The organism is Phenylobacterium sp., assembly GCF_030693405.1.
Classification (GTDB): Bacteria; Pseudomonadota; Alphaproteobacteria; order Caulobacterales; family Caulobacteraceae; genus Phenylobacterium.
Genome location: NZ_JAUYAW010000010.1, coordinates 110,131 through 219,284, shown reverse-complemented (window position 1 = coordinate 219,284; position 109,154 = coordinate 110,131). Strand labels below are relative to the sequence as shown.

Sequence of the window (109,154 nt, the reverse complement as noted above, 5' to 3'; positions counted from 1 at the left end):
CCACGTGCTCGACATCGAGCCGACCATCGCCGCCTATCTCGACAGCCTGCCGCTGGTGAGCCACGGCCAGCCCTTCAAGAACTACCGGTTCGCGGACTCAAAGCTCGAGCCCTGGGTGCAGGTGGCGGACGCCGTGGCCGGCCTGTTGGGCAAGGTCTTCACCTTCCTGAACGACGCCAGCGACGACGAACTTGAGGAAGCGATCGCGGCCTTGAGCCACCGTCAGCGGGACGCGCTGGAGCGCCTCTCCAACCTGCTGAACCGATCTGTCGAGACCTGCGCCGGTTTCGCTCACCACATCGTCGCCCTCGACGCCCAGCATCGGCGACAGCGGCTGCTGGGATACTGACGACCGCCGCCACCAGGGGCGAGCGCCGAGGCGCTCGCCCGCGCCGCTCACGCCTCTCACGCCGCTCAGCTGGGGTTTGCCGCTGATGCAGGTAGTCGGCCGGTCGCGGGACGTGGCCGGCCGCGGTGAAGACGAACCGTCGATCCCCCTTCAGGCACGGGTCCGCTCGAAGGATCCTTCAAAAAATCATCTAAGCGCAACGGCGGCTTGTTAGCGTCGGTGACGTAGGTCTTCGACCACAGGATAGACGTCTCGTAGACCGAGCTGCACACCCGCTCGCCGTCCTGTTCGAACCAGTGCGTCGCGTCGGGAAGCAGCGCCTTCGGCACGGGGTAGGGGGCGAACGGATTGTGGAACACCTCCATTTCGGCCGACCAGGGTTCATAACCCTGCGGCCAGAGCCGGCGATATTCGGAGCTCGCCACGTCGAGGCAGAAGGGGACGCCTTCCAGAGCCCCCGTATCGTGGTCGAAGAAGCGGCCGACACGCGTGTACCGCAGGCCCTTTGACGGCGCCCCGGCTGAGACCATCACCCGGTTCAGTTTCGAGATCGCGCAGGCGTTGGAGAAGATGACCGCCGAAAGTTCGGCGTGATCGGAGTTGGCGAACAGCCCGGCCGGAAACGCCGACGGCCCGTGCAGATGGCTCGCCGCATAGGACCGGGCGACCTTCCCGCCCGCCTCGTCCACCACCTCGGCGCCCTCGCCGTAGAGGTAGCCGATCAGCCCTTCGCGGCTCCACAGCATCGACCCGGGCGCGTGGAAGTCGGCGACCGCGAGCATGAAGGGCTTGCCCTTCACATGGGCCATCTCGTGGTAGTTCCGCTGCAATTTGCTGCCGATGGTCTTGGCGAACCGCAGGGCGGCCGGCCCGAAGAACAGGGCGTCCCGTTCCTGCGGCGGCGCGGTCCTCGGCGCGTTGACGTGGTTGTAGGGCGTCGACGGGTTGGCGGTGACGGCCTCGACCCAGGCCTCGCCGCCCAGGCGGTTCTTGATATGAAAATCCGGCGACTCCACCGGCTGGGTGACGTGCAGTCCCTGCTCGCGAAACGCCGCCAGGAGCTGCGCTTCCCACAGGCGCGTGTGGAAATTGCCAGTCTGGCAGTCCCCGGCCCAGTTCTTGTCCGGATTGGGCAGGGCCAGATAGAGCTGGTTCAGCACCCAAGCCGCATGGTGGTGCGACGGCTGACGCAGCACGTTGAACACGTCGCTCGCCGTTCGACTGCCCAGATCATGGAGCGCGGGCCGCGGCGCCGTGTTCGGCGGCAGGGGTTCCGGCTGGTCTCCGATACGCAGCACCGTCTCGAGACGGGCCTTCGCAGCGTCGAGCGAGGCGAAACCCACCTCTTCAGCGACGGTCCTCCAGACGCTGTCCACGCGCCGGCGCATGGCCAGGATGCCAAGCGAGCCATCCTCGGCGTGCTGGGTGACGACGCCACACGTCTTACCTTCGGCGTCGCCCCAGGCCCCGATCGGCGGCCGGTCGCCGAACCCGTGCCCCCGCGGCAGCGCCAGGGCGAAGATGTCGAACAAGGCCTGCGGGATCAGCTGCATGCCCCTATGTATGAAGCTTGTCGGTGAACGGGAGGGCGGGATGGATTTCGAAGTGGCCCTCAAAGCCCCGTTCCGTTGGCCCAAGGCCGGCGACAAACTCTTCCGGGTCTCGCCCGCCTGGGACGGCAACGCCGTCCTGGCCGACCATCCCCACAGCCGGATGGTACTGATGATGAGCGGCTACAAGCGCGGGGCCGACCTGATGGTTGAGCAGGCGACGGACTACCGCCCCGACCGAGATACCTTGGTGTTCCCGATCATCTTTAACTACCGGCAGTTCCTGGAGCTCTCGCTAAAGTATCTGGTGTCGACCTATGGCCGCACCGTCGATGTCGATCCGATCTGGAATTCCCACGACCTAACGAAGCTTTGGGCTCGGTTCGAGGAGGTGTTGGCCGGCTACGGTTCGGATGACGCCGACGGCGCGACGGCCGCCGTCGCCCAGATCGTCGCCGAGTTCGCTACCGTCGATCCCGGCTCCTTCTCCCACCGCTATCCGGTCGACACCAAAGGGCGGCCGATGGAGCTCACCCACGAATATCTGGACCTCGCCACCCTCGCCGACGTCATGAACGCGGTCGACGGGTTCTTCAGCGGCTGCGACGGCTACCTAGACGCCCTGCAAAGCGCGGGTCCCTGAAAGCGGTCACCCGTAGCCAAGCTTTGCTGGATCGCGTCTAGATTGCGGTCATGGCGAGGAATCCCAACAACCGGCTCGAGCGATCGGAGGTCGCGATCATCAAGGCGATGATGGCCGTGACACCCAGGAAGACCGACCAAGACATTCTGGCCTATTTCACGAGGCCGACCCGGTCGATCAATCATGGCCGGATCAAAGACATCCGCGACGGCAAAACGCACACAGGCGTGCCGGCGGCGACCGACGAAGAGTTGGCAGCGTTTCTTGAGGCTTGGCCCAACGTCGACGGCAGCGGGCTCCATTTGATCGGAGACGAGCTGTTGATCAAGGCGCGCGAAGCCATGCTTCACGCCGTGCAGGGCTTCAATAATCCGCGCGCGTTCTTCAAGTCCGAGGTGTTTATCGTCACCGCGATGATCGCCTGGACCTATCTGCTGCACGCGCATTTCAGGCGCCAGGGGGTGGACTATCGTCACAGGGACCGGCGGACCGGAGACGTGCTCAAGACCCGCCACGGCGCGGACAAGCACTGGGAGCTGGAGCACTGCTTGGGCGATGCGGCTTGTCCGTTGGACGACGCCACCAAGGCCAACCTGAAGTTCCTGATCGAGATTCGGCACGAGATCGAGCATCAGATGACCCGCCGTATAGATGACGTCATCAGCGCCAAACTTCAGGCGTGCTGCCTGAACTTCAACGCGGCGCTGAAGGCTATGTTCGGTGCGGAATACGGGCTCGACCGGGAGCTGGGCGTGGCGCTGCAATTCTCCGGCGTCGCCAAGGCGCAGCGCGATCTGCTCCTGAAGGACACGGACCTGCCCGCCCATCTGGTGGCCGCACACCTGGCCTATGAGGAGGCGTTGGCGGATGAGGTCATCAAGGACCCGAAGTACGCCTATCGCGTCGCCTATGTGGAGCGGTCGGTGAACTCAAAGGGCAAGGCTGACCTGGTGGTGGAGTTCATCCGGCCAGAGTCCGCTGAAGGCCAGGAGATCGCGAGCGTCCTTTTGAAGGAATCCGAGCGCAAGAAGTACAAGCCCAAGGACATCGTCGAGCTGATGCAGCGCGAGGGGCACCGCAACTTCAAGCTCTATGATCACCAACTACTCTGGCAGGCGGCGGACGCCAAGAATCCGGCGCACAAGTTCGGGGTTGAACTGCGGCCGGGCGACTGGTGGTGGTACGACAAATGGCTGGACCACGTTCGCGCGCGGCTTGCGCCGCAATGAGGACGGATGCGCCGCGGGCACTCAGTCTTCCGCGTCGTCCTCACCTTCCTTTGGCACGGAGGCGGCGCCCCCTGTGGCCTCGTAACGGCGTGCGGCCAGCCACTGGAGCCGTTTAGCCTGAGTCAGCAGCACCCGGCGCAATCCGCCCTTCACCTGCCGCTCCGAAATGACTTGAGCAAGCCGGGATATAATCAGGGCGCGGCGGGCAATCCGAAAGTCGGGATGCGCGCGCAGTTCGAAGACGCGATCCGAAACCACCCGCCCGCGGAACGGCTGTGGCGGCTCAACCTCGAGCGCGCCGGGCGGCGGGTCCTTCTCATTGAGAATGGCGCTGAAGCGAGACTCAGCGACCGCCTTGGCGGTGATGACGCGCTCCAGGGCGTCCAAGTGCCGTTTCGCTGCGGCGACCGCCGGCTTGTCCTTCGGATCGATTCCTTCGAACTGACAGAGGGGCCACACCTCGATCTCGAACACCTCGAAGGGGTCGAGCACGGACATCGCCACGGCGTCGGTTCGTTGATTCGTCAGATGACGCTGGACGCGCGTGCGCAGGCTCTCTTTCGTCTGGCCGACGTAGATCGGCTCGCCGTCGTAGTCGAAGAAGGCGTAAACGCCCCACTTGTAGTTCCCGACCATTGGCGCGGCCCCCGTGGGGTCGTGTGCATACGGGGCGTTTAGGAAACTCGTCAGGTTGCGGCGGAGGTCATCCGTTTCAAAAGGTGGCCGGCGGACGAAGTCGGCGTTATCGCCGAAAAGGGAGGGCGGGCTCTTAGACACGGCGGATCGGCGTCATGTCTGAAGCGCTGACCACCTGGCCGCCACGGCGAATGGTGGTTCGCCGGTGAAGCTCTTCGCCGGCCGCAGCGATCTCGAAGTCCACATAGTTCACCTCCTCCGGCCAACCGGCGAAGCCGGCATGAAGCGCGGCGAGAAATTCGACGGCCTCAAGTGGCTGAGCTCTGGCGAGCGGCTGCGCGGCGTAGGGAATGCTCGACGGGAACACGTACACGCAGGGCGGCGGAGTCTTGAATGGGCCAACGGGCGTGGTGCGCTCGCTGAGGTCGGTGTGGAGTCGTTCGAGCTTGGGGCAAGGCCGGCCAATTGTGCCGCAGACCATGTCCCAGACGATCAAACCGTCGACCCTTTGGTGCTTCAGGATCATCTCCGCTGAGAGCCGGGTGTGGATGCCGGACCAAGCGTTGTGGCGAGGATCGGCCCCCGGGCTCAGACAAAGGCTCCAGATCACGAATTCATCGGCATCGGTGGGTCGCTCGAAGATGTTGGTGTTGTTGCCGTCCAGGCAGCCCTTCAGGACGATGACCGCTAGGCGCCCGCTGTTCAGGCGAACCTGGAAGTCGTGGCGCGCGCCACCCTTTGATGGGTCCCAGCCGGCGATGAGCCGGCCATCTTCCAAGAAATTCAGGATGTGACGCGTGAACTCCCGCTTAGCGCGGGTCGTGCCGACATATTCTCCGCGAAGCTTTTCGACGGCTCCCCGAAGGACTCCTGAGTTGTAGAAGTCCTTCTCTTCGAGCCCGTGCTCACCCAACAGGTGGGCCTCGGTCCTGAGGGTCTCGGCAAAGCTCTCGATAATCGCCCGCAGGCGATCATCGCGAGCGCAGGGAATAACGGTCACGCCACATCGCGCAGCGGCGCGGCCTGGTTGATGATCGTCTCGAAAATATGCTTCGCGAGGTGCCGCACGACCGGCACGGCGACGCCGTCGCCGGTCAGGTGATAGGCTTCGTTGTAATTCCGCGGGAGCTTGTAACCGTCGTCCAGCCCCATCAACCGCGCCGTTTCACGCGCTGAGATGAGGCGTGAGCGCACCAACTCACCATCGATGACGACGATGACTTGCCGGCTGGATCCGCCAGCCGGAGTCCGGAGACACCCTGAAACGTCATCGAACCGCACTTCTGCGCGCTGCACCTTTGCGCCGTTGTGGTTGACCCGCGTGCGCTTGTAGACGCCGCCGACCATCCGGCGGCCGGCCTTCTTCGCGGCTTCGACTTTCTCGGCGTTCACGGTCGACATCATGGCGAGCAATTGCTTGGTTTCGGCTTCGGTGTGCCATTCCACGCTGTCGGGATGTTCCTCTATGATATCAGCGAAGGCCTTGGCCCGTCGTTTCGGCTTGGGCAAGTTCCACCAAAGGAACTTCCGCCTCAGCGCCTCGGGCAACTGTTCGACAGCCCGCTGCAGGCTGCGTGTGTGGAAAGGCGCTACGGGGCCGCTCGCCAACAGGTTCGGATCGATCGCGATGTCGTCGCGAACGCCAATGACGAACAGGCGGGGCCTAGATTGCGGCACGAAAAGGTCAGCGTTGATCACCAAGGCGCCGGCCCTGTAACCCGCCTTTTCGTAGGTCTGGCAGATCGCTTCGAAGTCCTTGCCTCCATGCGACGTTAGCGTACCGCAGACATTCTCCAGCGCGATGATCGTCGGCGCACGACCGTCCTCAATCAGGGCCGTCATCACGTCCCAGAAGGGATAAAAGGTGCCAGAACGCTCGCCCTTAAGGCCAGCGCCGCCGCCGGCGAGCGAGAGATCCTGGCAAGGAAATGACGCCCAAACCAAGTCAGGGACACCAGGCAAGTCCTCCAAGGTGACCTGGCGAACATCGCCCACCTTCAGTTCACCCTTGCCGTAGTTTTCGCGGTAGGTGCCGCCCTTCTTGTGATCGAAGTCGTTGGCAAAACGGCAGGTCCACCCACGCCCTAACCCGCGGCGGGCCATTCCGCCGCCCGCGAAGAACTCGTAGAAGTCAGCCATGGTGACGCCGTGCCTCGGTTGGGGCGGTCAATTCCGCGGCTTCGCGTTCAAGTTTTTCTTGGATTGCTTCGGTTATCCAAGTGTTACGCGAGATATTGCCGGGGCGCTCGGCGCGGCGTGCATCGATCGCGTCGAACGTCTCTCCGGGCAGCCGCAAATTGATGCGGTCCAGGCTTCGCACGGTACTGGTTTTCGAATCATCCAACATGGCGCCATGGTGGCGCCACACCGGCGCCGCGTCGACTGCTGTTTCTATTTTGTTCCCAATGAGCCTCGCGGGTCAAGACGAGGCCGGAGACGGTCCAATGGCCCCGCAGCGCAGCTATCCCGTGGAGATCGTAAGGCAGCTCGATGCTGCCCGCCTCGCATCGTATGACCCGGAAGAAGCCGATCGCGGTGAAGAAGATGGCTTCTACGGCAATCAGCATTTCAGGGATTTGCGCGGTGTGGCTTGGGATCAGGTGGCAGAAGCGTTGATCCGCGAGGCGGCCCTCTTCCAACGCTTCTCAGACGCTGACGACGTGGACGACGAAGCCGAACTCTATGAGGAAGAGCGCGGCGAGGCGTTTCTGCCGGAAGATGATCTCTGGGGTCTCGACATTGGGGTGATCGCGGCGACGCTCGCGCTGTCTGCTATGGGCTGCACCACCGTCAGCAGTTGCAACGCAGGAGGCTTTGGGGGGCAGCACGTTGCCGCATTTCCCTACATCGCGTTCTTCCTGCCGAACGGTCGCGTCGGGGAGGTGCTGACGTTCGCCGAACGTGCAGGCGTAGGCGTAGATGCCGTGGATGGCGGGATTGCGCGCCTATTCGCCGATAACGACTTCGGGCTGCACGCCTTCGCGAAAGCCGCGCTCGATCATTATGGTTTCGGCGTGTCACCTGGCCCATAGCGAGATGCTGGCCGCGAAATCGATCGCTGACGAATTGGAGTCACTTGGCCGGGCGGAACTCGACGACCTGACCAATTTCCTGGCTGGCCAATCAGACTGGATGTGCGGCGGCCTGCTGATCGAGGCCTGCCGCGCCATGGACCATGTCCAGGTGATGCAGGGCTTCGGCCGACCGGCGGGCGAATATCTCCCGGCACCCGACTTCGATCTCCTGACGCGCGGGTGGAATGTGCTGTTGGGGCTGCTCTTGCCGCGCGTAGGCAAATTCACCGGCATCCCGATCGCCGAGAGCACAGAAGAATCGCGCCATTTCGTCTTGAGTTTGATGCACGCGGCCGGGCGCTACGTGATGCTGACGGATGCGGCCGAACGCATGCGCAATGGCATGGTGGAGGGCACAGCGACCGCGGAGGGATTTGAACTCGCAATCAGCGAACCGACCTTGGTCGACTTTTTCCACGACCAGGTGGACCGCGCCCGTCTGGTTGAACTCCAGTCCAAGTTTAGGGCTGAGGAAACGTCGCCCGACGGGCCGGCCGGCAGCGCGTTGCGAGCCGAGATGGCCGAACAGGTGTTTCCCTGGGAACTGCCTTGCGGTGTGATGATCGGCTACACATCGACCCGCAATATTGACGCGGCATTCCTCAATTTCATCGCCGACTCGGTCCTCGACTGGCGCGGTGATGCAGGCATCCACCCCGACGCCAAATTGGAAGGCTGCACCGGCGCAGACCTGGTCACCACGGCCCACATGCTGCTCGGACGCTACTTGCAGCACGTCATCTATGTCGAGGAAGCACGGAAGCGCTTTCCCGACGTCAACCACGCCATGAGCCTGACCATCTGGAAAACGAGATCCGAACTCATCGCGGAACTTGTCGCCATTGGCACACCCCGCAAGCTGGCGGCGGCGGTAATCGAGATCGTGACGGTGAAGTCGGGCGACGCAGCCTTCTTTCTCAAGGAGCACACGCCGAGCTTTCCGATGCTGATCGAGATCGCTGATGGCTATCTACTGATGCCTATCAGCGCAATCTTCCGAAATCCCTTCAAACACATCCGCATGCTGCGCGAAGCGGCGTCGCAGGCGATGCTAAATTCCGTCCGGGTCCATCATGAACGGTGGATGGCCGACGACCTCTGCTCGCTGTTCCAGGGCAACCGCTACCAACGTATGCCAGGCCAAACCAAGCTACGGACTAAAGGGCGGGTTATCACTGACATCGATGCTGCGCTCTTCGACTATGTGACCGGCGAACTCGTCCTCTTTCAATTGAAATGGCAGGATTTCGCCTCCAGCAACCTCCGCACGCAGAGGAGCAAGGCCAAGAATTTCGTTGAGAGCGTCGAGAACTGGGGACGCCAGGTTACCAGCTGGTTGGAAGAGCATGGCGTCCCGGAGCTGTGCCGTGCGCTGAAAGTTAAGCTGCCCGCGGGGGAGCTGCCCAGAACCGTACGGCTCTGGGGCGTCGGGCGGTCAAACGCCCGTTTTCGCAGCCTAGGCTATGAAGGTGGGCCTAGCGTCCTTGTGCTGACCTGGCCCCAACTCATTCGTCTCCGTTACGAGATTGGCCCGGGCGCTGACGTGTTCACCCAGATCGCCGAGCGGGTCCTCTTGGAAACCAGTCAGCCGATTGCTCGCTCGCCGATCCCGTATGTCATGACCTCGCGAGGCTCGCAGATCGTTTTCAAAGACATCTGGAGCAGCCTCGACGAACGATAGCGTAAGCGATGATCCGCCGGGCGAAGTGGACGTCACTAAGTTCCTCCGAGTCAAAGCCTCCGGTTGCGGCGAGCGCCTGAGCGCTCGCCGCGCACGCTCAGGCCGCGATCGTCACGGTCTGCCGCCGATGCAGGAAGTCCGCCGCGCGCTGTGCGTGCGCGGCGGCCGTGAAGATGAACCGGCGGTCGTCCTTCAGCACCTTCAGCCAGCTGTCGATGTAGCTGGCATGATCCGGCCGGGGCTCCAGTTCCAGTCCCAGGTCGGCGCAAAGGAAGGCCGCGCCCAGTTCGGCGACCAGCTCTTCGCGAGCGTAGCCGTCGTCACCCCAGCGCTTGCGGCCGAAGTCACGGTCGAGCCGGGTGGGATGCCGGGTCCAATGGGTGCATTCGTGGGCGAGGGTCGCGTAGTAGGCCTCCGGGTCCTCGAAGCATTCGAAGGGCGGCATCTGCACGTGGTCGGGTCGCAGGGCGTAGTAGGCCTGGTTGCCGCCGTGGCGGATGTCGGCGCCGGTCGCCGCAAAGAAGGCGTCGGCATGCTCGATGCGTTGGGCCGCGTCGAGCTGGGGCTCCGCCACGGCGTGGAACTGCGCGGGCAGGCCCTCGACCTGGTCGACGTTGAAGACGGTGTAGGCCTTCAGGAACGGGATCTGGCGCTCGACGTCCTCGCCGTCGTCGCCCGCTTCGGTGCGGGTGATCCGGTTGGCGTAGACCACGGTCGAGCCGTGCTCACCCTTGCGGACATGCCCGCCGAGCGCCAGCGCCTGGCGGAAGGTGATCCAGATGGGCGCCGTGAAGCCGCGGGCGACAGATTCTGCCCAGAGCAGGATGACGTTGATGCCGCTGTAGGGCTCGCCGGTGGAGCGCAGCGGCCGGCTGATCTTCCCGGCGAGGTGCTCGGCGGACCAGGGCTTGGTCCAGGGGCGCACGCCGTTTTCGAGGTCGGCGACGATGGCGTTGGTGACCCGGCTGTAGATGTCCGGGCGCGAGGTCTCGGATGCGCGCGTCATGGCGGCCTCCCGTGATGTGAGTTTTTGGGGAGCGGCGCCCCGCCGGCTGCGGCGGGGCGCTCCGCGGGAGGTCAGTCGGCCTGGCGGCTGCGCGACCAGATCAGGCTGTAGCCCTCGTCGGCGTCGACCAGGCTGGCGTAGATCGGAGCGTGGAAGCTCGGGTCGTCTAGCTTGACCGAGAGATAGGCCCGGTCCTCCTTGGAGGTCTTCATCCAGGCGGCGCCGAACTCGGTCTGGCCGGAGAAGATGCGGAAGTCGGGGGCCTGGTCGTTGGTCTTCTCGAACTTGCGGAAGGTGGCCTTCTTGACGTCGAGGGTCAGGGTCTTGATCGAGCCGTTGTAGTTGCCGGCGTCGTCCTTGGTGAAGGTGCCGATGGTCGCCATGGTGAAGTCTCCTGGTGTCTCGGACCGCGCCCATCGCGGCCTCGATGGCGATTTCCAGGACGAGGGGCGCTGAGCGCCGCAGCCGCAGGCCCGCAGCGCAGCGGAGGACGCCGGCGACGACTTGTTTGTCGCGCGAGGAATGGCGCCGCAGGCGCCAGGGGAAAGAAGTCGGGAGCCGGCGTTGCGGCGATCAGCGGGGCCGGTACGGCCTGAACCCCTCGGCCCTATCAGGCCAGAGAGGCGGCATGGGTCGGTGCGAAACAGGCGGCTTTGAACCTGACGACCGGGACCATTCTCCACGCGACGGATCACAGCACGCAGCAGAAGGGCCGCCCGCCCGCTCGGCGAACGGCCCCAGGTCAGAAGAAAAGAGGCCGCGAACTGCGGCCCCGCCGCTAGGCGGCTTGTTCGGTCAGCACCGGCGCCTCGGCATGGACCTCAAGCTCCACGGGGATCGGCGCGCGAAGCAGGCTGGGCAGCCACCCTTTCCCCACCAGCAAGGCCTCGGCCTCTGACGCCATATCGGGCTTCTTCAAGCCGCTAATCCGCTCGGCCGCCTCGTCCGACACCGCCTCCCGCACCGCCTCGGTGATCCTCGCCTTGGTGACCCGCCCCAAGTAGCTCGTCACGGTTGGCGTCCAGTAGCCGGTCATGTCGAGACCCACCGCCTCGGCCAGGCGGTCGGCATGCGCCCACGCTGCAGGTTTGCGGTCGAACGGCGTGCGCACCGCATTGACCGTCAGGCTGGCGCAGTGCGCCAAAAGGTCCAGCAGGTCCGTGGCCGCGAGCCCCTGCACGAAAGCCCAGAGGTCCGCCGCCGACTTGGGCAGGCGCACCGCCCAGCGTTCATGACGTTCTGCGATGCTGCGCCCGGCGCGGGTGTCGTCGATGCCCGGCGCGTGCCCGTCGAGGTAGGCGGTGACACCCTTGATCTCCAGGCAGGAGGCGCGGTCGTAGGGCGGGTAGAAGGCGAACAGCGCCAGGCTGTGAACCACCGCCGACAGGGCGACCGTCGGGCTGGCCCCTAGGGCATCGCGCAGCGCCAAGGTGCGCTGCGCGGTGAGGTCCAACACCAGCCGCTCCGACCAAGGGGCGCCCGCGTCCTCGTCGGCCTCGTCCGTAGCGTCCTCCTCGGTCGGCGCGCCGTGCGTGACCGAGCCGCCAGCGTCTTCGCTCTCGGGGTCCGGCTCGGGCGTCGGGACGTCTTCGGGCCGAATTAGGCCGCGCTCGATGCGGGCCACGCCATCCTGGCCGAGGATCACGAACACCCCGCCGCGCGCGATCTCCTCGGGGTCGAACGCGGTCCCATCGCCGAAGGCCTCCAGAGCCGCGTCGATCTCGGCAAAGCGCGCCGCGATCTCGGGCGGAAGCTCCTCGACTGCATCCCACTGGCTCACCAGGGCGTCGTATTCCTCGGAAAGCGCCGCCATGCTGGCCGCCTCGTCCTCGGGGCGTTCGACCGGGTGCGGATAGACCCGCCCAAGCCCTAGCGCGCGGGGGTAGTCGATGTGGGCCTCGGCCCACTTCCACGATTCCCTCTGCCGCACGTCCTCAGCAATCCCGGCCAGCTTCTCCGCGACCAGCCGGTCCAGCAGGGCCGGGTCCTCGAACCAGCCGCCGCCGTCCTCGGTGAAGAGGTCGCGCAGGATGGTCCCGCCCGCCTCGCCATAGGCCTCGGCGCCGACGAAGATCGCCCGCCGGTCGGTGGCCGATACCTTGGCCTCGGTCATGGCGCGGCGGATCAGATAGGGCGGACGGTGCGAGCCCAATTGCTCCAAAGCCTGCGCCTGCCGCGCATGATCCTCGCTAACCGCGAAGGCCATCATCTGGTCCAGGTTCAACTCGCCCGCCCGGTAGAGCGCCATCAGGCCGGGGTTGACCGCGCCCAGCCGAAGCCGCTGACGCACCACCTGGGCCGACACCCCGAACCGGGCGCCGATCTCCTCCGCCGACAGGCCGCGCTCGTCACTGAGCCGCCGGAACGCCTCGAACTGGTCCGCCGGGTGCATGCCCGCGCGGGTGACGTTCTCGTCCAGGCTGATCTCGTGCGGATCGTTGCTGAGGTCCACCACGCAGCGCACGGGCTCGGTCTTCTTGATCCGCTTGCGCTGGGCCAAGAGGCGCAAGGCTAAGCGGCGCCCCTCGCCGATGGTGACCAGATAGGCGCCGGTGGGGGCGCCGTCCGCATCCGTCTCAGGCTCGACCACAGGCGCCTGGAGGACGCCCTTCGCCGCGATGCTGGCGGCGAGCGCCTCGATATCCGCTTCCGCGTGTGGGGTCCGCCGCGCGTTGCGCGGCGACTTCTTCAGCTTGTTGAGCGGCACGTCGATGATGTCGCCGTCCTGATGGATGACTTCGATCTGCTGGGTCATGGTCCTGCTCCTTTGGGGCATGGCTGGCAGGCGCAAGGCGCGCCTGCAGCCTTGCCCGTCGGCGAGACCGGGGGTGCAAGCGGCGGGGCGGCTTCGCGGGGAACCGGCTGCAGGGCTGCACGTCCTGCGAACTGGCCGGTCCTGCCCAGCCCGAAGCTGGGCGGAAGCCGATCCGAAGCGCGCCGGGGGCGGAGCCCCAAGCCACGGCCGCGGGCCAGCGCGGCGTAAAGAGAAGATCCCATGGGTCGGGGTAGCGCTCCGCTCGGCCGCCGGCAGAGTGAGGTCGCTGTACCAACCACTCGCTGGAGCCCGCCTGATGCACGAACACCAATCGCAAGACCAAACCGTCATTCGCACTGATCTGGGCGCGATCTTCGTCTCGCTGGAACTCAGCCGTTCAACCTGGCTGATCACCTCTCTGTCGCCGGGCGCCGGCGAAAGGCTGTCCAAGCACTCGGTCTCGGCGGGCGATGTAGGCGGCTTGCTGGCGCGGCTCGCTCAGCTTCAGCAGAAGGCGACCGCTCGTCTGGACAGAACCTTCCCGGTCATCGCGATCCAGGAGGCTGGCCTGGACGGGTTCTGGATCCATCGGGTCCTGGGGAGCGAAGGCATTGAGAGCCATGTGGTCGACGCGGCGTCGATCCTTGTGTCGCGCCGCCGGCGCCAGGCGAAGACAGATCGGATCGATGGGGAGACGCTGGTGCGGACGCTCTTGGCCTACAAACGTGGTGAGCCTCGGGTGTGCTCGATGGTCAGGCCGCCGTCGCCGGAAGAGGAAGATCGGCGACGCCTCTGCCGCGAGCGGAAGACGCTGCTTGCCGAGCGCATCAAGCACACCAACCGGATTAAAGGATTACTCTGCGCCCAGGGCGTCTTCGACTATGACCCGCTCCTGCGCACCCGGCGCGCCCGGCTGGATGATCTACGGACCGGAGACGGACGGGCCTTGCCGGCCCAGTTGAAGGCCCAGATCAGCCGAGAACTGGACCGCATCGAGTTACTGATGAACCAGCTCAAGATCGTCGAGGCGGAGCGGGACGCCCTGCTTGAGCCCGCGAGCGAAGCAGCGCCGTCGCCCGCGCGGATGCTGGCGCAACTGAAGGGCATCGGTTCTCAAGTCGCCACCGTGCTGTGGTCGGAAGCGCTCTACCGTCACTTCGACAATCGACGACAGGTGGCGGCCTACGCCGGCTTAGCGCCGACACCCTGGAAAAGCGGATCAATCGATCATGAGCAGGGCGTCTCAAAAGCCGGCAATCCGCGCCTGAGGACGACGATGATCCAGGTGGCTTGGCTGTGGACACGTCACCAGCCTGACTCGGCGCTAAGCCAATGGTTCTTCGAACGGGTGCAGCGCAACGGTGGCCGGATGCGAAAGGGGACGATCGTCGCCTTGGCGCGAAAGCTTGTGGTGGCGTTCTGGAAGTATGTGACCAGCGGTGTCGTCATCGAGGGCGCTGTTATGCAAACCGCGTGACAGCTCTCTATCCTATCCCCAGGGCCTGATCAGTCCTGACGGATCCAGGCGGGCGGACCGATTGCAGCCATGGCCCAAACCAGCCGCAGATGAAGACTGGTCCCGCCCACCTGAGCCCACGTCCATCGAATGCGGGAAGTTGGTTCGGCCGCCGCAACGCGGCCACCGGATGTGAGGTTGATCTGGCCTTGATGGCCAAGTCGGATGAGCGGGCTCAGATCTTGGATTCCACACGGGACGCGGTTGGCCCGCTGGCGCAGTTTGCGACAGGAACGCGACGGGATATCGACCCTCGTCGGAGGCCACGGGCCCGCCGCTCGACGGCCCGCGGGACGCCTCGTCACGCAGCTTCCGTCACCGCACCGTATACGTCTGGCGGTTGTCGAAGACCTCCAGCCCAGCGGGCCGCGGTAGCGACTCGTCGCCCGCGATGTGACGCAGGAGGTACCGAACCGCCTCGATCATGTGCTCGGGGTGGTAAGGCTTTGCGAGCGACCCGATGGCCACCGCCTTCGCTGCGCGCGCCTTCTCTTCCTGGCCGCTGATGAACAGCACCGGAATGCCCATGAGTTTGAGCTCGCGAGCCAGACCGATCCCGTCATCACGGCCATGCAGTTCAATGTTCACCAGTGCGAGGGCAGGCTTGCACGCCAGCGCCGCGGCCTTCGCCTGCTCGACTCGATCTGTCAGTTCAAGGACATGAAACCCCGCATCCCTGAGTTCATCCATGAGGTTCATGGCCGGCAGAATGTCGTCCTCGACGATCAGCAGCGTCGGACTGGTCGGCGACGTCGTTGCAGTGTTCATCCTAGCTTTCATTGACTTTGGCCACGGGCGCGGCCCCGTCGTCTTCGCGGCCGTCTTCGTCAGCGACCAGCACGATCTGGGTGTGTGCTATCGCCACGTGGGTTCCAGGGTTTCCGGGCGTGGTCTCGACCACCGCGCGCAATTGCTGAGCCAGCGCGCCGACGATGCTTGTCCCCAATCCTGTGCGAATCAGCGAGGGAGCGGTCGGCATCCCGACGCCGTCGTCCATCACCGTCAGCGTCCAGTTCGGTCCTCGGAACCCGCAATCGACCCGGATCTCGCCTGCGCGCCCCTCGGGAAAGGCGTGCTTGAGGGCGTTTATGACCAGTTCGGTGACGATGAGGCCCAGGCTCACGGAAACCCGCGCATCGACCACGCCGCTGTCTCCGGTGACGAAGAGGCGGATCTGATCACGGTCGCTGATCATCGAGGCGCCGATGCTCTCACACAGCTCCTCGAAATAGGCGCGCAGTTCCACCCCCTTCTCGCCGGTTAGGCTGAGCAGGCGTTCCAGGGCCGCGACCGACATCACCCGGTTGTGGGCGTCGCGCAGGTGGGCGCGCGTCTCCTCCGATGTCGTCTTCCGGGCGTTCTGCAGAAGGACGCTGGCGATGATCTGCAGGCTGTTGGCGACGCGGTGGCGAACCTCCTGAAGGAGGACCAGGTTCTGGCGGAGGGCATCGTCGCGAACCTTTTCGTCGGCGCGGGCGTCCGTGACGTCGGACGCCGCCACCAGCAGCCGGTCATTCCCGAGATCCAGATAGACGAGGCGCTGGGCGTGGATGACGACGCAGCGGGTTTCCCGCTGCGGACGCCGCAGCTCCATCTCATAGGCCTCGATTTCGGCGACGCCCGACGCCGTAGCCTTGAGCAGGGTGTGCAGGGTGGGCACGTCCCACTCGCCATCGCCGAGGCTGGTCATTGGCCGTCCGAGGGCGGTCGGGCCGTCGACCCCATAGGTGTCGGCGAACGATCGGCTCATGGCGACGATGTTGAGACCGCCGTCCAGCAGCAGGAGCGGACCGGGCGACGACGCGACGACCGCCAAGGTCAGGCTCAGAGCCGAATCTTCGGATGTAGTGGGTGGCGGGGCAGTCAAGCTGACCCCCTTTCTATGACCTGGAGGCTCCCGACGCGAAAGCCATCTCCAGTAAACTTGGGCTTATTCGGCCTGTCAGCGGCCCGCTATATTAGGCCTAACAAGCCATCGATCAAAGGACCGTTCCGGAGAATATCAGATTTATTATTCCGACGCTTAGCACGAAACTTCGACTTCTGCTCGGAGTTTAGGCCGAGAGGTTGCAACCACATGAAAAAAGTCTTGCTCGTCGAAGACGAAGTGCTCATCGCGGCGGGCGTGGAAGAGGCGCTTCGCGACAATGGGATCAGCGTCTGCGCGGCGCATTCGAGCGGCGAGGCGCTCTGTCGCCTCGAGGCCGAGCCGCGCACATTCTCTGTTCTGGTGACCGATATAAACCTGGGGTCGGGAGCCAGCGGTTTCGATGTGGCGGCCACCGCCCGCATCCTTAATCCGGGAATCCAGGTCGTCTATATGACCGGGAGATGCGAGAACATCGAGGCAGCGGGGATGCAAGCCCTGACCTTCCTAAAGCCCTTCGACGCAGAAGACCTCGCTGATCAAGTCCGACAGATGTTGGTCGGCTAAAGGCCCTCTCGGTCCGGATGAACCGTCTAACGTCGGCGCCGCGACGCCGAGAGGCGACGGCTTGACACCAAAATCCCCATGTGAGGCTGCAAGGAGCCTGCGCGTCGAAGACGCTGCACGGCGGGACGCGCCGTCGAGCGGCCGGCGGCGCCAGAAGGCGCCCGCCAGGGGCGGACCCGCAGGAGCCGCGGGACGCGGCGGGACCGAGCACGCCCGCTGGCCGCTCTCCGAATCCAGGGCGTTGCGGGGTATCCCCGCTCGAAGGGGTCGGACGAGACGCCGACGGCTCGGCCGCAGGGGAAGGCTTTCCCCTTCGTGGAGCTACGTCTCGAGCCTTAGGCGAACACCGGGGCCGCCCTGATGGAGTTCATTCGGCCCCAGGAAGATCACCCCCGCGTCTTGGAGGGCCCGCTGCACCGCATCCACGTTGGTAGCCGCGCTACGCCCAGGACCCTGCTGCCCCTCCATGCGCACAATGGTTGGCAGGGACAGCCCGGAGGCCTGCGCCAATGTCGGCTGGCTCCAGCCCAGCAGCGCCCGGGCTGCGCGGATTTGGGCCGCAGTCAGCATCCGATGATAATTTTCTTATCGTGCATGTTCATTATGTATTGACGCCAACCCGACGGGCGATGATCATAAACTGATCATAGGTGATGATTGAGTTTACGTCATGCACTCACGTCGACAGACGGAGAGCGAGCACGCGCGTCTGCCCGCGCTCTCCCGGCGGGCTGTCCTTGCAGGCACGTCAGCGGCCGTTCTGCCCGCGCCGATGCCGGCAGCCTCGCTGGCGGCCGCCGCAGCGATCAGCGACGGCGCGAAGCCATACCGGCGCTGGCTGGCCATCAATGCAAAAATCGAACGGCTGCAGACGCGCTGGGCGAAACTGGAGACCTGGCTTGTGCGGGAGCATTCCTGGTTTCAGCTCACGCCCGCCGAGCAGCAGGCTCTGCCCTGGGCCAATGAGTTGCGCGACATCGACGGCTGCCTTGATCTGCTGTTCGAGCAGCGCGAAGCGATCTTGGAGACCTTGCCGACCCATGGATCGACCACGCTGGAGGGGGTCGCGGCCAAGCTCGAGGTCATCGAACGGCTCGTCGAACGCGACGACCACCCCGAGGCCCACGCGATGATCGCCGGGGCGCGACAGGACTTGGATGCATGGCTGCGCAGGCCTCGGCAGCCCACAGGTTAGCCCCATGAAAGCCGGCTTGGAGGAAGCGCTCGCCTACCTGCTGGACCTGCGGCTGCGATGCCGGGGGAACCCGGACGGCACGGCAATCGTCGACCGTTGCCTTGCGCTGCTGGCGCAAGCGGAAACGGCAGACGCCGCCGAGTTGCAACAGCTGGAGGCGGAGATCGAAGCCCTTCGCGTCGAACTCGCCGACAGGTTTGGACCACCGCCGGGATTTGCCCGCCACTGATCGCATGCCTATCCGGCCGGCGTTGCCCCGCGATCCAGCGGCGTGAGCGGGATCAAGTCTCTCTGCTCGCTAGTGCTTCGGCTGTGGCAGGAGCATCGCCGCGACGGTCTCCGACCACAGCGTCAGGATCTCGGCCTGTTCCGCATCGGTCTCACCGACGGTGTCGGCGAACACTTTCAATAGGCGTGCAAACTCATCGGTCGTGGTGACGCCCGAGGCCTGAAGGACGCTGGCGACCAGGGCCACCATCTTGCCGTGCGCGCAGACGAGGTCCCGATCCATGGGCCTATCCCCGCAAAGGGTCAGTCGCGCGGGCGGCGTCCGCTGCGCAGGGGTTGCGGCTTGGCCGCCTCAGGGTCCGGCTCGGCGAGAAGGGCTGCGACCGGCACGCCGAGCGCCTCGGCCAGGCGGTCGAGCAGATCGACGGAGGTGTTGCCCTGTTCCCGTTCAAGCTCGCTCACCCAGGCTCGGTCGACTCCAGCGTCGGCCGCCAGCCGCTCCTGCGAAAGCGACTTAGCGGTGCGTAACGCCCGTAGATTCCAAGCCAGAAGCGCCCGTCCCTTCATGGAAGAACGGGGACACTTCTGTCGTCAATGAAACCACGGTCTGTAGACTACATAATAGGAACGGCCGCTCGCCCTCAACCCTACTCTGGCGGCGGGCGCCGAGGCTTGTCGTTTGCTAACGGCTGCGTTGCCGCTCTCGGGATTGCACGGAGTCCTGCTGGACGTGGGAGCGGGGGACTTCGACCGGCTGCAACCGCGCGCCCTTCTCCAACCACGACGCCAGCCGCTCGCGGGCGGCCGACAGAATCCGGTCTTGCGCCGGCCGGTCGCCGACCCGCGCACGCACCACGGCCTCAACGATCCGCATATTGGCACGGCCCGCCGTCCCGCCATCGCGAGGTTCGCGGTCCCCCCGCTCAGGCTGCGCTTCATTGGTGCGGGCGACCTTGCGCGCCAACGCCGCCTGCCGGCGTTCAAGCTCCTGCCGGTCCCTTTCCGTCGATTGATACCCGCGCACCTCCAGACCAAGAGCGCTGGCCGTGAGCCAGGCCTCGCGCTGGAAGTCCTTGTCGCCGTGGACTACGACGACGGTCCAGCCGCGGTGCTGCGCCACCGCGGCCATGTCGCGGATGGCGTTGGGGTCGGACCTCGGGGTCACCAGCCGAGCTCCGAGGTCGCGGAATGCCGCCGTCTGAATGCGCGCGTCGGCATAGAAGCCAAGCCCCGGGCCGCCGCGCTCGTCCGTGAAGTAGCGTCTGCGCAGGAGGTCCGGGACGTCGCCCTTGCTCATCGAGCGCCCGCGGCCTTCGCTGTCGATCTGATTGCGATCCATCTTATCGGGCATGATCGGCCTCCTGTCGTGTCGCGGACGCGTCGATGAAGCGCTCCATCCAACCTTCGACCTCGGCATCGGTCGCGCCTTCGGGCGGCAAGGGCTCGAAGCCCGCCGCCTCCAGCGCGGGGATCACCAAGTCCAGGCTGAGATCGTCGTGACGCGGCGCACGGCTGGGCATCGACATGGTGGAGGCAGACAGCGCCGTCCCGATCCCAGGGCGGGCGGCCACGGTCGGGGGCGCCACGACCCGCTGGTTGAACACTTTCTCGCGCCAGTATTGGATCTTGCGGCCGCGCACCGGCGGCATGCCGGCGCGCAACAGGATGAGCTGGCTTGGGTCCATCTGCATCAGTTCCTGCGGCATCATCAGCGCGCGGCGTTGATCCGATTCCGTGGTGCTGCGGCGACCGCCCGACAGCAGCGTCGGCCGGCTGTGGGACCGGCTCGAATAGGTCCAGAAGCCCAGCCGTTCGGAGAGATCCTGGGCGACCTTCAGTTCCTTGGGCGCAAAGGCGATCTCAAGACCGCAGTTGGCCATGATCTCCTCCGCGAGGTCAGGACCGTATTCCGCCCGCAGCTGCGCGGGGCTTTGCAGGACTGGCAGCAGGCGCAGGCCATAGCCGGCGACGTAGGAGAAGCCCTGGGCGATGACGGCCGCGTGCCCGAGACGCGCGAATTCATCCATCACCATGAGGACCTGGACCTTGTGCAGGTCGGCGCTCGGGCGCTCTCGAGTGTTCAGGTCCACCAGCTGCTGCAGCAGCAAATTGTAGAGCGGCGCCACCCGCGCCAGGTTGTCGGGCGAGACGCCGAGATACAGCGACATCCGGCGCTCCCGAAGGTCACGCAGATCGAAGTCGCTGGCGTCGGTCGCTGCGCAGACCCGCGGGTTCAGCCACAGGTTCATCCGCGCCGTGATGGTCTGCTTGATCGAGGCGAAGGTATTTTCCGAGGCCGAACAGAAATCCGAGAGGGCGCTGACGCAGCCGTGGGAGAGCGCCTTGCCAGCCGATGCGCGGGCTTCGACCTGCGCCAGCAGCCGGTTGCGCGGATCGCCCTGCGTCAGCTCCCGATAGATGGCGCCCAGGCTGAACGGCAGCTCCGGCGTCTCGGCGACATAGGCGCCAACGCCGATCAGCCCCGTGCGCGCCGCCTCGGCCCAGAAGGGATCGCCGTGCTGCGGCGGCGGAAACAGCATAACCGCCAGCTTCTGCAACTCGTCGAGCACCGCGATGGAGTCGGTGCGGTCGATATGGCCAAGCGGATTGAACCGCGCGGTACGGCCCTCGGGGTCCAGCGGATCGAACAGCACCACGTCCTGGCCATGCGTGGCACGGAAGCCGGCGCTCGCCTCCCAGTTCTCGCGCTTGACGTCGAGCACCACGACGGAGTCCGGCCAGGTCAACAGGTTCGGAATGACCACGCCAACGCCCTTGCCGCTGCGGGTGGGCGCATGGAGCATGACGTGCTCGGAGCCGCCAAAGACCAGCAGCCGACCACCTTTTCGGCCCAGCACGATGCCTTGGCGCGACCGCAAGCCGGCGGCGACAAGCTCAGCCTCGCTCGCCCAGCGGGCGGCGCCATGCAGCGGCGGCCGAAGATTGCGGATGATCCCCATGCCAATGACGCCCGCGGCGCCGAACACCGACAGCAGGCCGACGCCGAGCCACTTGCGGACCTGCGGATCGTCGCGGAAGTACCAAAACCAGGCGGGGACTTGCGCCGGATCGATATCGGGCGACAGCCGCCCCAGCCCCGCCAGGGCGATCACGGCGGCGAGTCCGCCGAGAAGGCCGACGCCGGCCGCCGTCAGCGTGGCGACATAGGCAGCCTTAAGCGGCCAGGGCGCGCTTGCGAAGCGGGTCATACCAGACCTCCGTCATGCGGAAGCGGCCGTCGACGCGGCGCAACTGCACCACCACGTCGACCAGCATGTGAAGTAGCGAGCGGATGTCGTCGCGGGCGAGATCCCGGCCGCCTTCGGACTCTTTCACCAACAGGGTGAGTTGCTCGAAGGCCAGGGTGGCGCTGTCAGCGTGGATGGTGGTGATCGAGCCGGGATGACCGGTGTTGACGTTGCGCAGATAGAAGAAGGCCGTCCCGTCTCGGAGCTCCTGCAACAGGATGCGATCCGGCCGCATGCGCAGGGCGCTTTCGAGGAGCTGCTTGGCCCCAACCTTCGCCAGGCCCTGGCCATCCTTGGCGTAGAGCAGGTGGACGGCGTTGCGGTGGGGAACGGTGAGTTCGCGGGCGTCCTCGATGGTCAGCAGGCGTTCCCCATCAGGGATGAGCTTCACGAGCCCCTTGGCGAAGGTGGTCTTGCCCGACCCCGTGGCGCCGGAGATCAGCACGTTGCGCCGGCTCTGGACGGCGAGCCGGAAGAAGGCCGGCCAGTCCCGGGCGTCCCGCAAGGCCAGGAGCCGCGTCTCCTCGCCCGAGAGGTCGTTGGTCGCCAGGGCCACGTCGTCGAACAGGCCGGCCCGCTCGAAGGCGTCGAGATCGAAGGTCGCTTCTGACGGCTTGCGCAGGGTGAGCGACAGTCGCTCGGCGGCCGGCGGAATGACGATCTGGCAGCGCTCGCCGCCCGGCAGCACGGTCGAACAGATCGGCGTTTCCGGCGTCACATCCTGGGCGGTGAACGCGGCGGCCGCCTTGGCCAGCGTCGAAAGCCACGACTCGCTGAGGTCCGGCGCCGCACGCCATTCCCAGCCGCCCGCATGCTCGATGCCGAGCTCTCCCGGGCGATTGACGACGACCTCGGTGACGCCTGCGGGCTCGAGGCAGGCCTGGAGCGGCTTCAGATAGTGCTGCAGGACGGCGGCGTCGTGAGCCATGACTCACCGGCTCTTCAGGCCATAGACCCCGGAGAAATCGAAATCCTGGGCGACGAAGATGGAGACCTCGGCGCCCTGCGCCTTGCGCAAGCTGGGCGGGATATTGATCGAGTTCTGCACCGCGATGCCGGCCGCGTCCGACGGCAGGCGGGTGATGTTGGAGCCGTTGTTCTTGCCCGCCACGGCATAGGCGGCGTCATCGACGATGCTCAGGAGCAGCGCGCCGCCGAAGCGGTCCCAGAAGTGGGTGTCGATCTCGCCGTCAAAGCCTGCGCGCCCGACCGGATCGGCGGCCGGCGATCCCAAGGCGATGGCGACGCCGGCCGGCGTCACCGCCCGGGTCCACAGCACGAACAGCCGCCGCTGGCCTTGGCGTAGGCTGGAGCGGTACTCGCCCAGCACCTTCGTGCCCTTCTCCATCAGAACGACCGCGCCGTTGTCCGACAGCACGTCCCGGGGGATCAAGCAGCTGACATAGCCTGGGGTGGTGGTGTCCATCGCGGTCTGCAGGAGGCACGGGATGTTGGCGCCGGCGACGATCAGGAAGTTACGGTCCGGCAGCCGCGCGGCGCGCGACTGGCCGATGGACGAGCCTCGCCGAAGCTGGTCGAGCTCGGTCGCTTCGCGCGCCGGTCCGTCCTGCGCCGCCAGCACGGCGGGCATCACAGGCGCGGCGCCGCCGTTGCCGCCCCGCGAATAGGCGATGATCGGTGCGCCGCGGATCGCGCTGACCTCGGCCTGGCGGCGGCTCGCGGCGTCGGCGGCGGAAGCCGCGCCGCCCGCCGTGGTCTGGAGGGCCGGAACCGGGCCGCCAGCCTCGGTTGGACCGAGGTTGGGCGCGTTTGGGCCCGGCGCGGCCAAGGTCGGCGACGGCGATCTCATGGCCGGCTCGAACGGTACGACCTGCCGCGCCGGCTCGTCGCGCCGGGGTTCGGCCTTGGGCTTGTCGTGGCCCCAGGTGGCGGCGACGAAGACGCCGCAACCGGCGACCAATGCGGCGACGACGACGCCCTTGCCGGCCAAGCCGGAACCGAGCCGCCCGGCAATCGGCGAGATCGATCGTTCGAACGCGGGCGCCGTCCGGCCCTCTGCCGACGGGGCTACGGTCTCATACGGCGCGGCGGCGTCGGTCATGGCTTGGCCGCTCCCTTGTCGGTGCGCTGGACGTCGGGCGCGGCGGTGCCGGTCGCCGGATTGACGCCATAGGGCTCGAAGGCCTGGTTGTAGATGCAGAGCACATCGCGTCCGCGCCGCAGGCGCAGCTGCTGGACGACCGCGTGGACGACGACGAATTCGCCGCGCACGTCGAAGGGGATCAGGCTCTCCGTGCCGCTCGATTCCACCTGGTAGACGGCGGGCACTTGCTGATTGCCGGGAAATCGCATGACGGTGAAGCGGCCGTTGTCGGAGACCTCCGATGGCTGCAGAGCCGTCGCGCCCTGGACGGCGTAGTTCAAATTCCGGCGGCCCTCTACGACGGCGCGGTCGAGCTTCAGCTCGAGGATGCGCCGCTCCAGCGCCGCGGCCTGGGCGGTGAGCGCCGACGTCGCCGCCGCCTTCTCGTCCTGCGGATAGCGGAAGCGCAGGCCGAAGACCGTATCGCGGGTGTTCCGCGCCGAGGAACCGGATCGCGTCGACAACTCGAAAGTATAGTTGCGGGTCTCGCCGCCGCGGCTGGTCGTGACGATCAGGTTGGTCGGCGGCCGCGCCGCCTTCGGCTTGACGAAGAGGATGTTCCTTTCGGCCGCCACGTCCCAGCCGGTGGCATCGCCGACGGCCACGTGAAGAATGGTCTCGTCCGGCCCCAAGAGGATCTGGGTCGCGGTCCGGAAGACGCCGGTGATCCTCACCACCGCCCAGGGATCGTAGTCGATGACCTTGATGCGCGGGTCGGACGGTCCCGACCTGGGGGTGTCCAAGGTTAAGGCAGGCGAAGCACTGGCCATCGCCGCCGCGATGACGAGGGCGCCAAGGGTTCTCATCGCACCACCTCCGGGTCGGCCCGGTAGCTGGTCACCTGGAAGCCGAGGGGATTGCGGAGGCGGTCGGCCTCGCCCATCGGGGCGCGGGTGTAGCTGTAGGCGACCGTCGCGATCCAATCGCTCTCAGTGATCTGCTGCCTCTGGCGGACGGTCCGATGGAAACGGACGTTGGCGACGCCATCGGCGACAAAGCTCACGGCGCGGATGTCGATCTGGGCTTCGGCGGCCGGTCCGAACACCACCTGCGGGCTCTGCGGATTGGCGGGGCGGAAGGCGTCGGCCCAACGCTGCTGCTCGGCCGGCGTCGACATGATCGAGACCTGGCGGAAGTTGGCTTCGGCGGCCGGGGCTAGCCAGCCTTCCCGGGCCCGCACGTACTGGGCCAGGAAGTGCTTGGTGACCGCCTCGTCATAGGTGAGCGGCTTTTCCGACTTCAGGGCCGTCATGACGTCGACCGCGCCGGTGCTGCGGTCCACACGAACCACGAAAGGTTCGACGCTCTTCAGCGGAGCCAGGGCGGCCACCGCGCCGACGGCGACGGTCGCCACTATGGATGCGAAGGCCGCCACGCCCCAGGCGAGACGGCGCGAGCGTTCGGCGTTGCGGATCTGATCCGCATTCCAGCTCTTCGCCTCGGCGAAATACTCCTTGAGATCGGCCTGGGCGTTCATGCGCAGCTCCCGAATGAGCTGTTGGGAGCGGCCGACGAGAGCTTCCTGGGTTTGGCTTCACGGCCGGCAGCTGGAGGGGATGGCGCTTGGCCAGTTGGGGTCGGCGCGAGAACTGACCCGTAAGAATTGGCGGGACGCAGATGCTTGCCGTCACAGGCCGCGAGCTTGCCACCGCCCGTCGTCGCGCATCCGGCCAGGGCCAACATCGGCAGAAGGGTAAGAACACGCATGCGCATCATGCTCGACCTCCAGCGGGGCGGATAGAGCCGCCGCCTCGGGGGGCGCTGCGGCTGGCCTCTTGCGGACCCTGTGGTGCGCCGGGCCGGGGCACACCGCTCAGCGAGGCGGCGTTGGCGAAGTCGGCGAGGCCCGCGCTGGCTCCGCCCGCGATCCCGGCGGCGATGGCCGGGGTCTGCAGGAAGAAGATCGACCCGAGCAGGCACAGGGCGACGAACAGCAGCCCGCCCGCCATGGGATCGGAGCCGTCGATGCTGCCCCACTGCTGGGCGACCAGCGACAGGATCAGCTGAAAGACGGTGATGATGAGGGCGAACAGGACCAGGTAGTTCACCGCCTGGCTGAGCCAGCCGAAGAAGAAGCGCCGGGTCGCATCGAAGAGGGCGCAGGCGATGAAGATCGGCCCCAGCGCAATCAGGAAGGCCAGCGCCACCTTGGCGATCAGCACCACACCGAAGCCAATGGCGGCAGCCAGGGCGCCGACGATGTAGACGACCGCGCCGAGGATCCAGGGACCGAAATCAACTGGACTAGCCTCTTTGGTGATCTTCTCGGCCAGATAAGCGGCGCGGTTGAAGAAGTTGTCGAAGGCGGACCCCACATCGGGGACGCCTGATCCGCTGATCGCCTGGGTCAGGGTATCCGGCAGGACATGGAATATGGGCTGAGTGACGTAGGTCGAGTAGGCGACCGTCGTGGCCAGCATGTAGATAAAGGCCAGCTTGATGCTGCGCACGACGAAATCCATGAACGGCTCCTGGATGGCGCCGCGCAGGATCGCGAACCCATAGAGCAGGACGTAGAGCACCAGAGCGGCGCGGAGCGGGCCGGAGACCTCGGCCATTACCGAGCTGGCGCGCTCGTTCAGGAAGACGTCGAGCTTGCTGGCGACGAATCCATAGGCCGGCTGAAAGATATGCAGGGTCTCGGCCACGGCGGATCAGAAGCCTTTGCGGTAGGCGTCCATGCGGGCATCACGCTTGGCGGAGGCGACGGCCGCCTGCGCGTTTCCGCACTCTTCGCCTCGGTGAGCACCGGTCTTGCAATCGCTGACCACCTTCGCAGCCTCATCTTGGTGAGCCTCGAAATAGCTGGAGCTCCGCGGTTGCGGTGAGCAGGCCGCTAGGCCCGCGAGTGTTAGGCTGAGAACCAGACGACGCATCATTGGAATCCCTGCTTGTAGGCCGCCATGCGCGCCTCACGCGCCGCCAACATCCGTTCGCGCTCGCGCTGGGCCTGCAGCCGATCCTCGGCCGCCTGAGCCATGGCGATACCTTGCAGCCGCATCTGGTCGTTGGCGATCATCGCCTGTTCGGTGGTGGCGCGGGCTTGCAGGTCCATGACGGCCCGGGCGTTTGGCGCAGTGTCGATTGCGGCTTGGAGGTCCTTCAGACCCTCAAGGCGCTGAGCGCCGGCATCGGAGACGCTCTGGCCTAAGGCCAGGTCGCGGGCGGCGCGCTGCCCGGCCGCCTCGAGATCCGCGCCAAGCGGATCGTCGGCCTGGGCCGTGTAGAGCCGGTTGGCGGACCGGATGGCGTCTGCCTTGGCGCCGATCGCGCCAAGCGCCGTGAAGTCGCCCTTTGCCGCTGCTGTGAAGGCTGACGTGTCAGGCAAGAAGGACCGCAGCGACGGAACGCCTAGGGCGCTGGCGATCTTGCTGACCCCAGAGGCGTCGTTGAGGCTGGAGAAGAGCTGCTGGCCCTGGGTGACCTGGGCCTTGAGCTCGTTCAACTGGTTCACGGCGGTGGTCGCCTGCTGGATCAGCTTGGCGTAGCTGGCCGCGTCGTAGACCGCCAGTTGGGCGTGGGCGGCCGATCCGCCGAGCGTGACGGCGCCTATAAGCGCGATGGTGATCAACGGCCGCTTCATGGGATCATCCTCCGTTCGCGGTGGAAGGGCTCGAGCCAGTTGTTCGGATCGTCGCCGACGCGGGCCCGGATGCGGTCGAGGAGATCGACCGTCTCAGTCCGGCCAGAGAGAACGGCAAGTTGGTCGTCGAGGCCGTCGAGACGCAGCTCCGCGACGACGGAGTTGAGGCCTTGCTTGATCAGGAACTGGCGGCTCTCCGGCGCCAGTTCCTCGCGCACCAGGGCGAACTCGCGCCGGGTGAGGCCGAAGCCGTCGACATAGTCGCGCTCGGCCGCGTGGGCGTTGGGCAGGAAGATCTTGGTCGCACACTGCTCAAGGATGGTGTGGGCTATGGGCGAGCGCAGAACGTCGGCAGGAGACTGGGTGCCGAACACCATGAAGGCGTTCTGCTTGCGGTAGGTCTTCAGGCCGTCTTGAGCCAGGCCTCGGAAGGCTTCATCGCCCAAGGCCTTCCAGAACTCGTCGATGTCGATGACCAGCCGGCGCCCGTCCACGAGGGCGGCGAGCCGATGGAAGAGGTACATCATCATCGGCGTGCGGACCTCGGCGTTGTCCAGCACATGGGTCATGTCGAAACCCAGGAACCGCGCGTCTAGGCCGAGGGCGTCCTCTTCGTTGTCGAGCACCCAGCCGAGCGCTCCACCACGACACCACTTCTCGAGACGCGCCCCGACGCCGCCGGCGTCGCGCTGTCCCAGCAGCGCTCTTAACGCGGAGAGCGACCGCTGGGCGGGCGGGAGCGGGCCAAGCGCCACGATGGCCTCGTCGATGGCATGCTCTTCCTGAACCGAGAGCGGGCGTTCGCCTGCACCGACCAGCTGGCGGATCAGCAGGCCGAGGAAGGCTGCGGCGCCCGGCGTGAAGTCGAGGGCCTTGAGCGGCGCGAAACCGGTCGGCTCACCGTTGCGCAGAGTGAGGTAAGTCCCTCCGCAGGCGCGCACGAAGATCTCCGCGCCCCGGTCCTTGTCGATGAAGACTTCCTGGGCGCCGAACTTCTCCAGCGCAGCCAGCATGAAGTTCTGGACGACGGTCTTGCCCGACCCTGAGGGGCCGCAGATGAAGGTGTGCCCAAGATCGCCGACATGGAAGTTGAAGTGGAAGGGCGAGCCAGCGGAGGTGCGCAGGAGCGCAACTGCTGGGCCCCAATGGTTGCCCTCAGCCCGGCCGGCCGGGTGCGTGTGGAAGGGCGCCAACGCCGCGAAGTTGCGTGAGGTGATCGCCGCAGGCCGGACGCGCCGTCCGAAATTGCCGGGGAACTGCGCCCAGAACGCGGCCTCGAGCGCCAAGTCCTCGCGGGCCGTGACGAGGCCAGAGTCCGCGAGCAGGGCGCGAGCGCCGGAGAGGTTGTCGGCGAGTTGACGGGGATCGTCGCCATACACCAGAACCGACGCCTGGTGGTCGCCCATGGCGAAGCGGTTGGACATCAGGTCGTCGAGCGCGTCGCCCAGCCCCGTGATCTGGGAGGCCGCTCGGTCTCGCGCTGAGAGCATCTGGTTTTGCTTGCGCTCCATCACCGCGCGGGCGGCCGTCTTGGACAGGAAGCTGAAGGACTGGCTGGCCACAAAGGCGAAGCGGGCCGACAGCAGGCCGTTCCAAAGTCCGGGGCGGGTGACCGCCGGATATTCTTTAACCCCGAAGATGCCCGCGAACCTGGCGTCTGCGGCGTCCCGTATCTCCAGGGCCTCGCGGCCGAAGATCACCCTGGCCGAATAGATCGCCGAACCCAGGTGCCCGCGGATCAGCGGCACGCGCTCGCGCCGTCCGGTCAGGACGAGCCGCAGCACTTCGAGGGGCTCGGAGAACCAGCCGCCGTCGCGCTCGTAGAGCCCAAGCGTGCGCACGCCATAGCGGCTGAGGTATTGCGCCAAGTCGCGGCCCGCGTCCTGCAGCCGCTTGACCGCCTCCTCCTCATCACCTTCTGACCTGCGGCGCCTATTGATCCAGGCGCCAGCGCGCTCGGCCGCATCGCGACCGGGGTGGAGGACAAGGGTCACGTAGAGCTCGTTGACGAACATCTGGGTCGCGCCGAGCCGAGCCTGGTACTGGGCGTCAAGCTCAACGGCGAAACCCGAGCGGAAGCTGCCCTCGGGATACCCCTCGTGGCGGCGGCGAACCAGGTGGTACCAGACCGCGAGATGGTCATTGGCCAGGTTGCGCCAGGCGCTGTTGAGCTTGGCATGCCAATCGTTGAGATCGCGGACGTCGGCTGTTTCGAAGCTGGCGCCGTCCAGCTGGAACGTCATCATCAAGGCCTGGGTGTCCAGGCCGATGATCTCGCCCGTCACATGGCGGGCGTAGGGGAGCGCGCCGCGCGGATCGAGTTCCCGCGCGAGGGTCGACTGCCCGGCCCTCGGCTGGAGGAGCAGGCTAGCCACGGATCACCTCCGCGGCGACGTAGCGGCGCTTAAGCGGGAGCGGCGTTGAGGAGCTGCCGCCCCAGGTCGCCCCGTTGCGAGCGCGGCCCTTGGTGTCCACGAACATCCATAGGACCCGGAAGGCGTTGTGGTCGTGCTTGCAAATGGCTCGGAAGACGACATGCACCGCCGGCGCGATCAGCAGGTAGGCTGGTGAGTGCGCGGCGAGGAAGACCGTCGCCGTCACCATCAGGTTGAGGCCCATAGCCTCCATCGGCACGCCGGCGACCATGGCTGGACGCGTGCAGGCGAGGAACAGGGTGTCCTCGGTCAGGCGTTCCTCGGCATCAGCGGACATCGGATCATGCCCCGCCGCTGCCGCCGGTGATCAGGTCGACGATCGCCGCTGCGCTGAAGATGACGATGATGCCGACCACCACCGTGCCGGCGCGTCGCATGTCCAGGTGTCCGAACATCCACGCGATCCCGGTGATGATGATGGCGATCACCGCCAGGCCTCGGATCACGTTGCTGTTGAGCAGATCGATGATGTTCTGGATGAAGGTGCCGATGTTGCCGCCGACGTCAGCCGACTGGGCGAAGGCCGGGCTGGCGCTGGCCAGGGCGACGACGCCCACCAAGGCCAAGCGACCAATGAGAAGCTTCTTGCCGCGCACGCTCACTGGAAACCTCCGGACGTTGTGGTGGAGACGGTGGTGACGAAGCTGCTGGGGCCACGACGGACCTCGCCGAACACATCCCAACTCGCGGAGATTTCCGGCGGCGGTGCTGGCACGGGTCCCGAAGGGATGGCGACGGCTGTCCCACCGATGGCCGGTACAATCCGTTCGGCCGCGCTGGACACCTTGGCCACGTAGCCGTTGGTAAAGCCGCGAGCAGGGTGCCCGGTGTTGTAGTAGGAGAGCGCCCTCTTCAGAGCCGCCTGCTCGCCTACGCGCGCGGCATCGCTGCGGCCGTAACCGTCCTGAAGAATTCGGGCGGCGGCTCTCAGGTTCGTGCACGGCTCAAAGACTTCGGCCAGGGTTAGGCCGAGCCAGGACAGGTTCTTGCTGTTGATCTGCGCCAGACCGAGGTCGATGCTCCGGCCAGCTTTGATGAGTGCCGCCGCCTTAGCCACCGCGTCATCGACCGAGGTGGGCTCGACCGCGATGCGCGGCGCGCCATTGACGCCGATGGCTAAAGGCTCGAACCGGCTTTCCACCTGAACCACCGAAAGCAGCGTCTCCGGCGCAACGGACGGCGCGCACTGGGCGGCGAGAGCAAGCGCGGCGGCGAGCGTGATGGCCATGGGGGAGCACCTAGGGGTGGCTTCAACAGTGAGACCTCTCTGGGCCTCGACTCGATGTTCACCGGACGGGGTCCTAATCGCGAGGCGCAAGCCTACCCACTCGGAGGGGGTAGGCTTACGGTGCGCTTGCGGCGATCAGGCCCAGTTCGCGGGCGCGAACGACGGCTTGGATGCGGGTCTTCACGCCGAGATGGCCGCAGACCTTGATGATGTGCTTCTCGACAGTTCGCCCCGACAGGCCAAGAATGCTGCCGATATCGGTGGCGCTCTTTCCCTGTTGGACCCAGGCCAAGCACTCAAGCTGACGCTCTGTGATGAGCCGAGAGGCGATCAACCGATCCTCGCGATCGGCAATAGGGCGAAACGAACGGGGCTCGGCCCGCCGTGCGTAGTCGGAGCGGTTGGCCAAAGGACCGACCTCCTAGCTAAGGTTTGCCCCCCTAACTAGACCGATTGATCGGATGCAGTTGGCTTGAAGTTCCAAGACTTCGTAAGCTACGAGACTGACACCACTACTGATTGATTCCCGACAACCGTTTGCCGGGTCAATTCCGCAGAATTGCGGCCCGTAGATTTACGGATGATCGGAGAGAAGCCCTAGCTCCGCTGCCTTCGCGACGGCCTGTGTTCTATTTCGAACCTTCAGGCGTTCGCAGGCCTCCCCGACATACTGGTCGACTGTTCGTGACGACAAGCCAAGCGTTGCCGCAATCTCTACCGAAGTCTTCCCGGCCGCAGCGAGGCGCAAGCATTCGATCTGACGGGGGCTTAGCCCAGGTACGGCATCGCTAGGCATAAGCGCACACGAAGGACTCAACGCGCATGAGAATCGCTTCCTCAAAGCCCTCTTTTGCTTCGCAATGGATGTAGCAGCACCTCGGTTAAATCAACCTGAAGCTGTCCCCCAGTCGCATCTCGCTCGCTTCGTTTAGCTTTAGCCGATGCCGTTCAGACCGCCCGCAGGCCCATGATGTGTAGGGCGATGCCGACGACGGCACAGCCGAGCAGCACCGGGATCACGCCCACCTTGAAGCGGAAGATAGCGAGCGCTGCGGCCAGCGTGAGGACGAGCGAAGCCCAATTCATCGTCCACAGGACGGGCACATCGAGCCGAAGCCCCCAGCCCGCCAACTCCCGCACTTCGCTGAAAAGCACGTGCAGTCCGAACCAGATGGCCAGGTTGAGGATAACCCCCACCACTGCCGCCGTGATGGCCGCCAGGGCGGCGTTGAGCGCTCTGGCTCCGCGCAGGGCTTCGACGAATGGGGCGCCTAGGAAAATCCAGAGGAAGCAGGGGGTGAAGGTGACCCAGGTGGTGAGCACCCCGCCGAGAACCCCCGCCAGCAACGGCGACAGGCCCTCGGCTCCGCGATACGCCCCCATGAAACCGACGAACTGGGTGACGATAATCAGCGGTCCCGGCGTGGTCTCAGCCATGCCGAGGCCATCCAGCATTTCGCCGGGGCGCAGCCAGCCGTAGGTCTCGACCGCCTCCTGGGCGACGTAGGCCAGCACAGCGTAGGCGCCGCCGAAGGTGACTACGGCCATCTTCGAGAAGAAGACGGCGATCTCCGAGAAGACATCGCCCCAGCCCAGCATGAGGCCAAGGCCGAGGACCGGCGCCGCCCACAGCACGGCGAGCGCCCCGCAGATCTTCACAGACCAGGCGAGGTTCGGCCGCGCATGAGCGGGCGTGCCCTCGCCCAGCAGGCTGTCGACGTCGAGCACCTCCTTGCCGCTCGCAGCGCCATGGCCGCCGCCCACGAGGAAGGCCGGGGCGCCGGCCCGCCCGCCGACGAAGCCGATCAGCGCCGCGGCCAGAATGATCAACGGGAACGGCACGTCGAAGGCGAAGATGGCCACGAAGGCGGCCGCGGCGATGCCGACCATCACCGGATTCTTCAGCGAGCGCTTTCCGACCCTGACCACGGCCTGCAGCACGATGGCCAAGACGGCGGCCTTCAGACCGAAGAACAGGGCCGACACCATGCCGACGCCGCCCAGCATGGCGTAAAGGATGCTGAGGCCCATGATGGCGAGGAAGCCGGGCAGGACGAATAGCACGCCAGCCAGCAGGCCGCCGGCCGTGCCGTGCATGAGCCAGCCAATGTAGATGGCGAGTTGCTGCGCCTCAGGCCCCGGCAGCAACATGCAGTAGTTCAGAGCATGCAGGAATCGCCGCTCGCCCAGCCAGCGTTTCTCCTCCACCAAGATGCGATGCATCATGGCAATCTGGCCCGCGGGACCGCCGAAGCTGAGGGCGGCGACGCGCCCCCACACCTTCATGGCCTCGCCGAAGGAGACGCCGTGGCCGGCGGCCGGGGAGGCGACTTCGTTCGCAGCGATCATGCCGCCGTGGCCCGTGCGAAACGCGTATTTGCCCCCTTCCAGGCAAACACCTTCATGTAGGCGTCGACGTAGGCCGCGGCCTTGGCGCCGTAGTCCATGTGATAGGCATGCTCGTACATATCGAGCGCCAACAGCGGCCGCCCGTCGGCCAGCGTCTGGGTGTGGTCGGAGCCCCACTGATTGACCAGCCGCTGGTCCCGTTCGCTCCAGGTGAGCAGCACCCAGCCCGACCCGCCGCCGAGCGCCTTGCCCATGGCGGAGAACTCCGCCGCCCAGCGGTCATGGGTTCCGAAATCCCGCTCGATAGCGCGCGCCAACTGGGCCGAAGGCGCGTCGCGTTCGCCGAACCCCTCGAAATGCACTTCGTGCAGGACCATGGAGTTCCAAGCGAGGAGTTCTTCGCGCTTCAGACCATTCAGCAGAAAGGTGGGAGCCGTGGCCATGTCGAGCTTCGCAAAATCCGCCTTAATCGCCGCGAGCCGCTTTACCGCGCCGGTGTAGTTGTTGTCGTAGTGGCTACGGATCAGCTTCTCCGACAGACCCGGCACCTTTGCCGGATCAAAGGGCAGCGGCTTGGGGGTGAAGGCCGCTGCAGCGGGCGGCCCTCCAGTTGCTTCGGGGGCCGCGAGCGCAGGCGCGGCGGTCGCAAGGCCGGCGGCGGCGGCCAGCAGCGTGCGGCGATCCGGATCGATCATTGGTCTCTCCTTCAGAGGTTTGCAGGGCGCCACGCGGGCGTTGGACTCCTGGCCGCTGCGGCGCCGAGCGGGTCGGGTGTCGATGAGGGAATCGTTTGGAAAGGCGACGTTTCAGCGTCCAAGGCATGCGCTCCCGGGAGCCCGCACACGGCGGACCCTGAAGGAGCGGATCTTGGACGGGCGCACCCGTCTGACCGGGCGATCCGCAGAAGCCCGATGGCCCGGAATAGCGCGTGGAGTTGGCCTTGGGAAGACGCCGTCTGTTCAGACCGCTCGGCCCACTAGTCCACGCGGTGAAACGATCGCTCAGAAGCGTTGCGCCGCCGGAATAACAGCTTGTCGATCCGACGGTCGTCCATGTCGACCACCTCAACCTCGTAGCCCGCGATGTGGAAGACTTCGCCCTCTTCCGGGAGGCGCCCGGCCTCGTGCAAGACAAGGCCGGCTGCGGTGTGGAAGTGACCGGTCTCATCAAAGTCGGCTTTCAGGTGACGGGCGACGTCTTCGATGTCCGCGCGACCGTCGATCAGGAACGAGCCATCCTCCCGCTGCAGGATGGCGCTTGAAGTGTCCTGATCATGCGCCTCGTCGAAGTCACCAGCGATCATCTCAAGCAAATCCGTGGCCGTGACCACCCCCTCCATAGCGCCGAATTCGTCAACGACGAGCGCCATGTGAAGCGGGGATTGCTTTAAGAGTTCGAAGGCTTTCAGCACTGAGGTCGTCTCAGAGATGAACACCGGGGTGACCATGAGCGCCGGCAGATCCAGACGCTGGCCATCGAGCATGGCGTCGAGCACATCCTTCTTGTGGACAACGCCTACCGGTTCATCCACATCGCTGCCGCGCGCGACGACGATGCGGGAGTAAGGACAGGCGCGGATGTCGGCTGTCTGCTGCTCGAGTGGATCAGAGAGCGATATCCAATGGACGTCGCGGCGTGGCGTCATGGCGACGCGGACTGGGCGATCACCAAGCCGCATGACCTCGCCGATCATTGCCTGTTCGGCCGGTTCGATAAGACCTGCGCTTGTGCCTTCCGCCAGCACCGTCTCCACTTCCTCGTGGGTGATCTCTTCGCCCTGCTGGTCCTTGACGCCGAGCAACTTCAGTACCCCAGCCGTCGAGAAGGTCAGGAGCGTCACAAATGGGCTCAGCCCGCGCGCCATGACCGTGAGCGGCCGCGAGACCAATGCGGCGATGGTTTCCGGGAAGGCCAGGGCGAACCGCTTAGGCACCAGTTCGCCCACCACGAGCGAGAAGTAAGTCAGGGCCACCACGACAACGCCAGTCGCCAAGCCTTCAGAGTATTGTTGCAGCGCGGGCACGCGCTCGAGCATGGCATCAAGTTCCGCCGCAATCGTCGCCTGGCCGAACGCACCCGCCAGAATGCCGATGAGCGTGATTCCAACCTGTACGGCGGCGAGGAACCGGGTCGGATTCTCAGACAGCTTCAGAGCAGCGGCTGCCCCCTTGTCCCCCCGGTCGGCTCGGCTCTGCAGTTTGGCGCGGCGGGATGACACCACCGCTAGTTCGGACATCGCGAAGAGACCGTTGAGCACCAGGAGCAGGAGCACCACGGCAGAGGCGAAGAGCAGCATCGAAGAAGACGGTCCAGCGAGGCTCTCCTGGAGCCACGTCGTTAGTCTAGGTCGTCCTAAGTGACTACGCGAGGAAACCTTCAGACCACCCGCTTCAACCGCGCGAAGTCGCCTGAGACGCGGAGGGTGAGCGTCACCGGCTTGCCGGCGCGGTTGCGCCAGAACCAGCCGTGCGCGCCGTCGAAGGCGGCGGTCAGCTGGCCTTCGGAGACGGCCTCCGAACCCTTGGCGTAGCCATGGTACTTGATGCCCGGCCCGTCCCCGTGGGTGTCGAAGTTCAGCTTCGGGCCGTCGGTGCTCCAGCGGAAGTCGATGGTGGTGCCTTTGCGCATCTCCGCCTTGAATTCGGCAGCCTGGTTGGGCGCTAGGGTGATGGCGACCTCCTCCACCTTGCCGGCGGCCACGGCCGGCGCCGCCGTAGCTGGAGCCGGCCGCGGGGCCGCCGGCGCGGCCGCGACCGCCACTTGCGGGGCAGCCGACGGCGCCGCGACTTCGGCCTTCGCTTCGGCAGCCAAGGCGACCTTAACCTCGCCCATCTGAGTCAGGCCGATCAGCCGACCTACTCCCGTGGGGTCGATGGCGTATTCAGCGGGCAGGACCACGGTGACCAGCAGCCCCGCGGCCACCGCTGCCGCGATGGCGGTGGAACGCAGCAGTCGCCGGGTGCTCGGCAGTTCGGTCGGATCGGGCTTGTGGATGTTGGACATGAGGAACTCCCCTCAGGCGACGAAGAAGCCGACCAGCTGGTAGCCGGTGAGGACGAAGCCCGCCGACATCAGCGCGACGTTGGCGGCGTAGGCGTGCTTCCAGAAGCTCGACGTGCGCCGCCAGAAGCCCATGGCGATGAGGATCAGGCTCAGCGCCAGGATCTGGCCGAGCTCGACGCCGATGTTGAAGGCCAGCAGGTTCGGGATCAGCCCGTCGCGGGCGAGCTCGAAGTCCTGCAGCTTGGTGGCCAGGCCAAAGCCGTGGAACAGGCCGAAGACGAGCGTGGCCGCCTTGGCGTTCGGCTGCACCCCGAACCAGCGCTGGAAAGCCCCGAGGTTGTCGAGCGCCTTGTACACTACCGACAGGCCGATGATCGCGTCGATCAGGTAGGCGTTGACGCTGATCCCGCCGAGCACGCCCGCCAGCAGGGTCACCGAGTGGCCCAAGGCGAACATCGTCACATAGAGGCTGATGTCCTTCAGGCGGTAGAGGAAGAAGATCACCCCGGCCAGGAACAGCAGGTGGTCGTAGCCGGTCACCATGTGCTTGGCGCCGAGATAGACGAAGGGCGCGAACAGCACGCCTGAGCTTTCTTGAATGTAGCCCTTGTCCCCCTCGGCGACGCCATGCGCCCAGGCGGCGCTGGCGATGAGGCTGAAGATCGCTGCGCCGACCGCCAGGCGCACGCCGGGCCTGGCTAGCCAGGGTCGTGGGAGATGGCTTGCTCTCATGGGTCTAGATCCCTGCCGAAGGCCATTGGCGGTGAAGGTCGTCGATGACGAAGTCATGGGCATGCTCGCGCTCACGGCCCGCGGCTTCGCCCTCGAGGAGATGCGGGTGGGTCGCTGGAAGGTCGTCGTGCCGATGGACCACCACGTCCGGGTCCTTGGCGGGCCAGAAGGCCAGCGCGCCAAGCACGCCGACCGCCGCCAAAATCGCGAGCGCCACAGAGGTCCACCCTAGGCCGATGCGAGCTCCCACCGCGCCGGCCACCAGGTAGGTGACGAGCCAGCAGGCGTGCGACAGCGCGAACTGGGCTGCGAAGACGGCGCTACGGTCCTCCGGGCTCGCTGAGCGCCGCAACAGCCGACCCGAGGGCGTCAGCACGGCGGAATAGCCGACGCCCATGATCGGCCATAGGATCAGCAGCGCAGCCCAGCGGTCCACGCCCGGCGCAACGGTCGCCACCGCCGTGGCCAGCAAGGTGGCCGCCAGCAGCAGCGCGGCGGCCACCATCACCTTGCGGTCGTCCAGGCGCTCGAGCAGCCGCGGCAAGGCGAGCGCGGCGAGCATCGAGCCCGCGCCGAAGGCGGCGAGCGTCAGGGCCACATCGTTCTCCGAGCGGCCGAGCAGCGAGCGGACGTAGACCACGGTGTTGACGATGACCATCGCCCCGCCCGCCGCGGCGGCGAGGTTCAGAGCCAGTAGGCCGCGCAAGCGCGGCGTCTTCAGGTAGATGCGCGAACCGCGGGTGGTCCGGGCATAGATCCCGCCGGCCTGTGGCTGTCGCTTCGGCTGCGGGACGGCGACGGAGACCACCAGGGCGGCGGACGTGAGGAAGCCCAGCACGGTGCCGCCGAACAGCCAGTGGAAGCTGATGACGCTGAGCAGCGCGGCCGCCAGCATCGGGCTAACCACACTTTCCAAGTCGTAGGCGAGGCGCGAGAGGGAGAGGGCCCGGGTGTAGCGCCCCTCGTCGGGCAGGATGTCGGGGATGGCGGCCTGGAAGGCCGGCGTGAAGGCGGCCGAGGTCGACTGCAGCAGGAAGATCAGCAGGTAGACCTGCCAGATCTCCGTCACAAACGGCAGCATCAAGGCCACGCCCGCCCGCACGAGGTCCATGGAGACCAGGAAGGCGCGGCGCGGCAGCCGGTCCGCGAAGGCGTTGGCGATCGGCCCCACCCCGATATAGGCGACCATCTTGATCGCCAGTGCTGTTCCCAGCACCGCGCCAGCGTCGGCGCCGGCCATGTCGTAGGCGAGCAGGCCGAGCGCCACGGTCGCCAGCCCCGTGCCCACCAGTGCGATCACCTGCGCCAGGAACAGGTGCCGGTAGGTGCGGTCCTGGAGCACGCTCAGCATGGCGCGCGCCTCGGCGCAGAGATCATCGACGCTACCTGGGTCATGCCGGAGCCTCCTCGGCGAAGTCCGCGTGCCGGGCTCGACCGTGCACCAGCCGATAGAGCGCCGGCAGCACCAGCAGCGTCAGCAAAGTCGACGACAGGATGCCGCCAATCACCACGGTGGCCAGCGGTCGCTGCACCTCCGCGCCGGCGCCCACGTTGAAGGCCATGGGCACGAAGCCGAGGCTGGCCACCAGGGCGGTCATCAACACCGGGCGCAGACGGGTGAGCGCGCCCTCGCGGATGGCCTCGTCGAGGCCCTGTCCTTCGGCGCGCAGGCTGCGGATGAAGCTCAACATCACCACCCCATTCAGCACTGCTACGCCCGAGAGCGCGATAAAGCCGACGCCCGCCGAGATCGACAGCGGCAGGCCGCGAAGCAGCAGGGCCGCCACGCCGCCCGTCAGCGCCAGCGGGACGCCCGAGAAGACGATTGCGGCGTCCTTGAACGACCGAAACAGAGCGTAGAGCAGGCCGAAGATCAGCAGCAGGGTCACGGGCACGACCAACTGCAGACGCTTGGACGCCGAGATCAGTTGCTCGAAGGTGCCGCCGTAGGTCACCCAGTAGCCGCTGGGGATCTCCACCTCGGCGCCGACCTTCTCCTGCACCTCGGTGATGAAGGAGCCGAGGTCGCGGCCGCGGACGTTGGCGGTGACCACCACGCGGCGCTTGCCGTTCTCGCGACTGATCTGGTTAGGCCCGATCTCGACCGCCACCTTGGCCACGTCGGCCAGCGGCACGAACCCGCGTGTTCCCTCTCCGCCGGAGGCCAGCGGTATCCGCAGCCGCCCGATCTCGTCGACGTTCGTGCGAATGGCCTCCGGCAAGCGGACCACCACGTCGAAGCGCCGGTCACCCTCGAAGACCTGGCCGGCCACGGTGCCGCCGAGAGAGGTGGCGACTACCTCCTGGACGTCCTGCACATTGAGCCCCAACCGCGCGAGCGCGGCCCGATCCGGCGTGATCTGCAGCACCGGCAGGCCAGTGACCTGCTCGACGCCGACGTCCTGGGCGCCTTCGACGCCGGAGACGACGGTCTCCAGTTGCTGGCCGATGGCCAACAACTGATCGAGGTCGTCGCCGAACACCTTCACCGCCACGTCGGCGCGGACGCCCGACAGCAGCTCATTGAAGCGCATCTGGATCGGCTGGGTGAACTCGTAGTTGTTGCCCGGGATCTGTGCCACCGTCGCCTGCAACTCGGCGAGCAACTGGGCGCGCGGCTTGCGCGGGTTGGGCCAGTCCTTGCGGTCCTTCAGCATGATGAAGGTGTCGGCGACGGACGGCGGCATGGGGTCGGTCGCCACCTCGGCGGTGCCCATCTTGGCGACCACGCGTTCGACCTCCGGCAGGCTCTTGATCCGGGCCTCCAGCGCCGTCTGCATTCGAATGGCTTGGCTGAGACTGGTGCCGGGGATGCGAAGGGCGTGCATGGCGATGTCGCCCTCGTCGAGGTTCGGCACGAACTCCGAGCCCATGCGACTGGCGGCGAAGCCGGCCAGCAGCACCAGCGCGGCCGCGCCGACAACGAAGGCGGTGCGCAGGCGCAGGGCGGTGTCCAGCGCCGGGGCGTAGAGCCTCCGTGCGCCACGCATCACCCGGCTGTCCCCCTCTTCCACCTTGCCGGTGACGAAGAGCGCCACCGCGGCAGGCACGAAAGTCAGCGACAGGATCAGCGCCGCCGTTAGCGCCATCACCACGGTGATGGCCATGGGGTGGAACATCTTCCCCTCGACCCCGGTGAGGGCGAAGATCGGCACATAGACCAGGGTGATGATCAGCACGCCGAACAGCGAGGGTCGGATCACCTCCCCGGTCGCCTGGGCGGTGAGCGCGAACCGCTCGTCGCGGGTCAGCAGCCGGCCGAGCCGGTGCTGGGCCTCGCCGAAACGCCGCAGACAATTCTCCACGATGATCACCGCGCCGTCGACGATCAGGCCGAAGTCGAGGGCGCCCAGGCTCATCAGATTGCCGGAGACCCGGCCCTGCACCATGCCGGTGATGGTCAGCAGCATCGAGAGCGGGATGATCGCCGCGGTGATCAGGGCGGCGCGGATATTTCCGAGCAGCAGGAAGAGCACGACGATGACCAGCAGCGCGCCCTCCAGGAGGTTGGTCGCCACCGTGTGGATGGTCCGCTCCACGAGATCGGTGCGGTCGTAGATCGGCTCGGCGATCACGCCGGGCGGTAGGGCCTTGGCCGCCTCCCCCAACCGCTCGGCCGCCGCTCGGGCCACCGTGCGGCTGTTCTCGCCAACGAGCATGAAGACGGTGCCCAGCACCACCTCCTGGCCGTTCTCGGTGGCCGCGCCCGTGCGCAGCTCCTCGCCCATCCCGAGATCCGCAACATCCGCCACCCGGATCGGCGCCCCGCCGCGGTTGGCGACGATGACGCCGCCGAGGTCCTCAAGGCCGCTGGCCTGCCCCGGGACGCGCACCAGGTACTGTTCGCCGAAGCGCTCCACGTAGCCCGCGCCGACGTTCGCGTTGTTGCGTTCCAGCGCGGAGACCACGTCGCTCAAGGTCAGGCCGTAGGCCGAGAGTCGCTCGGGCAAAGGGGTGACGTGGTATTGCCGCTCGAAGCCGCCGATGGTGTTGACTTCGGTGACCCCGGGCGTGTTGCGCAGCTGCGGCCGGATCACCCAGTCCTGCAGGGTGCGCAGGTCCTCCGGGGTATAGGCTTGCCCGTCCGGCCGCCGCGCACCTGGCTTGGCCTCCACCGTGTACATGAAGATCTCGCCGAGCCCCGTGGCGATGGGTCCCATCTCCGGCGTGAGGCCGGGGGGCAGCTGGCTGCGCGCGCCCTGCAGGCGCTCGTTCACCAGCTGGCGGGCGAAGTAGATGTCCGTCCCGTCTTTGAAGACCACAGTCACCTGGCTCAGACCGTAGCGTGAGACCGAGCGCGTGTATTCGAGGCCGGGAAGCCCCGCGATGGCGGTCTCCACCGGGAAGGTGATCCGCTGCTCGGCCTCCAGGGGCGAGAAGCCCGGCGCCTCGGTGTTGATCTGCACCTGGACGTTGGTGATGTCGGGGGTGGCGTCGATCGGCAGGCGCTGGAAGCTCCAGACGCCGATGGCGACGCTGAGCAGCGCAAGCGCCAGCACCGCCCAGCGGTAATGGATGGCGAGCGCGATGATCCGCTCGAGGAGCGGCGGGCGCTGCGCGCCTGCGTCAGTGGTCATGGCTGGCCCCCGACTTCTCGATGTCGGCCCGGATCAGGAAGGCGCCATCGGTGACGTACTCGGTTCCGGGCTCCAGCCCGCCCAGCACCTCGGTCCACTCGGGCGTCTGCGCGCCGAGCTCCAGCATCCGCACCTCGTAGGTGTTGCCGACCTTGGCGAAAACCACGGTGAAGTCGCGGAAGCGCTGGAGGGCCTTGGTGCGGACCGCCAGGGGCACGGACTTGGCGGCGACCTGCGCCGAGCCTTCCACCCCCATGCCGGGCCGGAAGCTGCCGGCGAGGCTCGGCGGAATCTCCACATGGGCGATCAGGGTCTGGCTGGCCATGTCCGCCGTCGGCAGTACCGTCTCAATGCGGCTCGTGGCCCGCCCGTCGCCCGAGAGGCTGCGAAGCTCCACCCGCTGGCCGGCGCGGATGCGCTCGGCGTCGCGGGGATAGATGAAGAACTCGGCGTGCAGCTTGGTGGGGTCGGCGATCACATAGAGGGGCTGGTCGTAGGCCACGTCGCCGACGTTGGCGTTCTTCTTGACGATCACCCCGCTGATCGGGGCGGGGATGGAATAGGTCTGCAGGCTGTTGCTGGACTCCACACGGGCGAGCAGCTGGCCGCGGCGGACCTGTTGTCCGAGGCTACCCGTCATGGCCATGATCCGCCCGGGATACCAGGCGCGCACCTCGCCCTGGCCTTCCGGCGTCACCTCGACCCGGCCCGAGAGATCGAGCAGCTCGCCGACGATGGCGCCGCCCGCCCGCTCGGTCTTCACGCCACCCGCCTGGGCGGCCTCGGCGTTGATCGTAGTGCGGCCCTCATACGATGCGTAGGCCCACTGGTGGGTGCGGCCGCCCTCGACGGCGCGCACCTTCACGTCGAAGGAGTGCGGCTCAGTTACGACGCCGGCGCCGCGCAGGTAGTCCTGCTGGGGCGCAAAGCTGAAGCGGTCCACCTTTCCGCCAAGCCGGGTGAGTTCGACGGTGAGCTGCACCTGCCGCGGATCGAGCGGCTTGTCTTTGCGATATGCGTAGACGTGGAACTCCGGCGGCACGCCTTCTTCGAAGATGGTCATTTCGACGGCGAAGTCGCCGGCGCGGAGCATGCGGCCGCGATGCGGACCGCGCTCAAAATCGGCGCCGGCGGCCGCATGGCCGGCTTCCGCCTCGGGCGCGTTGCGCTCCCCGCAGGCGGTGAGAAGGCCCGCGACAAGGGCCAGGACAAGCGGCGCGGCGCGCCAGGAAGAGCGGGACAGCATCAGCGGGGCTCCGCGGAAGGCGTGGATGCGAGATGGGCGAAGCGGCCGGTGAGCCGGTCGAGGGCGGCCTGGTCGGTGTGGTGCTGTCTCAAGACCGCCACCCGCCGCGCGCGGGCGTCGGCCAGGGCCCGTTCGGCCTCGGTGACGTCGATGTACTGGAATCCGCCTCGGTTGAAGCCCTCCCGCACCAGCTCGACGGTCTTGATCGCCGACGGGATCACCTCGGCGCGGATCCGCTCCGACTCGGCTGCCGAGGCGGCGAGCTTGGCCCGCAGCCGCGCCACTTCGCGGGCCTGCAGAACCCGGGCCGCGGCGATGTCGGCCTCAGCCGCGTTGCGCTCGGCCAGGGCCCGCTCCACGCCGGCCTTGTTGGTGTCGTAGCGCTGCAGCGGGATAGTCCCGCCAACCACTAGGGCGACATCCGAGCCCTGTCCGAAGTAGCGGACGCCGGCCCGCAGGGTGGGGTCGGCGACCTGACGGGCGCGCTCCAGGTCCACTCGCGCGAGCGCCGCGTCGCGGGTGGCGGCCAACAGCGCTAGGTCGGCGGTCTCCGCCGGAGCAGCATTGGTGGCCGGCGCCGTGCGGAAGAAGAAGGTCTCAAGATCGAGGTTGAAGTCGGGGCCGCCGCCCCAGAAGGCGGCGAGCGCGGCCCGCGCGTTGCGCGCCGTGTCGCGCGCCTGGTCCCGGGCGATCTCGGCCTGGGCCGTAAGGGTCTCGGCGCGGGCCCCCGCGAACAGCGGGTCCCGGGCGCTGCGGACCCGCCGGGCGATGTCGGCCTGGGAGCGGTGGGCGGCGATCAGCCGGGCCTCTGCGATCAGCACGTCGGCCTCAGCGGCGAGCGCCTCGGCGTAGGCGACCTGCACCTCCTTTATGAGGTCCAGCCTCCGAACCTCCTGACGGCGATGCACCAGTTCGATCTCCGCGGCCGCGACCGCGGTGCGGGCGCCGCGTTTGCCGCCGCGCTCGAAGGTCTGCTGGTAGCTCACCGTGGCTTCGGTCCGGTCGAGGATCGAATAGGCGCCCGAGCCTGCGAAGTTCTCCAACTCCAAGCCCACAGACGGGTTGGGCCGCAGCCCCGCCTGACGGGTCGCAGCCCGCGCGGCTTCCACCCTCGCATCGGCGGCCGCAGCCGAAGGATCGGCGCCCAGCGCGCGGGTCACCGCATCGGTGAGCGTCAGGGATGGCGCCGGTGCCTGGGCCAGTGCGGCGCCCGGCCCGAAGGCGAGCGACAGCGCCGCCAGAACCGGCGCGGCGAGGAGCCGCGCAAAGGCGCAACTCGGACGAAAAATGGGCATGAGGTCTCTCGAAGCACGGTGAAACGACGCGCGTGGCGGAGCCCCGCGCGGTCAGGCGTTCAGATCGAGAGCGGCTTTGGAGGTCGTTCGAGCCGGGCGCTCAGCCAGGACTCAGGTCCGTCGGCGAGTGGCAGATCCAGGGCGGCCCCGGTCGCCAGGATCAGCGCCGGTAGACGCTCGCCCTCAAGCGCGGCGAACTGGGAGGCTTCGCCGGCGTGGTGGTGATTGCGGACTCCATCGTCGGGGCCCTGATCGCTGCTGTCCGGCCGGCCATGGTCGGCGTCGGCCGCGGCGTGGTCGTCACCATGCTGGTCGGCGTCGTGATCATGATCGTGGTCAAAGGACACCGCCCCGGCCAAGGCGTTCGGCGCGTGCTCGACGCCCAGCGCATGCTGGACCTTATCGACGCTCGCTACGGCGCCCTGGTGAGTCAGCACCGCCATCAACGCCAGGCAGCACATGGCGAGGAACGATCGCAGCCGAGGCTTACGGCGGTTGGACACTGAGGCGGCAAACTCCCGAGTCCGCGACTTCTAGCAGCCCAGGCGGCCTCCGCAAATCACCCTCCTCGCATCCCCCGCCAAGCGCGACCTTCACCGCACCTGTTGGTGGTCCAAACTGCCCTCGGGCAGCGGCCGGAGGATCTCCGCCTCAGGCTTGGAGAGGTTGAGCCAGTCCAGGCCCTGGCCGCGCGGCAGCACGACGATCTGCCTGTCATGATAGGGCGCGATGTCTGGTCCAGGAGCGGTGGTCAGCATGGCGAAGGAGCCTTCCTTCACCAGTCCCGCAATCCAGAACCAAGGCTCGCCGGTGAGGGTGAAGCGGTGCTTGTCCTTCAGTCGCCGCTTGGGATCGTCAGGCTTGGTGAACTCGTAGAAGCCGTCCGAAGGGATCAGGCAGCGGTCGCTCTTGGCGAAGCTGCGCCCCTCGGACCGAAAGTTGAACACCGGCTTGCCGTTCGGGGATTTCCAAGCCCAGGGCGTGACGGAAAGCTCCACCCCTTCAGAGCCGCCGCGGATGATCGGCGCCCTTTGGTTCGGCCGGATGTCGTCGTAGGGCGGGTAGTTGGGCGTGGCGTCGCCCGAGAAACGCAGGGGGATCTTCAGCTGGCTGAACTCTTCCCGCAGGGTGTCCGGCGACTTGGTGTAGCGATAATCGTTGCACATCCTCGGATAACGCGCGCCGCCGCCTTAGTCTCCGCTGGCCCTGTCCCCGGGTGCTCGCGGCTCACCCGCGGCTAAACGCTCGATCGGCTGGTGCGCCGGCTGGATTGGCAGCCCGAACGGCGGACTTGCAGAGGTCGCCAGACCCCGAAACGCCTGTTGGCACCTGGAAAAATTGGCGCTCGTTTGCCGTTTGCTGAGTCCCCTTTGTAAGGGCCAACCGGGCTGCAAGAAGGTCGAACTGCAGCGGATAGCCGCCAATGACAGCGTGGGAACGGCGGTGTTCTCCTGCTGTTTCAGCTCAAACCCCAACCTAAACCCCAACCTAATTGAGCTCTTAGGTTGGGGGCGATCTCGCGCCCGCCCGGTACTACTTGATTTTGTTGGGAAAATTGGCGCGCCCGGAACGATTCGAACGTCCGACCCTCAGATTCGTAGTCTGATGCTCTATCCAGCTGAGCTACGGGCGCGCAGTGCCTTACGGCAAGGGCGCGGAACCTAGTCGGCCTTTTGGGAAAGTTCAAGCCGGCGAATGGGGGAAAAGCGATTTCCCTGATCCGGCCCCCATCGGGGGCCCTAGGCCAGGTCCCGCCAGCAGCGCACCGGGGCGTCGGGCCAGGGCGCAGCGGCGTGGACGCCGCGGGCCACGGCGCGGGCCAGGACGTCGGCGGCCAGGGCGCCCAGGCGGGCGATCTGGAAGTCCGGCCGCTCCCCCAGGGGCCGCTGGGCGGTGGACATAGCGAAGACCACATCGCCGTCGAAAGGCGCGTGGATGGGGCGGATGGCGCGGGCCAGGCCGTCCTGGGCCATGACAGCCACCCGACGGGCCTGGGCGGGTGTCAGGACGGCGTCTGTGGCCACGCAGGCGATGGTGGTGTTGGTCCGGGCCTGGGGGTCGGCCTTGGCCAGGCCCCAGTCGTCGCCGGCGCCGACCAGGCCGGCCGCGCCGAGTCCGCCGAACTCGTCCCCCATCTCGAAGGGCGCGGCCCAGAAGGTGCGGCCGCCAGGCGCGGTGACGGCGCCGAAACTGTTGACCGCCACCACCGCCCCCACGGTGAAGCCGTCGGCGGTGACCGCCGAGGCCGAGCCCGTCCCGCCTTTCAGCTGGCCAGCCATGGCGCCATAGCCCGCCCCGGCGGTGCCCAGGTCGAAGTCGAGGGCCGCGGCGAGGACCGCCTCTCGCCCCAGGGCGCGATAGGGGGGATCTTCACCCCAGGCCTTGTCGCCGCCATTGGCGAGGTCGAACAGGATGGCGGCCGGCACCACGGGCGAGGGCGGCACGGCGGGGTTGGCGGTGAGGCCATAGCCCCGCCCCTGGGCCCCCAGCCAGGCGCAGACCCCGTCCGGCGCGGCCAGGCCATAGACCGAGCCCCCTGAGAGCACCACCGCATCGATGGCCTCGACCAGATTGTGGGCGTCCAGCGCATCGGTCTCCCGGGTGCCGGGGCCGCCGCCCCGGACGTCGCAGGCGGCCACAGCGCGGGCGTCGGGCAGGATGACGGTGGCGCCAGTGCGCGCGGCGGCGTCATGGGCCTGGCCCACCTTCAGCCCTGGCACATCGGTGATCAGGTTGCGCGGACCGGGACGGGCGATCCCCAGACGGTTGATCGGCGGCGGGGCGGCGGATGACGTCATGGCGGCAGGATCTCCCTTCTGGCTGGGTGGCACAGCCCGACGGTTGTTGTCCACGCCATCCCCGCTAAGGTGCCGCCATGATCCAAGCCAGTCCCCGGAGCGCTGTGTCCTCCTCCCGTTCGCGTCCCCTCGCCCGCCTCGCCCGCCCCCTGGTCCCGGCCCTGCTGCTCCTGGCCACGGCCTGTGCGCCCCTGTCTCAAGCCACCGAAGGCCCGTCCCCGCCCCAGGCCAGCGCCGCCCAGGGCCAGGTGATGGTGTCGGCGGCCAATCCGCTTGCGGTGGAGGCGGGGCTGGAGGTGTTGCGGGCCGGCGGTTCGGCGGTGGACGCCGCGGTCGCGGTGCAGGCGGTGCTTGGCCTGGTGGAGCCGCAGAGTTCGGGCCTCGGCGGCGGCGCCTTCCTCGTCCATTACGACGCCGAAACCGGGACCGTCAGCGCCTATAACGGCCGCGAAACCGCGCCGGCGGCGGCCACGCCCGACATGTTCCTGAACGCCGAGGGTAAGCCCCTGCCCTTCTTCCAGGTGCTGCTCAGCGGCCGATCCACCGGCGCGCCGGGGGCTGTGGCCATGCTGCACATGGCCCAAGCCGAGCACGGAAACCTGGAATGGCGCCAGTTGTTCGGCGCCGCCGAGCGCCTCGCCGATGAGGGCTTCATCGTCAGCCCGCGCCTGGCCGAGATGATCGTCGGCCGCGCCCCCCAGGCGAAGTCTCCCGACGCCACGGCCTATTTCACCAAGCCCGACGGGACCCGCTATCAGGCCGGCGACCGGCTGCGGAACCCCGCCTACGCCGCCACCGTGCGCAAGATCGCCGCCGAGGGCCCCGACGCCCTACTGGAGGGCGAGATCGCCCAGGCCATCGTCGCCAAGGTCACCGAGGGCGACCTGCCAGGGGTCATGACCCTGGAGGACCTGGCGCGCTATGAGCCGAAGAAGTCGGAAGCCCTGTGCCGGCCCTACCGCATCTATGTGGTCTGCACCCCGCCCGCCCCGTCCGGCGGCCCCGCCGTGCTGGAAGGCCTCGGCATCCTGGAAAACACCGCCATCGCCAACCATCCCAACGCCGCGGAAGGCTGGTACCTGTTCACCCAGGCCAGCCGGCTGATGTATGCCGACCGCGACCGCTATATGGGCGATCCGGACTTTGTGGAGGTCCCCACGGAGGGCCTGCTGGACAAGGCCTACCTGGCTGACCGCGCCGCCTTGATCGGCCCCATGGCCGGGCCAGCGCCGCAACCGGGAACGCCCAGGGGCGCTGGCGTGCGTGCGCCCGACACCACCCGGGAAGTGTCCGGCACCTCCCACTTCGTGGTGGTGGACGCCAATGGGGATGCGGTCTCCATGACCACCACGGTGGAGAGCATTTTTGGCTCGGGCCGGATGGTCGGCGGCTTCTTCCTCAACAACCAATTGACCGACTTCGCCTTTGCGCCGGTCAACACCGACGGGACGCCGGCGGCCAACGCCATCGCCGGCGGCAAGCGGCCCCGCTCCTCCATGGCCCCGGCCATCATCCTGGACTCCGAGGGCAAGCTCCTGGGCGCCGTGGGCTCGCCCGGCGGGACCTCGATCCTGGCCTATAATCTGAAGGCCCTGGTGGGCATGCTGGACTGGAAGCTGCCGGTGCAGGAGGCGCTCGCCCTGCCCAACCTGATCGCCCGGGGGACCTCCTACGCCGCCGAGGGCGACAAGTTCGCCCCGGAGGTCATCGAGGGCCTGACCGCCCGCGGGGTGACCTTCACCTCCGTCGGCGGCGAGGGCTCGGGCCTGCACGGGGTGATGGTCACACCAGGCGGCCTCGAGGGCGGCGCTGATCCGCGTCGCGAGGGCGTCGCCCGGGGCTTCTAGAGCATTTTCCGATAAGTGTGACGCGGTTATCGGATCAAAAATGCTCTAACTTAATGATTTAGAGCCGTTTTTATCCAATCTGACAGGCAATCAGATTGGAAAGGGCTCTAGCTCCGCTTGGCCGCCGAGGCCTTGCGCGGGCGCTTGAGCGCCGGCGCCGGGGCGATGGCGGCGGGAACGCCGGGCAGGCGCACCTCGAACACCGAGCCCTCAGGACCGGTCGAGGCCAGGGTCAGGTCGCCACCGTGGCCCTGGGCCAGCTCCCGGGCGATGGCCAGGCCAAGACCCGCCCCATCGGCCCGCCCAGAGCCGCTGAACGGCAGGAAGAGGTGCTCGCGCACCCGGGCCGGCACGCCGGGACCATCGTCGGCCAGGCGAAGGCGGCTTTCGCCGTCCGCCTGATCCAGGCTGACGGTGATGACGCCTTGGGCGCGGTCCGGCTGCTGCTCGATCGCCTCCCGGGCGTTGCGCATCAGATTGACCAGGATCCGGTGCAGCTGGTCGGGATCGGCCAGGATCTGGTCGGCCAAGGAGAGGGTGGAGACCAGGCGCACGCCGTCCTCGCTCAGGCGGGCCTCCTCGGCGGCCATGTCCACGGCCTCGGCCACCGCCACCGGCCGCGCCTCGGGGGCGGGCTCCTGGGTCTTGCCATAGGTCAGGACGTGGGAGGCCAGCTTCACCGCCCGGTCCAGGGCCCGCTCGAGCCTGGGCAGGGCGCGGCTGACATCGGGGTCGGCCGAGGCCGCCAGCCGCTCCGAGGCGATCTGGGCGCTGGTCAGCATGTTGCGCAGGTCGTGATTGATCTTGGCCACCGCCTCGCCGAGGGCGGCCAACCGGGCCCTGGCGTTCAGCGCTGCGCGCAGGTCCCCCTGCATCAGGGCCAGCTCCACCTCGGCCCGGCCGATCTCGTCCCGGCGGCCAGACAGCTTGACGCTCGCCCGGGGGTCGTCGGGATCGGCGCGGAACAGCTCCATGCCCCGGGTGATGCGCTGCATGGGCCGCACCAGGAACAGGTTCAGCGACAGATAGACCAGCCCGCCGGCCATGGCCGAGACGAAGGCGGTCACCGCGATCAGCCGCCAGAGATAGGCGGTCAGCTCCTGGCGCAGCTCGGCGTCCGGGGCGACGATCTCGATGAACTCGGCGTCGCGGAAGCGCGGCTCGGCCACCACGCGGACCATGCGGCCCTCGCCCCCGAACAGGGTCTGGAAGGGCGCAGCCAGCCAGGAGGCGACGGCCTGGTCGCGCAGGTCCACCAGATAGGGGGTGCGGTTCAGATTGTTGCCCCGCAGAACCAGACGGCGCACGCCATTGCTCTGAATGGCCACCCACTCCACCCCGGCCACCTCCAGCAGGTCGGAGGACAGCTGCTCGCTGACCACCACATCGGGGGCGACTTCGGTGGCGAGGGAGGCCAGCTCGGCGGCCCGCACCCGGTCCAGCAGCCACTGCTCCTCGAACGCCGCCAGGGTCGGGGGCACGATCAGGGCGCCGCCGAAGAGGACGAACAGGCTGGTGAGGATCAGCAGGCGAGCAGAGAGGCCGCCCGGCCAGAGGAAGCCGCGCCTGAGGGAGCCTGAGGGCTGCGGTGGCGAGGAGGGCTCCACCATGCCTGTCCGTTAATGCACCCCGGGCCTTTGAGCAACGCGACTGTTGGCCCCTGCCCCGGCGGGCGCGGTCGGTCTCACGCCGTGGCCACCGCCTCGGCGGTGGAGGAAAAGCCGTCGGCCCGCAGCCGGGCGGCGAGATCGGTCTTGATCCGCTCCACCAGGCCTGGCCCAGAAAACACCAGGGCGGAATAGAGCTGCACCACGCAGGCGCCAGCGCGGATCTTGGCGTAGGCGTCGGCGCCGGAGCTGACCCCGCCGGCTCCGGCCAGGGGGAAGCGCCCCTCGGCGGCCTGATGGAACAGGCGCAGGGTCTGGGTGGACAGGTCCATCAGCGGCGCACCCGACAGGCCGCCGGTCTCGCCGGCCTGGGCCGATTTCAGGGGCGGTCGCGAGATGGTGGTGTTGGACACGATCACCGCATCCAGCTCAGCCGCCGCCACCACGTCGCAGATGGCCTCCACCTCGGCCGCGTCCAGATCTGGGGCCACCTTCAGGAACATGGGGACCTTGCCCTCTGGCGGCAGGGCGTCGCGGGCCTCGGTGAGGCGGCCGAGCAGATCTTCCAGGGCGTCCTTGGTCTGGAGCGCCCGCAGGCCCGGCGTATTGGGCGAAGAGATGTTGATGGTGAAATAGGAGGCCAGGCCCCAGAGCCGCCGCAGGCCAGTGACATAGTCGCCGACCCGGTCCTCGGAGTCCTTGTTGGCCCCGATATTGGCGCCCACCACCCCGCCATGGCGGCGGGCGAGCCGTCCGGCGAAGGCCTCCAGGCCCTCATTGTTGAATCCCATCCGGTTGATCACCGCCCGGTCTTCGGTCAGCCGGAACAGGCGAGGACGCGGATTGCCCGCCTGGGGCAGGGGCGTGACCGTGCCGCACTCCACAAAGCCAAACCCCGCCGCCAGCATGGGGCCATAAGCCTGGGCGTTCTTGTCGAAGCCGGCGGCCAAACCGACGCAGTTGGGCAGGTCGAGCCCGGCGAAGCGGATCGCCAGGATCGGGTCGCCCGGCCCCCGAGGTCGCGGACCCAGTCCGGCCTGCAGGGCGCGGATGGTCAGGCCGTGGGCGTCCTCCGGATCCAGCCCGCGCAGGGCGCCGGCCGCCAGATCGTGAACAAGACTCATGTCAGGCCTTCCAGGCGAGGGACGCCATCGCCGTCCAGAGGCGCTTCATGCGTCGCCTTGACCCGCGCCGGATCGAGCACGCCATAGAGATGAGGAAACAGGTCCCCGCCCCGGGAGGGCTCCCAGACGAGGGCCGTCCCCAGGTCGCCGGCGTCGAGCTCCAGCACCACCAGATCGGCCTGGCCGGCGAAATGGCGCCGCGCGGTCTCCTGCGCCTGGGCGGCGGTGGAGAAGTGGATGTAGCCGTCCGCCAGGTCGACGGGCGAGCCTTCGAACGCCCCGGCCGCCTGCGCCTGCGTCCAGGCCGAGCGCGGCAGGATCTTGTAGATCCTAGTCAATCATGACCTCCGCGCGGGGGCATCATCAGGCCGTCATAGACGGGGCGACCCTGACCGTTGAACAGGAAGACCGCCGCCGCCGAGGTGGGAAAGCGCGAACGCGCCGTATTCAGCAGGTCGCCGGACGCCCCGCCTTCGATGAGCAGACGCAGGACCAGTTCGTGCAGGCCGGGATTGTGGCCGATGACCAGGACTGTTTCGGCCCCGTCCGCCGCCTCCCGCACCCGGTCCAGCACCGTCTGGGCCTCCGCATGATAGAGGCTGGGGTCGATGCGGACCTGGCAGGCCTCGCAGACCGGTCGCAGGGACTCCCAGGTCTCCCGCGTGCGGGCGGCGTCCGACACCAGGGCGAGGTCGGGGACAAAGCCCATATCGACCAGTCGCTGGCCCGCCTCCAGGGCGTCCCGGCGACCGCGGGGCGTCAGGCGCCGGGCGTGGTCGTCCCCACTCATTGACTCGCGCTCGGCCTTGCCGTGCCGCAAGAGGATCAGCCGCTGCATTCCCACTCCATAACCCAGGGCCGAACCCATAGCGCGACCGCGCCCGGACGCGAAGCGGTTGACAGTCGCAGAGCTTGGCGGTCCAAGGCGGCATGAGCCAGACGGTCATTGAGAGCCCGGCCATCGAAACCAACGGCGGGACTCTGCGCCTTCCGGCCGACGCCCCCCTGCGCCTCGACTCCGGGGCCACGCTGGCGCCTCTGGAGATCGCCTACAAGACCTATGGGCGGCTGAACGCCGAACGATCCAACGCCGTGCTCGTCTGCCACGCCCTGACCGGCGACCAGCATGCGGCCTCTGTGCATCCCATCACCGGCAAGCCTGGCTGGTGGAACCGGGTGATCGGGCCAGGCCTGCCCCTGGATCCGGACCGCTACTTCATAATCTGCACCAATGTGGTCGGCGGCTGCATGGGGTCCACGGGACCCTCCTCGATAGATCCGGCGACAGGCAAGCCCTTTGGCCTGACCTTCCCGGTCATAACCATCGCCGACATGGTCCGCGCCCAGGCCATGCTGCTCGACGCGCTCGGGATCGAGACCCTGTTCGCCGCCGTTGGCGGATCCATGGGCGGGATGCAGGTGCTGCAATGGGCGGCGGACTATCCGCACCGGCTGCATTCGGCCGTCTGCATCGCCGCCGCGGCCCGGCATTCGGCCCAGAACATCGCCTTCCACGAGGTCGGCCGTCAGGCGATCATGGCCGACCCCGACTGGCGCGGCGGGGCCTATGAGGCCCATGGGGTGCGTCCGGAGAAGGGCCTGGCCGTGGCCCGCATGGCCGCGCACATCACCTATCTGTCCGAAGCCGCCCTGCAGCGGAAGTTCGGCCGCGAGCTGCAGCGGGACGGCCTGTCCTGGGGCTTCGATGCGCCTGACTTCCAGGTGGAGAGCTATCTCCGCTACCAGGGCGCCTCCTTCGTCGACCGGTTTGACGCCAATTCCTATCTCTACATCACCCGGGCGCTCGACTATTTCGACCTGGCCGCCAGCCATGGCGGCGTGCTGGCCAACGCCTTCCGCCGCGCCCGGGATGTGCGCTTCTGCGTGCTCTCCTTCTCGTCGGACTGGCTCTATTCCACCGGCGAGAGCCGCGACATTGTCCGCGCCCTGAACGCCGCGGGCTGCCGGGCGAGCTTTGTCGAGATCGAGACCGACAAGGGCCACGACGCCATATTCCTGGAGGAGCCGGTGCTGCACTCGGCCCTGCGCGGCTTCTTTGAGTCCCAGGCCTCGCGGCGGGGTCTGGCGTGACCGCCCTTCGGGAGGACTTCAAGGAGATCCTGCGCCTGGTGCGGCCCAACACCCGGGTGCTGGATGTCGGCTGCGGCGAGGGCGACCTGCTGGAGCTGCTGACCCAGGAAAAGGGCGTCGACGGCCAGGGCCTGGAAATCAGCCCCAGCGGCGTGGCCGCCTGCCTGGCCAAGGGCATCGCCGCGGTGCAGGGGGACGGCGACCGGGATCTGGATCACTTCCCCACCCAGGCCTTCGACTACGCCATCCTCTCCAAGACCCTGCAGCAGATGCGCGAGCCGCGCCATGTGCTGACCGAGCTGATGCGGATCGCCGATCGGGCTCTGGTCTCGGTGCCGAACTTCGGCCACTGGCGGATGCGCTGGGCCCTGCTGACCCAGGGGCGCATGCCGGAGACCAAGGCCCTGCCCGACCCCTGGTGGTCGACGCCGAACATCCATCTCTGCACCCTGCGGGACTTCACCACGCTGTGCGCCGAGCTTGGACTGCGGATCGAGGCCTGCGCCGCGGTCAGCCCCGACCAGCCGGCCCGCAACATCGATCCCGCCCGCCCGATCGAGAACTGGCGGGCCGAGACCGCGCTCTTCCTGCTGACCCGCGAACGCCCGCGGCCGCCCGCGCCGGAGCGCACGACCACGGGCGATCTCTTTGACTAGAAGGCCAGGCGGGCGGTGACCCGGGCGTCATAGGCCTGGTGGTCGCCGCGCAGTTCGCCGCCACCCTCGAGCGCCAGGTCGAAGTGGCGGCTGAGGCCCCGGACGCCCAGGCGCACCACCATGGCTCCGTCGTCCAGCTCCGGGGCGTCCAGGCTGAACGCCGGGCCGCCGCTGACGAAGCGGGCGGTGGTGGCGCCGGCGCCGTCTCCGGTCAGGGCGCGGTAGCCGGCCGTGACTTCGGGCCGCCAGAGCATGCCTTCCGGGTCGCCGAAGGTGGCGCCCAGGGCCAGCCCGGCAAAGGCCGCCAGCTGCTGACCCGTGCGCTCGTCGATGACGAGGTCGATGGCCTCGCCGCCGCCGCTCTCGGTACGGCCGTCTTCCCGCAGATAGACATAGTCGGCCCGCAGCATCGGGCGCGCGTAGAAGCGACCGGCCTCCGCGGTCCAGGACAGGGCCACGTGACCGGTCCCCAGGAGGGCGGTCCAGTCCGAGGTCGCCGTCCGCGACAGCCCTCCGTTCAGGTCCACCACCGCCCGCTCGCCCTGCATCCAGGCATAGCCGCCTGTGGCGCCGGCCGAGGCCTGCAGGCCTCCCGCCGAGGCCCGCCAATAGACCCCTGCCGACAGGGTCGAGCCGCTGAGGGTCTCGGGGGCCGCTGCGCCGTTCTCGTCTACATTCACATTGAGGAAGCTGGTCTGGATGCCGAAGGTCCCGAGACCGGTCTCCGCCCCCTCGAGCCCAGCCGCTAGGCCGAACCCGTCAGCCTCGAAGCCGGCCGCCCCGTCCAGGTCCTGGCGCTGGATGACGCCGATCTCCTGCACCCAAGCCCGGCGGCCGCTGCGGGGCAGCAGACCCTCGGTCTCATCGATCCCCCGGGCGGTGGCCTCCTGGGCCTGGGCGATCACCCGGAAGAGGGCGCCGGAATAGTCGGGCAGGAACTGGTCGTAGAGGCCGCCAAAACCCGCCGCATCGGTCTTGGCCAGCAGGGCGTCGCGGACGGTGGCGTCCCGATCGAAGGCCTCGAACACCGCCTCATAGGCGTTCGCCTGGGTGGTGGTCAGCCCCGCCTCCCCGGCCGTGCGGCGACGGACGTCGGCGATGATCTGACCTTGCGCCCGATCCACCCGCAGGCTGGTGCGATAGAGCCAGGGGCCTGTGGCCAGCAGGGTTTCGTCCAGCGCCCCGCTGACCTGCAGGTCGCCGGCCTGGATCAGGGTGAAGCTGGTGGGCGCGGTGAGCTTGGAGGTGAAGGCCAGACCGATCTGGGCGCCCTGGGCCACCACCGCCTGACCCGCCACATTGAAGCGGCCGGCGGTCCCGGCGGCGGGATCGGCGGTGAGGATCAGCTCGGCGTCAGAGCCGAGGGTCAGGCTGCTCAGGCCAAGCGTCCCCGTATGGGTGGTGGTCAGACGGCCATCGCCCACCGTGACGGCGAGGCCGCCGCCCGCATCGGTGAGGGCGCCCGTATAGCGGGCCCCGCCATTGATCGTCAGGACATCGGCGCCGGTCCCGAAGGCCAGGGCGCCGGTCATCTGGCCCGCCAGCAGCTCCATCCGCGCCGGGCCTGAGCCGAACAGCACGTCGCCCGTGAGGGTTGGAACGACGGTCGCCACGCTGTTGGCGCTCTGCCGCACCGTGACGCCGGAGGTGTTGGCCCGCAGGTCGAGCGCGATGGCGCGGCCCTCCACGGTCGCCCCAGCCGCCGGCGCAAAGGCCGCGCTGATAAGGCCGGTGTTCTCCACCAGTCTCAGGGTTCCGGCGGAATCCAGCACGGCGGTGGCCGAGCCCTTCGCCCCGGTGATGGCGGCGGAAATCGTGCCGTGATTGGTCAGCTGGCTGGCGCTGGCGCCGGCGTCGATCTGGATGGCGCGGACATCGACGGCGGTGTCGGACACCGCGCGCCCTCGGATCACCCCGCTATTGGCCAGGACCGGGGCGCTGGCGCCGGACCGGAGGTGAAGACCCACCGCGCCGGCCTGGACCCCATCGGCGGAGACCACGCCGCCGACCTTGATCCCGCCAGTCACCTGGGCCGCGCCCCCCTGGCCGCCAATCTCGATCCCGAGGCCGCGGACCCCGTCATAGAGGCCCACCCCCTGGACCGTGCCATTGACCACCAGACCAAAGCCGCCCGAGCCGCTGACCGTCCCGAGAACCAGGGCGTCCGCGCCGCCGATCTGGAGGCCCGCAGCCTGGCCGTAGCTGGTGATCACGCCGGTGGTTTCCGACGCGTCGGCCACGCCGTCGCCGTCCTCGTCAGCGTTGGCGGGATCATTGTCCGCAGGCGGAGCATCGACCAGCACGCCGCCCTGGACGCTGCCCCGGACCCGCACGGCCGGCCCACCCTGCAGCAGGTCGTCGGCGTCGAGCTTGCTGACGTCGGTCGGCCGCGTCGTGTAGCGATAACCCGTGACGGTCACCGGACCGCCGAGGATCAGGGCGCCGCCCACATTGCGGTCCACGGCCACGCCCACGGCCTCGGCGCCCTGCACAGTCACGCCGCCGCGGGTGACCACATCGCCGCCCACCGTCCCCTCGGTCCGAAGGCCGTAGCTGCGGTCGCCCAGCACCGAGATCGATCCCCCGGCGCGGATCGACCCGTCCACGGCGCTCTGGGTCAGGATGCCGACCGAATCATTACCCTCCACCGTGATGGAGCCTGCGGTCTGCACGATGGAGCCATGAAAGGCCTCGGCGCCTGTGGTCCGGACGCCATAGCGGCGGGCGCCGGTCGCAAACGCCCCGTCGAGGTCTCCATCAGAATCCGCGTCGGTGGCGGTATAGGACTCATCCACCCGCATGGCGCCCGACAGGGCCACATCCCCCCGCCGGCCGCCCTCGACCAGCAGAGCCGTGGCGTCACTGGCGTCGGTGATCGCCACCTCGCCCTCGATGGTCACCTTGTGGTCACTGTTTAGGGTGACCGCGGTTCCCCCGGTCGGCTTTACCGAGCCGACGCTGGAGATGCGGAGGTCGTCAGGGGCGCCGGAGGCGGCCGTGGCGGTGGCCACGGGGGTGGTGCCCGCATCCCCGATCACCGTCTCGGCCCGGGCCGCGCCCGCCGCCAGCAGGAGGGGTCCGATCGCCGCCGCGCTGAGCCATCGCCTGTCCATAGCACCCCTCCAATGTCGCCGAAGTGGCGATTTCAGAGCGGAAATGGCCCCCAAATGAGGAGGAAGTCGGGACCCATTTAGGCCATGCCAAGGCGAATAGGGGCGAGGATAGGGCGCCGAAAATCACCGTTCCGTCGAAGCGAGCGCCGAGACTCTTACTATCTCAGGATGTTAGCTTCACCAGAGCGCGTCTGGACCTAGCCGGCGATGGCCGCCGCGTCCCGATCGCCGGTGCGGATTCGCAGGGCCTGTTCGAGGTCGAGCACGAACACCTTGCCGTCGCCGATCTTGCCGGTGTTGGCCGTGCGGGCCACGGCTTCGATCACCGCATCGGCGATGTCGGAGGGCACGGCGATCTCCAGCTTCACCTTGGGCAGGAGCTTCACCTCGTACTCGGCGCCCCGATAGACCTCGGTCTTGCCCCGCTGGCGGCCATAGCCGCGGACTTCGGTGACGGTGAGACCTGAGGCTCCGGCCTCGGTGACGGCTTCGAGCACCGCGTCGAGGCGGCTGGGCTTGATGACCGCGACGATCATCTTCATGGCGACGGGTCTCCGCTGGGGGCCGGCGAAATGCCGGACGGTCAGATCATCAAGCTAGGACGTTCCGGGCTAGGCTCCAAGAGCGTCGGACAGCATAGGGGCGAGGCGCCTTCGCCTTAGGCGCCTTTGGAAACGAAGCTTGCGGTTTCCAGGTTGCGACGGGCCGGCTCACGGGTGGCGGGGACCGGCGCCATGACCGGCCTGATCCTGCGGACCTTGGCCGCCGCGGGCCGCGCCTTGATGGCGAAGGTCTGTTTCACCGCCTCGATCATCACGACGCCGGAAAAGCGGGGCCACAACCGGGAGCCGGCCTGTTCGAAGGTCTCAGCCTGCCCCCTCAGCCAGGAAACCGGCGGCACGTAGAGGGCGCGGGTATAGCCCACCGGCTCGAACTCGGCCTCGCCGATCAGCTGAGCCAGCTGACGGCGGCTATAGGGGCGCCCATGGCCGAAGGGGGTGTGCTCGGCATTGGCCCACAGGCCGTCGCGGGCGCTGACGGCCACGATCACCCGGCCGGATGGCGCCATCACCCGCCACACCTCGCGCAGCAGGGCGAGCGGATCGGGGCTCTCCTCCAGGGCGTGGATCACCAGGATCCGGTCGAACAAAGCGTTCTGGAAGGGCAGCGCCTCCTCATGGACCAGACTCGCCAGCCCGCCGCCGCTTCCGGGCCAGATCTCCACACCCTGCTGGGCGGGCATGGCCACCACGGCCCGGCGGGCCTTATCCCGGAAGGGCCCAAGATAGGGGGTCGGATAGCCGAGCCCGAGGACATCAAGGCCCCGGGCTTCGCCCCAGGCTTCCGTCAGCTTGCGGCCGATCATCGCCCGGGCTGTCCGCCCGAGGTCGGAGGCGTAGAAGGCGCGCAGATCAAGGATGTCTCGACGCATGGGCCCTGGGCGTTAGGATGAGGCTCGACACCCCACCCTAAAGCGTTGGCGGCGGCCTTGTCCCGCGGCCCGAACATGACGAGGCGCGTCCATGGCCCTGCGGGTCCACCAGTTTCCCTGCCTGTCGGACAATTACGGCTTCCTGATCCAGGACGAGGCCACCGGCCTCGCCGCCACGGTCGACACCCCCGACGCGGCCGCCATCCTGGCCGAACTGGACAAGACCGGCTGGACGCTGGCCCTGATCCTCAACACCCACTGGCACCCCGACCACGCCGGTGGGAACGCCGAGATCCAGGCCGCTACGGGCGCCCAGATTGTCGGTCCGGCCGAGGTGCGCAAGATCGCCCCCCTGGACCGGGAGGTGACAGACGGCGACGTGGTCGAGCTCGGGCAGACGCGCTTCTCGGTGCTTGAGGTGGGGGGCCATACCCTGGGGCATATCGCCTATCACGACGCCGAGGACGCCATCGCCTTTGTCGGCGACACACTGTTCGCCCTGGGCTGTGGCCGGATGTTCGAGGGCCAGCCCGAGCAGATGTGGGCGAGCCTGCAGCGGCTGGCGGCCCTGCCAGAGGCCACCACCGTCTATTGCGCCCATGAGTACACCGCCTCCAACGCCCGGTTCGCCCTGTCGGTGGATGATGATCCGGCGGTCGCCGCCCGCGCCGAGGCCGTGTTCGCGGCCCGCGGCCGCGGGGAGGCCACCGTGCCCACCACGATCGGCCTGGAGCGCCAGACCAATCCCTTCCTGCGCGCGCCGTTGCTGGCGCCCAGGCTGGGGGTCGTGGGCGCGCCCGACCATGCGGCCTTCGCCGCCGTGCGGGCGGCCAAGGACAGCTTCAAAGGCTGAGGCTCAAGGGGCTCAGCGGGCGCCGGCCGCGGCTACGATTCGCTCAGACGACGGCCGGCCCGCCAGACCGTCTTCCGGGGTGATGGTGATCAGGATCACCCCGCCGCGCAGGCTGGCGCCGGGGCGGCGGCCTTCGACCAGGGTGACCTTGTCGACGCCGCTCAACACCTGGCGACCGGCCGGTTGCTCGGCCAAGCGGACCACCGCCTCGGCCGCGACCATGGCCGCGTCCGCCACCAGGGGCGCGGTCTCAGGGGAGGCGTCGGCCTCGAAGGGGATCAGCCGCCGCGCCGCGCGGCTTGCGCGCGCGCTGGCCTGGGCCAGCCTCTGCAGAAGCGCCTCAGGCCCCAGGGTCGGTAGACGCAGGGGCGTTGCGTCGGCCACCAGGGCCGCCGCGGCGCCCGACGGCCGATCGCGGGTGAAGACCGTCAGGCCGCCCAGGCGGGTGGCCCGCAGGACCGGCTCGCCCAGATCGTTCTTGTAGATGATGTCGCCCCGCGGCGCCGGCTGGGGCTGCAACACCCAGACCTCGGCGCTGTCCTCGAACTTGACCAGGGGACGCGGGGTGGAGCGATCAAGGATGAAGCCGCCGCCGTCCTCCACCGTGTAGCGGGCCACAGGCGGGGCGGAGAATCGGCGGCTGTCATAGCGCCCTTCGCCGAACAGCCCCTCGCGCAGGGAGCCCGGGGCGGCCAGGACAGGCGCAGTCACGCCAAGCCCGGCCGCGGCGAGCGCCGCCGCAGCGAGGATCCTCAAAGGCAGCACGGGTCGAGCGCTCATCATGGACGAAAAGACATGACGTTCGACTGGGGCGCTTTTGAGACGATAGCGCCAGTCAGCCTGCCATATATTGCCCGCCGTTCAGGGACAGGGTGGAGCCGGTCACATAGCCGGCGTGCTCCCCGGCCAGGAAGGCGACCATGTCGGCGATCTCTTCGCCCCGCCCCAGGCGACCGACCGGGATCTGGCTGATGATGCCTTTCAGCACCTCTTCCGGCACTGCGGTCACCATCTCGGTGTCGATATAGCCCGGCGCGATGCAGTTCACCGTCACCCCCTTGCGGGCGTTCTCCAGGGCGAGCGCCTTGGAGAAGCCGATCATGCCGGCCTTGGCGGCGGAGTAGTTGGTCTGACCCACCTGCCCCTTTTGGCCGTTGATCGAGGAGATGTTGATGATCCGGCCCCAGCCGCGCTCGCGCATGCCCTCGATCACCTGACGGGTCATGTTGAACAGGGAGTCCATGTTCACCCGGATCACCTCCGACCACTGCTCGGCGTCCATCTTGTGGAAGAAGCCGTCCCGGGTGATGCCGGCGTTGTTCACCAGCACGTCCACGGGGCCGAGCTCAGCGGCCACCTGGGCCACGGCGGCCTGGCAATCGGCGAAGACGCCCACATTGCCCTTCACCACCATGATGCCCAGCTCCCGGGCGCAGGCCTCGGCGGCGGCCTCATTGCCGGAATAGCCGGCGGCCACATGAAAGCCATCGGTCTTGAGCCGCTGACAGATGGCCCGACCGATTCCGCGGGTGCCCCCGGTGACGAACGCCACTCTGGCCATGGATTTCCTTCCCTGTTCCCAATGTCGCCGAAGGCTTGAACGCCGTCTGGCTCAGATTTTTTCCACGCACATGGCCACGCCCATGCCGCCGCCGACGCACAGGGTCGCCAGACCCTTGGCGGCGCCCGAGCGCTGCATCTCGTGCAGCAGGGTGGTCAGAATGCGCGCGCCAGAAGCGCCGATGGGGTGGCCGATGGCGATGGCCCCGCCGTTCACATTGACCTTGTCCGGGTCGAGGCCCAGTTCGCGCACCACGCAGATGGACTGGGCGGCGAAGGCCTCGTTGGATTCCACCAGATCAAGATCGGCCACGCTCCAGCCGGCCTTTTCCAGGGCCTTGCGGCTGGCGGGGATCGGGCCGGTGCCCATGATCTCCGGCTCGACACCGGCATGGGCCCAGGACGCGATGCGGGCCAGCGGCTTCAGGCCGCGGGCCTTGGCCTCATCAGCGCTCATGACCACCAGGGCTGCTGCCCCGTCATTGAGGCCCGAGGCGTTGGCCGCGGTGACCGAGCCGTCCTTGGTGAAGGCCGGGCGCAGGCCAGACACGCTGTCCAGGGTCGCCCCGTGACGGATGTACTCGTCCTGGTCGACGACGGTGTCGCCCTTGCGGCCCTTGATGGTCACGGGCGCGATCTCGCCTGTGAACTTGCCGGCCTTCTGGGCGGCCTCGGCGCGGTTCTGCGAGGCGACGGCGAAGTTATCCTGGTCGGCCCGGGTGATCTGCCAGCGGGCGGCGATGTTCTCGGCCGTCTGGCCCATGTGGTAGCCGTGGAAGGCGTCCCACAGGCCGTCCTTGATCATGGTGTCGACGAAGTTCAGGTCGCCCATCTTCTGGCCAGAGCGCAGGTGGGCAGCATGGGGCGCCTGGCTCATGCTTTCCTGGCCGCCGGCGATGACGATCTTGGAGGCCCCTTCGGCCACCTGCTGGGCCGCCAGCGCCACGGCGCGCAGACCCGACCCGCAGAGCTGGTTGAGGCTCCAGGCCGGCGCGGCCGCAGGAATGCCCGCCGCGATGGAGGCCTGACGGGCCGGGCCCTGGCCGGCGCCGGCCTGCAGCACCTGGCCGAGGATCACCTCATCAATATCGGCGGGCGTGAGGCCCGCGCGCTCGATGGCCGCGCTGATGGCCACCCGGCCCAGCTCGTGGGCGGGCAGGCTGGCGAGCGCCCCGTTAAACGAACCCACCGGCGTGCGGGCGGCCGCGACGATCACCACTTCGGTCATGGAACCACATCTCCCTGGACTTGCAGCGCTATCTATCAGGACGAACCGGGCCTTGGGCAAGGCCGACCGCGGGACGGGCGGGATTTGCGATTTCCCTCGCATCCGCGATACTGCGCCGCAAAGAGCCGCTGCGGCGCAGGCCGAGCGCAGAAAAGACGAGAGGATTCGCGATGCCCGAGACCAAGGATGGCGGCAAGGCCGGCGGCGATCGCGTCGTCATCAAGAAGTATGCGAACCGCAGGCTCTACAACACTGCGTCCAGCTCCTACGTCACCCTGGAGCACCTGGCCGACATGGTGAAGCAGGGCGTCGACTTCGTGGTCTATGACGCCAAGACCAATGACGACATCACCCGCACGGTCCTGACCCAGATCATCTTCGAGGAGGAGAGCCAGGGCCAGAGCCTGCTGCCTATCCAGTTCCTGCGCCAGCTGATCGGCTTCTATGGCAATTCCATGGAGGCCTTCCTGCCGAGCTATCTGGAGCTGTCGCTGGCGACGTTCGCCCAGCAGCAGGAGCGGATGCGCACCCAGTTCACCCAGATCGGCCAGGCCACGCCGCTGGGCGCCTATGACGACCAGATCCGCCAGAACCTGGCCATGTTCGACCGGGCCATGAAGATGTTCACCCCCTTCGCCTACCCGCCGGGCAAGGGCGAGGAACAGGCCCCGCGCAGCGACGCAGCCCCCGAACCGGCCGCCGCCTCCGACGACACGCTCAAGGCCCTGCAGGACCAGCTGGCCGCCATGCAGGCCCAGATCAACAAGCTGGCCTCGAAGGATTAGGCGGGGGCGGGCCAGCGCGGCCAGGGAGGACAGGCCATGAGCCGTCAGGCCGTCTTCGAGCATCTGGCGGGCCTGCTACGGCCCTATGCCGAGCGCCACAGCATCAAGACCGACACGCCGACCCACCTCTATCTGGAGGAGTGTGTGTCGTCGGCGAAGCCGCAGATGTTCGCCGCGGTGCAGGAGAAGGCGAGCTATGTCTCCTTCCACCTGTTCCCGGTCTATACAAAGCCAGAGCTTCTGGCCGATCTCAGCCTAGAGCTTCGCGCGCGGATGCAGGGCAAGTCCTGCTTCAACTTCAAGTCCGTCGAGCAGATCCCGACCGAAGAGCTGAAGGCCCTGTTGGAGGCCGCCCATGAGAGCCTCTCCTAGGCCTGGAAATTTCGGCCCCCTTGGGCGTTCCTTAAGGATGGCGGCGCCAGGGTGATGCGCCCTGGCCCCAGAAGGAGCGCGCGCTTGTCCTCGTCCGTCGATCCCATCCGTCAGGTCGCCCGCCTGCGCCGGCTGCGTCGGCGGACCGATCAAGCGCAAGGCAGCGCCCATGAGGAGCATCCGAACCTGCCGGTTCCGGTCTCCAAGACCCTGCCCGACCAGCCCGCGCCGACCATCACCGCGGGCGGCCCGGCCATCTTCACCGCCCACGTGATGAGTGAAGGCGAGCAGAAGCGCGGCCTGCGGGGCGGGCCGCCGACCCTGAACGCCGCCCGCAGCGCCTATACCCAGACCGAATATTCCGGCCGGGCCGACCGCCGGGCGCGCAAGGGCGGCCTGACCCGCACCGACATCTAGGCTTTACGGACTTCTAGCCCTTAAGCCGGGCCAGCTCGGCCTCCAGCGCCGCCACCCGTCGCTCCAGGGCCGCGATCCGCGCCTCGGGTCCGCCGCCAGGGACCGGGGTGGAAATGCCGGCCTGCCGGGCGATTTCCGCCGGGCTGACCCCCAGGATTTCGGCGAATATGCCCACCTCGTCGGCCGACAGCTCGCGCTGGTCCTTGTAGGCGAGCGCCAGATCGGCCTCGCTCATGCCGGCGGCCGCCGCCAGCACCCGGCGGGTCAGACCGCGGGCCGCGAGCTGCGCGTCAAACCACTGGGCGTCGAAAAACAGGGCCACAGATCAACGAACCTCCGAACTGGCGCCGGTCTTGCTTAACCGAGGCTAACCTTTTGTGCCCCTGCCCCGGTGCGTTCCATGCTGGCTATCGCCACCCGACTGTTCGACATCACCCTGGTGACCCTGATCTTCACCGCCCTGACCTGAGGGCGCAGCCGCCAAATCAGGCGTCGGCGCCGGCGAAGTCGATGTCCCGGCGGGCGGCCACGATGGTGACGATGAAGCCGGCCAGCACGTCCAGCAGCACCATCAGGGTGATCAGGAAGAAGGTCGAGGTCGCAAAGGCCGGCGCCAGCAGGAACTGGATCAGGCAGATGATGAACAGGATCATCGACAGGGCGTGATTGACGATCGCCACCCCCCGGCTGGTGGTGGATTTCAAAAGCTCGATGAACAGAACCACAAGGGCCGCGGCCAGGAACAGGTCCCCCAGGTTCACCGGCCAGTCCACATTGGACGCCATGCGGATGGTGAACAGCCCCTCGGTCATCCGGGCGTGGGCCTCCACCGCCGAGAAGCCGCCGTCCAGGGTAAGCGCGACAAGGTTGTAGACCAGCACTGGCAGGGCCAGCAGCGGAAAGGCGGCGAAGTTGCGCAATGGATCTCCCCCCGGACCTGAAAAGGCCCGGAACAACCTTAACCCCTAGGTCCAGGCTCTAGGAAGCGTCCGCACGTCCTGCGGGCGCAGGCCGCCGTCTTCGCCTTTCAGACCTCGTCCACGCCGTCCGGCCGCCGGGAGCGGGTCTGCAACCACATCACACCCAGCAGGTCCGAGGCCGAGGCCCAGAGGCGGCCGAGATTGGTGTATTTCGACGCCCCCGTCTGGCGATGGCGATGTCCCACCGGCTGGAAGGCCACCTGATAGCCCTCGCGCAGCATCAGGGCTGGGAGGTAGCGGTGGATGTGGTCGAAAAAGGGAAGCTCAAGAAACGCATGGCGGCGGAAGGCCTTGAGGCCGCAGCCGGTGTCATTGGCCGCATCCCCCAGCAGACGCTTGCGCACGCCGTTGCCCAGGCGCGAGGCGACCTTCTTGGCCTGGCTGTCCTGCCGCTTGGTCCGCTCGCCGCCCACCAGGGCCAGATCGGGGCCGCCGGCCATCAGGGCGTCCACCAGAGCCGGGCCGTCGGCCGGGTCGTTCTGACCATCCCCGTCCAGGGTGACGATGACAGCCGCCCTGGCCGCCATGACGCCGGTGCGGATCGCCCGGCTCTGGCCTGAGTTCTTCCGGTGGCGCAGCACGCGCAGCTGGGGCAGCTCGGCCTTCAGGGCGCTGAGCACGGCCAGGGTCCCGTCCCGGCTGGCGTCATCGACGAAGATGATCTCAATATTGCGGCCGGCGAAGGCCGTGGCGATCTCCCGGGCCAGGGCCGGGGCGGCGCCTTCTTCGTCAAAGACCGGGACGACCACCGAAATGTCGGGACTTGGATGCATTCCCCTCAATAGCGGAAAACTTGGCCTGGGAAAGATCGTGCTATCACCGCACCCATGACGTTTCAGTCCAGTCTTCAGTGGGCGAGCCAAGGCTGGCGGGGCCCGGTCTTCGCCGCCCTGCTGGCCATGATCGCCGGCCTGCCCGGCGTGTTCGCGATGCCGCCGCTCGACCGCGACGAGTCGCGATTCGCCCAGGCCACCGCCCAGATGCTGGAGACCGGCGACTTCGTGGTCATCCGCTATCAGGACGAGCCCCGGTTCAAGAAGCCGGTGGGTATCCACTGGCTGCAGGCGGCCAGCGTCTCGGCGGTGTCGGCGGTCGAGGACCGGGAGATCTGGGCCTACCGCCTGCCCTCCCTGCTGGGCGCCATGCTGGCGGCGGGCGCCTGCGCCTGGGGGGCGGCGGCCTTTTTCGGCTCGCCGGCGGGCCTGATCGCCGGGACGCTGCTGGCCTCAAGCCTGCTGCTCTCCACCGAGGCCTTCATTGCCAAGACCGATGCGGTGCTGTGCGGGATGATCGTCCTGGCCATGGCTGCGCTCGCGCGGATCTATGGCGCCGCCCGGGGCGGGCCGCAGGTGAGCTGGCGGGCGCGGCTGCTGTTCTGGCTGGGCCTGTCGGGGGCCATCCTGGTCAAGGGTCCAGTGGGTCCGATGGTCGTCGCCCTGGCGGTGATCGCCCTGGTGGCCTCGGAGCGGAAGATAGACTGGCTGAAGGGACTTGGCCTCAGCTGGGGTCCGATCCTGCTGCTGGCCCTGGTGGGGCCGTGGGCCTGGGCCGTCACGGTGGCCACCGACGGCGCCTTCTGGAGCACCGCCCTGATGGGCGACCTGGCGCCCAAGCTGTCCGGCGGACACGAGACCCATGGGGCGCCGCCGGGCTATCACCTGCTCGCCTTAAGCCTGCTGGCCTTTCCCATGACCCTGCTGATTCCGGCGGGCCTCCTGGTGGGCTGGACGCGCCGCCACGAGCCGGGCGTGCGGTTCGCCCTGTGCTGGCTGATCCCCGCCTGGATCGTCTTCGAACTCACCCCCACCAAGCTGGTCCACTATCCCCTGCCGCTCTATGGCGCACTGGCCTGGCTGTCAGCGGCGGCCCTGCAGGCGCCCCTGGGCCGCTGGCCGCGGCTGATCGGGGCTGGGCTGGCGGCGGTCTCAGGCCTGATCCTGGCGGGGATCTGCTTTGTTCTGCTCTCCCAGTTCGGCGCCGCCGCCGATGTCACCGCCGCCGCCGCGGCCGGCGGACTACTCGCCGCGGCCGGCCTGGTGGGCGGTTTCATGCTGGCCAGCCGCGCGCCCCGCGGCGCCGTGGTCACCGCCATGGCCCTGACCGTGCTCGGCCACGGGGCGCTGGCCGCAGGCCTGGCGCCAGGCCTGGCGCCGCTCTGGTCCTCGGCCCGCGTGGCGCGGATCCTGGAGTCCGAGCGGCTGCTGCCGCGGCAGGGCATGGCGCCCTCCCCCGTGGCCGTGGCCGGATATGCCGAGCCGAGCCTGGTCTTCGCCCTGGGCACACCCACCCTGCTGGGCGATAGCGCTGATGCCGCCCAGGCCATCGCCACCTTCCGACCGGCCGTGGTGGAGGCCGCCGAGGAGCAGGCCTTCCGCGCGGCCCTGGACGCCCGGAATCTGCAGGTGCGGATGGTGCGTCAGGTTTCGGGACTGAACTATTCCAATGGCCGGCCGGTGCGCCTGCGGATCTATCAGAACGCCGCGCCGCGCCCGCCGCCGCCAGCCGCGCCGGAGCCGCGCCCATGAGCCGCAAGATCCAGATCGTCGAGGTCGGCCCCCGGGACGGACTGCAGAACGAAAAGGTGTTGCTGGACACCGACCAGAAGCTCGATTTCATCGCCCGGCTGCGCGCCGCCGGCGCCCGACGGATCGAGACCGTGTCCTTCGTCAATCCGCGCCGCGTGCCGCAGATGGCCGGCGCCGAGGAGATCATGGCCGCCCAGCCGCCCGCGGACGGCTTCTCGCCCATCGGCCTGGTGCTGAACGCCCGAGGCTGGGAGCGGGCCGTGACCGCTGGCTGCGCGGAGGCCAATGTGGTGGTCTGCGCCACCGACGGGTTCGGGGTCCGCAATCAGGGCGCCACCACGGCCGAGCAGATGGACACCCTGGCCGCCATCGTCGCGCGCCGGCAGGTCGAGGGCGGACCGGCCCTGAGCGTCACCTTCTCGGTGGCATTTGGCTGTCCCTTCGACGGGGAGGTGAGCACCGCCCAGGTGGTCGCCCTGGCGCGGGCCGCAGGCGAGTTGGGGGTGCCGGAGATCGCACTGGCCGACACCATCGGCGTGGCTGATCCCTGGACTGTCCGCGAACGGATCAACGCCGTGCGCGCGGCGGCGCCTGAGGCGGTCCTGCGGGTCCATTTCCACGATACGCGCAATACGGGTCTGGCCAACGCCTTCGCCGCTGTGGAGGCCGGGGTGGACGTGCTGGACGCCAGCTGCGGCGGCCTCGGGGGGTGTCCCTTCGCGCCGGACGCCACGGGCAATATCGGCACCGAGGACCTGGTCTATATGCTCGAACGGGCCGGGTTTCATACCGGCTATGACCTGGACGCCCTGGTCGAGACCGCTCAATGGGTCTCAGGTCTGTTGGGCAAGCCACCTGCGGCCTCCGTCAGCCGGGCCGGCGGATTTCCGAGGTCAGGGGCTTAGGCCGTCCGGCCGGTCAGGCGCCACAGCAGGGGGCGAACGACGGCGGCGCCGACCACCAGGGGCCAGAGCAGCCAGGCGGCGACGGCCTCGCCCGCGCCATGGGCGCGCTTGCGGAAGTAGCGGGCCAGGCCCAGGCCCTTGGACAGTTCGACCTTCAGCGGGCTGGCGCGGCTGGTGTGGCCGAGATGGACGACTTCTGCGGTGGGATGGAACATCACCTCGCCGCCGGCCTCACGCACCCGCCAGCACAGATCGATATCCTCCACATGCAGGAAATAGCCCTCGTCGAAGCCGCCCAGGCTGAGATAGCCGGCCCGGCGGATGGCGAAGAAGGCCCCGGAAATGGTCGGCACCGGGCAAAGCGCGGCCGGCGCGGCCTCATTCTCCCAATGGACCTCATAGCGGCGCAGGGCCTTGGAGCGGCGGGTGAGGCCGCTGAGGGACAGGAGCGCGGCCACCGGCGTGATCTCGCCGCGGCGGGCGCCGCGCTGCTCGGTGCGGTCAGCGTTCAGGACCCGGCCGCCGACCAGCCGCAAGGGGCAGCCGTCCAGCACCGCCCTGGCCAGCACCTGGGCGCAACCCGGCTGCAGAAAGGCGTCGGGATTGAGGAAGATCAGCACATCGCCGGTGGCGGCGTCCGCGCCCAGATTGGCCCCGCGGGCGAACCCCACATTGCCCTGGCCGCGCACCAGCCGCATCTGCGGGTGGCGGCGGGCTAGATCGTCGAGGAGCGCCGCCTCGCAGGGGTCGGAGCCATTGTCGACGACAACGAACTCGTCCACCTGCGGATCGGCCAGCACGCAGGCGAGGCTCTGATCCAGAGCCTCGCCCGTCATGTAGACGACCATGATCACCGAAAGGCGCGCGCGGGACGCGACGTCTAGCGGCGTCGGGACAGCCTCCGCCGCCACAAACGATGCGCCGATATCGTTCATCAAGCCTCCATGGCCTCGGCGGATCCCCACGAATCCGCTTCGCCCCGAGCTTCCCGTTCAACATCGGGCGGAAGCGCCTCGGAGGCAAGCTGCAAGACCGCCTCCTCCAGGGTGAGGATCTCCTGGCCCTGGGAGCCGAGGCGGCGCAGGGCGACCTTGCCCTCCTCGGCCTCGCGCCGGCCGATCACGGCGATCACCGGGGTCTTGGTCAGGCTGTGCTCGCGGATCTTGTAGTTGATCTTCTCGTTGCGCAAATCGGTCTCCACCCGCAGGCCCGCGGCCTTCAGCTTTAACGCCGCCTCTCGGGCGAATCCGTCGGCGTCGGAGGTGATCGTCGCCACCACCACCTGGGTGGGCGCCAGCCAAAGCGGGAAGGCGCCGGCATAGTTCTCGATCAGCATGCCGATGAAGCGTTCCATCGAGCCCGCAATAGCCCGGTGCAGCATGACCGGCCGCTGCTTGGAGCCGTCCTCGGCCACATATTCAGCCTCCAGCCGCTCGGGCAGGACGAAGTCCAGCTGGAGGGTGCCGCACTGCCAGGTGCGGCCGATGGCGTCGCGCAGGTGGAATTCCAGCTTGGGACCATAGAAGGCGCCCTCGCCGGGCAGGTATTCCACTCCCATGTTCACCGCCGCCCGGGCGGCGCGCTCCAGCTTCTGCTCGGCGATATCCCAGATCTCGTCGGTGCCGGCCCGCAGGTCAGGCCGCAGGGCGAGCTTCACCGAGTGCAGCTCCAAGCCGAAGTCGGCATAGGCGGAGTTGAGCAGGCGGACGAACCGCTTGGTCTCGTCTTCCACCTGGTCTTCGCGACAGAAGATGTGGGCGTCGTCCTGGGTGAAGCCGCGCACCCGCATGATGCCGTGCAGGGCGCCCGAGGGCTCATAGCGGTGGCAGGCGCCAAACTCCGCCATGCGCAGCGGCAGGTCGCGGTAGGACTTCTGGCCGACATTGAAGATCTGCACATGGCCCGGGCAGTTCATCGGCTTGACGGCCAGGCTCTCGCCCTCGGCGGTCTCGCAGACGAACATGTTGGCCCCGAACTTCTCCCAGTGGCCTGAGGCTTCCCAGAGGGAGCGGTCGAGGATCTGGGGCGTCTTGACCTCTTCGTAGCCGTCCTTGGTCAGCCGGCGGCGGATATAGGCCTCAACCTCGCGATAGAGGGTCCAGCCCTTGGCGTGCCAGAAGACCATGCCCTTGCCCTCTTCCTGGATGTGGAAGAGGTCCATGGCCTTGCCGATCTTGCGGTGGTCCCGGCGCTCGGCCTCCTCCACCCGCTGCAGATAGGCCGCAAGGTCGGCCTCGGTGGCCCAGGCGGTGCCGTAGATGCGCTGCAGCTGGGCGTTGCGGTGGTCACCGCGCCAGTAGGCGCCGGCCAGCTTGGTCAGCTTGAAGGCCTTGCCCACATGTTTGGTCGAAGGCAGGTGCGGACCCAGGCACAGGTCCTTCCAGGCGCCCTGCCAATAGACGCTGATCTCCTCAGTCTCGGGCAGGTCCTCGATGATCTCGGCCTTGTAGGCCTCGCCAATGCCCCGGAAGTGTTCGATGGCCTGGTTGCGGTCCCAGACGTCCCGGCGGATCGGCTCGTCGCGTTCGACGATCTCGCGCATCTTGGCTTCGATCTTTTCGAAGTCGTCGAGGCTGAAGGGCTCATCGCGGGCGAAGTCGTAATAGAAGCCGTCCTCGATGGACGGACCGATGGTCACCTGGGTGCCGGGGAACAGCTCCTGCACCGCCTCGGCCAGCACGTGGGCGGCGTCGTGGCGGATGGTCTCCAGGACCTCGGGGTCCTCCCGGGTCAGGATCTGGAAGGCGCCGCTGGCGTGCAGCGGCCGCTCCAGGTCCAGCAGCTGGCCGTCCAGCTTCACCAGCACGGCCTTCTTCTCCAGGGACTTGGAGATGCCCGCGGCGATCTGGCGGCCGGTCACGCCGGCCTCGAAGGGCCGTTTGGAACCGTCAGGGAAAACGAGCTCGATCATGTGTCACACGTCCATTTGCGCGCCGGCGGCTCATCGGAGCGGCCCGGCGGCGGAGGCGGCGGATCATAGCCCGAACCGCCCCAGGGGTTGCATCGGCACAGCCGCCGCGCCGCAAGCCAGGAGCCGCGCCAGGGGCCGTGATCGATCAGGGCCTGCGCCGCATAGTCCGAACAGGTCGGCAGGAAGCGACAGTGGCGTCCGATCAGGGGGGAAAGCGTCAGCTTGTAGGCGCGATGGGCGCCTCTGACGCAGGATTCGTAGGGGGTCATGCCGGCCGCAGGCTTGCGATTGCTCGCAGCGATTACGTTGCGGGGGCGGTCAAATCAAGCCGCGCCGGCGGGACTAGTTCGCGCCAGGGCCTGATGGACAGCATCGACCGTCGCCTCGAACGCCAGAAGCGTGGAGGCGTGGCGGGCGGGATAGTCCTTCACCGGCGCAAGCATGGAGAGATCCGAAAAACGTCCGACCGGCGCGTCTGCGCCGTCCTTCAACATAGCACGGAAGGCGTCCCGGGCCATCTCGATCTCCGACAGGGAGGCGCCGACCACATGGGTCCCCAGCACGGCGGCGGCGGCCTGGCCCAGCGCGCAGGCCTTCACGTCCTGAGCGAAGTCGGCGACCCGGTCGCCGTCGAGGACGACGTCCACCACCACCCGGCTGCCGCAGAGCTTGGCGACCTTCTCCGACGTGCCCTGCGGCTGCGCCAGCCGGCCGGCCCGGGGCATGTTGGCGGCGAGCTTGAGGAGCCGCGCGGAATAGAGGTCGTCGATCATGGGCCTGATCTGGGGGTTCAGGCCCGGCCGCGCCAGGCGGCCTCGGCCCTGGCCTTCAGCGCCTCGCCCATGGCGGCGAAGCCCTTCTTCAACGGGCGCTGCACCCGCTTGGCGGCGGCTGGCCCCAGCAGGCCCTGGAACAGCTCGCCATTGGAGACGATGCAGGCGTGGTCGGCCACCTGATCGATCTCGATATAGCGGATCGCTGTGCCGAAGCCGCTGGCCACGCTGGTGCGCCAGTGCAGCTGCTCGTGGGGCACCCAGTCCACCACCACCGGCTCGATGTGCCGCGGGGCCTGTTCGGGCAGGGCCAGGGTCAGCTCCAGGGGCGCGCCGATGGACAGGACGCCGGACGCCCGGGTGTAGATCGGATTCCACTCCGGCCAGGCCTGGAGATCGGCGATCAGGGTCCAGAGGGTCTCCGGCGGCGCCTGGACGCCGATCCGATGCTCTACCTTCAGCCCCTTGGGGCCCGCCCCACCCTTGCGCTTGCCAAACCCGAAGCCCGGCATGAAGGAGGGCGACAGCTGGCTGGCGGCCAGGGGATTGGTGTTGCGGTTCATGCCCATCATCAGCTCGGCTCCTTCAGCCGCCAGGTGGCGCCCTCGGCAGAATCCATCACCACCACGTTCAGCGCGTTCAGCTCATCGCGTATCGCATCGGCCCGTGGCCAATCCTTGGCGGTCCGCGCGGCGATCCGATCGGCGATCAGGGTCTCGACCCTGGCCTTCAGCTCAGGATCGGCCCCGCCCTGGAACCAGGTCTCGGGATCGGCCTGCAAGAAACCCAGCAGGGCGCCGGACGCCAGCAGTTCGCCCTTCGCCTGGGCGCGGGCCGCCTCATCCCCAGTCTCGATCACCGAGGCCAGGACAAACAGCTCGGCCATGGCCTGGGCGGTGTTGAGGTCATCCTCCAGGGCCGCCAGGAACTTCGCCCCCGGCGCCGTAGTGGTCGGGGTGACGTCGGCCGCCCGGCGCAGGGCGCCATAGAGCCGGTCCAGGGACTTGCGCGCCTGCTCCAGCATCTCGCCAGACCACTCTAGCGGCGCGCGATAGTGGCCCACCAGCAGGGCCCAGCGGACCGCTTCGCCAGGCGTCTGTTTCACCAGGTCATGGACCAGGACCACATTGCCCAGACTCTTGGACATCTTCTCCGAACCGAAGTTCAGGAAGCCGTTGTGCATCCAGTAGCGGGCATAGTCGGCCCCGTGGCCGGACTCGCAGCCGTGGGCGGCGCACACCCCCTGGGCCAGCTCGTTCTCATGGTGGGGGAAGATCAGGTCGTTGCCGCCCCCGTGAATGTCGATGGGCAGGCCGAGCGTCTGCTCGATCATGGCCGAGCATTCGATGTGCCAGCCGGGACGCCCAGGCCCCCAGGGGCTGTCCCACACCGGCTCGCCGGCCTTGGAAGGCTTCCAGAGGACGAAGTCGGCGGGGTTGCGCTTATAGGGCGCCACATCGACCCGGGCGCCGGCGACCATGTCCTCCAGGCTGCGGCCCGAGAGCTGGCCATAGTCGGGATAGGACTCCGTGCTGAACAGCACATGGCCCTCGGCGGCATAGGCCGCGCCCTTGTCCACCAGGCGGCCGATCATCTCGATGATCGCGTCCATAGTCTGGGTCGCGCGGGGCTGGAAGGTGGGGGCCAGGGCGCCCAGGGTCGCCATGTCGCGATTATAGATGTCGAGATAGCGCTGGGTGATGACGTCGATCTCGACGCCCTCGGCCTGGGCCTTGGCGTTGATCTTGTCGTCCACGTCGGTGACGTTGGCGGCGTAGAGCACCGCGTCGTCGCCATAGGTATGGCGCAGCAGGCGGAACAGCACGTCGAAGACCACCACCGGCCGGGCGTTGCCGATGTGGGCGTAGTTATAGACCGTCGGGCCACAGACATACATCGTCACCCGCTGGGGATCGACGGGGACGAAGGGCCGCTTCTGGCGGGCCATGGTGTCATAGAGGCTAAGGGACATAGACCATACTGACGCTAGGGAACGGTTGCCCGCCCGGGATGGGCCACCATATACAGATCGCCCGGGCCGGAAGACAGGGGGCGCGTCCGCGCGCCGTCTTCCCCCGTAAATCGGTGGCGCGCGCCCCTTCCGGGTTCTTGGACCCGGCGCAACTCAGCACCAGAGAAAGCCTCATCAGACCATGGACGCTCCCACACGCGACTTGAACCTGAACGGTCCGGCCGGCCTTGAGCCCATCGCCCGCCCCACCCGCGAAGAGGCCATGGCGGCTGTTCGCACCCTGATCGCCTGGGCCGGCGACGACCCGCGCCGGGAAGGGGTGATCGACACGCCCAAGCGGGTGGTGGACGCCTATGCCGACTGGTTTGAGGGCTATGGCGCCGATCCGGCCAAGGAGCTGTCGCGGACCTTCGAGGACGTGCAGGGCTATGACGACATCGTCATGCTGCGCGAGATCGAGGTGGAAAGCCACTGCGAGCACCACATGGCGCCCTTCCTGGGCAAGGCCTATGTGGCCTACATGCCCACCAACCGCGTCGTCGGCATCTCCAAGCTGGCCCGGGTGGTGGAAATCTACGCCAAGCGTCTCCAGACCCAGGAGACCATGACCCAGCAGATCGCCGACGCCATCACCGACAGCCTGCGCCCGGCCGGCGTGGCGGTGCTGATCGACGCCCAGCACCAGTGCATGACCACCCGCGGGGTCCACCACCGCCACGTCAGCACCATCACCACCCAGTTCACCGGCGTCTTCAAGACCGACAACAGCCTGCGCCAGCGCTTCCTGGACTTCGTCAACAAGCGCTAGCTTGAGCGTTCTGCCCGCCGCGGCGGATGGACCAGGGTCACCAGGACGAAGCTGAGCATCATCAGCAGGTACCAGGAGCCCATCTTGGCCAGGCTGACCGGCGTCCAGCCGTCAGCCTGGTCGGGATAGACCCAGGCCGAGGCGTAGGTCCCGAGGTTCTCGGCGATCCAGATGAAGAAGGCCGTCAGGATCGCCGCCGCCAGCAGGGGCATGCGCCGGTCGCGCACGTCAGGGCGATAAACCACCCAGGTGCGGGCGAAGATCAGGACCGAGAAAGCGAACAGCCCCAACCGGATGTCCGGCATGTAGTGGTGGGTGAAGAAGTTGGCATAGGCCAGCACCGCCAGGATCCAGGGCGCCCAGGCCGGCGGGTAGTTCGCAAACCGGATGTCCATCAGCCGGATGATCCGGGCCATGAACGAGCCGACGCAGGCGTACATGAAGCCCGAAAACAGCGGCACGCCGCCGATCCTAAGCAGGCTCTCCTCCGGATAGGTCCAGGAGCCGTGGGCGGTCTTGAAGATCTCCATGGCCGTGCCGACCAGATGGAAGATGGCGATGACCAGGGCCTCCCGGGGCCGCTCCAGGCCGGTGGCAAGCAGGAAGACCTGCAGGCCCACCGCCGCCAGCACCAGAAAATCATAGCGGGCGAGGACTGCGTCCTGCGGCCACCAGAAGCTGGTGGCCACCAGCAGGGCCAGCATGGTTCCGGCGAACAGGCAGGCCCAGGCCTGCTTCAGGCCAAACAGCAGGAATTCATAGGCGCCGGCCCGCCAGGGCGCGCCCAGCGTCCAGGGCCTGGCCCAGGCGTCAAAGGTCTCGACCCGGCGCTTGATCTGGTCCTTGAGGCTCACCGCCCGAGCTTAGGCGCGCACGAGGTCGAGCAGGCTTCGCGCGAGGGCGTCGGGCTCCCCCTCGCCTTTCAGGGCGATCGCCACCGTGGCCCGGCTCGTCATGGAATAGGCCACGAGGCAGGCGTCGGCCTCCCCGGCATAGAGCCAGGTGTCGGCCGCAGCGTCCTGGGCGGCCGGAAGGTCACGAACCCTCACGCCTAGGCCGGCATAGTCGGTCAGCCCCTCGGCCAGGGGGTGCAGCCGGTAGAATCGCCGACGGGTGGCCTGCGCCCCATGCAGGCGCTCGCCCAGCAGGTCGCGCCAGAACCGCACCACGTCCAGGGCTGAGGCCGAGACGGTCACCGGGTCGCTCGCCGCGAACGCGGTCTCCCGCAGGTCGCGCCGCTCGGCGATCCGCCGGTTCAGGATGTCGGCCAGGGGGGCGGCATCCACGGTGGTGAGGATCTGGGCCAGGACCGCGTCATTGGCCGGGGACAGTTCCATCGCCGCCCCGGGCTGGAAGCGCGCAGGCTGCGGTTCAGACCCATCGGCTGACGGCAGGCCGCTGGTGTGGGCCAGCAGGTCCTCCAGGGTGATCCAGGCGGCGTTGGGCCGGTCCGGCGCCCAGGGGGTGATCGGCGCCTCGAGGGTCAGGACGCCAGTCTCCACCATCTGCGTCGCGGCGGTGGCGACATAGGCTCGCTCCAGCCCGTTCCAGGCGAACTGCGCCGGCGGCGGCGTCCCATCGCGGGTCCAGCCTTGCGTCCAGACCGCGCCACCCGGTTCGGCCAGGGCCGCCGTGGCGGCCTCGACGCCTGGCATCGCCGCGACCCTGCTGAGGAAACGCTCTTCGATGGCGTCGCGGATCACCGGCTGCAGGCGCGAGGAGACCGCCGTGCGGATCTGATCAAACTGCCAGTCGCCCAGCTGCTGGCGCAGGGGCTGTCCCGCATAGTCGGCTCGCCCCTCCCGTGGCGCCCGGCTCGCCCGCCGGCCAAGGCCGAAGGGCCATTGAGCAAGGGCTGGCGCGGGCGCGGCCAGGGCAATGGCGGACAGGAGGGCGCGGCGGCTGAGGCTCATGGCGATTCGACTCCCTTGGCGGCGCAAGCTGCGCTGCGACATCTCCCCCTGCCCTGGAAGGAGGGCTATAGTTTGCCCATGTCCGTTCAATTTCCCACCGCTTCTGACAAGCACGCCCTGGAGCGCGGCGCGGCCATCGCCCCGCGCTTCGACACAAATGGCCTGATCGCCGCTGTCGCCACCCACGCCGAGACCGGCGAGGTGCTGATGTTCGCCTGGATGAACGCCGAGGCCCTGGCCCTGACGCTGTCCACCGGCCAGGCCCACTATTACAGCCGCTCCCGCAGCGCCCTGTGGCTCAAGGGCGAGACCAGCGGCCAGGTGCAGCAGGTGGTGGAGACCCGGATCGACTGCGACCAGGACTGCGTCTGGATCAAGGTCCTGCCCCAGGGCGACGGCGGCGCCTGCCATGTGGGCTTTCGCTCGTGCTTCTACCGGGTGGTCGAGGACGGCCGCCTGGTCGAACGCCCTGACTAGAGGGTCTCAGAGCGCCTTGAGCGGCGAGACCCCCGACTCCTGCGCCGTCACGGTGAAGGTCTTGCGCACCGCGATCTCATAGTCCTTGGCGACGATGGTGGAGACGGTCATCAGCTCGCTCTTCACCGCCTCAGGCGTCAGGGTCAGCAGGATGAAGCCCTTGGCCGCCTGCTCCGAGAAGACCACCTCGTTGGAGGCCGCGGCGAACAGCTCGCCCACCTCGACGCCCGTCAGATAGTCGCCGGCGCCGGGGCTGGTGATCCCGGTCGTGCCGAACTCCACCGCCCGCAGCTGGGCGTCATCATCGTAAAGCTCGTTGGCCCAGAAGGCGTGGCTGTCGCCGGACACCACCACCACCCGGGCGTTCGCGGCCGCAATGGCGTCGTACAGACGCTCTCGGGCGACCGGATATCCGTCCCACATGTCCAGCCCGTAGGGCAGACCAAGGGCGGCCAGCCGCTCCCAACGCTCGACCAGGACGCCAATCCCCGGCGGCAGGCTGGCGATCGCCTGGGCGAAGGCCTCATCGCCCATGGTCTTGCGCGCGGCAGGCATCATGACCCGCGCCATGACCACGGCGTTGCCCAGCACCTGCCACTTCCGGCCCGACTGGACCGAGCTGGCCAGTTCACCGGCGAGCCAGGCCTCCTGCTCGGCGCCCATCATGCGACGATCCGGGTCGTTCAGACGCTGGCGGAAGGCGGCCACGTCGGCCTGGCCGTCCACGATCGGCAGGTCCGTGGCGTAGTCCAGTTGCAGGTCGCGGCCGCCGATCCGGGTTTCCAGCATGATCAGGCTGGCCAGGTCGCCGAAATGGAAACTGCGGTTGATGGCGGTCATGGCCGCACCGGGCGCCGGGTTACGGATCGGCATCCACTCGAAATAGGCCTTCAGCGCATTGGCCTTGCGGGTCGCCCAGTCGCCCTCGGTCTCGGGCTGATGGTTTTCGGCCCCATCCATCCAGGAGTTGTTCGTCGTCTCGTGATCGTCCCAGGTGACAATCCACGGCGCACGCGCATGGGCGGCCTGCAGCGAGGGATCGGTCTTGTACTGGGCGTGACGGGTCCGGTAGTCCTGGAGGGTCACAATCTCATGGGGCGGGTCATGCGGCCGCTCGCCGGCCACGGCCGAGGTCATGCCGTAAGACCCCTCGCCCCCATATTCGTAGATGTAGTCGCCCAGATGGACCACCGCGTCGAGCTGGGGCAGGTCGGCGATGGCCTGATAGGCGTTGAAATAGCCATTGGGATAGAGGGAGCACGAGGCCACAGCCAGGACCAGTTCGCGGGTCTCGCCCACCGGCAGGGTGCGCGTGCGGCCCATGGGCGAGGTGACCCCGTTGGCCTCGAATTCGAAGGTGTAGGCCCGCGCCGGATCGAGCCCGGCGACATCGACCTTCACCGTGTAGTCCTGCTCGGGTCCGGTGACGCCGGTTCCGGACTTGGCGCCGCCGGCCCGGCGGTCCACCGGGTTCATCCGCCAGGCATAGGCGATCTGCCCGGCGCCCTCGGCCTTTGGCGTGATCCGGGTCCACAGGATGACCGCATCAGCCAGGGGATCACCCGAGGCCACGCCGTGCTCGAAGGCCACCGGACCGCTAAAGGGCGTCTGGGCGCGCGCGGTGAGCGGCGCGGCGGCGCCGAATCCGAGAAGGGCCAGAGCCCGACGGCGATCGATCTTCATTCTGACTGTCCCCAACTCGCGCCTTGGTCGAGCGCGTGCAATAGAAGGCCTTTGCGACAGGAGCATGATGCCTATGGCCAGCGAGAGCCTTCACGTCCCCCGGGAAAAGCTTAGCCCCAAGACGCTCCAGCTCCACTATGCGATCGCCTCGCTGATGGAGGAGCTGGAGGCGGTGGACTTGTACCGCCAGCGGGCCGACGATTGCGACGACCCGGAGCTGAAAGCCATCCTCCTGCACAACGCCAAGGAGGAAATGGAGCACGCGGCCATGGTCCTGGAATGGATCCGCCGCAATGATGAGCAGTTCGACGGCCAGCTGCGGGAGTACCTGTTCAAGGACGGCTCCATCATGGGCCATGAAGAAGGCGCCGCCGACAAGCATGGGCTCTGACCCCAGCGCTCCGACGCGTGTGACGATCCTCGAGACGGAAGACGACGGCGACCTGCTTGTGCTGCAGGTCGCCGCCGAGGCCGCCGGCGGGCGCCTGGACAAGACCCTGGCGGCCCTCGCCGAGGACCTGTCCCGGGCCCGCATCCAGGCCCTGCTGGCCGCCGGCGCAGTGAGCTGGAACGGCGAGGTCGTCCGGGACGGCTCGGCCAAGGCCCAGCCCGGCGCCTATGAGATCCTGGTGCCCCCGGTCATCGCCGCCGAGCCGGAGCCGCAGGATATTCCCCTGAAGGTGCTGTTTGAGGACAGCCACCTGATCGTGGTCGACAAGCCTCCAGGCATGGCTGTCCATCCCGCCCCGGGCTCGCCCGATCGCACCCTGGTCAACGCCCTGCTGCACCACTGCGGCGCCAGCCTGTCGGGGATCGGCGGGGTGGCCCGGCCAGGGATCGTCCACCGGATCGACAAGGACACCTCCGGCGTCCTGGTCTGCGCCAAGACCGACGCCGCCCACCAGGGTCTGTCGGCCCTGTTCTTTCGCCACGATATCGACCGGGCCTATGTGGCCCTGACCCGGGGCGCGCCCAAGCCGCGCAAGGGCACGGTGCAGTCCCTGCTAGGCCGCTCAGCCCATGACCGCAAGAAGATGGCCGTGCTGAAGTCCGGGGGACGCGAGGCGATCACCCACTATGAGACCACAGCCCTGTTCGGCCCCTCCGACCGCCCGACCGCGGCGCGGGTGCGGTGCCGGCTGGAGACTGGACGCACCCACCAGATCCGCGTCCACATGGCGTCAAAGGGCGCGCCCTGCCTGGGCGACGCCGTCTATGGCTCCGGCAGCCCGGCGCCGGCCGTGCGTGCGGCCATGGCCGAGGCGGGCCTGACCCGCCAGGCCCTGCACGCCCAGGTTCTGGGCTTCATCCATCCGATCACCGGCGAGCCCCTGAGGTTCGAGGCCCCGCTGCCCGCCGACATGGCGCAGCTTGAAGCTCTGCTGGGCGCCCTCTGAGATTTTCGGCGGGTCCCAACGAGGGGCCGCGCCTTGCTTGCGCCCAGATCGCGGGGTACAAATACCTGAGTTCACAAGTGGGACTTTCCAGCCGCCCTCCCCGGCGGCCTTCCGCTCCGACAACCCGATACCTATCTGAAGGGTCGAGGGGTGGGGGGACCTGGCGCACACCTGCGCAGCGGCCCGGCAGTCCACACATCAAGAGGGGATAGTCATGGCCGCGCAAACGCTTGCCGTCATGTCGCCGGAAGGCGGCCTGAGCCGGTATCTCAGCGATATTCGCAAATTTCCGATGCTGGCCAAGGACGAGGAATTCATGCTCGCCAAGCGCTGGCAGGAGCACGAAGACCCCGAGGCCGCCCATCGGCTGGTGACCAGCCACCTGCGTCTGGTGGCCAAGATCGCCATGGGCTACCGCGGCTATGGCCTGCCCATCGGTGAGGTGATCTCCGAGGGCAATGTCGGCCTGATGCAGGCGGTCAAGAAGTTCGATCCCGACCGGGGCTTCCGCCTGGCCACCTACGCCATGTGGTGGATCCGCGCCTCGATCCAGGAGTACATCTTGCGGTCCTGGTCCCTGGTGAAGATGGGCACGACGGCGGCGCAGAAGAAGCTGTTCTTCAACCTCCGCAAGGCCAAGAGCCAGATCAGCGCCTTCGAGGAAGGCGACATGCACCCCGACCAGGTCCGTCAGATCGCCACCAAGCTCGGCGTGCTGGACGAAGAGGTCATCTCCATGAACCGGCGCCTGTCGGGCCCGGACGCCTCGCTCAACGCGCCCCTGCGTTCGGACTCCGAGAGCGAGTGGCAGGACTGGCTGGCCGACGACGCCGCCCCCAGCCAGGAGACGGTGGTCGCCGACAACGAGGAGCGCGGTCTGCGCATGGGTCTCCTTCAGGAGGCCATGGCCGAGCTTTCCGACCGTGAACGTCACATTCTGACCGAGCGGCGGCTGAAGGACGATCCGACGACGCTCGAGGAACTGGCCGGCCAGTACGGCGTCAGCCGCGAGCGCGTCCGTCAGATCGAGGTCCGCGCCTTCGAGAAGCTTCAGAAGACCATGCAGGCCGCCGCCGAAGACCGGAACCTGGTCAACGCCTGATCGGGCTTGCCCAAAACAGCCGGGCCATGGACCCTCCCCCAAAGTTCAAGAGAACGCAGGGGGAGACGTCCATGGCCCAGGTCAATGCCGAGATCATCGCCAATTTCATCGCCGCCTGGTCCCGCCGCGATCCGGCTGAGCTGGCGAGCTATTTCTGCGAAGACGGCTGCTACCACAACATGCCGACCGGGCCGGTCCATGGCCGCGAGGCCATCGCCGGCTTCATCGGCGCCTTTGTCAAAGACTGGACCTCCACCGACTGGGAGGTCCTGACCCTGATGGCGGAGGGCGACCGGGTGGTGGCCGAGCGGCTCGACCGCACCATGGTCGGCGGCAAGCCCGTCGATCTGCCCTGCTGCGGCGTCTTCGAGATGGAGAAGGGTCAGATCAAGGTCTGGCGCGACTATTTCGACCTCTCGACCTATCTCAACGCCCTGAAATAGAGCGCCGGTTCAGGCCACGCGCTTGCGCGGGCCGTCCTCGGCCGGGGCAAAGGCCGACAGAGCCGCCACATGAAAGGCGATCTCGGTCGGGTCCAGTCGTCGCGGGTCCACGACGGTGGCCAGGTAACGGTGGAAGTCGGCCGCCGCCGCAGCCAGCTTCATGTCGCCGGTCTTGACCGCCACCGACTGAAGATCGGCGCCCTGCGCCTTCATGGCTCGCAGAGCCTGGGCCGGATCGCTCTGCAGGGCTCCGGCGGCGGACTTGAGGATCTTCACCGCCTGCAGGATGCGGCTGCGCTCCGGCGTCGCCCGGGAGTCAGAGCGGCGCTTGAGGGCGCCCTGATAGTCGCCAGAATTGAACCGCCGGCGGTCGGGACCGACATAGGTCACCGCCTCGACCCAGTCCCGGGGCCGCAGGGTCACCGCCTCAAGCCGCTTGAGCAGGTCGGCGGTGGTGAAGGGCTTGCGCAGGAATTCGTGGACGCCGGCGTCCCGCGCGCCGAGAACCGCGGCTGCGGTGGGCTGGGTCAGGATCATGACCACCGGCGCCTGGCGGCAGGTCGCCTCGCTGCGGCGCAGGCGGCGGGTGAATTCGATGCCGTCGACGCCGCCGCGCTCGGCGTGCTCGATGAAGATGATCTGCGGGTCTGCCCCCTTGATCAACTCCATGGCCTTGCCGGCCGAGGGCGCCACCCAGACCTGACAGTGGGTCAGACTACGCATGAGATCAGCCAGCATGCGTCCGCCAGCCGGGGACGGATCAATGATCAGCACCCGCTGCAATGCGGGCGCCATTCGGTCGATCAGCTTGCGGTCATCATTGAACACAGATGGGCTCCCCTATGGGGCCACCCTGCCATCAGCCCGTAAAGAAGCGCTTACGTCGCACCCCCCGATTATCCCTGAAACGGGTCCAGCATCATGATGATGTCGTCCCGGTCGGGACTGGTGGACAGCAGCACCGCCGGCGCGCCGATCAGCTCCTCGATCCGCCGCACATACTTGATCGCATTGGCCGGCAGATCCTTCCAGGAGCGGGCGCCGCGGGTGCTCTCGCTCCACCCCTCCATCTCTTCATAGATGGGCTCAATGGCGGCCTGGTCCCGCAGACCGGCCGGCAGGTAGTCGATGGTCTCGCCGCGCAGGCGGTAGCCGACACAGACCTTGAGGGTCTCGAAGCCGTCAAGGATGTCGAGCTTGGTCAGCACCGCCCCCTGCACCCCGCCGACGGCGATGGACTGGCGCACCAGCACCGCATCGAACCAGCCGCAGCGGCGAGGCCGCCCGGTGACCGTGCCGAACTCATGGCCCCGCTCGCCCAGCAGGCGGCCGGTCTCGTCGTTCAGCTCCGTGGGGAAGGGGCCCTCGCCCACCCGGGTGGTGTAGGCCTTGAGGATGCCCAGCACATAGCCGCCAGCCGTGGGGCCGACGCCGGCGCCAGCGGCCGCCTGACCGGCCACGGTGTTGGACGAGGTCACATAGGGGTAGGTGCCGTGGTCCACGTCCAGCAGGGTCGCCTGGGCGCCTTCGAACAGGACCCGCTGTCCCGCCTTGATGGCGTCGCCGAGGATGCGCCAGGCGGGCTTCACATAGGGCAGGATCTTCGGGGCCAGCTCCTGCAGCTGGGCGAGGATTTCGTCGGGGCGGGCCTCAGGCAGGCCAAGCCCGGCGCGCAGAGCGCCGTGGTGGGCGAGCAGGCGCTCGATCTTGACCTCCAGGGCCTCGGGATCGGCCAGGTCGGCGAAGCGGATGGCGCGGCGCCCCACCTTGTCCTCATAGGCCGGACCAATGCCGCGGCCGGTGGTGCCGATCTTGCCGGCCCCGGCCCGGGCCTCGCGGGCGCCATCCAGGTCCCGGTGCAGGGGCAGGACCAGGGTGGCGTTCTCCGCCAGGATCAGGTTGTCGGGATTGATGCCCAGACCCTGCCCCTGGGCGCGGGTGATCTCGTCCAGCAGGGACCAGGGATCGACCACGACCCCATTGCCGATGATCGACAGCTTGCCCTGGATCACGCCCGAGGGGAGCAGCGACAGCTTGTAGGTCTTGTTTCCCACCACGATGGTGTGGCCGGCGTTGTTGCCGCCCTGGAAGCGAACCACCACGTCGGCGCGGTTGGCCAGCCAGTCGATGACCTTGCCCTTGCCCTCGTCGCCCCACTGGGCGCCGATCACCGTCACATTGGCCATTGAGATACGATCCTTCCGCCTGCCGGGCGGATCCGTCCCGCCCTTCGACAGGGCTCGGCGAGAGGATGTGATCGATTGTGGAACCGGCGTTCAGACGCCGCGAAGGCGGGGGCCGGTCAGAAGCTGTAAATCAGCCGCACGCCCGCGGCGTCAAGGCCCTGGTTCTTTCCCTGGTGGAAAATCTGGGCGTTGGAGATGTGAACCCAGGACAGTTCGGCGGCGAACTGATCGGTGAACGCATAGCCCACCGACAATTCCGGCTGGAACAGCAGCTGGGACCCGAAGTCGATGCGGGTGTTGTAGAGCTCCAGCCGCCGTTCGATCTCGGCCGGCGTCAGGTTTGGCGCATTGACCGGCGGCAGGCCCGCCTCACCGTCGGTATAGGCCAGGCCCAGGCCCGGACGGACGTACAGGCGCTCGGTCAGGCCGATGGGCCAGGAGACTCCGGCGGCGACGAAATTGCTCGTGCCCTCGCTGTTGAGGGAAACAAACGCGTGCAGCTGAGGACCGCCGAACAGATAGTCGATGGGCTCTGTGCGAAGGCCAAGATGCAGGTCGATGCCCTCCTCGCGGCCAGGCGCGCCTGATCCGATCGCGTCGCCGATGAAGGTGACATCGTGGGCGTAGGCGCCGACCAGAAGTTCGGCCGCCGTCGCCTCGCCAGCGCCCATCCCAGCCAGGACCAAGGCCGCCCCGGCCGCCGCAGCAAGCTTACGCATTGTGATTCGCCCCCAACCCACCGCTATGGGTCGACGACAGATAAGCACGGGCCGGCGCCGCTTAAAACCGTCGCGCGGGCGGCAGTCGCGAGCTAATCAGAATCCATGACCCGACCCCGCTTCCACCTCGCCTTCCCCGTCCGTGACCTGGCCGAGGCCCGCGCCTTCTACGGTGAGCTGCTGGGCTGCCCAGAGGGTCGCTCCAGCCCCGACTGGATCGACTTCGACTTCCATGGCCACCAGATCGTCGCTCATCTGGCGCCCGATGAGGTCGGCCATCGACAGACCAGCGCCGTGGACGGGGAAGACGTGCCCGTCCGCCACTTTGGCGTCATCCTGACCCTGGAGGCCTGGCGGGCCCTGGCCGATCGGCTGGAGGCGGCCGGCACACAGTTCATCATCCCCCCGCAGGTGCGCTTCAAGGGCCAGCCCGGGGAGCAGGCGACCTTGTTCTTCCTTGATCCCTCGGGCAATGCGCTGGAGTTCAAGGCCTTCGCCGACGACGGCATGGTGTTCGCCAAATGAGCGTAACGCTTGCCGACATTCAGGCCGCCGCCGGCCGCATCCGCGGCCACGCCCTCGAGACGCCGCTGATCGAAAGCCCCGCCCTGAACGAGCGGGCGGGTGTTCGGGTCCTGCTGAAGGCCGAGACCCTGCAGCGGGTGGGCGCCTTCAAGTTCCGCGGGGCCTATAACCGGCTGGTTCAGCTATCGGCCGACGAACGGACACGGGGCGTGGTGGCCTTCTCCTCGGGCAACCATGCGCAAGGGGTCGCGCTCGCCGCCCGGCTGCTGGGGATTCCGGCCCTGATCGTCATGCCGAGCGACGCGCCCAAGGTGAAGGTCGACGCCACCCAGGGCTATGGCGCCGAGGTGCGGTTCTACGACCGGCTGACCGACAGCCGCGAGGCCATCGCCGCAGAGATCGCCGCACAGCGGGGTTCCGTCGTCGTGCCGGCCTTCGATGATCGCCACATCATCGCGGGCCAAGGCACGGTGGGTCTGGAGATGGTCGATCAGGCGAAGGCCGCCGGAGCGTCCCTTGATCTGGTGGCCGCTCCGATCAGCGGCGGGGGCCTGCTGGCCGGTCTGGCCACAGCGATCAAGGGCTTAAGTCCACAGACCGCCATGGTCGGGGTGGAGCCGGCAGGCTTCGATGACACGCTGAAGTCCCTGCAGGCCGGCGAGCGCCAAGTGTTCAAGCCCACCGGCCGCTCCCTGTGCGACTCGCTGGAGTCGCCCTTCCCGGGAGAACTGACCTTTCCGATCATGCAGAAGACCGTAGCCGATGTGGCCGTGGTCAGCGATCGCGAGATCACCGAGGCCATGCGCTACGCCTTTTCCACCCTGAAGCTGGTGGTGGAGCCCGGCGGCGTCGCCGCCCTGGCCGCCCTGCTGGCCGGCAAGATCGATGTCGCCGGCAAGAGGGCCGTGGGCCTGATCCTGTCCGGCGGCAATGTCGATCCTGAACAGTTCGCCCAGGTCCTGCGCGGCGAGCTCTAGAGCCTGTCCTCCGGCACGGCGGGGCCAGGGGCCTCCCGCGGGGTGATGAAGCGGGCCAGGCGCGGCTTCAGCCAGCGCTCGAAGTCGTCGACGAACTCATAGACCACCGGCACCAGCACCAGGGACAGGATGGTCGAGGTGATAAGCCCGCCGATCACGGCGACCGCCATGGGCTGACGGAACTCCGCGCCTTTCTCCAGGGCGAGCGCCGTGGGCAACATCCCTGCGGCCATGGCCACGGTGGTCATGACGATGGGCCTGGCCCGCTCGCGGCAGGCGTCGATCAGCGCCTCGCGCTGGGGCATCCCTTCCCGCTCGCGCTCGATGGCGTACTCCACCAGCAGGATGGAGTTCTTGGCCGCCAGGCCGAGCAACATCAGGAAGCCGATCATCGAAGGGATCGACAGGGAGAGCTGGAAGGCCAGCAGGCCGAGGAAGGCGCCGCCCACCGCCAGCGGCAGGGCCGACAGGATGACCAGCGGCTTGAAGAAGCTGCGGAACAGCAGGACCAGCACGGCGAAGATCATCGAGACCCCGGCGAAGATCGCCAGGCCCATGGCGCCGAACAGCTCCTGCATGGCCTCCAGCTCGCCGGTCTCGGCCGGCGCCACGCCGTCAGGCAGGTTCCGCATGATCGGCAGGGCCTGGACCTTCTGGTTGGCCTCGCCCAGCTCCACCCCGTTCAGCTCGGCCTGGACGGTGAGCTGGCGGCTGCGGTTGAGACGCTCGATCCGGGCGGGGCCGGCCTGAAACTCCACATCGGCCACGGCGCCCAGGGTGGTCACGCCGCCGGTCGCGGTGGGGATGCGCAGGGAGCGGATCGCCTCAAGGTCGGTCCGGGCCTCCACCGGCAGGCGCAGGCGGATCGGCAGACGCCGCTCATTGATGGTCATCTTGGCCACATTGGCGTCGATGTCGCCGACGGTGGCGACCCGGGCCACGGTGGCGATCTGCTCGGCGCTGACGCCCAGGCGGGCGGCCTCGGCGGGGCGGGGCCGGATGATCAGCTCAGGCCCCGTGGGCGGAACCGAGGGCCGGGGTTCGGCGATCTCTGGCACCTCGCGCATCTGCCGCTCCAGCTCCAGGGCGGTCTCGCGAAGGGCCTCAGGGTTTTCGCTGGTCAGGACGATCTGAAGTCCCGCCTGGCCCTGGCCGTCGAGGAAGGTCACCCGGGCGTCGGGAATCTCCCGCAGGGCCTCGCGCATTTCCCGGCGGATCTCTGCGCCGGTCAGGTCGCGGCCCTCCTGAAGCAGCACGGTGACCGTGCCGCTGCGCAGGTCGCTGCCGCCGCCCCCGCCGCCGCCCGGCCCCTGCGCCACCACAGTGGAGCCGATCTGGGCGAAGACGTTGGTCACCTCGGGCCGGTCGGCGAAGGTGGCGGTGATGTCGCGGACCACCCCTTCCATGTGCTCGGCGGTCGCCCCGGGCGGACCCTGGACGTTCACATAGAGGTAGTCGGGGTCGCCGGCCGGCTGGAAGCCCTGGGGCAGGAGCGGGATCAGCGCCAGGGAGGCGATGAACATGACCCCGCCGGCGATGCTGGCGATGATCCGGTGATCCAGCGCCCATTCGAGCGTGTCGCGATAGAGGCCCTTGAACGGTTTGCGCGGATGGGGCGCTGTGGCCGGCTTGAGCAGATAGGCCGCCATCAGCGGCGTCAGCAGGCGCGCCACCAGCAGGGAGAAGATGACGGCCACCGACACGGTGATGCCGAACTCCCGGAAGAATTGCCCGGCCATGCCGCCCATGAAGGAGACGGGCGTGAACACCACCACGATGGAGGCGGTCGTCGCCACCACGGCCAGGCCGATGGCGTCCGCGCCCTCAAGCGCGGCCTGGAAGGGCCGCATTCCGGCGATGATCCGTTTCTCAATATTCTCCACCTCGACGATGGCGTCATCGACCAGGATGCCGATCACCAGGGTGAGACCCAGGAGGGTGACGATGTTGAGCGAGAAGCCCAGCAGGTCCATCACGAAGAAGGTCGGGATCAGCGACAGCGGCATGGCCACCGCGGCGATGGCCGTGGAGCGCCAGTTGCGCAGGAAGACGAAGACCACCAGGGCCGCGAGCCCCATGCCTTCCAGCAGCACGTTCTGGGTCGCGTGGAAGCTGGCGCGGGTCTCGTCCACCGACGAGAAGATCTTGGTGAAGGAGACGCCCTCGTGCTGGGTCTCCAGCTCGGCCAGGGCCGCAAGGACCCCATCCTCGACGGTCACGTCGCTGGAATCCCGGGTCTTCATGACCATGAAGCCGACCACCGGCTGGCCGTTCAGGCGGGCGAAGCCCCGGGGCTCGGACGCGCCATCGCCCACATCGGCGATATCCGACAGGCGGACATAGCCCCCCTGGCCTGTGGGGATGGTCAGGTCGCGCAGGGCCTCGACGCTGCTCACGGCGCCCAGCACCCGCAGGTTCTGCTCCTGGCCGCCGATGGCCACCCGACCGCCAGGCGCATCCAGGTCGAAGCTGCGCAGGGCGTTGTTGACCTGCACCGCGGTCAGGCCGCGGGCGGCCAGCCGGTCGGGGTCCAGGACCACATTGATCTCGCGGGTCACCCCGCCCACCCGGGCCACCTGGGCGACACCCTCGCGGGCCTGCAGGGCCCGGCCCAGGGTGTCGTCCACGAACCACGACAGCTCCACGTCCGACATGTTCGGGGCGGCGACCGCATAGGTCATGATCGGCTGGGAATCGAGCTCGATCCGCTGGACCGTCGGCTCGTCGATCTCCCGGGGCAGGACGGCGCGGGTCTGGTCGATGCGCGAGCGGACGTCGTCGGTGGCCTTTTGCAGGTCCTCGCCCAGCTCGAATTCGACGCTGGTGACCGAGACCCCCTGGGTGACGGTGGAATAGATGTTCTTGACGTTGGGGATGCCCGCCAGGGCGTCCTCCACCGGCCGGGTGATCTGGGTCTCCATCTCGCCAGGCGCGGCGCCGCTCTGGGTGACGGTGACCGAGACCGCGGGAAACTGGACGTTGGGGAACAGCTTGACCGGCAGATTCCCATAGGAAATCAGCCCCGCCAGGGTCAGGGCGATGAACAGCACCGCCACCGGGACCGGGTTGCGGATGGCCCAGGTGGAGAGGCCTAAGGGGCGGTCGGCGCTCATTTCGCGGGCTCGGTCTTGGCCTTCGGCGCCGGCGCGGCGGGCGCGCCTTCGGCGCCCTTGCGGACGGGCCGGACGAGATCATTCTCCAGCAGGAATGAGCCGGCGCTCTCGACCACCAGGGATCCGGCCGCAGGACCGCGGACCAGCTCCACAAGGCCGCCGCCGCGGGCGCCGGTGGAGACGGCCACCCGCTTCACGCGGGTGTCCTCGCCGACCACCATGACGCTGGCGCCGTCGCCGTCATAGCGCACGGCGGTTTCCGGCACGGTCAGAGAGGAACCGCCGCCGCCCTCGAAGGCGGCGCTGGCGAAGCCCCCGGCGCGGATCGACGGCCGGGCAGGCAGGCTGATCCACACCGTCCCCAGCTGGGTCTGGGCGCTCACCTGCGGGCTGACCAGCCGGACCTTGCCCAGCACCGTCTCGCCGTTCTGCAGGGTCACCTGCACCGACTGGCCCTGGCGGATGCGGGCGAGATCAGCTTCGGAAACCTCGGCCTGCAGCTCGATCAGCCCGTCACGGGCGATGACAAACCAGGGCGTCGAGCCGGCGCCCGACTGATCGCCGGGGCGGACATTGCGCGCCAGCACCAGGCCTGAGACCGGGGCGCTGACCGACAGCCTTGACTGGCGGGCCCGCAGGTCGGCGAGACCCGCGGCCTGGGCGCGGACCTGAGCCCGGGCGGTGCGGGCCTGGAATTGCCGCTGTTCGATCTGTTCGTTGGACAGGACGCCTTGGCCCTCGAGGCCCTCGACCCGGGCGGCCTGACTTTCGGCCTGCTCGGCCTGGACCTCGGCCTGGGCGAGCGCGGCCTCCTGCTGCAGGAGCTGCGATTGGAGGAGGGCGCCGTCGAGGACCGCCAGCGTCTGGCCGGCGCGCACATAGGCGCCGGGCTCCACCAGGACCCGGGCTACCCGGTAGCCGGCGATCTCGGCGCTGACGGCGGCCTCCTCCCGGGGAACCAGGGGACCGGAGGCCGAAACCGAGCCGGTGATCGGCTGCGAGCCGACCGGTACGACGGTGACCGCCCGGGCCTGCTGTTCGGCGGTCTCCCGCGGCGCCTCTTCGCTGCAGGCGGCGAGCCCGAGCAGGCCGGCCATCAGGATGGCCAGGGCGGGGGCGAGGCGGCGGGGCGCCGGAAGGGTCTTGATCTGCATCATGCCGTCCGCCTCAGCGGGCTTGGGTGTTGGGGGGGAGGGTCTGGGACGGCCAGCCGCCGCCCAGAGCCTTGTAGGCCTGCACGGCCCTGCGCTGGGCCTGGACCTGGGCGCTGGTCAGCTGGGCCCGGGTGGCCCGCCAGACCTGCTCGGCGCTGAGCGCGGTGTTGAGATCGGTCAGCCCGGCGTCATATCCCAGGCGCGCGGAAGTGTAGGCCCGCTCGGCCCGCGCCTCGCCATCGGCCAGCAGGTCGACCCGGCGACGGTCGGCCGACAGGCGGGTCAGCGCGCTCTCGGCCTCGGCATAGGCGGTCTGGACCACCTTCTCATAGGCGATCACGGCCTGCTCGGTGCGGGCGTCCTGCGCCTTGAGGTCCAGCATCAGCTGCGGGATGTTGAGCACCGGCTGAACCACCGAAGCCCCGATGCTCCAGTTCTGGGTGGTGGCCGAATAGCCCGGCTGCTCGTTGCGCGAAAGGCCTAGGCCGGGCGTCAGGCTGAAGGTCGGGAAAAACGCCAGTTGAGCGTAGGTCAGCCGGCCGGCCGCCGAGCGCACCCGGGCCTCGGCTTCGCGGACGTCAGGCCGCCTGGCCAGGAGTTCGCCCGGAATGGCGGCGGGGACCGGCGGCGGCAGGGCGGTCAGCGGCGGGGTGGAGACCCCGTCCAGGGGCGCGGTTCCCCGGCCCACCAGCACCAGGAGGGTGCGCTGCTGGGCCTGGAGCTCAGCCTCCAGGCTTTCCACCTGGCTGTCGGCCTGGGCCAGTTCGCCGGCCACCCGGTCCGATTCCAGCCGGGCGGTGAGGCCCGCCTGGACCCGGCGCTCCACCAGGTCATAGAGCGAGCGCTGGATGCGGGCGCTCTCCCGGGCGTCAGCCAGCTGGATGGCCAGGCCGCGGGCCTGGAAATAGGCGTCGGCCACATTGGCCGCCAGGCTCGCCCGGGCGCCCTCATAGGCGAAGCGGGCCGCGGCCGTATCGCCCTGGGCGGCGCGGCGCACGGCGAAGAAGCGACCGAACAGGTCCAGCTCCCAGCTGACATTGAAATTGGCTTGATAGGCCTCACTGGTTCCCGAGGTGGAAAAGCCCGGGATGGTGATCTCCTGACCATCCACCTGCTCGGTCTCGGTCCGCCGCCCCGAGCCGGTCAGCTGGCCCTGGGGCAGGAAGGTGGTGAGCGCGCTGGCGGCCGTCAGGCGCGCCTCCCGCAGACGGGCCTCGGCGCTCTGGGCGTCGGGGCTGCGGGTCAGCGCCTCATTCACCAGGGCGGTGAGTTCAGGGTCGTTGAAGGCCAGCCACCACTGGTCCAGGGCCTGGGTCTCGGCCGCGCCCGACACCGGATAGGCGTCCGGCAGGTCGATGCGGGCCTCCCGCGGGGTCGCGCAGGCGCCAAGCGACAGGAGCGTGAGAAGGGCGAGCGAAGTCGGCAGACGCATGGCAGTCCTGGTGGGCCTCGGCCGCGAATCAGAAGGCATCATAGCCCAGCTTCAGATCCCTGACCCCGGGCGGCGAGGGTTCCCAGACCACAGGTCTGCGACCCGGTGATTGCAGGGACGATACAAACTAGACGGGGCGCCGCCGGGCATTCCGACGGTGGCGCGACACATGGGCCGCAGATAGGGTCGCAGCAACCCCAATCTTACGCAGAATCATCATGAAGACCCACCTCTTCGCCGCCGTCGCCGCCATCGCCCTGGCGGCGGGTCCCACCTTGGCCCAGGACGCTGGGCCGATCTCGAGCGCCGCCATGGGCCGCCACATCGAGGTGCTGGCGTCCGACGCCTTCGAGGGACGCGCCCCGGCCACCCCGGCGGAAGCCAAGACGGTCGCCTATCTGGTCGAACAGCTTCAGGCCGCAGGCCTCAAGCCAGCCGGCGATCTGAAGGACGGCGGCCGGGCCTGGACCCAGGACGTACCCCTGGCCCGCTTCGAGATCCGCGGCCCGGTCAGTGCGGCGGTGAAGGCTGGCGACGAGACCCTGACCCTGCGCCAGGGCGAAGAGATCGCCATCCGCGCCACGGCCAACGGCGCCGACCGGGTGGAGATCAAGGACGCGCCCATCGTCTTCGGCGGCTATGGCGTGGTGGCGCCGGAGCGGAACTGGGACGACTTCAAGGGCATGGATCTGGTCGGAAAGATCGTCCTGGTCCTGGTCAACGACCCGGATTTCGAGACTGGCGAGGGCGACTTCGGCGGCAAGGCCATGACCTATTACGGCCGCTGGACCTACAAGTACGAGGAGGCCGCCCGTCAGGGCGCGCTCGGCCTGCTGGTGATCCATGAGACCGCGCCGGCCTCCTATGGCTGGGCCACGGTGAAGAACTCCAACACCAATGAGATTCTGGACATCGTGCGGCCCGACCCCGCCGCGGCCCATGTTCCCCTGGAGGGCTGGGTCCAGAGGGACCTGGCCGTGGACCTGCTGTCGCGGGCCGGCCTGGACTTCGCCGCGCTGAAGGCCGAGGCCCAGAGCCGCGACTTTCAGCCGAAGGTCCTGGAGGGCGTGACCCTGTCGGCGGGCTTTGAGGTCGACAGGCAGCAGATCGTGACCCGGAACGTGGTCGGCGAGATCACCGGCGCCAAGCGCCCCGACGAGCGGGTGATCTACACCTCGCACTGGGACCATCTCGGCGTGGGCGCCGCCGATGCGAACGGGGACGCGATCTATAATGGCGCGGTGGACAACGCCTCTGGCGTGGCGGCGGTCATCGAGATCGCCCGCGCCTTCGCCGCCGGCCCGGCGCCCGAGCGCAGCGTCAATGTGCTGCTGGTGACCGCCGAGGAAAAGGGGCTGCTGGGCTCGGAGTATTACGCCGCGGCCCCGCTCTATCCTCTGGCGACGACCGTGGCGATCCTGAACCTGGATGCGCCCTCCCCCGCGGGTCCGGCCCGGGACTTCTCCGCCGCTGGCGATGCAGCCTCCGACCTGCAGGACATGCTCATCGCCCAGGGCCGCGAGATGGGGCGGACCTTCCGACCCGATCAGCGGCCCGAAGCCGGCAGCTTCTTCCGGTCCGACCACTTCCCCTTTGTCCGGGGCGGCGTGCCCGCCATCTCCTACCGCTCGGGCCTCGATCTGGTCGATGGCGGCGTTGCGGCTGGCCTGGCCTGGGCCGAGGCCTACACCGCGTCCAAATATCACCAGCAGGACGACGAATATGGTCCGGACTGGAACCTTGAGGGCATGGCCCAGGACGCCGAGCTGCTCTACCGCCTGGGGCTGACCCTGGCCAATTCCAGCGACTGGCCGGCGTGGAAGGACGGCTCGGAGTTCAAGGCCACCCGGGACATCACCGCGTCCGCCCGACGCTGAAGGATAGGCATCAATGAGCAGGCAGGTGCGCGCTGGAATCGGCGGCTGGACCTTCGAACCCTGGCGGGGTGTCTTCTATCCCAAGGGGCTGCGCCAGGCCGATGAGCTGGCCTATGCCAGCGCTCACCTGCCGGTCATCGAAATCAACTCGACCTACTATTCCAGCCAGAAGCCAGAGAGCTTCGCCAAGTGGGCCGCGGCGACCCCGGAAGGGTTTATCTTCACGGTTAAGGCCTCGCGCTTCTGCACCAACCGCAAGGTGTTGGCCGACGCCGGGGAGTCGATCGGCAAGTTCCTCAATCAGGGGCTCATTGAGCTCGGCGACCGGCTGGGGCCCATCCTGTGGCAGTTCATGGCCACCAAGCGGTTCGACCGCGATGACTTCGAGAGCTTCCTTAACCTGCTGCCGGCGCGCCTTGAGGACCGGCCCCTGCGCCACGCGGTCGAGGTGCGCCACGAGAGCTTCGCGCAGGAGGCCTTTCTCGACCTGTGCCGGGCGCGCAATGTGGCGGTCTGCCTGACCGAACACGCCGAGTTTCCGATGATCGCCGACCCGACGGCGGACTTTGTCTATGCCCGGCTGATGGCCGGCGATGACGGGATCGAGACGGGCTACGCCCCGGACGCCCTTGAGCGCTGGGCGCGGCGGCTTGAGGCCTATGCCGAGGGCGGGGCGCCCGAGGACCTGCCGCACATCGCGCCTGCGGCCAACCAGGCGGCCGGACGAGACGTGTTCGCCTTTTTCATCAGCGAAGGGAAGGTGCGGGCGCCAGCGGCGGCGCAGGCGCTGATGGACAGGGTCGAGACGCGCTTTCACGCCCCATAACGAAAGACGCCCCCGCAGCAGGCTGCGAGGGCGCCGGATCGTCAAGAATTACGAATTCTCGAGTTTAGCTGCCAGGGAACCGCATCGGGACCTTAACCTGGCCCGTCTTGGCGCCCATGGGCAGGGCCTCGGCGACGCAGAGCGCAGCCTTGTCGAAACCCTTGCCCGCGGCGCTGTCCTGCAGGACCACACAGCCCGACAGCTTACCGCCGTCGGCGCTGCATTCCAGCATGACCGTCGCCGCGTCACGCATATTGGCGTGCTTGGCAAGACAACGGGCCATGCTCTGTTCAAACGAAGACGCCGCTGCTGCAGACGTCAGTACGAGGCTGATGAGGACGCCCCCACCCACTGCGATGATGTTTTTCACCTACCCACTCCTTCTAGACCGGAAGTGTGCACACCATCGGGGATTCAGGTTAAAATTGTCTAATCCGCGCAGGAAAATATAGGTAAACGCAAATAAACCATAATTCACTACCTGTCGGACCCCGGCCTTCACTTGGCCGCTCTCTATAGTACGCAGCGAACCGTGCGAGGCCGCACGATTTCGCAACCCACGGTTAGGAACTGTTAGCACCTGCGATTCATCATGCTCCCGCCAGATGGGTAATGTTTAGGCCACGGGGGATTGGGCGTCAGATGCGGTTTCGGCTCGTAGACTTACCATTGATCGTGAAGATCGGCTTCGCGCCCGCCTTCGCCCTGATCATGCTGGCGGCGCTGGCCGCCGGAACGATCGTCATGCAGCGGGCCCAGACCGACACCCTGCGCCAGGTCGTCAACACCGACATGCCCAACAGCCTGCGGATCCAGCGGATCTCCGAGCGCATCAACAATGTGCACGGCGAGCTCTACTACCTGCTGACCCAGCAGGCCGCCGGCATCGAGGTGGGGGCCATCGAAGGGCGTGGGCAGGCGATGCTGGTCGAGGTGGACGCCATCGCGGCGGAAACCGAGGCCGCCAAGGCCGCCGCGCCGGCCGCGCAGCACGCCGCCTTTGACACCCTGATCGCCGATCTGAAGGAGACCCGTGACGCCCTGGACGTGATCATGGCCATGATCGGCGTCGACTTCACCACCGCCGCCAGCTTCGCCGCCCCGTTCGAGGAGCAGTATAAGGAGATGACCGTCAATCTGGCGGGCATCGTCCAGGCCACCCAGGCCGCCACCGATCAGCGGGCCGCCGCCAGCGAAGCCCGCGCCGCCATGTCCCAGAACGTCACCATCGCCGCGGTGCTGGTCACCCTGCTGGCCGCCGGCGCCCTGGCCCTGATGTCGGTTCTGACCATGCGCGGCGCCGTCCAGCGCATCGCCGGCGCCACCGAGCGCCTGTCGCGGGGCGACAACGAGGTCAAGCTGGACGAACTGGCCCGCAAGGACGAGCTGGGGGCCATCGTGAGCTCGCTCACGGTCTTCCGTGACAATCAGATCCAGATGGAGCGGCTCCGCGAAGAGCAGGAGGCCACCCGTCAGAGCGCCGAGGAGACCCGCCGCCAGAGCGCTGACGCCGCCGCCGCCGTCGCCGAGGAACAGTCCCGCGTCGTGGGCGCCCTGGCGCTCGCCATGGACCGCCTGGCCGATGGCGATCTGACCTACCGTCTCGAAGAGAGCTTCCCGGGCGAGTACCAGAAGCTTCGCGACGACTTCAACGCCGCTGTCGCCAAGCTGGAAGAGGTGATGAGCGCCATCTCCTCCACCACCCTGTCGATCACATCGGGCGCCACCGAGATCTCCAGCGGCGCCGACGACCTGTCCCGCCGCACCGAGCATCAGGCGGCCACCCTGGAAGAGACCGCTGCTGCGCTCGACGAGATCACCGCCACGGTTCAGAAGACGTCCAGCGGCGCCGATCAGGGCCGTGAGGCCGTGACCTCGGCCCGGGCCGACGCCGAACGCTCCGGCGAAGTGGTCCGCCGCGCGGTTTCGGCCATGGGCGAGATCGAAAAGTCCTCGGCCCAGATCAGCCAGATCATCGGCGTCATCGACGAGATCGCCTTCCAGACCAACCTGCTGGCCCTCAACGCCGGCGTCGAAGCCGCCCGGGCCGGGGACGCCGGCCGTGGTTTCGCCGTGGTCGCCTCCGAGGTCCGGGCTCTGGCCCAGCGCTCGGCCGAGGCCGCCAAGGAGATCAAGTCCCTGATCAGCGCCTCCACCGAACAGGTGGCCCAAGGGGTCGGCCTGGTCGGTGAGACTGGCAAGGCCCTGGAGCGGATCGTCACCCAGGTCACCGAGATCAACGGTCTGGTCTCAGAAATCGCCGCCTCGGCCAAGGAAGAGGCGTTGGGCCTCGCCCAGGTCAATACGGCGGTCAACGAGATGGACCACGTCACCCAGCAGAACGCGGCCATGGTCGAGCAGTCCACCGCCGCCAGCCGGGTCCTGGCCGACGAGGCGCGCGAACTCTCGCGCCTGGTGGCCCGCTTCAAGCTGTCTGCGGTTCACGCCGCGGCCCCCTCCCGGCCCAGCACAGCGCCCGCCCGCACGGCGCCCCGGGCCGATCCGCGGCCGGCCCAGCGGCCGGTCAGCCACGGCGCCACCGCCCTGGCCATGAAGCCCCAGGCCGAGGAAGAGGGCTGGGAGGAGTTCTGACCCTCCTCCTCGCCTCCCCCATAAGGACGATCCGAAGCGCGCGGCCCCCCGCGCGCTTCTTTCGTTTTGGGCGGGTCACGCCCTGACTTGACCTCCGCGGCGTCAGCAGGCGGCAATCTGACTGAAACACACAGAGGGAACGGCCATGGCTCAGCTTGAGATGAACGACCTGATGTTCCGCCCCGGCCTGATGGCTGGAGAGCGGATCCTGATCACCGGCGGCGGCACGGGCCTGGGCAAGGTGATGGCCGAGGCCTGCCTGATGCTGGGCGCCGAGGTCTATATCTGTGGCCGGCGCGGCGGGGTGGTGGAGGCGACCGCCGCCGAGCTGATGGCCGCCCATGGGGGCAAGTGCGTGGGCCTGGCCTGCGACATCCGCGTGCCCGAAGCCATCGAGGCCATGCTGGACCAGATCTGGGCCGATGGCGGGGCCCTGACCGGCCTGGTTAACAATGCGGCGGGCAACTTCATCAGCCGCACCGAGGATCTGTCGCCCCGGGGTTTCGACGCCATTTCCAACATCGTCTTCCGCGGCGCCTTCTTCGTCACCCAAGGCTGCGGCAAGCGCTGGATCGCCGAGGGGCGCAAGGCCTCTGTCGTCTCCATCCTCGTCACCTGGATTTGGAACGGCGGCCCCTTCACCGTGCCCTCGGCCATGTCGAAGGCCGGCATCGCGGCCATGAGCCAGTCCCTGGCCGTGGAGTGGGGCTCCTACGGCATCCGCTTCAATAATATCGCGCCCGGGCCCTTCCCCACCGAGGGGATGAGCGCGCGGCTCAATCCCGGCCAGGCCGAGGAGAGCGGCGGCGCCTATGGCGACATGAGCAGCAACCCCATGGGCCGGGTCGGCGACATGCGCGAGCTGGCCAATCTGGCCGTCTATCTGCTGCATCCGCTGTCGGCCTATGTGAACGGTCAGACCATCGCCATCGACGGGGCCGCCTGGCAGGCCACCGGCGGCAACTTCTCGCGCCTGCGGGCCTGGGGCGACGACGAGTGGCAGGCGGCCCGTGAGGCGATCCAGTCCACCAACGCCAAGGACCGGGCCCAGCGCACGGTCTGACACCCGGAGGCTGGCCGAAAACGTGGTTAATCGGGTCTTAACGGCTGGGGTTCAGGCTAGGGACATGCGATCTGCGCCAGCCCTGCTCCTGACGGTCCTCCTGGCCCTGGCCGCCCCTGCGACGGCTCAGACCGACGGGCGGCTGTCCCTGGAGCGTCCGGGCGCTGCAGCCCTGGGCCTGCGCGGGGCTGGAGAGGCCCCCCAGGGCGCTGCGGCGACCCCTGACGCCCCGCAGGCGGCTGAAACCCCCGCGCCCTCGAGCCTTGGCCTGCGGCCCCTGGCAGGGTCGGTGCTGATGTCGACACCCATTCCGCCCGACGCCCAGGCCTGCCGCATGTCCTGCGCCCAGACCTATTATTTCTGCCTGGCCGGCGACGGATCGGACGAATGCGCTCAGGCCTGGGGTCAGTGCCGGCTGGGTTGCGGGCCGGGCGCCGGCGGGGCGAGCTGATCGCCAAGGGTCACAGGGCGCCCAGGGCAAGGGCGGCCAGGACCGGATCTGAAGACCCTTCACCTTCCGCCCGCAGAGCAGTGGCGCTCGTCCAGACCACGTCCTAGAATGACGCCTGTCAGTTTTGCGTACGGAGTCGCATGTCCCAGGTCGCCATTCTTCCGATCGGAAAGCGGGCCAAGACCAAGGTCCAGAACCGGACCGCCATCCTGGACGCCGCCCGCGAGGTGTTCGGTGAGATCGGCTATGAGCCGTGCACCGTGCGCGACATCATCCGCCGCACGGGCCTCGCGGCCGGCACCTTCTACAACTACTTCAAGTCCAAGGAGGAGGTGTTCGCCGCCCTGGCCGATGACGGCGCCCGGCGCTTCGCCCCGATCCTCAAGGCCCTGCGCAGCCAGAACGCCGACTTCGAAGGCTTCGTGCGCTCGGCCCTGCAAGCCTATTTCCAGTTCCTGGCCGACGAGCACCAGCAGTGGGCCGACCGGCGCGAAGCCGAGGAGCACCTGCACGTCCACGGCCAGACCCCGGAGATGGAGGCGGTGTTCAACGAGGTGCGCGCCGCCATTCTCGACGAGATCGCCAGAGGCGCGGCGCCCGCCGCCGACGCCGACTATCTGGCCGGCGCCTGCATCGCCATCGCCCGCGAGGTGGGCGAACAGATGGTCAGCCGCAGGCCGGTGGACGTGGAGGGCGCCACAGCCTTCTCCACCGCCCTCATCCTGTCGGGCCTAAAGGGCCTGCCCAAGGCGCAGCCCGTCCCATGATAGGCGGCCGCTGATGCGCGCCCTGGTGGTTGAGGCCCTGGCCGCCGACTATGGCGGCTGCGTCCTGAAAGAGGTCGAGACCCCGGCGCCGGGTCCTGGGGAGGTGCGTGTCCGCGTCAAGGCCGCGGCGGTCAACTTCCCCGACCTGCTGCAGACCCGCGGCGAGTATCAGCACAAGCCGCCCCTGCCCTTTATCCCCGGCATGGAGATCGCCGGCGAGGTGGACGCCCTGGGCGAGGGCGTCGAGGGTTTCCAGCTCGGCGAAGCCGTGGTCGGCGGCGCCCGCATCGGCGGCTTTTCGGATTTCGCCATCACCCCGGCGGCTGGCCTGCGCCGCAAGCCCGAGCGGTTGTCCTTCAGCCAGGCGGCCGGCTACGCCACGGCCTATCTCACCGCCTATGTGTCCCTGGTGCGTCGGGCCCGGGCCGAGCCTGGCGAATGGCTGCTGGTCCATGGGGCGGCGGGCGGCGTCGGCCTGGCGGCGGTGGATCTTGGACGTCACCTGGGGCTGCGGGTCATCGCCGCCTCAGCCTCCGACGAGAAACTGGCCCTTGTCGCGGCCGACTACGGTCCTGAGGCCACGGTGAACGTCACCGGCGGCTTCCGTGAGGCGGTCAAGGCCATCACCGGCGGCCGGGGCGCCGACATCATCTATGACCCCGTCGGCGGCGACGTGTTCGACGAGAGCGTGCGCTGCATCGCCTTTGACGGCCGGCTGCTGTCCATCGGCTTCACGTCCGGGCGGTTGCCGGTGCTGCCGGTGAACATGGCGCTGATCAAGGGCTTCTCCCTGATGGGCGTCCGCGCCGGCGAATATGGCCGCCAGTTCCCCGACAAGGGCCGCGAGAACCAGGCCGCCATCTGGGACCTGGCGCAGGCCGGCCAGGTCACCCCCCGGGTCCACGCCGAATATCCCCTGGCCGACTGGCGCGCCGCCTTCGACAGCCTGGCCCTGCGCCAGGTGGTGGGCAAGGCCGTCATCCGTCCCGATCTCTGAACTCCGTCCAAAGGCGTCCTCCCATGACCATCAGCAGCCAGGAAGACCTGGAGAAGCTCCGGACCATCGGCCGGCTGGTCGCCCAGACCCTGGAGGCCATGGGCAAGGCCCTGGAGCCAGGCATGACCACCGCCGAGCTGGACGGCATCGGCCGTCGCCTGCTGGAGGCGCAGGGCGCCCGCTCAGCGCCGGAGCTCGCCTATGGCTTTCCCGGCGCCACCTGCATCTCGGTGGGGCCGGACGTGGCCCACGGGATCCCTGGCGATCAGAAGATCTGCGCCGGCGACCTGGTGAACATCGACGTCTCCGCCGAGCTGGACGGCTATTATGGCGACACCGGCGCCAGCTTCGCCGTGCCGCCGGTCACCCGCAGGGTCGAGCGCCTGTGCCGGGACGGCCGCCGCGCCATGTGGAGCGGCATCCGGGCGGTGCGCCCCGGCGCGCCCCTGAACGCCATCGGCCGGTCCATCGAGGGGTTCGCCCAGAAGAACGGCTACAGCCTGATCCGCAACCTCGCCAGCCATGGCGTCGGCCGGTCCCTGCACGAGGAGCCGGAGAGCATTCCCACCTGGTATGAGCCCCGCGACCGCCGGCAGATCACCGAGGGCCTGGTCTTCACCATCGAACCCTTCCTGGCGCTGGGCGAGGACTGGGTGGACGAGCTGGACGACGGCTGGACCCTGCGCCCCACCGGCGGCGGACCGGCCGTTCAGTATGAGCACACCCTGGTCGCCACCCGTAACGGACCGATCGTCCTGACCCTGGCCAATTGAGGCTGATCGCCCTTTTCGGCAGGGGAGCGGTTGACGGGGCCTGGTGGTTGGCGTATCTCCGCGCCTCGTTTTTCTGACCTGGAGCCAACAACGTGAAGCGGACATATCAGCCGTCGCGACTCGTGCGTAAGCGCCGTCACGGCTACCGCGCGCGCATGGCCACCAAGAATGGCCAAAAGGTCATTCAGCGCCGCCGCGCCAAGGGCCGCAAGCGTCTGAGCGCCTAAGGGCCTTAGCTGAGCGGTAGAATTGAGGTGTCGGCGTGACCGACGCCCCTATCAAGATCGAGCGCCTGCGTAAGCGACCAGACTTTCTGGCTGCTGCGCGGGCGTTTTCGTGCGCCCGCGGCGCCGTGGTCGTCCAGGCCCGCGACCGCGAAGACCACGCCCCGCTGGTCCGGGTCGGCTTCACCGCCACCCGCAAGGTTGGCGGCGCCGTCGTCCGCAACCGCGCCAAGCGGCGCATGCGGGCCGCCGCCCATGAGCTGTTGCCGCGTTTCGCGCGCCCTGGATTCGACTATGTGATCATCGCCCGCAGCGGCGCGCCGGTGCGAGCCTGGCCGCGTTTGCTTGACGATGTGAAAAGCGCGCTGATAAGCCTCGCGACCGAAAGCGACCGGCAGGCGCGTCCGTCTGCGACCGCAACCCCTCCTTCGCCCTGAGCGCGCTGACTCCATGCAAAATGACAACACCCGCAACACGATCCTCTTCGTGGTCAGCGCGATCATCGTCCTGGTGGTCTACCAGTTCCTGGTGATCGAACCGGCGGCCCGGCGACAGCAGGCCGCCGCCGCCCAGGCCGCAGCCGATGCGCCCGTGGCGCCTGGGACCAATCCTGTGGGCCGCGACCCGGCCCTGCCCTCCAGTCCGGCCCAGCTGGCCGATCGGGCGACCGTGGTGGCCCGCACGGCCCGCGCCCCGGTCGCCACCCCGTCGCTGACCGGCTCCATCGCCCTGCGTGGCGCCCGCATCGACGATCTCTTCCTGAACAACTACAAGGTCAGCGTCGATCGCGGTGCCGACCCCGTCGAGCTGCTGCGCCCCGAGGGCGCGGAGTTCGCCTGGTTCGCCGAGTTCGGCTGGACCGGGGCCAATCTCACCGGCCTGCCCACCCCTGACACCCGCTGGACTCTGGTGGAGGGCGCCACGCTGACGCCGGAGACCCCGGTGACCCTGCGCTACGCCAACGGCCAGGGCCTGACCTTCACCCGTCAGATCGCGGTGGACGACCGCTACATGTTCACCATCACCGACACGGTGGCCAATACCGGCGCCGGCGACGTGACGCTGGCCCCCTACGGTTCGGTGCAGCGGCAGGGCATACCCTCCGATCTCGGCAAGAATCAGATCGTCCACGAGGGCGCGGTCGGCTGGCTGGGCGAAGAGCTGCGCCTGGTGAAGTACAACAAGTGGGCCAAGGAGGGCGGGCCGGAGGTCAACTCCACAGGCGGCTGGCTCGGCATCACCGACAAGTACTGGCTGGCGGCCCTGATCCCCGAACAGGACGAGCAGCTCAAGGGCGAGTTCCGCGTCACCCGCGCAGGCCCGGTCGAGATCTTCGAGGCCAACTATGTGGGCCAGCCGCGGACCATTCCCGCCGGCCGCCAGATCACGGAGACCACCCGCTTCTTCGCCGGCGCCAAGACCGTGCCGGTGCTGAAGGCCTATGAGACCAATCTGAACATTCCCCGTCTGGACGCCGCGGTGGACTGGGGCAATTTCTGGTTCCTGACCCGGCCGCTGTTCAGCTTCCTGCACTTCATCTACCAGCACATCGGCAATGTCGGCCTGGCCATCCTGGCGCTCACCGTGGTGGTGAAGCTGATCTTCTTCCCGCTGGCCAACAAGAGCTACGAGTCGCTGACCAAGATGAAGAAGGTGCAGCCCCAGATCGAGGAGCTGCGCAAGAAATACAAGGACGACCCGGCCAAGCAGCAGCAAGAGCTCCTGGGGCTCTACAAGTCAGAGAAGATCAATCCGCTGACCGGCTGTCTGCCCATGCTGCTGCAGATCCCGGTCTTCTACGCCCTCTACAAGGTGCTGACCGTCACCATCGAGATGCGGCACGCCCCCTTCTATGGGTGGATCCAGGATCTGTCGTCGCGAGATCCGACGACCATCTTCAACCTGTTCGGCGCCATCCCCTGGGATCCGGCCACCGCCCCGCTGATCGGCGGCTTCTTGAACGGCCCGCTGCACCTGGGTGTGCTGCCCCTGCTCTACGGCTTCACCATGTGGCTGACGACCGCCATGAACCCGCCGGCCACCGATCCGATCCAGCAGCGCATCTTCCAGCTGATGCCGATCATGTTCACCTTCATCATGGCGCCGTTCGCCGCAGGCCTGCTGATCTACTGGACCTGGAACAACGTGCTGACCATCGGCCAGCAGTACATCATCATGCGGAAGTTCCAGGTCGATAACCCCATCGACAGCCTGATCGCCCGCTTCAAGACCAAGAAGGTCGCCGAGTGAGCGACACCGACGCGCTGTTCGACGAAGACGCCCTGGAGGCGGCCCGCATCCTCTTCGCCCGCAAGGCGGAATTCATGATGGGGGCCGTGGCCATGGACGGCCTGCCGGCCCCGGACCTGCCGGAAGTGGCCTTCGCCGGGCGCTCCAATGTGGGCAAGTCGTCCCTGATCAACGCCCTGGTGGGCCACAAGCACCTGGCGCGGGCCTCCAACGCCCCGGGCCGCACCCGGGAGGTCAACTTCTTCGTCCTGGACGAACGCCTGCGGCTGGTCGACCTGCCCGGCTACGGCTGGGCGCGGGCGGCCCGCAGCGAGGTCAAGAAGTTCCAGAATCTGGGCCGCGACTACCTGCGGGGCCGGCCCAACCTGAAGCGCGCCTATCTGCTGATCGACGCTCGCCATGGCCTCAAAGAGGTGGACGGCGAGCCCATGGACGCCTTCGACAGAGCCGCGGTCTCCTATCAGATCGTGCTGACCAAGGCCGACAAGCTGCGGCCGGCCGCCGTCGAGGCCGTGCGCCTGCAGACCGAGGCCGCCATCGCCAAGCGCCCGGCCGCCTTCCCCCGGGTGCTGGCCACCTCCTCGGAGACCGGCGCGGGCATGCCGGAGCTGCGGGCCGAGATCGCCGCGGCCTGCGCGGTGGCGCCTTAGAGCCTCCCCAATCGGCCGATAGGACCGGGCGCCGGGTGACACGGGGGCCGCTGTCGGCTATCGGGGCGCTCCAGGATCAGGGAGCCGCCGCTAAGTGACCGACACCCCCGAAGAGGAAGGCTGGGCCACCGCCCGCACGCTGGCCGAGGCCCTGCCCTTCATCCAGCACTACGACCGCGAAACTGTGGTCATCAAGTATGGCGGCCACGCCATGGGCGAGGAGTCGGTGGCCAAGCTGTTCGCCGCCGACGCGGTGCTGCTGAAGATGCTGGGCGTCCATCCGGTGGTGGTCCATGGGGGCGGCCCGCAGATCTCACGGATGCTGGACAAGGCCGGGGTGAAGTCGAGCTTTGTCGACGGCCTGCGGGTGACGGACGCCGCCACCATGGAAGTCGCCGAGATGGTGCTGTCTGGCGCCATCAACAAGGAGATCGCCAACTGGATCACCCTGGCCGGCGCCGAGGCCGACGTCCGCGGGGTGGGCCTGTCGGGCAAGGACGCCCGGCTGATCACGGTGGAAAAGGCCGTACGCACCCGCAAGGACCCGGGCAGCCAGATCGAGCAGGCCGTCGACCTGGGCTTTGTGGGCGAACCCACCAAGGTCGATCCCAAGCTGATCGAGGCCCTGATCTACGCCGATGAGGACTATGTCCCGGTGATCGCTCCCATCGGCGTCTCCAAGGACGGCGAGACCTACAACATCAACGCCGACACCGTGGCCGGCGCCCTGGCCGGCGCCCTGCGGGCCAAGCGCATGCTGCTGCTGACCGACGTGCGCGGCGTGCTCGACGCCAATGGCGAGCTGATCCGGGAGATGAACCTGGCCCAGGCCCGGGAGGCCATCGCCTCAGGCGTCGCCACCGGCGGCATGATCCCCAAGCTGGAGACCGCCATCAATGCGGTGGAGTCCGGGGTCCAGGCCGTTGTGATCCTGGATGGCCGGCGGCCCCACGCCATGCTGGTGGAGCTGTTCTCCGAGCACGGCGCCGGCACGCTGATCTCGGCCTGACCCGCAGCATGACCGCCGACCTCGCCCATATCGACACCTGGCTCTTCGACCTCGACAACACCCTCTATCCGGCCGAGTCCGGCTTCATGGGCGAGGTGGAAGGCCGGATGACGACCTTTGTGGCCAAGGTCACCGGCCTTCCGACGGACCAGGCCTATGCCCTGCAGAAGCGCTATCTGGAGGAGCACGGCCTGACCCTGCGGGGTCTGATGCTCCACCACGGGGTGGACCCGGCCGATTTCCACGCCCTGTTCCACGACCTGTCCCTGCAGGTGCTGGCCCACGACGCCCATCTGCTGGAGGCGCTGGAACGCCTGCCCGGGCGGCGGCTGATCTTCACCAACGCCGACGCCATCCATGCCGAGCGGGTGCTGTCGCACCTCGGCCTGCACCACCTGTTTGACGACGTCTTCCATATCGACTCCTTCGGATTCCGACCCAAGCCGGACCCGGCGGCCTTCACCGCCATGCTCGACGCCCATGGCATGACGCCCGACGCCACCGCCTTCTTCGAGGACTCTGAGCGCAATCTGGCCCCAGCCGCAGACCTGGGCATGACCACCGTGCTGGTCGGCGCCCATGCGGCCGCTTCGCCCGCCCCCTTCGTTCACCATCGCACCGAAAAGCTGGCGCCGTTCCTGGCGACCGCACGCCTCAGGGAGACCCGCCGATGACCGCTCTGACCTTCGACGACCTGAAGACCGAGATTGAAGCCGCCTGGGAGGCCCGCGACGGGATCTCCACGGCCACCAAGGGCCCGGTCCGCACCGCGGTGGACGAGACCCTGCGCCTGCTGGACGAGGGCCGCCTGCGGGTGGCCGAGCGGGCCGACGACGGCCAGTGGGAGGTCCGCCAGTGGGCCAAGCAGGCCATCCTGCTGTCCTTCCGCCTGAACCCCAACAGCGTCATGCACGCCGGCCCGCCCGGCCCCTACTGGGACAAGGTCCCCACCAAGTTCGACGGCTGGGACGCGCCCCAGTTCCAGGAGGCCGGCTTCCGCGCCGTGCCGGGCGCCGTGGTCCGTCGCGGCGCCTATATCGGCAAGAACGTCGTCCTGATGCCGTCCTTCGTGAACATCGGCGCCTATGTGGGCGAGGGGACTATGGTCGACACCTGGGCCACGGTCGGCTCCTGCGCCCAGATCGGCAAGGGCGTACACATCTCCGGCGGCGCCGGCATCGGCGGGGTGCTGGAGCCCCTGCAGGCCAATCCGACCATCGTCGAGGACGGCTGCTTCATCGGCGCCCGCTCCGAGGTGGCCGAGGGCGTCATCGTCCGTGAGGGCGCGGTCCTGTCCATGGGCGTGTTCATCACCGCCTCGACCAAGATCGTCGACCGCAAGACCGGCCAGACCTATCGCGGCGAGGTGCCGGCCTATTCTGTGGTGGTGCCGGGGTCCCTGCCCGATCCGCACGGCGTCGGCCCCTCGCTCTATTGCGCGGTGATCGTCAAGACCGTGGACGCCCAGACCCGGTCGAAGACCAGCGTCAACGAACTCCTGCGCGACTGACACCCGCCTCCAGGGGCGGCTTTCGCCGCCTTCCGCGTCACTGGCTGCACGCAATCCCAGCGCGACGCCGCACGGGCGGTGTTCCGCTCATTTTGAGCGCGGGCCTTGTTTCCCGTTATGGGCGAGTAGACTAGGTTGCCTGCAGGAAGCGGTGACGCCTTTATTCTTGGTTAAGAAGGTCTAACGCCTAGGACGACACGGAAATCTGAATACAGCCGCCTTTCGCTTCGCCCAAAAAGTGACAACTTGTCGTTGATTTTGTAACGATACCGACTGTGGGAGCGAGTGTTATGTTTTCGTTAACCTCTGGCCGAGCGGGGCCTGTACGAGACGAGGGTGGAGAAGTTCTGCCCATTGTCGCGCCTGAACCCCGGGGATGGTCCGACAAGCGTCCGGCGCCGCCTGAACTGGATATGCAGCGCCTGTTCTATCGATGGAGCGGGCAATTCTCGTCGGTCCTGATCCGGACCCGGGCGCGGTTCGATGGGGACCTGGACCAGTACGTCCTCTATCTGACCTTCCTGCTCTCCGAACTGGCTGACAGCATCAATGGCGAGGCCGGCGCGCCGCGCCAGTCGCGGGGGCTGAATGCCCTGAGCCTGTCGGAAATCACCGGCATTCCCCGGGAGAGCGCCCGGCGCAAGCTGCTGCTTCTGGCCGCCAATGGCTATCTCCACCGGGATGCGGACGGCCTCTTCACCCTGGCCGACCGCTATGGTCTGGAAACCTTCTTCGCCGAGCTCAAGCCCCTGTTCGCCGACGCAGTCGCCCCGCGGGCCTGAATTTGGCCCCTTAGTCCGCCTCGTCCATCCAGCGCCAGAGCGCCCTGATGGACAAGGCGCGCATGGCTGCGTCCTCAGATTCCAGGGGCGGCAACCGGGCCAGGGCCAGGGCGTCCTGCAGGGTGACTGGCGACCGGGTCGGCGCAGCCAGGCCAAGCCGGCGCGCCGTCTGCTGGAACCGCCGCCAGGCGCAGTCGATACTCGCCGCCGAACCCGCAGCGCCCTGGGGCAGAAGCCCGCCCTGCAGCACCCTCTGATAGGCCACCAGCGTGGCCCCGGTGCAGATCCGCGCGGCGATGTCATTGAACCTGGCCTCGTCCAGGGGTTCGGTGGCCAGATCGCCCGGCGGCGTCGCCAGCATCAGGGCGCCCGGCGCCGCCGCCCGTACGAAAGCGCTCATCACCACATTCCCCCGATCGTCGGCGAAGGCGTATTGCAGCACATGATCGCGCCCCTGCACGCCCAGGGAGCGGACGTTGAAGTAAAGCCGGTCACCACCTGCGATGTCGGGGCGGAACGCACGTCGGCCAAAAGGCTTGGGCGGGGCCCGATGCTGGCGCGCCCTCACGGTCCGCAGGGCGAGATCGATCCTGGAGAGATCGGGGGCCGAGCCAACTCGACCAAAGAACGCCGCTATATTCATATGTAGGCTCCACTTACTGGAGCCACACCAACATATGTGCCAGCATCTGAAAATATTCGGCATCCCTAGACTGAGATGATTACTTTACATTAAGCAGCCCAGCCTGGGCGCGGCCTGCGCGCGCCTCGCCATTGCCCCCGGCCACGGCGGAGGCTAACTGCTTGGCCTATGAACAGCCTCGACCCCGTCCGCCTGACCCAGGACCTGATCCGCCGCCCCTCCGTCACCCCGGCCGACGCCGGCGCCATGGATGTTCTGCAGGCCGAACTCGCCAAGCTGGGCTTCGCCTGCCGTCGCATGCGGTTCGGGGAGATCGAGAACCTCTATGCCCGATGGGGAACCGCGCGGCCCAACCTCTGTTTCGCGGGCCATACCGACGTGGTGCCGGTCGGCGACGCCGAGGCCTGGAGCCAGGACGCCTTCGCCGCAAAGATCGTCGATGACATCCTGATCGGCCGCGGCGCGGTGGACATGAAGAGCGCGCTGGCCGCCTTCGCCGCCGCGGCCGCCGCCAGCCTGGCCCGGGGCGAAATCACCGGCTCCCTGTCCTTCCTGATCACCGGGGACGAGGAAGGGATCGCCATCGACGGCACCAAGAAGGTCGTCGAGGCGCTGATGGCCGAGGGCGAGATCGTCGACCACTGCGTGGTCGGCGAGCCCACCAGCGCCGAAACCTTCGGCGACATGATCAAGATCGGCCGCCGCGGCTCGATCAACGCCGAGATCGTCGTGGAGGGCCGGCAGGGCCATGTGGCCTATCCCCACC

General features: G+C 68.1%; 112 protein-coding genes and 1 tRNA gene (2 of these 113 only partly in view). 43 read left to right on the top strand and 70 right to left on the bottom strand.

What is annotated here, in order from left to right:
* Window positions 1-349: the final stretch of a DUF3800 domain-containing protein gene (locus Q8N19_RS02450; protein ID WP_305588047.1), read on the top strand. 758 nt of this gene lie to the left of the window's left edge; only the last 349 of its 1,107 coding nucleotides appear in the window; the start codon falls outside the window, past its left edge; it ends in the stop codon at window positions 347-349.
* Window positions 350-414: 65 nt separating this feature from the next.
* Here the strand turns inward: Q8N19_RS02450 and Q8N19_RS02445 are convergent, their stop codons facing one another.
* Entirely contained in the window at window positions 415-1,902 is a 1,488-nt protein-coding gene (locus tag Q8N19_RS02445) for a hypothetical protein (RefSeq protein ID WP_305588046.1), read from the bottom strand.
* 40 nt (window positions 1,903-1,942) lie between these two features.
* Between Q8N19_RS02445 and Q8N19_RS02440 the strand changes: the two genes are divergently transcribed.
* Both Q8N19_RS02440 and Q8N19_RS02435 read left to right on the top strand, forming a co-directional pair.
* Window positions 1,943-2,542, top strand: coding sequence for a hypothetical protein (locus Q8N19_RS02440; RefSeq protein ID WP_305588045.1), 600 nt, complete (start codon window positions 1,943-1,945; stop codon window positions 2,540-2,542).
* 50 nt (window positions 2,543-2,592) lie between these two features.
* Window positions 2,593-3,771: a DUF3644 domain-containing protein gene (locus tag Q8N19_RS02435; protein ID WP_305588044.1), complete on the top strand. Its 1,179-nt coding sequence runs from the start codon at window positions 2,593-2,595 to the stop codon at window positions 3,769-3,771.
* A 21-nt stretch (window positions 3,772-3,792) separates the two neighbouring features.
* Here the strand turns inward: Q8N19_RS02435 and Q8N19_RS02430 are convergent, their stop codons facing one another.
* The 4 genes from Q8N19_RS02430 to Q8N19_RS02415 all read right to left on the bottom strand — a co-directional run bounded on the left by Q8N19_RS02430 (window position 3,793) and on the right by Q8N19_RS02415 (window position 6,754).
* On the bottom strand, window positions 3,793-4,407 hold the full coding sequence (locus Q8N19_RS02430) for a GIY-YIG nuclease family protein (protein WP_305588043.1): 615 nt from the start codon (window positions 4,405-4,407) through the stop codon (window positions 3,793-3,795).
* A 133-nt stretch (window positions 4,408-4,540) separates the two neighbouring features.
* On the bottom strand, window positions 4,541-5,407 hold the full coding sequence (locus Q8N19_RS02425) for a hypothetical protein (RefSeq protein WP_305588042.1): 867 nt from the start codon (window positions 5,405-5,407) through the stop codon (window positions 4,541-4,543).
* Window positions 5,404-6,546 carry a DNA cytosine methyltransferase gene (locus Q8N19_RS02420; protein WP_305588041.1) on the bottom strand — a complete coding sequence of 381 codons (1,143 nt, stop codon included), beginning with the start codon at window positions 6,544-6,546 and terminating at the stop codon, window positions 5,404-5,406. The genes Q8N19_RS02425 and Q8N19_RS02420 overlap by 4 nt, the downstream gene beginning before the upstream one ends.
* Window positions 6,539-6,754, bottom strand: coding sequence for a hypothetical protein (locus Q8N19_RS02415; RefSeq protein ID WP_305588040.1), 216 nt, complete (start codon window positions 6,752-6,754; stop codon window positions 6,539-6,541). The genes Q8N19_RS02420 and Q8N19_RS02415 overlap by 8 nt, the downstream gene beginning before the upstream one ends.
* A 97-nt stretch (window positions 6,755-6,851) precedes the next feature.
* On the opposite strand from Q8N19_RS02415, the gene Q8N19_RS02410 reads away from it, so the two are divergent.
* Both Q8N19_RS02410 and Q8N19_RS02405 read left to right on the top strand, forming a co-directional pair.
* Window positions 6,852-7,439 (top strand): hypothetical protein, encoded by a 588-nt coding sequence (locus Q8N19_RS02410; protein ID WP_305588039.1) that lies wholly within the window; start codon window positions 6,852-6,854, stop codon window positions 7,437-7,439.
* Window positions 7,345-9,162, top strand: a complete 1,818-nt coding sequence (locus Q8N19_RS02405; RefSeq protein WP_305588038.1) for a hypothetical protein — start codon at window positions 7,345-7,347, stop codon at window positions 9,160-9,162. Before Q8N19_RS02410 ends, Q8N19_RS02405 begins: the two co-directional genes overlap by 95 nt.
* Window positions 9,163-9,259: 97 nt before the next feature.
* Here Q8N19_RS02405 and Q8N19_RS02400 read toward each other — a convergent pair whose 3' ends face one another.
* The 3 genes from Q8N19_RS02400 to Q8N19_RS02390 form a co-directional block, all read right to left on the bottom strand.
* Window positions 9,260-10,168, bottom strand: a complete 909-nt coding sequence (locus tag Q8N19_RS02400; RefSeq protein ID WP_305588037.1) for an ArdC family protein — start codon at window positions 10,166-10,168, stop codon at window positions 9,260-9,262.
* Window positions 10,169-10,239: 71 nt separating this feature from the next.
* Window positions 10,240-10,551, bottom strand: a complete 312-nt coding sequence (locus Q8N19_RS02395) for a DUF736 domain-containing protein (RefSeq protein ID WP_305588036.1) — start codon at window positions 10,549-10,551, stop codon at window positions 10,240-10,242.
* A 395-nt stretch (window positions 10,552-10,946) separates the two neighbouring features.
* A complete protein-coding gene (locus Q8N19_RS02390) occupies window positions 10,947-12,923 on the bottom strand; it encodes a ParB/Srx family N-terminal domain-containing protein (protein ID WP_305588035.1) in 1,977 nt (658 codons plus the stop codon).
* A 316-nt stretch (window positions 12,924-13,239) separates the two neighbouring features.
* Here Q8N19_RS02390 and Q8N19_RS02385 point away from each other — a divergent pair, with 316 nt between their 5' ends.
* Window positions 13,240-14,400, top strand: a complete 1,161-nt coding sequence (locus Q8N19_RS02385; RefSeq protein WP_305588034.1) for an IS110 family transposase — start codon at window positions 13,240-13,242, stop codon at window positions 14,398-14,400.
* A gap of 354 nt (window positions 14,401-14,754) precedes the next feature.
* Here the strand turns inward: Q8N19_RS02385 and Q8N19_RS02380 are convergent, their stop codons facing one another.
* Together Q8N19_RS02380 and Q8N19_RS02375 are read right to left on the bottom strand one after the other, a co-directional pair.
* On the bottom strand, window positions 14,755-15,207 hold the full coding sequence (locus tag Q8N19_RS02380) for a response regulator (protein ID WP_305588033.1): 453 nt from the start codon (window positions 15,205-15,207) through the stop codon (window positions 14,755-14,757).
* Between the two features lies 1 nt (window position 15,208).
* Window positions 15,209-16,255, bottom strand: coding sequence for a sensor histidine kinase (locus Q8N19_RS02375; RefSeq protein WP_305588032.1), 1,047 nt, complete (start codon window positions 16,253-16,255; stop codon window positions 15,209-15,211).
* Window positions 16,256-16,516: 261 nt separating this feature from the next.
* Here Q8N19_RS02375 and Q8N19_RS02370 point away from each other — a divergent pair, with 261 nt between their 5' ends.
* The 3 genes from Q8N19_RS02370 to Q8N19_RS02360 all read left to right on the top strand — a co-directional run bounded on the left by Q8N19_RS02370 (window position 16,517) and on the right by Q8N19_RS02360 (window position 18,297).
* Complete coding sequence (locus Q8N19_RS02370; RefSeq protein WP_305588031.1) at window positions 16,517-16,873, top strand: response regulator; 357 nt, start codon at window positions 16,517-16,519, stop codon at window positions 16,871-16,873.
* A 670-nt stretch (window positions 16,874-17,543) separates the two neighbouring features.
* Window positions 17,544-18,068, top strand: coding sequence for a helicase (locus Q8N19_RS02365; protein WP_305588030.1), 525 nt, complete (start codon window positions 17,544-17,546; stop codon window positions 18,066-18,068).
* Window positions 18,069-18,072: 4 nt separating this feature from the next.
* Window positions 18,073-18,297: a hypothetical protein gene (locus tag Q8N19_RS02360; RefSeq protein WP_305588029.1), complete on the top strand. Its 225-nt coding sequence runs from the start codon at window positions 18,073-18,075 to the stop codon at window positions 18,295-18,297.
* A 69-nt stretch (window positions 18,298-18,366) separates the two neighbouring features.
* Here the strand turns inward: Q8N19_RS02360 and Q8N19_RS02355 are convergent, their stop codons facing one another.
* The 30 genes from Q8N19_RS02355 to Q8N19_RS02215 all read right to left on the bottom strand — a co-directional run bounded on the left by Q8N19_RS02355 (window position 18,367) and on the right by Q8N19_RS02215 (window position 46,894).
* Window positions 18,367-18,579: a hypothetical protein gene (locus tag Q8N19_RS02355; protein ID WP_305588028.1), complete on the bottom strand. Its 213-nt coding sequence runs from the start codon at window positions 18,577-18,579 to the stop codon at window positions 18,367-18,369.
* Between the two features lie 20 nt (window positions 18,580-18,599).
* Entirely contained in the window at window positions 18,600-18,863 is a 264-nt protein-coding gene (locus Q8N19_RS02350; protein WP_305588027.1) for a helix-turn-helix domain-containing protein, read from the bottom strand.
* Window positions 18,864-18,978: 115 nt separating this feature from the next.
* Window positions 18,979-19,647 (bottom strand): LPD7 domain-containing protein, encoded by a 669-nt coding sequence (locus Q8N19_RS02345; RefSeq protein WP_305588026.1) that lies wholly within the window; start codon window positions 19,645-19,647, stop codon window positions 18,979-18,981.
* Window positions 19,637-21,409: a type IV secretory system conjugative DNA transfer family protein gene (locus Q8N19_RS02340; protein WP_305588025.1), complete on the bottom strand. Its 1,773-nt coding sequence runs from the start codon at window positions 21,407-21,409 to the stop codon at window positions 19,637-19,639. Before Q8N19_RS02340 ends, Q8N19_RS02345 begins: the two co-directional genes overlap by 11 nt.
* Before the next feature lie 61 nt (window positions 21,410-21,470).
* Complete coding sequence (gene virB11, locus Q8N19_RS02335) at window positions 21,471-22,472, bottom strand: P-type DNA transfer ATPase VirB11 (RefSeq protein WP_305588024.1); 1,002 nt, start codon at window positions 22,470-22,472, stop codon at window positions 21,471-21,473.
* A gap of 3 nt (window positions 22,473-22,475) precedes the next feature.
* Window positions 22,476-23,606, bottom strand: a complete 1,131-nt coding sequence (gene virB10 / locus Q8N19_RS02330) for a type IV secretion system protein VirB10 (RefSeq protein ID WP_305588023.1) — start codon at window positions 23,604-23,606, stop codon at window positions 22,476-22,478.
* On the bottom strand, window positions 23,603-24,454 hold the full coding sequence (locus Q8N19_RS02325; RefSeq protein ID WP_305588022.1) for a TrbG/VirB9 family P-type conjugative transfer protein: 852 nt from the start codon (window positions 24,452-24,454) through the stop codon (window positions 23,603-23,605). The genes virB10 and Q8N19_RS02325 overlap by 4 nt, the downstream gene beginning before the upstream one ends.
* Window positions 24,451-25,125 carry a virB8 family protein gene (locus tag Q8N19_RS02320; RefSeq protein WP_305588021.1) on the bottom strand — a complete coding sequence of 225 codons (675 nt, stop codon included), beginning with the start codon at window positions 25,123-25,125 and terminating at the stop codon, window positions 24,451-24,453. The genes Q8N19_RS02325 and Q8N19_RS02320 overlap by 4 nt, the downstream gene beginning before the upstream one ends.
* 235 nt (window positions 25,126-25,360) lie before the next feature.
* A complete protein-coding gene (locus Q8N19_RS02315) occupies window positions 25,361-26,296 on the bottom strand; it encodes a type IV secretion system protein (RefSeq protein ID WP_305588020.1) in 936 nt (311 codons plus the stop codon).
* A gap of 6 nt (window positions 26,297-26,302) precedes the next feature.
* The gene (locus tag Q8N19_RS16925) at window positions 26,303-26,524 is read right to left on the bottom strand and encodes an EexN family lipoprotein (RefSeq protein ID WP_371133771.1); all 222 of its coding nucleotides are present in this window, start codon (window positions 26,522-26,524) and stop codon (window positions 26,303-26,305) included.
* On the bottom strand, window positions 26,524-27,231 hold the full coding sequence (locus Q8N19_RS02310; RefSeq protein WP_305588019.1) for a type IV secretion system protein: 708 nt from the start codon (window positions 27,229-27,231) through the stop codon (window positions 26,524-26,526). The genes Q8N19_RS16925 and Q8N19_RS02310 overlap by 1 nt, the downstream gene beginning before the upstream one ends.
* Window positions 27,228-29,606 (bottom strand): VirB4 family type IV secretion/conjugal transfer ATPase, encoded by a 2,379-nt coding sequence (locus Q8N19_RS02305; RefSeq protein ID WP_305588018.1) that lies wholly within the window; start codon window positions 29,604-29,606, stop codon window positions 27,228-27,230. The genes Q8N19_RS02310 and Q8N19_RS02305 overlap by 4 nt, the downstream gene beginning before the upstream one ends.
* On the bottom strand, window positions 29,599-29,943 hold the full coding sequence (locus tag Q8N19_RS02300; RefSeq protein ID WP_305588017.1) for a type IV secretion system protein VirB3: 345 nt from the start codon (window positions 29,941-29,943) through the stop codon (window positions 29,599-29,601). The genes Q8N19_RS02305 and Q8N19_RS02300 overlap by 8 nt, the downstream gene beginning before the upstream one ends.
* A 4-nt stretch (window positions 29,944-29,947) precedes the next feature.
* Window positions 29,948-30,268 carry a TrbC/VirB2 family protein gene (locus Q8N19_RS02295; RefSeq protein WP_305588016.1) on the bottom strand — a complete coding sequence of 107 codons (321 nt, stop codon included), beginning with the start codon at window positions 30,266-30,268 and terminating at the stop codon, window positions 29,948-29,950.
* Window positions 30,265-30,894, bottom strand: coding sequence for a lytic transglycosylase domain-containing protein (locus tag Q8N19_RS02290; protein WP_305588015.1), 630 nt, complete (start codon window positions 30,892-30,894; stop codon window positions 30,265-30,267). Before Q8N19_RS02290 ends, Q8N19_RS02295 begins: the two co-directional genes overlap by 4 nt.
* A 115-nt stretch (window positions 30,895-31,009) precedes the next feature.
* Window positions 31,010-31,303 carry a helix-turn-helix transcriptional regulator gene (locus Q8N19_RS02285; RefSeq protein ID WP_305588014.1) on the bottom strand — a complete coding sequence of 98 codons (294 nt, stop codon included), beginning with the start codon at window positions 31,301-31,303 and terminating at the stop codon, window positions 31,010-31,012.
* A 165-nt stretch (window positions 31,304-31,468) separates the two neighbouring features.
* On the bottom strand, window positions 31,469-31,690 hold the full coding sequence (locus Q8N19_RS02280) for a helix-turn-helix transcriptional regulator (RefSeq protein ID WP_305588013.1): 222 nt from the start codon (window positions 31,688-31,690) through the stop codon (window positions 31,469-31,471).
* Between the two features lie 152 nt (window positions 31,691-31,842).
* Complete coding sequence (chrA, locus tag Q8N19_RS02275) at window positions 31,843-33,243, bottom strand: chromate efflux transporter (protein WP_305588012.1); 1,401 nt, start codon at window positions 33,241-33,243, stop codon at window positions 31,843-31,845.
* Window positions 33,240-33,938, bottom strand: coding sequence for a superoxide dismutase (locus Q8N19_RS02270; RefSeq protein ID WP_305588011.1), 699 nt, complete (start codon window positions 33,936-33,938; stop codon window positions 33,240-33,242). The genes chrA and Q8N19_RS02270 overlap by 4 nt, the downstream gene beginning before the upstream one ends.
* 281 nt (window positions 33,939-34,219) lie before the next feature.
* Complete coding sequence (locus tag Q8N19_RS02265) at window positions 34,220-35,539, bottom strand: hemolysin family protein (RefSeq protein WP_305588010.1); 1,320 nt, start codon at window positions 35,537-35,539, stop codon at window positions 34,220-34,222.
* An 80-nt stretch (window positions 35,540-35,619) separates the two neighbouring features.
* Window positions 35,620-36,246, bottom strand: a complete 627-nt coding sequence (locus Q8N19_RS02260) for a transmembrane anchor protein (protein WP_305588009.1) — start codon at window positions 36,244-36,246, stop codon at window positions 35,620-35,622.
* Window positions 36,247-36,258: 12 nt separating this feature from the next.
* On the bottom strand, window positions 36,259-36,978 hold the full coding sequence (locus Q8N19_RS02255) for a HupE/UreJ family protein (protein ID WP_371133770.1): 720 nt from the start codon (window positions 36,976-36,978) through the stop codon (window positions 36,259-36,261).
* A 4-nt stretch (window positions 36,979-36,982) separates the two neighbouring features.
* The gene (locus tag Q8N19_RS02250; protein ID WP_305588008.1) at window positions 36,983-38,329 is read right to left on the bottom strand and encodes an MFS transporter; all 1,347 of its coding nucleotides are present in this window, start codon (window positions 38,327-38,329) and stop codon (window positions 36,983-36,985) included.
* A 40-nt stretch (window positions 38,330-38,369) separates the two neighbouring features.
* A complete protein-coding gene (locus tag Q8N19_RS02245) occupies window positions 38,370-41,555 on the bottom strand; it encodes an efflux RND transporter permease subunit (RefSeq protein ID WP_305588007.1) in 3,186 nt (1,061 codons plus the stop codon).
* Window positions 41,545-42,801, bottom strand: a complete 1,257-nt coding sequence (locus tag Q8N19_RS02240; protein WP_305588006.1) for an efflux RND transporter periplasmic adaptor subunit — start codon at window positions 42,799-42,801, stop codon at window positions 41,545-41,547. The genes Q8N19_RS02245 and Q8N19_RS02240 overlap by 11 nt, the downstream gene beginning before the upstream one ends.
* Window positions 42,801-44,096, bottom strand: a complete 1,296-nt coding sequence (locus Q8N19_RS02235; protein WP_305588005.1) for a TolC family protein — start codon at window positions 44,094-44,096, stop codon at window positions 42,801-42,803. The genes Q8N19_RS02240 and Q8N19_RS02235 overlap by 1 nt, the downstream gene beginning before the upstream one ends.
* Before the next feature lie 59 nt (window positions 44,097-44,155).
* Window positions 44,156-44,599, bottom strand: a complete 444-nt coding sequence (locus tag Q8N19_RS02230) for a hypothetical protein (RefSeq protein ID WP_305588004.1) — start codon at window positions 44,597-44,599, stop codon at window positions 44,156-44,158.
* A gap of 90 nt (window positions 44,600-44,689) precedes the next feature.
* On the bottom strand, window positions 44,690-45,262 hold the full coding sequence (locus tag Q8N19_RS02225) for an SOS response-associated peptidase (RefSeq protein WP_305588003.1): 573 nt from the start codon (window positions 45,260-45,262) through the stop codon (window positions 44,690-44,692).
* A 390-nt stretch (window positions 45,263-45,652) separates the two neighbouring features.
* Window positions 45,653-45,729: transfer RNA gene (locus tag Q8N19_RS02220), tRNA-Arg, on the bottom strand.
* A gap of 106 nt (window positions 45,730-45,835) precedes the next feature.
* Window positions 45,836-46,894 (bottom strand): P1 family peptidase, encoded by a 1,059-nt coding sequence (locus Q8N19_RS02215; RefSeq protein WP_305588002.1) that lies wholly within the window; start codon window positions 46,892-46,894, stop codon window positions 45,836-45,838.
* A gap of 77 nt (window positions 46,895-46,971) precedes the next feature.
* On the opposite strand from Q8N19_RS02215, the gene ggt reads away from it, so the two are divergent.
* Window positions 46,972-48,741: a gamma-glutamyltransferase gene (ggt, locus tag Q8N19_RS02210; protein ID WP_305588001.1), complete on the top strand. Its 1,770-nt coding sequence runs from the start codon at window positions 46,972-46,974 to the stop codon at window positions 48,739-48,741.
* Between the two features lie 107 nt (window positions 48,742-48,848).
* On the opposite strand, the gene Q8N19_RS02205 is transcribed toward ggt, so the two are convergent.
* The 4 genes from Q8N19_RS02205 to Q8N19_RS02190 form a co-directional block, all read right to left on the bottom strand.
* Entirely contained in the window at window positions 48,849-50,351 is a 1,503-nt protein-coding gene (locus Q8N19_RS02205; protein WP_305588000.1) for a HAMP domain-containing sensor histidine kinase, read from the bottom strand.
* A gap of 74 nt (window positions 50,352-50,425) precedes the next feature.
* Window positions 50,426-51,472, bottom strand: coding sequence for a quinone-dependent dihydroorotate dehydrogenase (locus tag Q8N19_RS02200; RefSeq protein ID WP_305587999.1), 1,047 nt, complete (start codon window positions 51,470-51,472; stop codon window positions 50,426-50,428).
* On the bottom strand, window positions 51,469-51,810 hold the full coding sequence (locus Q8N19_RS02195) for a DUF952 domain-containing protein (protein WP_305587998.1): 342 nt from the start codon (window positions 51,808-51,810) through the stop codon (window positions 51,469-51,471). Before Q8N19_RS02195 ends, Q8N19_RS02200 begins: the two co-directional genes overlap by 4 nt.
* On the bottom strand, window positions 51,807-52,310 hold the full coding sequence (locus tag Q8N19_RS02190) for a histidine phosphatase family protein (protein ID WP_305587997.1): 504 nt from the start codon (window positions 52,308-52,310) through the stop codon (window positions 51,807-51,809). Before Q8N19_RS02190 ends, Q8N19_RS02195 begins: the two co-directional genes overlap by 4 nt.
* Window positions 52,311-52,402: 92 nt before the next feature.
* On the opposite strand from Q8N19_RS02190, the gene Q8N19_RS02185 reads away from it, so the two are divergent.
* Together Q8N19_RS02185 and metW are read left to right on the top strand one after the other, a co-directional pair.
* Window positions 52,403-53,563 carry a homoserine O-acetyltransferase gene (locus tag Q8N19_RS02185; RefSeq protein WP_305587996.1) on the top strand — a complete coding sequence of 387 codons (1,161 nt, stop codon included), beginning with the start codon at window positions 52,403-52,405 and terminating at the stop codon, window positions 53,561-53,563.
* Window positions 53,560-54,219 carry a methionine biosynthesis protein MetW gene (metW, locus tag Q8N19_RS02180; protein WP_305587995.1) on the top strand — a complete coding sequence of 220 codons (660 nt, stop codon included), beginning with the start codon at window positions 53,560-53,562 and terminating at the stop codon, window positions 54,217-54,219. The genes Q8N19_RS02185 and metW overlap by 4 nt, the downstream gene beginning before the upstream one ends.
* On the opposite strand, the gene Q8N19_RS02175 is transcribed toward metW, so the two are convergent.
* The 3 genes from Q8N19_RS02175 to Q8N19_RS02165 form a co-directional block, all read right to left on the bottom strand.
* Complete coding sequence (locus Q8N19_RS02175) at window positions 54,216-57,332, bottom strand: autotransporter outer membrane beta-barrel domain-containing protein (protein WP_305587994.1); 3,117 nt, start codon at window positions 57,330-57,332, stop codon at window positions 54,216-54,218. The genes metW and Q8N19_RS02175 overlap by 4 nt on opposite strands.
* A gap of 197 nt (window positions 57,333-57,529) precedes the next feature.
* The gene (locus tag Q8N19_RS02170) at window positions 57,530-57,874 is read right to left on the bottom strand and encodes a P-II family nitrogen regulator (RefSeq protein ID WP_300577982.1); all 345 of its coding nucleotides are present in this window, start codon (window positions 57,872-57,874) and stop codon (window positions 57,530-57,532) included.
* A gap of 116 nt (window positions 57,875-57,990) precedes the next feature.
* Entirely contained in the window at window positions 57,991-58,764 is a 774-nt protein-coding gene (locus tag Q8N19_RS02165) for a class I SAM-dependent methyltransferase (RefSeq protein ID WP_305587993.1), read from the bottom strand.
* Between the two features lie 91 nt (window positions 58,765-58,855).
* Between Q8N19_RS02165 and gloB the strand changes: the two genes are divergently transcribed.
* On the top strand, window positions 58,856-59,617 hold the full coding sequence (gene gloB, locus Q8N19_RS02160) for a hydroxyacylglutathione hydrolase (RefSeq protein WP_305587992.1): 762 nt from the start codon (window positions 58,856-58,858) through the stop codon (window positions 59,615-59,617).
* A 12-nt stretch (window positions 59,618-59,629) separates the two neighbouring features.
* Here the strand turns inward: gloB and Q8N19_RS02155 are convergent, their stop codons facing one another.
* The 3 genes from Q8N19_RS02155 to Q8N19_RS02145 all read right to left on the bottom strand — a co-directional run bounded on the left by Q8N19_RS02155 (window position 59,630) and on the right by Q8N19_RS02145 (window position 62,405).
* A complete protein-coding gene (locus Q8N19_RS02155; RefSeq protein WP_305587991.1) occupies window positions 59,630-60,382 on the bottom strand; it encodes a DUF4908 domain-containing protein in 753 nt (250 codons plus the stop codon).
* Window positions 60,383-60,452: 70 nt separating this feature from the next.
* Complete coding sequence (phbB, locus tag Q8N19_RS02150; RefSeq protein WP_305587990.1) at window positions 60,453-61,178, bottom strand: acetoacetyl-CoA reductase; 726 nt, start codon at window positions 61,176-61,178, stop codon at window positions 60,453-60,455.
* A gap of 51 nt (window positions 61,179-61,229) precedes the next feature.
* Window positions 61,230-62,405 (bottom strand): acetyl-CoA C-acetyltransferase, encoded by a 1,176-nt coding sequence (locus Q8N19_RS02145; RefSeq protein WP_305587989.1) that lies wholly within the window; start codon window positions 62,403-62,405, stop codon window positions 61,230-61,232.
* Between the two features lie 170 nt (window positions 62,406-62,575).
* Here Q8N19_RS02145 and phaR point away from each other — a divergent pair, with 170 nt between their 5' ends.
* From phaR to Q8N19_RS02130, 3 genes are all read left to right on the top strand, one after another.
* The gene (gene phaR, locus Q8N19_RS02140) at window positions 62,576-63,190 is read left to right on the top strand and encodes a polyhydroxyalkanoate synthesis repressor PhaR (protein WP_305587988.1); all 615 of its coding nucleotides are present in this window, start codon (window positions 62,576-62,578) and stop codon (window positions 63,188-63,190) included.
* 36 nt (window positions 63,191-63,226) lie between these two features.
* Window positions 63,227-63,562 carry a hypothetical protein gene (locus Q8N19_RS02135; protein WP_305587987.1) on the top strand — a complete coding sequence of 112 codons (336 nt, stop codon included), beginning with the start codon at window positions 63,227-63,229 and terminating at the stop codon, window positions 63,560-63,562.
* Window positions 63,563-63,646: 84 nt separating this feature from the next.
* Complete coding sequence (locus Q8N19_RS02130; RefSeq protein WP_305587986.1) at window positions 63,647-63,979, top strand: hypothetical protein; 333 nt, start codon at window positions 63,647-63,649, stop codon at window positions 63,977-63,979.
* Between the two features lie 13 nt (window positions 63,980-63,992).
* On the opposite strand, the gene Q8N19_RS02125 is transcribed toward Q8N19_RS02130, so the two are convergent.
* The 3 genes from Q8N19_RS02125 to Q8N19_RS02115 all read right to left on the bottom strand — a co-directional run bounded on the left by Q8N19_RS02125 (window position 63,993) and on the right by Q8N19_RS02115 (window position 65,732).
* A complete protein-coding gene (locus Q8N19_RS02125) occupies window positions 63,993-64,301 on the bottom strand; it encodes a DNA-binding protein (RefSeq protein WP_305587985.1) in 309 nt (102 codons plus the stop codon).
* Between the two features lie 163 nt (window positions 64,302-64,464).
* Entirely contained in the window at window positions 64,465-64,899 is a 435-nt protein-coding gene (locus Q8N19_RS02120; protein ID WP_305312426.1) for a hypothetical protein, read from the bottom strand.
* Between the two features lie 107 nt (window positions 64,900-65,006).
* The gene (locus Q8N19_RS02115) at window positions 65,007-65,732 is read right to left on the bottom strand and encodes a glycosyltransferase family 2 protein (RefSeq protein WP_305587984.1); all 726 of its coding nucleotides are present in this window, start codon (window positions 65,730-65,732) and stop codon (window positions 65,007-65,009) included.
* A 54-nt stretch (window positions 65,733-65,786) separates the two neighbouring features.
* On the opposite strand from Q8N19_RS02115, the gene Q8N19_RS02110 reads away from it, so the two are divergent.
* Both Q8N19_RS02110 and Q8N19_RS02105 read left to right on the top strand, forming a co-directional pair.
* Window positions 65,787-67,484, top strand: coding sequence for a glycosyltransferase family 39 protein (locus Q8N19_RS02110; protein ID WP_305587983.1), 1,698 nt, complete (start codon window positions 65,787-65,789; stop codon window positions 67,482-67,484).
* Window positions 67,481-68,389 carry a hydroxymethylglutaryl-CoA lyase gene (locus Q8N19_RS02105; protein ID WP_305587982.1) on the top strand — a complete coding sequence of 303 codons (909 nt, stop codon included), beginning with the start codon at window positions 67,481-67,483 and terminating at the stop codon, window positions 68,387-68,389. The genes Q8N19_RS02110 and Q8N19_RS02105 overlap by 4 nt, the downstream gene beginning before the upstream one ends.
* Here Q8N19_RS02105 and Q8N19_RS02100 read toward each other — a convergent pair.
* Genes Q8N19_RS02100 through cysS form a run of 6 tightly spaced genes read right to left on the bottom strand, consistent with a single transcriptional unit; the run spans window position 68,386 to window position 74,045 of the window.
* On the bottom strand, window positions 68,386-69,324 hold the full coding sequence (locus tag Q8N19_RS02100; protein WP_305587981.1) for a glycosyltransferase family 2 protein: 939 nt from the start codon (window positions 69,322-69,324) through the stop codon (window positions 68,386-68,388). The genes Q8N19_RS02105 and Q8N19_RS02100 overlap by 4 nt on opposite strands.
* Window positions 69,324-71,300 (bottom strand): threonine--tRNA ligase, encoded by a 1,977-nt coding sequence (thrS, locus tag Q8N19_RS02095; protein WP_305587980.1) that lies wholly within the window; start codon window positions 71,298-71,300, stop codon window positions 69,324-69,326. The genes Q8N19_RS02100 and thrS overlap by 1 nt, the downstream gene beginning before the upstream one ends.
* A complete protein-coding gene (gene yidD, locus Q8N19_RS02090; RefSeq protein ID WP_293320898.1) occupies window positions 71,297-71,569 on the bottom strand; it encodes a membrane protein insertion efficiency factor YidD in 273 nt (90 codons plus the stop codon). Before yidD ends, thrS begins: the two co-directional genes overlap by 4 nt.
* 54 nt (window positions 71,570-71,623) lie before the next feature.
* Entirely contained in the window at window positions 71,624-72,073 is a 450-nt protein-coding gene (locus tag Q8N19_RS02085; protein ID WP_293320900.1) for an iron-sulfur cluster assembly scaffold protein, read from the bottom strand.
* A gap of 17 nt (window positions 72,074-72,090) precedes the next feature.
* Window positions 72,091-72,645, bottom strand: a complete 555-nt coding sequence (locus tag Q8N19_RS02080; RefSeq protein ID WP_305587979.1) for an SRPBCC domain-containing protein — start codon at window positions 72,643-72,645, stop codon at window positions 72,091-72,093.
* Window positions 72,645-74,045 carry a cysteine--tRNA ligase gene (gene cysS, locus Q8N19_RS02075; RefSeq protein ID WP_305587978.1) on the bottom strand — a complete coding sequence of 467 codons (1,401 nt, stop codon included), beginning with the start codon at window positions 74,043-74,045 and terminating at the stop codon, window positions 72,645-72,647. Before cysS ends, Q8N19_RS02080 begins: the two co-directional genes overlap by 1 nt.
* 181 nt (window positions 74,046-74,226) lie before the next feature.
* Here cysS and folE point away from each other — a divergent pair, with 181 nt between their 5' ends.
* Window positions 74,227-74,853 carry a GTP cyclohydrolase I FolE gene (gene folE, locus Q8N19_RS02070; RefSeq protein ID WP_293320906.1) on the top strand — a complete coding sequence of 209 codons (627 nt, stop codon included), beginning with the start codon at window positions 74,227-74,229 and terminating at the stop codon, window positions 74,851-74,853.
* Here folE and Q8N19_RS02065 read toward each other — a convergent pair.
* Both Q8N19_RS02065 and Q8N19_RS02060 read right to left on the bottom strand, forming a co-directional pair.
* Window positions 74,850-75,707: a DUF817 domain-containing protein gene (locus tag Q8N19_RS02065; protein WP_305587977.1), complete on the bottom strand. Its 858-nt coding sequence runs from the start codon at window positions 75,705-75,707 to the stop codon at window positions 74,850-74,852. The two genes, folE and Q8N19_RS02065, sit on opposite strands and share 4 nt — an antisense overlap.
* 9 nt (window positions 75,708-75,716) lie before the next feature.
* Complete coding sequence (locus Q8N19_RS02060; RefSeq protein ID WP_305587976.1) at window positions 75,717-76,766, bottom strand: serine hydrolase domain-containing protein; 1,050 nt, start codon at window positions 76,764-76,766, stop codon at window positions 75,717-75,719.
* Window positions 76,767-76,844: 78 nt separating this feature from the next.
* Here Q8N19_RS02060 and hisI point away from each other — a divergent pair, with 78 nt between their 5' ends.
* Window positions 76,845-77,243, top strand: a complete 399-nt coding sequence (gene hisI, locus Q8N19_RS02055; RefSeq protein WP_305587975.1) for a phosphoribosyl-AMP cyclohydrolase — start codon at window positions 76,845-76,847, stop codon at window positions 77,241-77,243.
* Window positions 77,244-77,249: 6 nt separating this feature from the next.
* Here the strand turns inward: hisI and Q8N19_RS02050 are convergent, their stop codons facing one another.
* Window positions 77,250-78,926 (bottom strand): alkaline phosphatase, encoded by a 1,677-nt coding sequence (locus Q8N19_RS02050; protein WP_305587974.1) that lies wholly within the window; start codon window positions 78,924-78,926, stop codon window positions 77,250-77,252.
* 73 nt (window positions 78,927-78,999) lie between these two features.
* Here Q8N19_RS02050 and Q8N19_RS02045 point away from each other — a divergent pair, with 73 nt between their 5' ends.
* The 4 genes from Q8N19_RS02045 (at window position 79,000) to Q8N19_RS02030 (ending at window position 81,868) form a co-directional block, all read left to right on the top strand.
* The gene (locus tag Q8N19_RS02045; RefSeq protein ID WP_305587973.1) at window positions 79,000-79,317 is read left to right on the top strand and encodes a ferritin family protein; all 318 of its coding nucleotides are present in this window, start codon (window positions 79,000-79,002) and stop codon (window positions 79,315-79,317) included.
* Window positions 79,307-80,323: an RluA family pseudouridine synthase gene (locus Q8N19_RS02040; protein ID WP_305587972.1), complete on the top strand. Its 1,017-nt coding sequence runs from the start codon at window positions 79,307-79,309 to the stop codon at window positions 80,321-80,323. Before Q8N19_RS02045 ends, Q8N19_RS02040 begins: the two co-directional genes overlap by 11 nt.
* 214 nt (window positions 80,324-80,537) lie before the next feature.
* Window positions 80,538-81,425 (top strand): RNA polymerase sigma factor RpoH, encoded by an 888-nt coding sequence (gene rpoH / locus Q8N19_RS02035; RefSeq protein ID WP_305587971.1) that lies wholly within the window; start codon window positions 80,538-80,540, stop codon window positions 81,423-81,425.
* A 71-nt stretch (window positions 81,426-81,496) separates the two neighbouring features.
* Window positions 81,497-81,868: a nuclear transport factor 2 family protein gene (locus Q8N19_RS02030; RefSeq protein WP_305587970.1), complete on the top strand. Its 372-nt coding sequence runs from the start codon at window positions 81,497-81,499 to the stop codon at window positions 81,866-81,868.
* 9 nt (window positions 81,869-81,877) lie between these two features.
* On the opposite strand, the gene Q8N19_RS02025 is transcribed toward Q8N19_RS02030, so the two are convergent.
* From Q8N19_RS02025 to Q8N19_RS02015, 3 genes are all read right to left on the bottom strand, one after another.
* A complete protein-coding gene (locus Q8N19_RS02025) occupies window positions 81,878-82,696 on the bottom strand; it encodes a PleD family two-component system response regulator (RefSeq protein ID WP_305587969.1) in 819 nt (272 codons plus the stop codon).
* Between the two features lie 68 nt (window positions 82,697-82,764).
* Window positions 82,765-84,054: an adenylosuccinate synthase gene (locus Q8N19_RS02020; protein WP_371133769.1), complete on the bottom strand. Its 1,290-nt coding sequence runs from the start codon at window positions 84,052-84,054 to the stop codon at window positions 82,765-82,767.
* A gap of 116 nt (window positions 84,055-84,170) precedes the next feature.
* Entirely contained in the window at window positions 84,171-84,773 is a 603-nt protein-coding gene (locus tag Q8N19_RS02015; protein ID WP_305587968.1) for an acyloxyacyl hydrolase, read from the bottom strand.
* 105 nt (window positions 84,774-84,878) lie between these two features.
* Between Q8N19_RS02015 and Q8N19_RS02010 the strand changes: the two genes are divergently transcribed.
* A complete protein-coding gene (locus tag Q8N19_RS02010; protein ID WP_305587967.1) occupies window positions 84,879-85,298 on the top strand; it encodes a VOC family protein in 420 nt (139 codons plus the stop codon).
* Window positions 85,295-86,275, top strand: a complete 981-nt coding sequence (locus Q8N19_RS02005; protein ID WP_305587966.1) for a threonine/serine dehydratase — start codon at window positions 85,295-85,297, stop codon at window positions 86,273-86,275. The genes Q8N19_RS02010 and Q8N19_RS02005 overlap by 4 nt, the downstream gene beginning before the upstream one ends.
* On the opposite strand, the gene Q8N19_RS02000 is transcribed toward Q8N19_RS02005, so the two are convergent.
* From Q8N19_RS02000 to Q8N19_RS01990, 3 genes are read right to left on the bottom strand one after another with little or no spacing between them, the layout of a single operon-like run.
* Entirely contained in the window at window positions 86,272-89,388 is a 3,117-nt protein-coding gene (locus Q8N19_RS02000) for an efflux RND transporter permease subunit (protein WP_305587965.1), read from the bottom strand. The two genes, Q8N19_RS02005 and Q8N19_RS02000, sit on opposite strands and share 4 nt — an antisense overlap.
* Window positions 89,385-90,545, bottom strand: a complete 1,161-nt coding sequence (locus Q8N19_RS01995; protein ID WP_305587964.1) for an efflux RND transporter periplasmic adaptor subunit — start codon at window positions 90,543-90,545, stop codon at window positions 89,385-89,387. Before Q8N19_RS01995 ends, Q8N19_RS02000 begins: the two co-directional genes overlap by 4 nt.
* Window positions 90,546-90,555: 10 nt before the next feature.
* On the bottom strand, window positions 90,556-91,974 hold the full coding sequence (locus Q8N19_RS01990) for an efflux transporter outer membrane subunit (RefSeq protein WP_305587963.1): 1,419 nt from the start codon (window positions 91,972-91,974) through the stop codon (window positions 90,556-90,558).
* A 218-nt stretch (window positions 91,975-92,192) separates the two neighbouring features.
* Here Q8N19_RS01990 and Q8N19_RS01985 point away from each other — a divergent pair, with 218 nt between their 5' ends.
* Both Q8N19_RS01985 and Q8N19_RS01980 read left to right on the top strand, forming a co-directional pair.
* A complete protein-coding gene (locus Q8N19_RS01985; RefSeq protein WP_305587962.1) occupies window positions 92,193-93,851 on the top strand; it encodes a M28 family metallopeptidase in 1,659 nt (552 codons plus the stop codon).
* 13 nt (window positions 93,852-93,864) lie between these two features.
* The gene (locus Q8N19_RS01980) at window positions 93,865-94,677 is read left to right on the top strand and encodes a DUF72 domain-containing protein (protein ID WP_305587961.1); all 813 of its coding nucleotides are present in this window, start codon (window positions 93,865-93,867) and stop codon (window positions 94,675-94,677) included.
* 64 nt (window positions 94,678-94,741) lie between these two features.
* Here the strand turns inward: Q8N19_RS01980 and Q8N19_RS01975 are convergent, their stop codons facing one another.
* On the bottom strand, window positions 94,742-95,047 hold the full coding sequence (locus tag Q8N19_RS01975; RefSeq protein ID WP_371133768.1) for a hypothetical protein: 306 nt from the start codon (window positions 95,045-95,047) through the stop codon (window positions 94,742-94,744).
* Between the two features lie 305 nt (window positions 95,048-95,352).
* Between Q8N19_RS01975 and Q8N19_RS01970 the strand changes: the two genes are divergently transcribed.
* The 14 genes from Q8N19_RS01970 (at window position 95,353) to Q8N19_RS01905 (ending at window position 107,745) form a co-directional block, all read left to right on the top strand.
* The gene (locus tag Q8N19_RS01970) at window positions 95,353-97,269 is read left to right on the top strand and encodes a methyl-accepting chemotaxis protein (protein ID WP_305588072.1); all 1,917 of its coding nucleotides are present in this window, start codon (window positions 95,353-95,355) and stop codon (window positions 97,267-97,269) included.
* Window positions 97,270-97,414: 145 nt separating this feature from the next.
* On the top strand, window positions 97,415-98,332 hold the full coding sequence (locus Q8N19_RS01965; protein ID WP_305587960.1) for an SDR family oxidoreductase: 918 nt from the start codon (window positions 97,415-97,417) through the stop codon (window positions 98,330-98,332).
* A 64-nt stretch (window positions 98,333-98,396) separates the two neighbouring features.
* A complete protein-coding gene (locus tag Q8N19_RS01960; RefSeq protein WP_305587959.1) occupies window positions 98,397-98,783 on the top strand; it encodes a hypothetical protein in 387 nt (128 codons plus the stop codon).
* Between the two features lie 140 nt (window positions 98,784-98,923).
* Complete coding sequence (locus Q8N19_RS01955; RefSeq protein WP_305587958.1) at window positions 98,924-99,550, top strand: TetR/AcrR family transcriptional regulator; 627 nt, start codon at window positions 98,924-98,926, stop codon at window positions 99,548-99,550.
* Between the two features lie 13 nt (window positions 99,551-99,563).
* Window positions 99,564-100,547: an NADPH:quinone oxidoreductase family protein gene (locus Q8N19_RS01950; RefSeq protein ID WP_305587957.1), complete on the top strand. Its 984-nt coding sequence runs from the start codon at window positions 99,564-99,566 to the stop codon at window positions 100,545-100,547.
* 23 nt (window positions 100,548-100,570) lie between these two features.
* Window positions 100,571-101,320, top strand: coding sequence for a type I methionyl aminopeptidase (gene map / locus Q8N19_RS01945; protein WP_305587956.1), 750 nt, complete (start codon window positions 100,571-100,573; stop codon window positions 101,318-101,320).
* Window positions 101,321-101,412: 92 nt separating this feature from the next.
* Entirely contained in the window at window positions 101,413-101,547 is a 135-nt protein-coding gene (gene rpmH / locus Q8N19_RS01940; protein ID WP_293317463.1) for a 50S ribosomal protein L34, read from the top strand.
* 35 nt (window positions 101,548-101,582) lie between these two features.
* Window positions 101,583-101,981, top strand: a complete 399-nt coding sequence (gene rnpA / locus Q8N19_RS01935) for a ribonuclease P protein component (protein ID WP_305587955.1) — start codon at window positions 101,583-101,585, stop codon at window positions 101,979-101,981.
* 13 nt (window positions 101,982-101,994) lie between these two features.
* Window positions 101,995-103,794: a membrane protein insertase YidC gene (gene yidC / locus Q8N19_RS01930; protein ID WP_305587954.1), complete on the top strand. Its 1,800-nt coding sequence runs from the start codon at window positions 101,995-101,997 to the stop codon at window positions 103,792-103,794.
* Complete coding sequence (gene yihA, locus Q8N19_RS01925; RefSeq protein WP_305587953.1) at window positions 103,791-104,444, top strand: ribosome biogenesis GTP-binding protein YihA/YsxC; 654 nt, start codon at window positions 103,791-103,793, stop codon at window positions 104,442-104,444. Before yidC ends, yihA begins: the two co-directional genes overlap by 4 nt.
* Window positions 104,445-104,538: 94 nt before the next feature.
* Window positions 104,539-105,453: an acetylglutamate kinase gene (gene argB, locus Q8N19_RS01920; protein WP_305587952.1), complete on the top strand. Its 915-nt coding sequence runs from the start codon at window positions 104,539-104,541 to the stop codon at window positions 105,451-105,453.
* 8 nt (window positions 105,454-105,461) lie between these two features.
* Window positions 105,462-106,127 carry a pyrimidine 5'-nucleotidase gene (locus tag Q8N19_RS01915; protein WP_305587951.1) on the top strand — a complete coding sequence of 222 codons (666 nt, stop codon included), beginning with the start codon at window positions 105,462-105,464 and terminating at the stop codon, window positions 106,125-106,127.
* On the top strand, window positions 106,124-106,963 hold the full coding sequence (gene dapD / locus Q8N19_RS01910) for a 2,3,4,5-tetrahydropyridine-2,6-dicarboxylate N-succinyltransferase (protein ID WP_305587950.1): 840 nt from the start codon (window positions 106,124-106,126) through the stop codon (window positions 106,961-106,963). The genes Q8N19_RS01915 and dapD overlap by 4 nt, the downstream gene beginning before the upstream one ends.
* A gap of 413 nt (window positions 106,964-107,376) precedes the next feature.
* On the top strand, window positions 107,377-107,745 hold the full coding sequence (locus Q8N19_RS01905; protein WP_305587949.1) for a hypothetical protein: 369 nt from the start codon (window positions 107,377-107,379) through the stop codon (window positions 107,743-107,745).
* 10 nt (window positions 107,746-107,755) lie between these two features.
* Here Q8N19_RS01905 and Q8N19_RS01900 read toward each other — a convergent pair whose 3' ends face one another.
* Window positions 107,756-108,388, bottom strand: coding sequence for a hypothetical protein (locus tag Q8N19_RS01900; RefSeq protein ID WP_305587948.1), 633 nt, complete (start codon window positions 108,386-108,388; stop codon window positions 107,756-107,758).
* 168 nt (window positions 108,389-108,556) lie between these two features.
* Between Q8N19_RS01900 and dapE the strand changes: the two genes are divergently transcribed.
* Window positions 108,557-109,154: the 5' portion of a succinyl-diaminopimelate desuccinylase gene (gene dapE, locus Q8N19_RS01895; protein ID WP_305587947.1), read on the top strand. The gene runs 560 nt beyond the window's last position; 598 of the gene's 1,158 nt are visible here — the first part of the coding sequence; it begins with the start codon at window positions 108,557-108,559; its stop codon lies off the right edge, out of view.

What these genes read in the sequence shown, in the direction of transcription:
- Q8N19_RS02445 (WP_305588046.1), bottom strand. Translation starts at nt 1,902, where the DNA reads ATGCAGCTGATCCCGCAGGCCTTGTTCGACATCTTCGCCCTGGCGCTG.
- Q8N19_RS02440 (WP_305588045.1), top strand. Translation starts at nt 1,943, where the DNA reads ATGGATTTCGAAGTGGCCCTCAAAGCCCCGTTCCGTTGGCCCAAGGCC.
- Q8N19_RS02435 (WP_305588044.1), top strand. Translation starts at nt 2,593, where the DNA reads ATGGCGAGGAATCCCAACAACCGGCTCGAGCGATCGGAGGTCGCGATC.
- Q8N19_RS02430 (WP_305588043.1), bottom strand. Translation starts at nt 4,407, where the DNA reads ATGGTCGGGAACTACAAGTGGGGCGTTTACGCCTTCTTCGACTACGAC.
- Q8N19_RS02420 (WP_305588041.1), bottom strand. Translation starts at nt 6,546, where the DNA reads ATGGCTGACTTCTACGAGTTCTTCGCGGGCGGCGGAATGGCCCGCCGC.
- Q8N19_RS02415 (WP_305588040.1), bottom strand. Translation starts at nt 6,754, where the DNA reads ATGTTGGATGATTCGAAAACCAGTACCGTGCGAAGCCTGGACCGCATC.
- Q8N19_RS02410 (WP_305588039.1), top strand. Translation starts at nt 6,852, where the DNA reads ATGGCCCCGCAGCGCAGCTATCCCGTGGAGATCGTAAGGCAGCTCGAT.
- Q8N19_RS02400 (WP_305588037.1), bottom strand. Translation starts at nt 10,168, where the DNA reads ATGACGCGCGCATCCGAGACCTCGCGCCCGGACATCTACAGCCGGGTC.
- Q8N19_RS02395 (WP_305588036.1), bottom strand. Translation starts at nt 10,551, where the DNA reads ATGGCGACCATCGGCACCTTCACCAAGGACGACGCCGGCAACTACAAC.
- Q8N19_RS02390 (WP_305588035.1), bottom strand. Translation starts at nt 12,923, where the DNA reads ATGACCCAGCAGATCGAAGTCATCCATCAGGACGGCGACATCATCGAC.
- Q8N19_RS02385 (WP_305588034.1), top strand. Translation starts at nt 13,240, where the DNA reads ATGCACGAACACCAATCGCAAGACCAAACCGTCATTCGCACTGATCTG.
- Q8N19_RS02380 (WP_305588033.1), bottom strand. Translation starts at nt 15,207, where the DNA reads ATGAACACTGCAACGACGTCGCCGACCAGTCCGACGCTGCTGATCGTC.
- Q8N19_RS02370 (WP_305588031.1), top strand. Translation starts at nt 16,517, where the DNA reads ATGAAAAAAGTCTTGCTCGTCGAAGACGAAGTGCTCATCGCGGCGGGC.
- Q8N19_RS02365 (WP_305588030.1), top strand. Translation starts at nt 17,544, where the DNA reads ATGCACTCACGTCGACAGACGGAGAGCGAGCACGCGCGTCTGCCCGCG.
- Q8N19_RS02360 (WP_305588029.1), top strand. Translation starts at nt 18,073, where the DNA reads ATGAAAGCCGGCTTGGAGGAAGCGCTCGCCTACCTGCTGGACCTGCGG.
- Q8N19_RS02355 (WP_305588028.1), bottom strand. Translation starts at nt 18,579, where the DNA reads ATGGATCGGGACCTCGTCTGCGCGCACGGCAAGATGGTGGCCCTGGTC.
- Q8N19_RS02350 (WP_305588027.1), bottom strand. Translation starts at nt 18,863, where the DNA reads ATGAAGGGACGGGCGCTTCTGGCTTGGAATCTACGGGCGTTACGCACC.
- Q8N19_RS02345 (WP_305588026.1), bottom strand. Translation starts at nt 19,647, where the DNA reads ATGCCCGATAAGATGGATCGCAATCAGATCGACAGCGAAGGCCGCGGG.
- virB11 (WP_305588024.1), bottom strand. Translation starts at nt 22,472, where the DNA reads ATGGCTCACGACGCCGCCGTCCTGCAGCACTATCTGAAGCCGCTCCAG.
- virB10 (WP_305588023.1), bottom strand. Translation starts at nt 23,606, where the DNA reads ATGACCGACGCCGCCGCGCCGTATGAGACCGTAGCCCCGTCGGCAGAG.
- Q8N19_RS02325 (WP_305588022.1), bottom strand. Translation starts at nt 24,454, where the DNA reads ATGAGAACCCTTGGCGCCCTCGTCATCGCGGCGGCGATGGCCAGTGCT.
- Q8N19_RS02320 (WP_305588021.1), bottom strand. Translation starts at nt 25,125, where the DNA reads ATGAACGCCCAGGCCGATCTCAAGGAGTATTTCGCCGAGGCGAAGAGC.
- Q8N19_RS16925 (WP_371133771.1), bottom strand. Translation starts at nt 26,524, where the DNA reads ATGCGTCGTCTGGTTCTCAGCCTAACACTCGCGGGCCTAGCGGCCTGC.
- Q8N19_RS02310 (WP_305588019.1), bottom strand. Translation starts at nt 27,231, where the DNA reads ATGAAGCGGCCGTTGATCACCATCGCGCTTATAGGCGCCGTCACGCTC.
- Q8N19_RS02300 (WP_305588017.1), bottom strand. Translation starts at nt 29,943, where the DNA reads ATGTCCGCTGATGCCGAGGAACGCCTGACCGAGGACACCCTGTTCCTC.
- Q8N19_RS02290 (WP_305588015.1), bottom strand. Translation starts at nt 30,894, where the DNA reads ATGGCCATCACGCTCGCCGCCGCGCTTGCTCTCGCCGCCCAGTGCGCG.
- Q8N19_RS02280 (WP_305588013.1), bottom strand. Translation starts at nt 31,690, where the DNA reads ATGCCTAGCGATGCCGTACCTGGGCTAAGCCCCCGTCAGATCGAATGC.
- chrA (WP_305588012.1), bottom strand. Translation starts at nt 33,243, where the DNA reads ATGATCGCTGCGAACGAAGTCGCCTCCCCGGCCGCCGGCCACGGCGTC.
- Q8N19_RS02270 (WP_305588011.1), bottom strand. Translation starts at nt 33,938, where the DNA reads ATGATCGATCCGGATCGCCGCACGCTGCTGGCCGCCGCCGCCGGCCTT.
- Q8N19_RS02265 (WP_305588010.1), bottom strand. Translation starts at nt 35,539, where the DNA reads ATGCTGCTCTTCGCCTCTGCCGTGGTGCTCCTGCTCCTGGTGCTCAAC.
- Q8N19_RS02260 (WP_305588009.1), bottom strand. Translation starts at nt 36,246, where the DNA reads ATGTCCAACATCCACAAGCCCGATCCGACCGAACTGCCGAGCACCCGG.
- Q8N19_RS02255 (WP_371133770.1), bottom strand. Translation starts at nt 36,978, where the DNA reads ATGAGAGCAAGCCATCTCCCACGACCCTGGCTAGCCAGGCCCGGCGTG.
- Q8N19_RS02250 (WP_305588008.1), bottom strand. Translation starts at nt 38,329, where the DNA reads ATGCTGAGCGTGCTCCAGGACCGCACCTACCGGCACCTGTTCCTGGCG.
- Q8N19_RS02245 (WP_305588007.1), bottom strand. Translation starts at nt 41,555, where the DNA reads ATGACCACTGACGCAGGCGCGCAGCGCCCGCCGCTCCTCGAGCGGATC.
- Q8N19_RS02240 (WP_305588006.1), bottom strand. Translation starts at nt 42,801, where the DNA reads ATGCTGTCCCGCTCTTCCTGGCGCGCCGCGCCGCTTGTCCTGGCCCTT.
- Q8N19_RS02235 (WP_305588005.1), bottom strand. Translation starts at nt 44,096, where the DNA reads ATGCCCATTTTTCGTCCGAGTTGCGCCTTTGCGCGGCTCCTCGCCGCG.
- Q8N19_RS02225 (WP_305588003.1), bottom strand. Translation starts at nt 45,262, where the DNA reads ATGTGCAACGATTATCGCTACACCAAGTCGCCGGACACCCTGCGGGAA.
- Q8N19_RS02215 (WP_305588002.1), bottom strand. Translation starts at nt 46,894, where the DNA reads ATGACGTCATCCGCCGCCCCGCCGCCGATCAACCGTCTGGGGATCGCC.
- ggt (WP_305588001.1), top strand. Translation starts at nt 46,972, where the DNA reads ATGATCCAAGCCAGTCCCCGGAGCGCTGTGTCCTCCTCCCGTTCGCGT.
- Q8N19_RS02205 (WP_305588000.1), bottom strand. Translation starts at nt 50,351, where the DNA reads ATGGTGGAGCCCTCCTCGCCACCGCAGCCCTCAGGCTCCCTCAGGCGC.
- Q8N19_RS02200 (WP_305587999.1), bottom strand. Translation starts at nt 51,472, where the DNA reads ATGAGTCTTGTTCACGATCTGGCGGCCGGCGCCCTGCGCGGGCTGGAT.
- Q8N19_RS02190 (WP_305587997.1), bottom strand. Translation starts at nt 52,310, where the DNA reads ATGCAGCGGCTGATCCTCTTGCGGCACGGCAAGGCCGAGCGCGAGTCA.
- Q8N19_RS02185 (WP_305587996.1), top strand. Translation starts at nt 52,403, where the DNA reads ATGAGCCAGACGGTCATTGAGAGCCCGGCCATCGAAACCAACGGCGGG.
- Q8N19_RS02175 (WP_305587994.1), bottom strand. Translation starts at nt 57,332, where the DNA reads ATGGACAGGCGATGGCTCAGCGCGGCGGCGATCGGACCCCTCCTGCTG.
- Q8N19_RS02170 (WP_300577982.1), bottom strand. Translation starts at nt 57,874, where the DNA reads ATGAAGATGATCGTCGCGGTCATCAAGCCCAGCCGCCTCGACGCGGTG.
- Q8N19_RS02165 (WP_305587993.1), bottom strand. Translation starts at nt 58,764, where the DNA reads ATGCGTCGAGACATCCTTGATCTGCGCGCCTTCTACGCCTCCGACCTC.
- gloB (WP_305587992.1), top strand. Translation starts at nt 58,856, where the DNA reads ATGGCCCTGCGGGTCCACCAGTTTCCCTGCCTGTCGGACAATTACGGC.
- phbB (WP_305587990.1), bottom strand. Translation starts at nt 61,178, where the DNA reads ATGGCCAGAGTGGCGTTCGTCACCGGGGGCACCCGCGGAATCGGTCGG.
- Q8N19_RS02145 (WP_305587989.1), bottom strand. Translation starts at nt 62,405, where the DNA reads ATGACCGAAGTGGTGATCGTCGCGGCCGCCCGCACGCCGGTGGGTTCG.
- phaR (WP_305587988.1), top strand. Translation starts at nt 62,576, where the DNA reads ATGCCCGAGACCAAGGATGGCGGCAAGGCCGGCGGCGATCGCGTCGTC.
- Q8N19_RS02135 (WP_305587987.1), top strand. Translation starts at nt 63,227, where the DNA reads ATGAGCCGTCAGGCCGTCTTCGAGCATCTGGCGGGCCTGCTACGGCCC.
- Q8N19_RS02115 (WP_305587984.1), bottom strand. Translation starts at nt 65,732, where the DNA reads ATGCATCCAAGTCCCGACATTTCGGTGGTCGTCCCGGTCTTTGACGAA.
- Q8N19_RS02110 (WP_305587983.1), top strand. Translation starts at nt 65,787, where the DNA reads ATGACGTTTCAGTCCAGTCTTCAGTGGGCGAGCCAAGGCTGGCGGGGC.
- Q8N19_RS02105 (WP_305587982.1), top strand. Translation starts at nt 67,481, where the DNA reads ATGAGCCGCAAGATCCAGATCGTCGAGGTCGGCCCCCGGGACGGACTG.
- Q8N19_RS02100 (WP_305587981.1), bottom strand. Translation starts at nt 69,324, where the DNA reads ATGAACGATATCGGCGCATCGTTTGTGGCGGCGGAGGCTGTCCCGACG.
- thrS (WP_305587980.1), bottom strand. Translation starts at nt 71,300, where the DNA reads ATGATCGAGCTCGTTTTCCCTGACGGTTCCAAACGGCCCTTCGAGGCC.
- yidD (WP_293320898.1), bottom strand. Translation starts at nt 71,569, where the DNA reads ATGACCCCCTACGAATCCTGCGTCAGAGGCGCCCATCGCGCCTACAAG.
- Q8N19_RS02085 (WP_293320900.1), bottom strand. Translation starts at nt 72,073, where the DNA reads ATGATCGACGACCTCTATTCCGCGCGGCTCCTCAAGCTCGCCGCCAAC.
- Q8N19_RS02080 (WP_305587979.1), bottom strand. Translation starts at nt 72,645, where the DNA reads ATGATGGGCATGAACCGCAACACCAATCCCCTGGCCGCCAGCCAGCTG.
- cysS (WP_305587978.1), bottom strand. Translation starts at nt 74,045, where the DNA reads ATGTCCCTTAGCCTCTATGACACCATGGCCCGCCAGAAGCGGCCCTTC.
- folE (WP_293320906.1), top strand. Translation starts at nt 74,227, where the DNA reads ATGGACGCTCCCACACGCGACTTGAACCTGAACGGTCCGGCCGGCCTT.
- Q8N19_RS02060 (WP_305587976.1), bottom strand. Translation starts at nt 76,766, where the DNA reads ATGAGCCTCAGCCGCCGCGCCCTCCTGTCCGCCATTGCCCTGGCCGCG.
- hisI (WP_305587975.1), top strand. Translation starts at nt 76,845, where the DNA reads ATGTCCGTTCAATTTCCCACCGCTTCTGACAAGCACGCCCTGGAGCGC.
- Q8N19_RS02050 (WP_305587974.1), bottom strand. Translation starts at nt 78,926, where the DNA reads ATGAAGATCGATCGCCGTCGGGCTCTGGCCCTTCTCGGATTCGGCGCC.
- Q8N19_RS02045 (WP_305587973.1), top strand. Translation starts at nt 79,000, where the DNA reads ATGGCCAGCGAGAGCCTTCACGTCCCCCGGGAAAAGCTTAGCCCCAAG.
- Q8N19_RS02040 (WP_305587972.1), top strand. Translation starts at nt 79,307, where the DNA reads ATGGGCTCTGACCCCAGCGCTCCGACGCGTGTGACGATCCTCGAGACG.
- rpoH (WP_305587971.1), top strand. Translation starts at nt 80,538, where the DNA reads ATGGCCGCGCAAACGCTTGCCGTCATGTCGCCGGAAGGCGGCCTGAGC.
- Q8N19_RS02030 (WP_305587970.1), top strand. Translation starts at nt 81,497, where the DNA reads ATGGCCCAGGTCAATGCCGAGATCATCGCCAATTTCATCGCCGCCTGG.
- Q8N19_RS02020 (WP_371133769.1), bottom strand. Translation starts at nt 84,054, where the DNA reads ATGGCCAATGTGACGGTGATCGGCGCCCAGTGGGGCGACGAGGGCAAG.
- Q8N19_RS02015 (WP_305587968.1), bottom strand. Translation starts at nt 84,773, where the DNA reads ATGCGTAAGCTTGCTGCGGCGGCCGGGGCGGCCTTGGTCCTGGCTGGG.
- Q8N19_RS02010 (WP_305587967.1), top strand. Translation starts at nt 84,879, where the DNA reads ATGACCCGACCCCGCTTCCACCTCGCCTTCCCCGTCCGTGACCTGGCC.
- Q8N19_RS02005 (WP_305587966.1), top strand. Translation starts at nt 85,295, where the DNA reads ATGAGCGTAACGCTTGCCGACATTCAGGCCGCCGCCGGCCGCATCCGC.
- Q8N19_RS02000 (WP_305587965.1), bottom strand. Translation starts at nt 89,388, where the DNA reads ATGAGCGCCGACCGCCCCTTAGGCCTCTCCACCTGGGCCATCCGCAAC.
- Q8N19_RS01995 (WP_305587964.1), bottom strand. Translation starts at nt 90,545, where the DNA reads ATGATGCAGATCAAGACCCTTCCGGCGCCCCGCCGCCTCGCCCCCGCC.
- Q8N19_RS01990 (WP_305587963.1), bottom strand. Translation starts at nt 91,974, where the DNA reads ATGCGTCTGCCGACTTCGCTCGCCCTTCTCACGCTCCTGTCGCTTGGC.
- Q8N19_RS01985 (WP_305587962.1), top strand. Translation starts at nt 92,193, where the DNA reads ATGAAGACCCACCTCTTCGCCGCCGTCGCCGCCATCGCCCTGGCGGCG.
- Q8N19_RS01980 (WP_305587961.1), top strand. Translation starts at nt 93,865, where the DNA reads ATGAGCAGGCAGGTGCGCGCTGGAATCGGCGGCTGGACCTTCGAACCC.
- Q8N19_RS01965 (WP_305587960.1), top strand. Translation starts at nt 97,415, where the DNA reads ATGGCTCAGCTTGAGATGAACGACCTGATGTTCCGCCCCGGCCTGATG.
- Q8N19_RS01960 (WP_305587959.1), top strand. Translation starts at nt 98,397, where the DNA reads ATGCGATCTGCGCCAGCCCTGCTCCTGACGGTCCTCCTGGCCCTGGCC.
- Q8N19_RS01955 (WP_305587958.1), top strand. Translation starts at nt 98,924, where the DNA reads ATGTCCCAGGTCGCCATTCTTCCGATCGGAAAGCGGGCCAAGACCAAG.
- Q8N19_RS01950 (WP_305587957.1), top strand. Translation starts at nt 99,564, where the DNA reads ATGCGCGCCCTGGTGGTTGAGGCCCTGGCCGCCGACTATGGCGGCTGC.
- map (WP_305587956.1), top strand. Translation starts at nt 100,571, where the DNA reads ATGACCATCAGCAGCCAGGAAGACCTGGAGAAGCTCCGGACCATCGGC.
- yidC (WP_305587954.1), top strand. Translation starts at nt 101,995, where the DNA reads ATGCAAAATGACAACACCCGCAACACGATCCTCTTCGTGGTCAGCGCG.
- Q8N19_RS01915 (WP_305587951.1), top strand. Translation starts at nt 105,462, where the DNA reads ATGACCGCCGACCTCGCCCATATCGACACCTGGCTCTTCGACCTCGAC.
- dapD (WP_305587950.1), top strand. Translation starts at nt 106,124, where the DNA reads ATGACCGCTCTGACCTTCGACGACCTGAAGACCGAGATTGAAGCCGCC.
- Q8N19_RS01905 (WP_305587949.1), top strand. Translation starts at nt 107,377, where the DNA reads ATGCAGCGCCTGTTCTATCGATGGAGCGGGCAATTCTCGTCGGTCCTG.
- Q8N19_RS01900 (WP_305587948.1), bottom strand. Translation starts at nt 108,388, where the DNA reads ATGAATATAGCGGCGTTCTTTGGTCGAGTTGGCTCGGCCCCCGATCTC.